This window comes from Sphingomonas aerophila, from assembly GCF_014199305.1.
Taxonomy (GTDB): domain Bacteria; phylum Pseudomonadota; class Alphaproteobacteria; order Sphingomonadales; family Sphingomonadaceae; genus Sphingomonas; species Sphingomonas aerophila.
Window position 1 is genome coordinate 1 of the sequence record NZ_JACIJK010000007.1, and the last position, 115,047, is coordinate 115,047.

A 115,047-nucleotide genomic window follows, 5' to 3' on the forward strand; every position below is an offset into this window, starting at 1 on the left:
ACTGGCGGAGTGGCAGAGCGCTGCGAGCTAAGCTGCCACGCCCGTCAGGCGAACTGCATCCTGTGGAGACGCGTTCGCATTAGACTGACAGCACCCTGCGGTCAGATCGCATTCGGCCAGACACTTCAGGTTCGCCGTCATGCCCCGCACAATCTCGGCGTGCTTCTCCGCCTCGGCATTCTGGGCAATCTGCGCCTGAGCCGTGGCTCGAAACGTGAACATCGCCTTTGTCATGCGCCCAACGCAGTCTTCGAAGTCGGTATGCGCGATAGGACTGGTCAGGTCCCCCGCCGCAAGTGCTTCCATGCGCAGCACCGTACCGACATATGGCCGGCAGATCGCTTCGCGATACCAAGCGCTCATAAGGATAGCCGCGACCGAGGCAGCGGCTGCAACATATGCTGTGCTATCAGGCGCTACGACGGCGCTGATCGCCGTAAGCACCAGAAGAGCAGACAGCGAGCCGAACGCAATGAGCATCTTCAGTCGAATGGGGGCATTCGCGGCAAACCAACGCATATTAGCGCCTCAAAAAAATCACGAGAACTGAAACCCTTATAGACGCGGCGTCGGTGGCTAATGTGACCTGCTCGTGATTCTTCGCTCAGGCTGCCGGTGCTGTTCGCGGGGTGAGATGAACTGCAGGCAGTCACTCTATCGCTCGCCCGGATCTATATTGGACGGCTCAAGTGAGCCGCCTTTTCAGGTTCTCTGCTGAGTTCCAATCACGCAGACCGGGTCAGCCTCCATCCGCGCCCTGAGTAGTGATCAGGGCGCCGCCGTCCTATAATTTTCCGGGTTTGGAAGAAGAGTGCGCATGATGTGTAACCATGGCGGACAGGAGGTCCGCCGTGCGGCGATGTGCGCTAACGCCTCAGGCGAAGGTTCAGGGAAGCGTGCCGCTACCGTGAAGGGCGGCAGCTCCTTCAGCTTACGGCGGGGCTGATGTACATTTCCCATCACCGCAGTATCTTGCTTGGCAGATGTCCAGGGCTCAATTTTGACAAGCGGACCAATAACTCGACAAAGATGCAACGACGTTGTGCCTACGGCAGGTTGGCAGGGACGTTGCTACCTCCTGATGACAAATATCAAATGCGATGGCCCGGGTGGCGTAAAGTTTCGTTCTTCGAATATGCGTTTGTCATCGTAGTCTTTCATCCATGGTAGAATATGGGAAAGAGGACGATCTACGGGTTGGTCCGTGAGCTCTACGATCACGCGCTTTATCCTGATCCTGCAGCTTGACTGAAAGTACGCGCACGCAGGATCGAACGGTTTAAGCTCACTCTTATTAGAGGGAGTCCGCGAATAGGCCATTCTGAAGCAGAACACGGCAGTGGGCACACGGCTGTTATCAGGCTCAAGCCACATCTCCGCTCCGACTTGCGGGCATATGAGACGGCCAGGCGGCACCTTGCTGTGCTTGATGGAGACAAGACGCTCAATCTCGTCCGGCCCCCGATAGGGAATGTGGTTGTGGAAGACACGTCCCGGGATGAGCCCTGCATCCACTCCCGGATTATCACTTGCTTGTTGTGGATGTTCAGGAACTCATGACTGGAGAAGCACGAAGAGGACCCCGCCGTTGCTCAATCGCAACGGGATTGCGTCGCCGCGGAACTCCGGATCATAGGCGCTGGCGAGGGGAAGAAGGGGACGAGAAAGCGATTGGCTCCAGACCGCGCTGCCTCGACGCTCCACGCCATGTTCGTCGGCGATCACCGTCACCCGGTAACGCACCTCCGCCTTGTCGGGCTTTCCCGAGCACGCCGTCAACATCGTCGCGGCAAGCGCAATTCCGGCTACCGCACTCAGCCTGATCGCGCGACCTTGCAACTTCATGCCATGTCGTTCGATGCTGTCTTTCAGGGCGCGATTCGGCATGCTCGTACGGATCACCTCGCCCTCTCGCCTCCGAAACCGCTTTCGCCAGAAACTTACAAATACTGTTCTATGGCTCACGAATAAGTTATCCGATTGCGATCCCTCCCGTAAAGCAAGCCGATATGCCCCTGTAATCGGCTCGCGCAGCCCGAAAGCCTCTGCTGCACCCTCAAGTGTTGGGAAGCTATTGTCGAGCCCACGTTGATTGAACGTCCGCCTACGCCGAGTTAGCGTCCGAAAGCGGCTGTTTCATGGACGGCTTCATCCGGCCGGCGTCCTCGAATCCTTGAAAAGCTGTGGGAACGCTCGATTGGTTCGGAACGGTCACCATCCGCGTCCATAGGCGATGTGTTGACTTGCCCGGTCACCGCTGCCCTGCAACACTCCGCCATGCCGTCAGTCGATCTGAGCGCTGTAGCACCGCGGGCAGATGGGAGCGCGTCATGATTGACGTGCTGAACGCGATGATGGCGGCGGGCGAGGTCATCGGCTCGATGAAGAAGGTGACGGCACTCTGCGCCGTAAATGGCATTTCGAGCAAACGTTCCGGATGAGAGATTCACTGCCGCGACGCGGGAAATGCGCGCGGACAAATTGGAGGGAAGCATGAAGCCGCAAATTCGGGATGCTGCAGTTCTCGCAGCGGGCGTGGTGCTTGGGTGCTCGGGATGGGCATTTGCCCAACGGGCGGGCGACGTGCTCGGACCGGCGGTGTTCGACTGGAACGCGATGGCGGCGACCAAGACGGACTCGGGAGAGGTCCGGTCGATCGTGCGGCGACCCACCGCCACGCTCCGCGAACTGGAGATGCACGTCACCACGCTCAATCCGGGCCTGGCTTCCCATCCGCCCCACAAGCATCCGAACGAGGAGTTGGTCATCATTGACGAGGGCACGGTGGAGACGCTGTCGGCCGGCAGGTGGCAGCGGGTCGGGCCGGGCTCCATCATCTTCAATGCATCAAACGCGCTGCACGCGCTGCGGAATGTCGGGACGGCGGCTGCGCGCTACCATGTCGTGAACTGGTCTACTGCCGCTACGCCGGCCAACCAGGACGGGAAGTGATGGCTATCGACAGGCGCGCGCTGATCGGCGCGGGGCTGGGGGCAGGGCTTGGGGCCACCATGGCGGCTGAGGCACTCGCCCAGTCGGTGTCGCAGGGCAACGCGATGTCCGAAGTGTCGGCACCAGCGCGACCGGAGCCAACGACAAAGTACCGGGTGCCGTTCGCCGTTGTTGGTCTTGATCACGCCCACATCTATTCAATGACGGATGCCCTTATCCGCGGAGGAGGTGTCCTGACCGCCTTTCATGCCACGGAACCGGCGCAGGTCGCGTTGTTCCGGAAGCGCTATGGCGATGCCCGCCTCGCGCGGAGCGAGGCCGAGATATTGAACGACAAGGCGATCAAGCTGGTCGCCGGCGCTCCCATCCCCGACTTGCGCGCCCCGCTCGGCATCCGGGCGATGCGGGCGGGCAAGGACTTCCTGAGCGACAAACCGGCGATCACCAGTCTTCGCCAGCTTGCGCAAGTGCGTACCGCCGTGAAGGAGACGGGGCGCAAGTTCGCGGTCATGTATTCCGAACGGCTGGAGGTGCCGGCCGCGGTGATGGCGGGCGACCTTGTCCAGCAAGGCGCGATTGGCCGGGTGGTGCAGACCATCAACATCGCCCCGCACCGTGTCAGCGCGCCATCGAGGCCGGCATGGTTCTGGGACAAGGCGCGCTATGGCGGGATATTGACTGACATCGGCAGCCACCAAACCGACCAGTTCGTGTTCTATACGGGCACGAAGCAGGCGCGTGTCGTCGCTGCGCAGACCGGCAACCTGTCCTATGCCGACCACCCCGCATTCGAGGATTTCGGCGACATGACGGTCGTGGGCGACGGCGGCACCGGCTATATCCGGGTCGACTGGTTCACGCCGGACGGTCTGCCGACCTGGGGCGACGGCCGTGCGTTCCTGCTCGGGACCGAGGGCTATATCGAACTGCGGAAATACATCGACGTGGCGGGGCGCCCGGGCGGCAATCACCTCTTCATCGCGGACAAGAAGGGCGTCCGCTACATGGATTGCAGCAAGGTGCCGCTGCCGTTCGGGCCGCAGTTCATCGCAGACGTGGTGGAACGTACGTCGGTGGCGCAGGATCAGGACGGCGCGCTACTCGCTGCCGAGCTGGTGCTCACTGCACAGAAGAACGCCACCCGCCCAGTGATGGCATGAGAAGGAGAGTGTCGATGACGGCAGCGATCACCCGGCGCGGCGCGATCAAGGGAGCGGCGGCCGCAGCCTTTCCGGCGATCATACCCGCAAGCGTCCTCGGCGCAGCAGCGCCCAGCAAGCGGATCAACGCTGGGGCGATCGGTGTCGGCCGCATTAGTCGCGGCCACGACATGAAGGAAGTGCTGCGGCACGACGATGCACACATTGTTGCTGTCTGTGACCTTGATACGAAGCGGCTGGCATCGGGGCAGCAATTCGTCGATGCCGCTTACGCAACAAGAGACGGGAAGCCCTACACCGGCACGCGGGGCTATGACGATTACCGCGAGCTTTTGGCGAACAAGGACATCGATGCCGTCCTGATCTCCACGCCCGATCACCAGCATGCGCGGCTGGCCGTTGACGCGGTCCGCGCCGGCAAGGACGTCTACCTGCAGAAGCCGGCATCGTTGACCATCAGCGAGGGGCGAGCGATGGCGAATGCCGTCAAGGCATCGGGCCGCATCCTCCAGATCGGATCGCAGCAGCGGGGGTCCGAACCCTGGCCCCAGTTCCGGCGAGCCTGTGAACTCGTCCGCAATGGCCGGCTTGGCACGCTTCGGCGGGTCGAGATCGGCCTCCCCGGTGATCCGTCCGGGCCTGCCGCCCCTCCCATGCCGATCCCGTCCAACCTCAACTACGATGCCTGGCTCGGCTCGACGCCAGAGGTCTACTACACCGAAATGCGCGTCCATCCGCAGGACTCCACCGACGCGCGGCCAGGCTGGTTGCGTTGCGAGCAGTTCGGCGCCGGCATGATCACCGGCTGGGGCGCGCACCACATCGACATTGCGCATTGGGGCATGGACACCGAACTGACGGGGCCGGTCGAGATTTGGGGCAAGGCCGACTTTCCCAAGAGCGGCCTGTGGGACGTGCACGGCCCCTTCGAGACGCATGGCCGCTATGCCAATGGCGTCGTGATGACGATTTCGGGGGTTTTTTCGAACGGGGTGAAGTTCATCGGCGACAAGGGCTGGATCTTTGTGACCCGCAGCGGGGCGGTGACGGCGAGCGATCCCGGCGGGCCGCAAGTCGTGCCCTTGTCCGCCAGCGATCCCAAGATCCTGACCAGCGTCATCGGACCGAACGAGGTTCAGCTGCGCAAGACGCCCGAACAGCATCGTGACTGGCTGGACGCTGTTCGCACCCGCGGTCCTGTCTCGGCCCCTGCGGAGATTGGCCATCGCGCCTGCTCTACATGCCTCCTGCATTGGACGGCGATGAAGACCGGTCGCAGGCTACGCTGGGATCCCGCGGCCGAACGCTTCATCGGCGACGACGAGGCAAACGCGATGCTGAGTCGGCCGCAGCGCAAGGGCTACGCTATCACCTGACTGTCGTTGGCGCAGATCGGGGATCAACGGTAGCGGTAGAGACGGACGCGGTAGACTCTGCCCTCCGCCGCGTCTGTTGAGAACAGTCGCAGCGACTGACCCTGTCCGTTCTCGTCACCGTTCAAGCGGCGGCCGGTCGTGGCGCCGGTGTCGAGCAGCATCTGCTCGTCGATGCTCTCGATACCAACGATCGGCGGGCCCGGTTTGTCGGACGTGAAACTGATCTGCGCGTCCCCGCTGCCCACCACGATGAACTCGTCGGGCGCTGTTTGCAGGAACATGGCAGCGACCCGGCTGGCCGGATCAACGCTGCCGGCGGGGCCGTTCGCGCGCGTCATGTTGATCACATAGTCGCCGGCGCGACCGCGTCCGGCACGCTGCGCCGTGCCCTCCATGATCACCGTCCCGATCTTTCCTTCCGCCTGCTTCTGGAGGATGAGGGGAGCGAGCCCTTTTAGTTGGCCGTACATGGCGGCGATCGCCGGGTCACCGTGGCTGCCCGCGTCAAGCCCAACGCTGACATCGCCTTCCAGAACGACCCCTTTGCCGTCGATCCCGAACGGGGAGAAGCCGATCCCGTGCAGCGCGCCTATGGTGTAGAGCGCGTTGGCGGTTCCGGTCGCGCCGCCCCGTGCTTCCGGCACGAACACGGGATTGTCCGCGCGCCGGTACTCGGACACCCAATGGGCGTAGTCGTCGAAATAGATGTCCGGTGACAGGAAATCGAGTGACGGCGCGCCGATCTTCCAGATGTCGAGCGAGGACGGCATCGGGCCACCGGAATTATACTGGCCCGGTTCGTAGTTGGGCCGGATCAGCGCCGCGTTGGTGAACAAGGGTAGGCGATACTCGGCCTTTCCGGCAGCCGCGACCTTCTCGACATAGGTGGCGTACCACCACGACATGAAAAGCGAGTCGGTCATCGAACCGTCTCCAAATACCTCGCGCCAAGTACCGGAGGTGCGGGCGCCAGCAGCCTCCCAAGCGGCGCGAAGCTCCGGGTTCAGTGAACTGCGGCGCTCACCCAATTGGCGCATCAGTACCTCTGGCACCGGGGCAGCGAAGGCGGCCTCTGCGGCCGCGGAATGGTCCCGGGATTGAGGGATCACGCCAACCTCATTCTCGACCTGGACGAACAGAACGGTGTGGCGATTGCCATCTACCTCGCGCAGATGCCTCATCAGGTGTCCGAAAGCGCGGGCGTCGGCATCGCGGGAAGCCGCCGAGAACGGCGAGAGTCGTTCGGTGCCGCTGCCATTGCTGGTTTCGACCCGTGCGAAGCGGGCCTGGTCCCGTTTGACCCAGGCCGGAACGTAGCTCGAATAGGTGTTCTTCCAGGTGCCGAACCAGAGGATCACCAGGCGCAAATCATTGTCTCTCGCGCCCTTCAGAAGGCCGTCCACACTCGTGAAATCGAACCGCCCCTCCTGGGGTTCGATGGTTTCCCAGCCGACGGGAACAAGTACCGTGTTGAGGTTCATCTCCTTCAGCCGCGGCCAGATCGGGGCCATGTAGGCGACGCTGCTGGAGCTGGAATTGTGCGTCTCTCCGCCGAGCACCAGAAATGGTTTGCCGTCGACGATAAGCTGGGTGGCCTCACCGCGACGCTCAAGGTGTGGCGACGACGGGGTCTGCGCGTGCGCACCCGTGAAGATGCCGATCAGCGCTGCGAGGGCAAGGCCAAGGTGGAACGACTTGCGCATGAGCAGACCTCGATCGAGTTGCGGGACCTTAGTGGATGAACCCGTCCGGCGGTCCGGGCCAGGCGAACATTCGTCATGCGACGAAGTATCGCGGCGCATGACGTCAATCTAAGCGCCGTCTTGCGATCAGGCGATCATACGCTGCAAGTCTATTGCGGACGGCCGCACAAAACGGCCGTCCGAAGGGGATACTAAGGCGATCAGAACCGGCCGCGAATACCAACCAGCACCTGGCGCCCGCCGTTGTACTGGTTGAAGAGCGCGTTCGGGAACTGGAAATATGAAGCCTGCGACTCTTTCGTAAGGTTGATCACATTCAAGACCAGCGTGGGCAGGTACTTGGGGCCGAAAACCTTGGAAAGGTCCAGGTTGCCCGAGAAATCGAGCTGCTTGAAGTTCTGCCCGAAAATGGCAGCGGCAGGGAGGCCGTTCTGGTTGAGTCCCGACCCCTGCGAGCCCTCGTTGTAGGTATAAGTCAGTCGCGCCGACAGGCCATGGCCCTCATAATAGCCGGTCAGCGTGTAGGTGGTCGGGGCGACACCCAGTGCAACCGCCGGAGCACCCGCGCCTTGGCCCTTCTGATCGATCAAGGTCAGGTTGCCTTGGAAGCCGAAGCCGCGGACGCCGATATATTGGGTCAGGAAGTCGAGCGGCTGGGTGAGCTGGAATTCCAGGCCGTTGACGATCAGCTTGCCATCCGAGTTCACCTGCTGCTGGATCACGATCGGTACGTTGTTGAGCGGCTGGCCGTTAGCGCGTGAACCCAACGCGTCACGCTGCGCCTGGGTGAGCGAGTCGACTGTGATCCCGTACTGGTTGAGGAACGAAAACGGCACGGTGGTCAGGCCGTTGACGGTGAATCCGGTGATGGACTTGCGGAACGCCGCGACCGCGATCACGCCCTCTCGGCCGGTGTAAAATTCGAAGCCGAGATCGAGGTTGTTCGAGATGTACGGGTCGAGCGCTGAGTTACCGACCGTGCCGACGTCCGCTGACGGCTGGACGAAGCTTGCCCCCGGCAGAAGCGAGTTCGGGTCGGGCCGGGTCATTGTCCGCGACAGCGAGGCGCGCGCCACCGCCTTGCCCGCAAAGTCAAAGGCGACCGACGCTGAAGGCAGGAAGTTGGAGTAAAGCGTTGTCGAGGTCGAGAAATTGATAGTGTTAGGATAGCGTCCGCCGTCTGCGATCTGCGCACCGCCCGCCAGAGTGTTGCGCGGATCGGGAATGCTGATCCGGCCACCCACGATCTGCTCGGTGCGAACATACCGCAGGCCGCCGTTCAGCCGCAGCGTGTTCTCGCCGATGTCGAAGATCCCGTTCATCTCGGCAAAGGTCCCCGTGACCTTTTCCCGAATCAACCCGCCGTTCGCGCCGCTGCTGCCGGTGCCCGTTTCGCCGGATGCTGCCAGCAGTGCATCATAGCTGGTCGCGTTGCGCAGCTTGTCGAAGTCGACGGTGATGAACCCGTTCGAACCCGGCAGCAGATAGCTCGGCACTGCAGAGGTGGGGATGGCCGAACCCGAATAAACGATCGGCGCGCCGCCGGCCGTGTAGAAGGTCCAATAGCCCGGGAAGGTCGGAAAGCCGGGCGCGATGGCGACGCCCGGCACCTGGGTGCCCGGCTGGTTCAGCCCGGTGCATGGCGTGGTTGCGGTATTCGGCGCCGGCAGCGTGATACTGGGCCCGTTGCCGCAGATCAGGTTCTGCCACGGGTTGGTGTTGTCGAATGGGGTGATCCGCCGCTTGGTATCGTCGTATGCGCCGCCGACGCGAACGCTGAAACGCTTCTCGTCGCCGAAGAGCAGGCTGCCACGAATACCCTTGGTCTCGGTCTCCCGATCCTCGCCGTTCAGATTGACGCGCCCGCCACCGTTCCAGCCGAAGTTGGCGGGGTTGTTGAGGTCTACGTTAGTCGTCACCGACGGGATACCGCCGCCGGTGTTGTCGTAATCCACCACGATCCCGCTGTTGGGGGGCGTGATGACCAGAACGGTCGGGCTCTCGCGATGGAAGTCGCTGTGAGTGTAGTTGGCCTGAACGTCGCCCTTCACGAAGTCGTTGATCCGGAACTCGGCGCCCGGATTCACGCCGTAGAATTCGGTCGTGTCGTAGTACGGGCGATATTCCAGGAAGAACTGTGAGTTGGCGTACGTGCCCTTGGTCACCACGCAGCCTGCCGAGCAGTCGGTGCGGTCATAGGTGGTGTTGGTAGGAATGGCGGCACCGTTGCGCACCACCCAGTTCATCGAGGTGCGCTGGAAGTCGTCGGTGCGCTTTCCGTACAGGCCGTCGATATAGAAGTGGAAGTCGTCACTTGGGCGCCACTCGGCCGAAGCGATGAAGTTATACCGGTCGCGATCGCCGACTTCCGTGCGTGGACGGCTGAGACGCGGCAGCAGGCCGTTGTCGATCTGGTCGATCGTCGCGCCCGGGTTGCGGGCGAGCAGGAACGCCTGGTCGATCACCGTACCTGCAACCAGGCCAGCCCCGGCGTTAACCGGGACGGTGGCCGGGATGGAGAAGTTGCCGCCGCCGGTCGGGTTGGCGCCAGTCGGGCGCTGTGCTGCGGACAGGTTGGGATTGGTGAAGCCGATGGTTTCGTAGCCATTGACCTGGAACTTGTTTCGCACGCCCGCGGCGCCCGCGAGGATGCCGAAATCGCCGAAGGTGGCGCTGGCCAGGACATAGCCGCGATAGCCCCATTTGCCCTTGTTGTTGCTGCCGTTGGTGGCCTGCACGCCATAGCTGATGAATGGCTTGGGATTGTCGAACGGCCGCGCGGAGCGAAGGTTCACGGTGCCGGCGGCGCCGCCCTCCACCTGGCTTGCAACGGGTGACTTGCTGACGGTCAGCTGGGTGAAAAGCTCGGTGGGCAGCAGGTCGAGGTCGACCTCACGGTTCGTGCTCTGCGCGTCAAAGCGAACGGAGGCGATTGCGACCGGCGCGCCATTCAACAGAACGCGGGTGAAATTGGTGCCGAGGCCGCGGATCGCGACATTGGTGCCTTCGCCCGTCACCTCACGGCTGATCGTGACGCCGGGGATGCGGTTCACGGACTCCGCGATGTTGGTGTCGGGAAACTTGCCGATGTCCTCGGCAAAGATGGAGTCGGTAAAGCCGATCGAGTTGCGCTTGGCGTTGGTCTGGCTTTGCAGCGAGGCGCGGTAGCCGGTGACCACCACATCCTCGTTGCCGGTGGCGGACGGGTCGGCTGGCGCCTGGGCGGCGTCATCGATTTGCGTCGGCTGGGTCTGGCCGGCGCCTTCCTGGGCCGCGGCGGCCGGAGCCGAAGGTGCGCTGCTGCTCGATGAGGCGGTGGGGGCGCCCGGTATCGCGGGCTGCTGTGCGGGCTCCTGCGCCGTTTGCGCCATGGCGGGCCAGGCGGCCGTCGCGAACAATGTCGCGGTGAGAAACGCACGGCGGCCCCCACGGCATACGGATACCTTCATCGTCATCCTCCCTTGGCCCGCGTGTTCACGGTAACATTATTAAGCTTCGCATTTGTCGCGCTTGTCAATTGTCAGAAAATGCAGGTTGCAATAGCGTCGAAAGAAACCCCGAAGGGTGTGGCGGAAAAGCAATGACGGCGCGAGAATGACGACTTCCCGCAACCCCACGATCCGGGATGTCGCGCGCCATGCCGGCGTTTCACACATGACGGTGTCACGCGTGATCAACGGCGATCACGCCGTGAAGTCGCGGACCCGAGCCTCGGTCGAGGCATCAATCAAGATGTTGCGCTTCACGCCCAACCTGGCGGCGCGAGCCCTATCCTCTGCGAAGCATCCGCACGTTGCGCTGCTGCATTGCTTCCCGAACCCGGGATCGCTCGGCGACTTCTTTATCCAGCTGCTTCAGTCGGCGACCCAGGCGCACGCGACGCTGATCATCCGAGAGATCGCGAATTCCAACGTGGACCGGGGCGTTGTTGAGGATCTGGTCGAGCGCAGGGTTCAGGGTGTCATACTTGCGCCGCCGCTCGCCGATGACGCGGTGCTTGTGTCATTGCTTCGTGAGGCCGGAATGGCAGTTGTCGCCACCGGATCGACCCACGGGAAACTGGGCGTGGCCTCGGTCGGAATCGATGACAGGACCGCGGCAAAGAACATGACCGCCCACCTCGTTGGACTGGGCCACCGTCGGATCGGCTTTGTCCAGGGGCGTACAACCCACGCGTCCAGCGGGCTTCGGCTCGCAGGTTACCTGGACGCCATCCTTGAAGCGGGTATCGAGCCGGTCGCCGACCTGATCGCAAAGGGCACCTACGACTATCAGTCGGGAATGGCTGCTGCCGATAAGCTGCTCTCGCTACCCCAGGCCCCGACCGCGATCTTCGCGAGTAATGACGACATGGCCGCGGCCGCCGTGTCTGTCGCTCATCGAAGGGGCATCGACGTGCCGTCCGGCCTTTCGATTTGCGGATTCGACGATGCGTCGCTGGCATCGTCGATTTGGCCGACTCTGACCACGGTACGTCGACCAACGGCCGAGCTGACCGCAACGCTGTTCCGCGTCCTGCTTTGCAGCATCTCGGGCAGCAGTTCCGACGCGCCTGTTGAAAGGATCGTCCTCCAGCATTCCATTGTTCATCGCGAGTCCGACGGACCTCCACCAACGGCTGCGTCTAACCAGATGCCCTGGCTGGTGAGCGGGGCAAGGTAAGCCGCGTTCGCCCGGGGAGCGGAAGGAGGGATTTACCACAGGAGCCGAAGAACTCGTCCATTGCTGTCAGCTTCGAAACTCTTGGACAGGGTGAGCAACATTTCCTGTTCATCCCCGAGGCAAGCACGTTGAACGCGGTTCTGAACCCAATGCCGCCGATCCTTACGATAATCGCCCTTACTGGACTTGAGGATAGACGGTTTCGGTCCGGATCTCTGTCCCGCCCAGAGGCACAGGATCACCAACCTTTCCGCCGTTGCTCCGAGACTGAAATCCTCGACTTATTCGAATGTCGGGGCCGAAATGCTGAGCTCGCGCAAGCGCTCGGCAGTCTGGAAAGCGAGCTTTGCCAACTCAGCTGAAAGGGCGGGCGAAATCTCGTCGCGCGGCTCTGGATCGAATACGCAGAGCATGCCGATCGGCAACTGCTCTGAGAAAAGCTGCACCCCTACATATGAGCGCAAGGTTCCGTCCTCGACGAAAGGATTTCCTACAAAGCGTTCGTCAAGTTCGGCATCGAGAACGGTAAAGGTCGGTTCCTTGGAGGAGAGAGCGTGATCGCAGAACGAGGATTGCCGCCTGTACGGGCCAGTGGGCAACCCTGCCGCCGCAATGAAGTACAGCCAGTCCTGCGAGGCGATCGAAATTCCCGCCATCTGGGTGCCAGCTACCTGCTTGGCCTTGAGAACAATGGCGTCCAGCACCGGATCGCCGGCCGCCTGCAGGGCAGCGGAGGCCTGAACCTGCCGCTGCCTGTGCTCCTCGTCAGGAGAGGTAACTGCCACGCTGTAATACGAGATACTCATAGCTCACCGTCAATTTAGCGGTCTTGTTGCAACAATCCGTTCGGTTTGCTCGGCAAGAACAAACCAGAGCGGATCAATCGCAGCTTATCTGGCATCATATGTTGTATACGCCAGAAAAAGGTATCGTTATTCGGTCGTTAGCCGGATCACGCGGTCGAACGCCAGATGCGGCGCGCCCCTTGCTCTCGTTGCATTGCAGCAGGAGGCAGCGGATCACGCGTCGGACAATGATCGCAGGCGGCCAGCAAGCGGAGGGTTTGCCGAGGGCCTGTTCCGCTTACCCCTGGTCAGTACCTGCCCAAAAGCTTGTCGGAACTGAACTTCCGAAGGCGTGACAACCACTCCTTCAGTAATGCCGCAAAATGTGAGGTAGCCACGAGAGGGTGGGCGCCGACCACCGTAACGCCGGATCAGCCGATCCGAGCAGAACAGGGCAGGGGCCGCTCGCGACCGAGCTGAGCTAGATCAGCACAGATCCATCGTCAGCGCTTAACCAGCCGCCTTGGTCATAAAAGCCATAGCGTCCTACAAATTCGACCGCGAAGTCATTGCTTTCCAAACGGCCGTTATCGTTAACGTCGGCAATCAGGAACGTGTTGCCGCCGCGTTGAGCATAGCCGACCTGGATCTCGCCGTCACCGCCACCAGGCAATGCCATGCCGACCCGCAGCACCCCGTCCAGCCGCCCGGCAAAGACGCTATCGGCACCTTCGAAGCTGATCCGATCGGCTTCTTCGTACCATCCCATCTCGATGTCGGTCACCAATCGGGGCGCGCGAACGTGGAGTCGGGCTCGGCGCCGCTCAGGTCGAATATGAAATAGTCTACGTCGGCGCCGCCGGTCAGCGTATCCTTGCCTGGGCCGCCAAAGAGGCTGTCAGGACCCACCCCGCCGTCTAGCAGATCGTTACCGGCACCTGCGACCATCTGGTCACCGTCATCGCCGCCAAAGAGTTTGTCGTCGCCGTCGCCGCCATTCAACTCGTCCTCGCCTTCGCCCCCGATCAGCGTGTCGCGGCCGCTACCGCCATAAAGGCGATCGAAGTCATCGCCGCCATCAAGATGATCGTTACCGTCGCCGCCAAAGAGCTGATCGAAGTCGCCGTTCCCGGTCAGGCGGTCGTTGCCAGCCTCGCCATGTAACTCGTCATAGCCATAGCCGCTGGTGAGCGTATCGTTGCCGTCGCCGCCATACATCGTGGCGAAGCCGACAGACTGAAGCACGTCGTTGCCGCTGCCGCCGTAAAGGAAGTCCCAGCCATCACCGGACAACAACTGATCATTGCCATCATAGCCGATCAGCACGTCCGCCAACCTGTCCAGTCCCCTCAGCACGTCGTCGCCGTTCGTGCCAACAATGGCGGCTCTCGTGTCGCCAAGATCTTCCCGGATGAACTGATGGTCGCCCGCCAAGCGGACCGCGAAATCGTTGCTGTCTAGCCTGCCATTGTCGTCGCTGTCCCCGACCAGCAAAGTTTCGTCGCCTTGGGTGGCCCAGAAAAGGTCCGTCAAGCCGTTCCCCCGCTCCCCAAGCGGAGCTCCAACGACAAGAGGTCCGCTTGCCGGGCCGGCCAGAGTTATGGGCCGCTCCAGGTCAAGGGGCCAGATCCGAAGCGTGTCTCCGCCTTCCCGACCCGCGCCCGCGAAATCGATGATGAGGTCAGGCGCTGCGAGCGTGGAGTCGAGCTCATCGACATAGAACCTGAACTCGTTTTCGCCCCCACCGCCCTCCAGGATATCGGCGCCGCCCCGTCCCGCGATCTCATCCCAATCGCTGCCCCCGACCAGCCAATCTGACGAATTGGTGCCCTCAATGACCGACACGGCCCATCTCCCAGCGCGCTGCCGCTCCGACGGGCGCAGCCGGCCAACAAATGATACATCAGACAGTGGCTGGTCCGCATAAGGAAAAGCAGGCGGCCTTTATCCGTAGGGGCGGCAGATTGAGAGTGGGGGGGGGCGCCAGCGGCATCGGGTCATTATGCGCTTAGCCGCAGAGGAGAGCTACGCAGCGCCCTTAGGCGAGACGTACGCCTAGCTGTTCGCGAGGTAACAAGGCTGAGCCTCTTGCCCCCTGACGCTTCCGTCCCGCGCTAGTCTCGAAGGACGGTTCAGTGTAGGCGGGAGCCAAGCCCTCAGGGCGAGCGTTTCACCCAAACCACACCTCCAGTTCGGAGCCGCCGTCATAGCACGCAAGCCAAACTACGATTTCGAGCGCCGCGAGCGCGAGCGGACCAAGGCGGCCGAGGCTGCCAAGAAGGCGCAGGCCAAGGCGGAGAAGCGGGCGGCGGGGCAGGGTGCGTCGGACGCGGACCAGTCAGGCGAACCTTAAGCCTGCCAGCGATGGAAATGTCTGACCCCACCCTCGCGGAGCTAGGCTGGAACGCATTCTTCCGCGAGCAGGTATCGGCCGAGCAGAGCCGCCGTTGCCAGCCTGTCCGGGTCATGTCGGTCCATCGCGGAAGGGTGACCGTTTCGGGCGAGGGCTTTCAAGACTCGATCTCATCCAGCTTTGCCGCCCAGGCGGGAGCGGAGGATCGACCGACCGTCGGCGACTGGTTGCTGATAGACCGGACTACCGGAACCATAGAGCGCATCCTTAATCGGGTGAGCTTGTTCAAGCGGCCTGCCCCGGGCGATGATCGCCGGGTCCAGCTGATCGCCGCGAACGTCGATACCCTGTTTATCGTCACATCGTGCGACCAAGACTTCAACGTCGCGCGCCTCGAACGCTATCTTGTGCTCGCGGGCGAGGCGGGGGTTAGTCCGGTTGTCGTCCTCACGAAAGCCGACCTGTCACCCTCACCCGAAGCATTGGCGGATGCGGCGCGCGCACTCCAGTCAGGGCTGCGGGTGGAGGTGGTCGACGGGCGCGATCTGACGCGCTCTGTCAGCCTCGCTGAATATTGCGGGTTCGGGCAAACGGTCGCGCTGGTAGGATCGTCAGGGGTCGGCAAGTCGACGCTCGTGAACACATTGAAGGGATCGGACAGCATCGCGACGCAGGCCGTTCGCGAGGACGACGGCAAAGGCCGGCACACGACGACGGTGCGCGAAATGCATCGCGTAGCAGGTTTGGTCGACGGGGGCGGCTGGCTGGTGGATACCCCGGGGATGCGTGAGCTCCAGGTGTCGGAAGCGGCCTCCGGGGTCGCGGAGGTTTTCGACGACATTGTTGGCGTCACGTTGGAGTGTCGCTTTGCCAACTGCACGCATGGTGGCGAGCCCGGATGCGCCGTTCAGGATGCGATGGCCAAAGGCGATCTTGATCCCGCTCGCTTCGAACGGTGGCGCAAGCTTGCCGACGAAAACGCCGAAAACACCGGCGTTGCAGCCGTTCGTCGATCTCGCCCGGGCAAGCGCCCAAGCAAGAGATGACGATCAGCTGATCCTTTCCCGCACCTCAGGAGCGCAAGCGACGTCCTGCGCGGCCGGATCCGGATGCCGACCTGATTAGCGCTGCTTTTTGGCGATGGTCGCGGTGAAATCTGGATCCTTTTTCGCAACCCAGTCCACGAATTTGCGAATGTTAGGGTTGGCCAACAGGATCTCCACATTCGTCCCATGGCGCTGAAGTTCGGAATTGGTGAAGTTGGTGATTAATGTCTGCTGGCAGATCGGGTGCATGGGAACAACATCGCGTCCGCCTCGGCTCTTGGGCACGGGATGGTGCCAGACGATTGTCTTGCCCGTGGGCCTGCCACATAGCCAGCAAGCGGGGGCTGCCGCAGGAGCGTCGTCCTCGGGATGCAGGTCTGCACAAGGGTCCTGTCTTGAATGTCTGCGGGCCATGCCCTGCTGATCTTTCTTGTTCTAGAGACTTGCGCACCCGCCGGTGCGTCACCCCTGATAGCGTGATGTGTTCGTAAAACCCTGATTTGTCTTGGTCATCTTGGCAAGCTTGCGGAGGTTGGCCCGGACGTGCCGATCGAACCGACGATCGTCATATATGCCCGTCATGTTGTATTCATCCTGTGCAGACATTTCCTTGATCTGCGTAGCGAACGCGGCCTGATCATCGGTTCGCCGGCCGGCCATCAGGGTTCGGCAGACCCATTCTTCGGCTGCCGCCTTGTCATAGTCGTCACGAGCCTCATACCCGCGCTTGTCGGCCGCCGCTTGATCAAGCCTTGCTGCCGCCAGCCGACTTTCGAGCCATATGCGGACCTGTTGACTATCCCATGCTTCTGGAGCTTCGCTCATCGCGCTCTCAACCTAGACCGCACCCTGCTAGCTGAAAGTTTGCCGCCTGGAGACGCCCTGAAGGCCCAAGGATCCAGTCGGTGCCGACAGCGTCGCTCGACGCAACAGCCTGCGTCCTGCCTGGTCCAGCTCGACACCATCGCTGGACCTCCGCGTCAGCCATCCGGGGCGCCTCGGCCGTTTATCGGCCTTAGAGCAGCGGCCGTCTCATGGCGGCAAACCCAATGAAGAGTGCTTGAAGCCGTGGTGATGCCACGCCCGCGATCAATCCTTTCACCTCGTCAAGCAGGTGGTCAGGCGAATTTTCCCCTTGAGAGATGGTGGTCATCGCGAATGTGCCAAATTCGCGTTCCGTGATGAGCCTGCGACTATGAACGTGGACGGCGGTATGCCTGGCGTCCAACGAGATGCGCGACATGCACCGATCCACTAGATCACGCGGTCCTTCAAACGCCTGAAGGAAACGAGAGCCGTCGTAGAGCAATAGGCCAGATATGCTGTCCCGCTGGTTGTGGCGCTGACACTGGCTGAGCAGTGACGCGAAGTCGCTGCGCGCAAACGATGCTTCAGCTCTGCTGTGGTAAGTGATCTGGAGCATTGTTCCCGGAGACTCGAAAGCATGAGTTACGTCCGACAGAACGTGACGGGAGCAACTGCCCTGCGTTGACGTCGTTCCTCGTTTTTCTTTTACAATTGTCGGCAGCTCCCGTTGCTGGTTCGACTTCTAACGCAAGCATTCGCAATAAATTGTTGACCATAAGGCATTAACCACGTCTCTTCCGAGGTAGAGGTGGGGCTTTTCGAAGATGAGCAGGGCACGATGAGAAGCGTTGATGTTGCGGTGGACCACTTCGGGCCGCCGCTGCGGGACGCCTTTCCTGCCGCGTCGGACGGGACGTTCTACAGCATGCTTGCCGTGCTGAAGGATGCGGAGGGTCCAGCAGAAGCCCGACAGCATCGGCCACCGGACGCCGGGCAACTCAGGCGTTAACCAAGAAGGACGGATTGAAGGCGCCGAACTGGTGCGCTTTCGCGAAAGCGCGCCATCGGGCCGCGTCGACCGTCCGCTTTCGCCTACGGAGGCCGCCGACATCACATCCTGCACCAACGTCCTCCGTTCGGCGCGTTCGCGACTCAGTCCGGCTTATCCTGCATCAGGTCTTGCCGGCCTGGGCTGGCGGAAACGCGAAACCTGATTCACGGCACGCCGCCTGTAGATCGAAGCGGATTACCGATGACCACGTTTGACCCGGAGCGCCAAGCCACGACCTTGCACCGCAGGTATGGCGGTCGCGCGAGGCAAGTCGTCCTCGACTTCATCGTCCAGGCCGTTCGAGACCTGGACATGGAAGCCGCGCGATTCTGGGAGCGGGTGGCAGCCGTCATCGACCGTTATGCCGAGCGCGGCCTCAACGATCAGCGTGGCGACGACATCCTGATCTGACGCTGCTGAGTCCTTGGGAATCAGCGGGGCCGGCGAAGGAATCTCCAGTGTCCGCCGCGTCTGCCGCGGGGGGCTGCTAGGTACCATCTGGCCCCTAGCGGCGCGACCCACGGATCGAAGCCCTCACGTCGTGCTCATCAGACCATCGTAAACGGGATCTTCCAGCGCACGGCCCGCCCCAAGCGCTACGGCAGCAAGCGCGTTCTCGGCAACGGTGATTGGCAGACCGGTTGCGCGGGCCAGGACGCCGTCGATGCCCCGCAGCAGCGATCCACCCCCGGTCATGACGATGCCCCGGTCGCAAATGTCCGACGCCAGTTCGGGCGCCGTTTGCTCGAGCGCAACGAGGACGGTTTCAACGATCTGATTGACTAGGTCGGCGATCAACCCGGCGATATCCTGCTGGCTCACCTCGATCTCGCGCGGGATGCCCGCCACCGTGTCCAGGCCGCTGACCATCATCACGTCGCCGCGACCGTCTTCCGGCAGGTGAGCGATGCCGATCGTGAACTTGATGCGCTCCGCCGTCGCCTCGCCTACCAACAAATTGTGCCGCCGACGGATGCTGGACACGATTGCTTCGTCGATCTTGTCTCCGCCGACCCTGGCAGAGTTGCTGTATGCAAGTCCGCGCAGGGACAAAACGGCCACCTCGGTAGTGCCACCGCCAATGTCGACAATCATTGCACCGACCGGTTCGGTCACGGGAAGGCCCGCTCCGATAGCCGCAGCCAGGGGTTCCTCGATCAGCATCACGCGTCCGGCCCCCGCGCTCGATGCAGCCTGCCTGATCGCCCGGCGCTCAACCTGGGTTGCGCCGGACGGTATGCAGATCGCGACGGTCGGCCTGCGCCGCAGCTTGCTGGAACTCCCCTGGGCTTTTCGCATGAAATGGCCGATCATCTGCTCGGCCACATCAATATCGGCGATCACGCCATCGCGCATGGGCCGTATCGTCTGCGTGCCCTCCGGCGTTTTGCCCATCATGAGCTTTGCCTCTGCGCCGACTGCCCGAACCTTGATGGTGCCGTTGATCGTCTCAAGGGCCACAACTGAAGGCTCATTCAGCACAATGCCTTGATGCCGGAGGTAAACGATCGTGTTTACCGTACCCAGGTCGATGGCCATGTCGCTCGCGGTACTATCAAGGAAGCGAGGCAAGCGCATTCGAATGTGATCCAATCGGATAAGAGCAATTTGAAAGAGTGAGCGGCGGCTTGGGCCCCGCTGTCGCGGCCGTCAACGAAAGTCGAAGACCACTTGCGTCAGGGCGGTTCGGGGGTCTGCCGGGCCGCTGTTGAACAGCGCTGTATGTGCGACGAGAGGCGGTCACCCGACCTAGCCTTGGCACGCTCAGGTTGCCGCGGGGCGAGCGTTGCCCGAAGAACTTGACCGATGCTGGCGCTCAGCTCGCGCGTTTGGCCTTGTGCTCGGCCAACAGCCGGTCGAGCTCCTCGATGCGGAGCCGTTCCGGCGTGCCTTTCGCCAGGCCCTTCAGGCGGCACTCTGCCCACAGCTTTTTGCGCTCGGACTCCAGCGCCTTGAGGTACAGGTCAGCCATTGATCATCTCCTTATGCCGACCTTCAAAGGACGGCCGCGCCCTGTGGCCGGGCTCCTTAGCCCCTTAAAAGCGTGCTTGCACTCACTTGCCGAAGGTCCCGTTGCCTTTCCAGAGGTCCGGCATAAGCTCGTTAGGCAGTCAGCCGGAACACTGCGGTCTCAGGCCCGCTTCCATTCTCCAGGTGCCAATCCGTCGAGCGTCCAATCGCCGACGCTCCACCGTACCAGCCGCAAGGTAGGGTGACCGATCGCGGCAGTCATCCTGCGCACCTGGCGGTTCCGCCCTTCGCTGATCGTCAGCGTCAGCCAGCAATCAGGTACGGTTTTTCGGAAGCGGACCGGAGGATCGCGAGGCCACAGGGCGGGTGGGGCAATGCGCTCCGTCGTGGCGGGGCGGGTAATGCCGTCCTTCAGGAGAACGCCGCGTCGCAGCGTCGCGAGCGCGGCCTCCGTCACATCGCCCTCGACCTGAACGAGGTAGGTCTTGGGCAGCTTGTACCGAGGGTCAGCGATCCGCGCCTGCAAGCGGCCGTCATCGGTCAGCACAAGCAGCCCCTCGCTGTCCAGGTCTAGCCGACCCGCCGGGTAGACGCCGGGTACGTCGATAAAGCCGGACAAGGTCGGGCGGGCAGTCTCCGACCGTTCGTCCGTGAACTGGGGCAGCACGCCAAATGGCTTGTTGAACAGGATCAATGTCATCGGGTGTGCACGCAAACGGCTCGCACCCGGGTCAGGCGCGCCGGGCCTGCAGCCTGGTGCAAGGCTGCGTGTGGGATCTTCACGCGGGGCGGCACAGGCTGGTGGCTACCGCCTCGGCGACCTTGATGCCGTCCACTGCCGCCGACAGGATGCCGCCAGCATAGCCCGCCCCTTCGCCAGCGGGGAACAGGCCGGCCGTGTTGAGGCTCTGGAAGTCCGCCCCGCGCGTGAAGCGAACGGGCGACGAGGTGCGTGTTTCGACGCCGGTCATCACCACGTCCGGGTGATCGTAGCCGGGGATCTGGCGGCCGAACACCGGCAGCGCTTCACGCATGGCCGCCACGGCGTAGTCGGGCAAGCATTCGGCCAGGTCGGTTGCCTGCACGCCAGGACGATAGGAGGGGACGACAGACCCGAGCGAGGTAGACGGGCGTCCTGCCAGGAAGTCACCCAGCCGCTGCGCTGGCGCCTTGTAGCTCGATCCCCCAGCGACAAACGCCTCGCGTTCCCAATGCCGCTGCAACGCCAGACCGGCGAGCGGGTCGCCGGGAAAGTCGCGTGCCGGATCGATCGCCACGACGAAGCCGGAGTTCGCATTGCGCTCATTGCGGCTGTACTGGCTCATGCCGTTGGTGGCGACGCCGCCCTCTTCCGACGTCGCCGCGACGACGGTCCCGCCGGGACACATGCAGAAGCTGTAGACGGTACGCCCATTCGAGCAGTGATGTGAGATATGATACTCGGCCGCCCCCAGTACCGGGTGGCCGGCATTGGCTCCGAACCGCGCCTGGTCGATCCAGGACTGAGGATGTTCGATACGAACGCCGATCGAGAACGGTTTGGCTTCGACGTGGACGCCCGCCTCGTGCAGCACCCTAAAGGTGTCGCGGGCGCTGTGACCGATGGCGAGCACGACCCGCTCGGCTTCCAGGTAATCACCGTTTTGCAGGTGGATCCCGCGAATATGGCGCACGCCGTGCGGGTCGAGTTGCACGTCGATCCCGTCCACCCGGGTGCCGAACCGATATTCGCCGCCCAGTTCCTCGATCGTGGCGCGCATGCTTTCCACCATCGTGACCAGGCGAAAGGTGCCGATATGCGGGTGGGCTTCGGTCAGGATCTCCGGCGGCGCACCGGCTTTTACGAACTCGGTCAGCACCTTTCGATCGAGGTGGCGCGGGTCCTTGATGCGGCTGTAAAGCTTGCCGTCCGAGAAGGTGCCCGCGCCGCCTTCACCGAATTGAACGTTCGACTCCGGGTTCAGGACGCTGCGGCGCCAAAGGCCCCAAGTGTCTTTGGTGCGTTCGCGCACGACCTTGCCGCGATCCAGGATAATCGGGCGAAAACCCATCTGCGCAAGGATCAGCCCCGCGAACAAGCCACATGGGCCAGCCCCGATCACGACTGGCCGGGGCGTGCCCGTTCGCGCCGCGGTTACGTGGCGGTAGCTGGTATCGGGCGTTCGCTGGAGATTACGATCCTTGCTGTGCCGGGCGAGCACCTTCGCTTCATCGCGTAACGTTAGGTCCACCGTGTAGACGAGGAGGATGTTCGATTTGTCGCGGGCGTCGTGCCCCCGACGCACGACCTGATGGCGGACGATGTCGCGCGGGGTGATGCGCAACCGCTTAATGATCGCGGCAGGCAGCGCCTCGTCGGCATGGTGGAGGGGCAAGGTCAGGTTGGTCAGGCGAAGCATTGAACCCGATGTAGTTCGGCTTCGGCATGGCGCCAACGCCATATAGTCCGTTAAGTCAGGTGGTTGAGTATAGCGCGCGCCAAGCTTGGCCGGAGATCCGCCGTACCAAGGCCAACGGGCCAAATCAGCAGTAGCTAGTCGCGCCAAGGATCACCTCGCGCACTGCCGCCCATCGCTGGGGACCACCTTGATCATCGAATGTGCCAGTAGCGAATTGTCCGCAAGCCGAGATCTCGTAGGCTGGGTCCGGGCTCAATGTTCCGGGACAACGTGGCAGTAATGAACTCGATGACCGGCCTGGGTAAGCCAACTATGCTACCCGGCACAGCGCGGGCGACAGGTACGTGAGCCGTGATCGCGACAGATGCCGGCAAGCCCGTTCGGCCGCACGCTGGCGACGGCATAAGGCCGAGGGTTTGTGACGCCTGCCAACGAACACAACGGCCGATCAAGTTCGCACGTCGGCGCACAGGAAGCTGCGTCAGTTGCTGCTGCCGTGGTCGGGGACGGAACCTTCGGCAGCTTCCTGCAGGTGCTGCAGAATGACGACCGCGCAACGGAACAGCAGCGGCTTGTCTCACCAGAGGGGATCTAGTTGACTGGAGGAAGCGAGCCATGCGCTCCGCTTTCGCGATAGCGCGGCTTCGTCGCGCAGCGTTGGTCGTACGACCTTCCACGGAGGAGGCCTTGGCCCTCGGCTTGATCCTCGCTTAGAGGCGGGCTCTAGAGGTGTTCATGACAACAGATACATCGAGGAAGTCTGCTGGCGAATGGGCGGGCGTTCTGACGCGAACGGGCACAAGCCGTGTGTTGCGCGTGCTGGCCTGCTCGACTGCGGTGCTGATGAGTGCTGCCGCGACGGCTGGTAGCTATGCGACGCAGGATGTGGCCGGTTGGATGGTCGCCGCGAGCAAGGACGGGCACGGCTGTTTCGTGACAAAGACCTTCAATCGCACCGGAGCGACTACCGTGCTTCTTGGCCTCGATCGTAGTGGCGGGAACCGTTTGTCGGTGCTCAATTCCAACTGGTCGATCAAGCCGAAGGATAGGCTCAAACTTGATTTTGCCTTGTCCCACGGCGCGTACCCAAAGCATTTTGCCATCGGTATAGCGTCTGACGACAAGCAAGGGTTTGTCACGAATTTCGAGGCACAGTTCCTCGCCTATTTTGCGAAGTCGGAGTTCCTGAACATCGCGCGCGGCGATGTGCCGGTCGAGCGATTGAACCTCGCCGGCAGCGGCCCGGCGACCGTTGAGCTCAAGAAGTGCGTAGCTGCTCAGCGGGCCCCGTCGAGCACGGACGAAACAGCCCCGGACACGGGCGATATTCCCACCGACCCGTTCGCTCCCCGATCACGCGAGCCAAAGGGCTAGCGGCCGGTTCGTCGCTTTGCGGTGAGGCGACCAAGAATCGGGACGACTTTTCACCGCTTTTCGGTCCGGCGGAGAAGATGCACAGTCCAGCAAAACCGGATTGTGGAACGAAGTCTGCTCAGCTTCTTTGTTTCAGTTGGTTAACAACGTGTGGGAAGAGTGATGTCTGTTTTTGCGTCCAAATATGTGTCGGTCTTGATGATCACGGCCGGCGCGGTCAGCCTTGGCGGCTGCGCTACCAAGGGCTATGTGCGCGAGCAGATCGCGCCGGTGAGCCAGCGCGTCGATGCGCTCGAAACCCGCCTGCAGGAAACTGATGCGACGGCCAAGTCGGCACTGACCGGGGCGCAGGCAGCATCCACGCAGGCACAGGCCAACGGCCAGCGCCTGGATCAGCTGACCGGCCGGGTGGACGGCGTCGAACAGCGGCTGACGGTGCAGGAGCAGAGCCGCGCTCGGCGGCCACGCCACTGATTGCTCACCATCAATAACGACAAGCTGCGTATGACTTGGACCGGCCGCTCTACCGAGCGGCCGGCTCTATTGAGTGCTGAATAGATGATCCTTCTTTTGCGGGCGGCAGCTGCGCTCTCGCTGATCGTTCCAACTGCGGCGTTCGCGGACGCGGCGAAAACCCCGAAGTCGAAAGCGCATACGGTGCAAGCAGCGCCGGCGATCGTGGCGTCGGACACAGCAGCACGCATTGCGAGGCTGGTGGTCGCCTCCGGGGACAATCAGGGGCTACCCTGGGCGGTGGTCGACAAGACGAACGCTGCGCTGTTCCTGTTCGACCCTGCAGGCAAGCCGATTGCCGCGGTGCCAGTCCTGATTGGAATCGCCCCCGGCGATGAAGCAAGTCCCGGTGTCGGCAGCAAGAAGCTTTCCGACCTCGGTCCGGCCGAGAAAACTACCCCAGCCGGCCGCTTTCTGGCTAAGTTCGGTCTCCCGGTGGGCGGAGAAAGGGTCCTCTGGGTGGATTACGCCACATCGGTAGCCCTGCACCCGATCCCGAAGGACGTCGGCGCCAAGGAAAAGCGGCGCGCCCGCATGCTGTCGCCGGAAGCGGACGATAACCGCATCACCTTCGGATGCATCAACGTTCCCAAAGCCTTTTACGGCAGCTTGTTGCGCCCGATGTTCCGACGAAGGGGGGGCTATGTTTATGTGCTGCCCGATACCAAGTCGGTCGACGAGGTATTCCCGCGATTGCAGGCCGAGGCGGCCATGGGGAGTACTGCCGGCATGTAGCCAGGGAGTCCGCAACGCGACAGGGCTCGATAACGGGGCACCGTAGAGCCGACGAAACAGCTATGGTGAGCCGCCTCAACGACGTTTCTGGTGCCGCAGCTATGCGGAATGGTAGGTGAGCTTCACGAGGCGAGATCGTTGTGGGGGCGTGCGCGGGTCACGCCACCAGTCGGTTTGGCACCTGCGCTGCTGACTGGGGAACGTGCGCGGGACCTTTTGCCGCGTCTGAAACTTATGGTGTGAGCAAGGGAGGATTCCCGCTATTGCCGCGTTGCAGCGTTGGGGATCTTCGTGGACGAGAATGAGCAGCTTCACCGGCAGGATGACGCCGGACGGGGACAGAGCACCGGAGTGCCTGCGGAAGGCGCCGCGGACGTTGGTGCCCGCGAACCTATCGAAACCCGTGGGCTGCACCATTGGCGTGAGGCCACGATCACAAAGCCGGGGCTCGACGACCGAGGCGACGTGTTCTTCGCTGCGATCGAGATGACGCGGATGCCGATGATCCTGACGGATCCGCATAAGCCCGACAATCCGATCGTGTTCGCGAACAAGGCCTTTCTCGACCTGACCCTTTACGAGGAGTCGGAGGTCCTGGGCCGTAACTGCCGCTTCTTGCAGGGTGCCCAGACGGATCGCGAACTGGTCGATCAGTTACGCGACGCCATCAGGGCCAATGAGTCGATTGCGCTGGAGATCCTGAATTATCGCCGCGATGGAACGCCGTTCTGGAACGCGGTGTTCATCGGGCCAATCTACGACACATCGGGAAATCTGCTTTACTTCTTTGCCAGCCAATTGGACGTTACCCGTCGGCGGGAAAGCGAAAAGGCATCGGCGCAGGCACAGAAGATGGAGGCTGTGGGGCAACTCACTGCCGGGCTCGCGCATGATTTCAACAACCTTCTTCAGGTCGTGAACGGCAATATCGAGCTGGCAACCACGCGTGCAACCGACGACCGGGTTCTCCATTACCTTCAGAGTGCAAGGGGGGCAGCGGAGCGTGGCGCCAAGCTGACGGGGCAACTGCTTGCCTTCGCGCGCAAAACCAGGCTCGATCCGCGCCCCGTCGATGTCAGCGCCTGCATCAACGACTTTGCCGTCATGATGGAAAGCGCGATCGGCAAGCAGGTGGAACTGCATCTCAGCCTCCGGCGCAATCTGCCGCAAGCGGTGCTGGATCCGCAGCAATTCGAAATGGCTGTGCTGAACATCGCGATCAACGCACGCGATGCCATGCCGCAGGGCGGGGTGGTCGAGGTTGTGACCGGCAAGGTTCACCTAAACGGCAATGCTGCGGCACGAGGGCTTGCTGCCGGAGATTACATCTCGATCGAAATCAAGGATCAGGGGCACGGTATGCCCCCGCACGTCGTGGAGCGGGCGATTGAGCCATTCTTCACGACCAAGGGGACAGGGAAGGGGACCGGCCTCGGCCTGGCCATGGCATCAGGCTTCGTGCAGCAATCCCGCGGCCGGTTGGAGATCGAGAGCGAGGTAGACCGCGGCACCACGGTGCGAATGCTCTTCCCGGTTGCTGCCGCGGAAAGCAGGCCGCCACAGGAGCCAGAGCGAAAGGCGATACTGGCCAGGCCTGACGACCTCGTGCCGTCCGAGCATATCCTGGTGGTGGAGGACAGCCCGGACGTGCTGGCACTGTCACGGGAGATCCTCGAAGAGGTTGGTTACCGCGTTTCGGTGGCGGAAACCGGGGAGGCAGCGTTGGACCTGTTCAAGACAATGCCGCCGGGGTCCGTCGACCTGCTGTTCACCGACCTGGTGATGCCTGGCGGGATCAACGGCATCGTGCTCGCAGACAAGATCGGCGCGATCGATCCTGACCTGCCCGTGTTGATGACGACAGGCTACAACGAGGATCTTGTCATCGAGGGGCCGAAGGCGTCAGGCCTCGACGTCCTTGGCAAGCCGTATCGCCGGACCGACCTGCTGGATCGCGTACGCCAGGCGCTCAACCAGCGTGGCGCGACTGGGCAGCGGCGGCGTCAATCGGAATACGGATCTGCCGAGGAATAGCGTTCGTGCCTGCTGAAGGAGCGCCGGGCCCGCACAGGACAGGTCCTCCTTCCTGCGGTTTTCCGCCGCTGCCGGGCGGGATCAGCGGTGCTCGATAAAAGGGATTAGGCGTCCGGCTTGCTGGCGCTCGATGGCGCGGATCATCGCGTTGACGGGATCCACATCCTCGCTGAAGCCGGCCAAGCGGATCTTTGTCATGTCGGAGATTACATCGGCTTCGGTGCCGAAGATGAAGTCGCCAAAGCCCCAGCCAACGGTCCTGGTAAGATCGGGTTCTACAAGGTCGCTGGCCATCGCCTTCCAGACGGGCTCCAATGCCGGCATGTGTGTCGCGAGCGAGAACGGGATCGGCTCTCCCACCCCTAGCCGGAAATGCTCGGCGACCTTCTCCCACATACGCCGCCAACGGAAGGGCGGATGCACATAGTTGAAGGCCTGCCCCGCCGCCTGCTTGGCCGTCGCCGCCCAAAGGCTTGCTCGCGCCAGGGCATGGGCATCCGTCACCTGGGCGAGACAGTCGTCATAAGTAAGCCGCGATCCGGGGAAGCGAAACGCCGCGCCGTCGGCAGCTGACAGCGCAGCATAGGCGCCGATCACCGTGGCGATGTTCATGGCGTTGCCGGCGGCGTCGCCCACGACGACATCCGGGCGCAGGATGGACCAATCCGGCCCACCCGCGGCGCGGCGCCGCTGCAGTTCGCGTTCCTGGGTGAAGTAAAAGTTCGGCCCGATCGGACGCGGGTTCTCGTCCTCGTAAAAGGGCGTCGTCACCGGTCCCAGGTGGACGCCATAGACCTTTGCGCCCTGATAGAGCACCACCCGCTCGACCGGTGCGCCGACCGCCTTTAACCCGTCAAGCAGATTGCGCATCATGGCTGAGTTGCGCTTGTCCTCCTCGGCCAGGCCGCCGCCTGGACCATAGGCCGCGTAAAAGACGTGAGTGACGTTGCGCGCGCCGGCCAGGGCTGTTCGCGTCGCCTCGGCATTGTTCAGATCTGCAACGATGTCTCCTTCCCTGCGCGAGAGCGCGAGCCCTTGCCAACCCGGCGTCCGGGCAATTTCCTCCAGCAAAGCCTTGCCAATTATGCCACCCGCACCGGCAACAAGAGCGATCTTGGTCAAGCTTCTTCTCCGGGAACGCTGGGTTGATCAGCTTGAACGATTTCGGTCGGGAGACCGTTCAACACGGGTGACTGAAGGGCGAGTATCAAGCGGCCCGGGTAAGCGTCGTAGCCGCCAGAGATAGCCATGCCATGGCGCTATCCCGACGCGGGCTCGGACCTGACGGGGCAGCAAAGCTGCACCATTCTGTGTTCGTCGCGCAACATGGTTTCACACATTGCATGTAGGACTTTGCAGTGCAGCAATATGCGGCTGTTCGTCACGCCTGCTTCATGGTTAACTTTCCTCATGCCGTCGGGATCGGCGGTTCGAGAAGAGGGGACAGACGATGCAACGCTTGGATTTGCTGGTCCGTGGTTCGAGTGCCGCGATCATCGCGGGCCTCGTGTTCGCGTCGGCACCCGCATTAGCCCAGATCGCAACCGATCCTCAGACGCCGACAGCGCCCGCCGCAATCGAGGCGCCCCCGGAGGACGTGGTGGTGACCGGGTCGCGCATTCGCCGCGATCCTACTGACCAGCCCTCGCCTGTTGTCACGGTGGACGAGAGCGCCATTGCCAGGACCGGTCTGTCCAACATCGCCGACGTGTTGCAGCGGCTGCCGGCCTCATCGGGCGGGCTGAATTCGAAGTTCAACAGTTCGGGCAACTTCGGAAACCCGCCGGACGGTGGTGGCGTCGGCGCGGGCTCGGCGGTGCTGGACCTGCGCTATCTTGGACCAAAGCGTACGCTGGTCCTGGTGGATGGGCTGCGCTTCGTGAATGGTGCTTCCGCAAGCGGCATTCCCGCCACCGTTGATCTTAATTCCATCCCCTCATCAATGATCGAGCGGGTGGAGGTGCTGCAATCCGGCGCGTCGCCGCAATACGGATCCGACGCGATCGCGGGCGTGGTCAACATCATCACCAAGCAGAACCAGAACGGCCTCAGGGCGTCGGCACAATATGGCCAGTTCCTGGGCGACAATGACGGCGAAACGCAGGACTATCAGCTGAGCTACGGCTTTGGCAGCCAGGGCGTGCATATCGTCGCCGGCGGCTATTATACCAAGCAAAAGGCGGTGAGCGCGACGGATCGCGATATTTCGCAATTCCCCAATCCCGGCCAGACAAGCTGCGCGGACGAGATCGGGGGCTGCTCCAGCTTTACGCCGCTCGGCCGTTTCCTGGTCAACGGCCAGAACCTGACGCTGCGTGGTCCGGTGATCGGCCGGCCGGTCGTCTATGACCCGACGCTGGCGACCGGAGACTTCAAGGCCTTGACGGCCGCCGATCGCTACAACTTTGCGCCATTCAATTACTTCCTGACGCCGGTCGAACGATATGGCGGCTTCGTCAACGCGCGCGCTGAATTCTCCGACGCGCTGAACCTGCGGGTAAAGGCGTTGTACAATCGCCGGAATTCGCAAAACCAGGCCGCTTACCTGCCGCTCGGCATCGGGCCGGATGTCGGCAACGGCAACCTGCTCGACACGCTATCGGTCGATGCCACCAACCCGTATAACCCGTTTGGCGTCACGCTGACGCCGGGCGGCAACTACACCGCGATCTTCCGTCGGCTGGTAGAGGCGGGGCAGCGGACCTATTCGCAGAACGTCGATACGATGTCGCTGACCGGCACGCTCGACGGCCGGTTCGAGATGCTGGGCCACAACTGGTATTGGGACGCAAACGCCGTGTTCGGCTTCAACGATGCCCGGCAGCTGTTCACCGGCAACATCAACTCTGCCCGGCTTGCCCAGGCGATCGGCCCGGTCAACCAGTGTACCGGCCCCTGCGTTCCGTTCAACTTCTTTGGCGGCGTGGGATCGATCACTCCTGAAATGCTCGGTTTCATCGGTTTCGACGAACGCGACCGGAGCCGGCAGGAATTGAACGACTATACCGCCAATCTGTCGGGCGAACTGTTCGACCTGCCCGGCGGCCCGGTCGGTCTCGCGGTCGGCTATGAACACCGTTACCAGTTCGGCAGCTTCACACCGGATCCCGTGATCCAGGCGGGCCTAGGTGCGGACATCCCGGCCCAGGCCGCACGGGGCAGCTTCAACGTGGACGAGGTCTATGCGGAGGTTCGGGTACCGATCCTGCGCGACTTGCCCGCTTTCTCCTCGCTCGAGCTCAACGGCGCGGTACGCCATTCCAACTACTCCACATTTGGCGGCAACACCGTGTTCAGTGGTGGTGCGCTGTGGAAGCCCGTCAGCGACCTGCTTCTGCGTGGCCAATATGCAGAATCGCTGCGAGCGCCCTCGATTGGCGAGCTGTACGGCGCTCAGTCCCGCTTCGACGCGACAATCAATGATCCCTGCACCAGCGCCACGGGCGGCCTGTTCCAGTCGAATGCCACCGTACGTGCCAATTGCGTCGCGAACGGCGTGCCGGCCAGTGGCAGCTATGCAGAACCGCAGAACGGCCAGCTGCCGGTTCTGACCGGCGGAAATCAGGACCTTCAGCCCGAAACCGCGCGCACTCTGGTGTTCGGCGGCGCGTACAGCCCACGTTGGGCACGGGGCGGCACGCTGTCGGCGCTCAGCCTTGAGGTGAACTATTACGATATCAAGGTGAATGGGGCGATCGCGGCCATCCCGGCCCAGGTGCTGCTCAGCCGGTGCGCGCAAGCGGGCGACGCGCTTAGCTGCGCCGCCATCACCCGAGCACCGAGCGGGATCGTGACTGCGATCAACGGCCTGCTGCTCAACACGGGCGGCATCCGCACCAAGGGTATCGACGCGACCTTGACCGTGCGCAGCGGCGACACCGGCGCGGGCCGGTTCGGGCTGTATGTGTCGGGCAACTACCTGCTGAAATATGCCGAGCGCACCCCCTCTACCGAGGGCTTCACCACCACCGAATACAAAGGCACGGAACGCGGCGCACCGGACCAGGCCTATCCGCACTTCAAGGGGCTTGCGACGATCGACTGGGCGCTGGGTCCGGTGACCGCGAGCGTTACCGGGCGCTACATCGACAACGTCGCGGAGATCCCGGTCGATGAGAACGCGACGGCCAATAAGCTGAGGAGCCGCCTCTATGGCGACGTCCAGCTGCAGTTCCGGCCAAGCTGGTTCAGTACGGGCCTGGCACTGACGCTGGGTGTCAACAACGTGTTCGACAAGGACCCGCCTGCCTGCTTCAGCTGCAGCCTCAACAACTTCGACCCGACAACCTATGACATCCCTGGTCGCTTCGGGTATGTGCGCTTGTCCTACGGGTTGTAAGCTATGCGGCCGCAGATCCCGGAAGGGTCTGCGGCCTCAGCAACGCGCGCAAGCGAGCTAGATCAACCAGGCGAAGGCGCTTCTCAGCTTTGCGGCCCCATTCTTGTCGAATGGGCGGCCATGCGCGAAAATCACCCGTTCGGGCTCCAGCGCCACGATCGCGCGTATCGCCTCCTCCGTCTGCGCCCCGCCCAGCCGGATCGGCACGCGCAGGTAGCGCGCCGTGGTCCCGCGTGTCGCAGCGGCCGCCCGCATCAGCACCCGCGCAACCGGCCGCAGCTTTTCAGGTTCAAGGTTTTCGATCAGGTCGACGAGTACCAGCGTCCTGGTTGGGCGGTGAAGGAACCACGCCTCGTTGAAGCCTGCACCCGCTTCGACGATCCCCTGGTCGAGTGTGCCCGCCCACTCGGCTGGCGCCCTGTCGCTCAGTTCGGCATCGATCCGCACCCCGGCCGCCTGAACCTGCGCCCGGTCCCGCAGCCCCGGCACCGCCCAGGTCTTTGCATCGGGATAGGCGTGCTGCCAGTCGGCCAGGAACGTCCAATGCGCGACATTAGGCGCGACCAGCTGTCGCACCCGCCCGAGCTTCTCGACAGCCTCGGCAAGCTGGGGTGAGAACTGCGTGGGTGAATGCAGCACCAGGTCGCCGTCCCCCAGCCGGAAGATCGTCATTCGAACGGGCAGCGTCAGTCCCATCGCATTGATAGGCCCGCTGTCCACGACCCATACACCCTCCGCGACAAGTTTAGGGGCATCCAAGGGCGGATAGGTCGATTTGTCCCGAATGCCCGGATCCGATGCTCGCGAGTTGCGCGCCCAGGCCCACGCTCCCGCTGCAAGGCCGACGCTTCCCGCCAACATCAGCCCCTTCGATCGTGTGCGCATGATAACGCTCCTGCCTGTTGCTGGTCAGCATCGTACGGCTGATCCGGTTGCAGGTTCCGACTCTGCCCTGGGCAGGGCCTCAGCCAAGACAAGCGATCGTCAGGTTCCTGTGCCAGGATGTGACCGGGGGTGCCCGGCCTGGACCAGTTCGAGAACCCAATCGCCTGCCAGCAACCGGTCTGCACCCTGGTCGAATATCTCGATTGGTCGATCATCGCGATAAATGCGGACAATCTGGCCGTTGGCCGTCTCCCGCGGTGAACGGCCCACCTCCGCCGCCCGAACCGGCCGCTCGCGCAGTTCAACCTCGCCGACCCGGGTAACGAGATCGGTCATATAGTCCGCGACATGCGGTCCGGCGGTGCACTGGGCGAGCAACTGGCCGCCGAAGCTGACCGGATTGACAATGATGCTGGCGCCAGCGTCACGCGCCAGGGGTTCGTTCTCGATCGCGGCGATGGACACGGCAATACCGGCACGAGGGGCAAGGCGCCGGCACGTCAGGATCACCAGTACCGCGGTGTCGTCCCGGCCCGGGCAGATAATGATATTGCGCGCGGCATCGACCTTGGCCGTTTCGAGCACCCTGTTGTGGGTGGCATCGCCTTCCACGGTGGCGACGCCCAATTCCTCTGCCAAGCGCAACCGCTCAGGGTTGGGATCAACCACAACGATCCGCTCTGCCGCATGACCTCGCTCCAGTAGCTCACCCACCGCAGCCGAGCCGGAACGGCCATAGCCGCACACGATAACGTGATCCTTCAACTCATGCCTGATCAGGCCCATCCGCCACCGCTCCCATCCCTGTCGCAACATGAAGCTGTACGCGCTTCCCAGAAAGATGAGGAAGACGAAGATGCGGACCGGCGTCACCACAAAGGTGTCAAACATGCGGGCCGAGTTGCTGACCGGCACGATGTCGCCATAGCCCACTGTCGTTACGGTGATCACAGTGAAATAGACGATGTCGAGGAAGGTGACCGACCCGTCGGAATTGTCACGCAACCCGGCCCGCTCGATCCAGTGTCCGCCCAGTGCGATGCCAACCAGCATCAGCACCGCAAGCGCCCGAATGGCGAGCATTGCCAGCGGGCTAAGCCGCCCCGCGCGGTAGAATCGCGGTCGAACGTCCCTCGCCGTCGTCGGCGCTGCCATCCGTCCAGGCGTGAGCGCCCCTTTGGCCCGGGACGGGTCGCTCATCGGGTGCAAGCGCTGGCGGCGGCGAACATCGTGCTTACTTGCGAGACCTTATCGGTCCAATGCAAGACCGGCATTCACTGGTCGATCACAGGCCGCCCTGGAACTGGAACGTGAAACGGTAAGGGAGCGCCTTGCTGCTCTGTCCCGTCCGTGGTTCCGGCGTCGCCGCTATAAGCGTTAATTGCCCGTCGGCCACGTTGACGGGAGTGCCGAGTGTCAGGTCGATTTGCCTGGACCACAGGCCGCCCAGCACAGTCACCCTCACCACCAGCCGCCCGGCCCAGACGCACTGGGTATTGACCGGGCACCGGCTGTCCTCGATCACCCGGTCCGCCCGAACTCTTGGACCGCTGACCGCGGCGATCTGTCCCAGGCGGACCGGACCCTCTGTCGGGCGAACCGACGCGCAGCCGGCGAGGAGCAACAGGAGCGCTGGACAGGCTGCCGCCTTCACGACGGCACTGTTCAGCCGCACAGGGCGGAAACCACCCGGCTATCGGCCACCGTCACCGTGACCCGTTCGATGCGGTAGTCCTTGGTGGTCATGTCCCCGGGCGCGATGCGGCGAACGGTCGTGCCGCCGGCTCGGCGAAGGATGGTCGCGTCGTCCGGCGCCTCTCTCCCCACAAGCGTCGCAGCCGCATCCGCGTTGCAGGTTACCGCTCCCGCGCGCTCCATGGTTCCGGTCGACGCGCAGGCGCTCATGCCCAGAGTTGCGGCCAGCAAGCTCGCGTTTCGTACCTTCATCGCCCTTCGCACCTCATGATCACCGGCTCAGTATTAGCGGCTTCAACGTGAACGGTAGACGATGACGGGGTTGAACAGCCTTGGTCATGCGAGCTGTCAGGCAAGGGTTATTTCCGGCCCGATGCGGCCAGCCTGCGAACGGACGCCTGCTCGGGTGGCTAATCCTGGTTCTCATAAGCAAGTTGCAGGATGCCCCAATGCCGCCCTTCCACCCAGATGGAAGCGATCACCTGCTTCAGCAGCACAACACCGCCAGTGGTGAGCGGCCGGCGATAGGCCTTAAGGCAGAACGGCGTCTCCGTCCGTACTTGAATCGCCGTTTCCGGATAGTCGAAGATCATGCCGGCCCGCGAGTTCTCCGCGTTCCAGGCGGGGTCATTCGCCCGTTGCGGCTTCGATCGTTCCGGCATGGCAACCGCGCCGAAGCAGTTCCGGTCGGTCAGCGTCATGCCGAAGAAGCCGGGGAGCGTACGCGCGGCCTCCTGGTGAGGGCGCGACAGGCGGGTCAGCAACGACTGCGCAGGGTGGCTGAAAAGGGGCGGATCGCTAGCGAGAACCGGCGCGTATTGGTTGCTCAGGACCGCAGCGAGGCTGATCTCGCCTTTCCTGATTGCGGCGGACAAACCATCGCTGATCGACTGCGCGGCCTCCAGCCCGAAATCGATATAGGGCGAGTCCGGCATGTCCACCCTGCTTTCAGCCAGCAACTGGAGCATGCCGTTGGTGTCGTCGCTGACCAGCCGCACGCGGGTCGAAAGCCGCTCCAGCCCGGTCGCGTTCTCCGTGGAGGTGCTGGACAGGGCGACCAGCCCTTCGCGGACCTGGCTCTCCGCCTGCACCATCGAGTCCGCCCGTTCCGCCACGCTTTCGCTGGTTGCTGCCAGATCCTGCATCAGCAGGCCCAATCGGTCGACCAGCGCTTCGATACCCTTGGCGCTGCTATGGGCAGATCGCGCCTTTGCGACACCCTGGCCGACACGGTCCAGCATGCCTTCGGCCTCTCCTGTGAGGGCGGCAACGGAACGCTCGATGCTTTGCGTCGCGGTGGCCGTTTCATTGGCCAGTTTCTTCACCTCGCTTGCCACCACCGCAAAGCCGCGGCCCGCATCACCGGCCCGCGCGGCCTCAATCGTGGCGTTCAGGGCGAGAAGGTTGGTTTGCCGGGCGATGGCGTTGATGGTGGCCGTTACCCGGCTAACCTGGAGAAGCGCTTCGTTGAACGCTCCCAGCCCGTCATGAATCCGGCTTACCTGGCCGATCAGTTCAACCACGTCCCCGGCAGCGATGCCGATCTGCGCCGTCGAGTCCTCGATCACGGTTCGAGCCGCCGTTGTGCTGTTACGGGCGTCCACCGCTGCCACGGCCACGCTCTCCACGTCGCTGGAAAGAGACAGCGCCTCTGCCCCCACGCTCTCGATCGTCGCTGCCTGGGCCGTGACGCGTTGCGACAGGGCGGCGATGTCCGCCTGCAGGTCAAGCGTGCGGATGCCGAGTTCACCCGACATGCGCGCCGCTTGCTTGATCGTCTGTTCAATTGGCTGGGCGGCGGTTCTCATGCCTGCGGGGTAACCTGGACTGCCTAAGAAACGTTTAGGAAGATCCAGGCGATACGGTCACCGATCGTAAGTGCCACCGTTGAGCCGGCGTTACTTCGCCTCTATCTCTCCTGCGGCTTCGGTGTTCCCGGCAGACTGTTCCTCGCGTGAGGCGCGGGCCGTCATGCCGGTGGCGGAGGCGTCGTCCATCATCTGCTCGTCCGGGGCGGGCGCGATATCGGCCGGTATCTCTGCCGTCGCGTTCATGTCCGCGCTGCTGGTGTTCACGGCGCTGGGGGAGGGTGCTTCCGTGGGCACGCTCGTTGGCGTGGGTAACTCTTCCGGCGCCGTCATCACTTCGTTCTCGACCGGAGCCGGCTCAGGCTCCGACTTCGAACAAGCGCTTGTCGCCGCTGTTAGCAGCGCGAGGGTGGCAATGAGAGTATGTTTGCGAGTCATCAACATCTCCTTAGCGCGCCGCAACGGCCTGCCGAGCAGACCTGGCCTCGATCTTGCTCGCGAGCGTTCCGTCCCACTGGTAGGGGTCGTCGCGTAAGCTGACCTGCCCGCTGGGCGTGGCGAACGCCGTCCAATAGAACAGGTAAACGGAAATCGGTGAAGCCAGCTTTCCCCGCACGGTCTTACCTGCAGCCACGGTCGTATCGATCGCCTCCGGCGACCATTCGGGCGTGCCGGTCATCAACAGCTTCGCCAGCGCAGCCGGCTTTTCCAGGCGGACGCAGCCATGACTGGCGAGCCGGTCGAACCGCGCGAAGCCAGCCTGCGCCGGCGTGTCGTGCAGGTACACGGCGAAGGGGTTGTTGAAGTCGAACTTGTACCTGCCAAGCGCGCTGCGCTCCGACGATTGCTGGAGCCGCTTGCCGCCATCGCCCGTGTCGATGACGCGGAAGCCGTTGCGGGCCAGATAGCCGGGGTTGGCCCGTTCCTTGGGCCATAGTTCCTTGTTGGCGATGGTGGAGGGCACGTTCCAGGGCGGATTGAACACGATGCTGTGGATTTGCGAGGTGAGCATCGGAGTTTCGTCCCCCGGGCGTCCCGTGACGGCCTTCATTGACAGCACCGGCGCGTCACCGTCGAACACGGTCAGCACCGCCGCGGCGATGTTCACCTGTACGCGATCCTTCTGCAGTTCGGCGGGTAGCCAGCGCCAGCGTTCCAGATTGGCCTTGATCTGGCGAACCCGTGCTTCGACCGGCACATTCAACGCGGCGAGCGTCCCGGCGCCGACCAGTCCGGTCGGGTTGAGGCCGTAGCGGCGTTGGGCGCGACGAACGCCTTCCAGCAGGGCCGTGTCGAACCGATCACCTGTCGCCGCCACCTGGGGATCTTCGAGGCTGAGCCGCTTGCGAAGCGCCACAACGCCTGAACCGCTCGCCCCGAACTTGACCGCCGGTCCGGAGGCCAACGTTGCCCAGCCGCCCGCCGCGGCAATGGCCCGGTAGCGGGCAAGCCCAGCGACAAGCGCGTCATAACCGGCATAGGGTGGTGGCAGTGACGCGATCCATGCGGCAAGCCGGTCTTGCTTCACCGCGGCAATAAAACCGGGCAGGGGGTCGAACGGGGCCGGTCGCATCGCCCAGTTGCGCTGGAAATCCGCTTCGTCGAGGCGGCCCGCCCGAACCGCGTGGGCATGGTCCAGCGCCGCACGGACCAGGGCGTCATTGTCCAGCCCGTCGAGCGACACCGCCCGGCTGTCCCGAAGCCCCTGGGCGACCGCGTCCTTCTCGATCAGTTCAACAAGCTGCGTAGCCTGAGCAGGGGTCAGCGTCGGTAGCGCGACCTGCATAGGCGGCGGGACCATCCTGTCCGGCACGGGCGCTGGCGCGGTCGGGATCTGGACCTCCTGTGCCAGCGCCGGCGTGGCCGGAACGATTGCGGCCGCCACCAAGAAACGGGCGATGCTTCGGATTCCCAAACGGCCAGCCTTCTTTCGCGCAGGAATGATGTTCATGTCGTACTCGCTCAATTCACCATGCCTCATCTGGACCATGCTCCAAAGCCCGAACATGAACGACTGACGTAAACGGCCCACAGGACTCGGCGTGCAGCCCAAAGCACAGGCCCGCCAAGGTTGCCAATGCCGCGATGCGACCAGCACGGAGTGGAAGCGTGTGACAACATGTTTCCGGTCCAGTTCATGGCAGGTCCCATTCCGCATATCAGGTGCGCTGCCCAATGATACGGGCTAGCAGGCAACCTCCATCTGGAAGGAGAAATCATGCCCGGCGGGCTTGTAGCATTGCTCGACGACGTGGCGGCGCTCGCCAAACTTGCCGCCGCGTCGGTCGACGACGTCGCTGGCGCAGCCGGTCGCGCCGGCGCGAAGGCCGCGGGCGTCGTGGTCGACGACACTGCCGTGACGCCGCGCTATGTGGTAGGTCTTCCGCCCGAACGCGAACTCCCGATCATCAGCAAGATCGCGATCGGATCGCTCCGCAACAAATTGCTGTTCATCCTCCCCGTTGCGTTGGCGCTCAGCGCGCTCGCCCCTTGGGCGATAACGCCATTGCTGATGATCGGCGGGTCGTACCTCTGCTTTGAAGCCGCCGAAAAGATTTGGGAGGCGCTGAGCGGGGCCGATCATGCGGAGCAGGTGACGACCATCACCGATCCTGCCGAACTGGAAGCCCGCCAGGTGAGCGGCGCGGTGCGGACGGACTTCATCCTGTCGGCAGAGATCATGGCGATCGCACTTGCCGAACTGCCCGGCCTGTCCCTCCTGACGCGCGCTGCGGCGCTCGTGGCTGTCGCAGTGGCGATCACTGTCGGCGTTTACGGTGTTGTCGGGGTCATCGTGAAAATGGACGACATTGGACTTCACCTTAGTCGTCGTGAAAGCGCCTCCACACGCGCGATCGGGCGTACGCTCGTTCGCGGCATGCCAATACTCCTTACGGCCCTTTCTCACATCGGCGTTGGCGCCATGGTGTGGGTCGGAGGAGGTATCCTGCTGCACGGAATGGAGGCGTTCGGGATGCGAACGATACCGCATCTCGTTCATCAGCTTGCTGAAAAATGCGCTCACGCGGTGCCACTGGCAGGGGGCGCGATCGAGTGGCTTGTGACAGCCTTAGGCTCGGCGCTTATCGGCTTGTGTGTTGGCGGACTGATCGTGGCTGTCATTCACCTGCTGCCGAAGCGGGGCAGCAAGACGGAACAGCATGGCTGACCTAATAGACTAGGCGGGCCTTTCATTCGTCTCTCGAACGAAACGGCTTATCCTATGTTAGGAACCAGAGCGGGCGGGCATGTTTTGTTGATCGATGCCCGCTCCGAAACACAGTGTCACTGACACAGCCTCCTCCTTTCTCGCTTCTCACGGCCACCGGGCAGCGCAAAAGGTCGTCGATCAGATAATCCTGTGCATCCGCGAACACGACCTCGTCGGCGCGAAGAAGTGGGAAGAGGTCGGGCGGATCGTAGACCATTCGCTGGATCGCGAACTCCCGGAAGCGGGTAGAAAAAGGTCCGCGTAGCGGGGCGTCAGTGCGGATAGCCCGCCGGGCGCGCCTGCTCCGGTGCGAAGCCAGAGCAGGCGCGAGGTGGCACGCCCGCCAGGAGCAGGAATCCAATTGTTCCGACGCTCCCGCGAGCGTGCCTCGGCTTTGCCATCCCGCTGGTGATTACATCCCCACCTGCAGCGACACGCGCAGTGCCAGCGCAGCCCGGTTGTACCGCTCCTCGGCGCTGACCTCTCCACCAAGGCGGAACAGGTTGTTACCGCCGACCGCGCGGAGTCGGCCGACCCAGCCATCCGTGCGCGCCTCTGGCACCAGCGTGAATGCTTGCCCGCCCGCATACTGGCCGCGCGTGGTGCCCAGGCCCCCGCCAAGAATGGCGCGACGGCCGCCCTCCGCTTCGATGTGGAACCAGCCATATTCCTGCTCGCCGAACGCCAGGCCGACATTCATCGCCGCAGTGCCAGCGAACTCATCACTGACACGGCGCCCAACGGTCAGGTCGAACGCCTTGCCCCCGCCCGCCTCATCATGGGCGTCCTCCGTCAGGCGATACCAGTCCAGCGTGGCGATCGGACGGAAGGTGAGGTGGCCGACTGCACCCTCGTACGACACGCCGCCAGAAGCCGAGTAAAGCTTGCCGTCCCAATCTGCCCGCGAGGTGCGAGCAACGGGTTCGTTGCCGACCGCCCCCATGAAAGATCGCGAACTGTCGAGCTTCAGGTACGCGGCCGATGCGCGGGCGAAGGGGCGCAGGCCGCCCCATTCGCCCCGCCAGTAAGCGCCGACCTCGAACTGATCCACATCCACCTTGTTGGCGGTGCCATCGTCATCGACCTTGCTGCGAAGGTAGCCGAGCGACACGCCGAGCCCGCCGAGCTTGGTCTTGGCTTCCAAGCCGCCAGCGCCGCCGAAGCCGCTGACGTCATAACCGGCCGTGTCGCCGATCTTCTTGGTCGCGCTATAACCGACCGGGGACAGCCAATAGGCAAGCTTGCCCTTGCTGGCATAGGGCGCACCGCCGTCGGCCAGCATACGGGCGACCGCACGCGATCCCGACGTCACCGCCTCGAACACCCCGCCGGCATGGTCGGGCAGGAACTGCCGCACCGTCGCCCGGAAGGCCTCGCCATCGTTGATCGCGAGCACGGCGTTGCCGACTTTCTCGTCCTGGCCGAGCGCCGCATAGATCGCACCAAAGGGGGTCGCACCCGAGCGGTTCAGCCCCAACTGGACCGCGGTCTTGCGCTTGATGTCGAGCGCGATCTCGTTCGCCGGCGTGCCGGTGGCAAGGGCGCTGGTGTAAAGGAAGGGGAGAAGCACGTCGGTGGTGGACAGGTTCGATGCCCCGGTCAGGGTGCCCGCGCTGATCAGCGTGTAGCGACCCTCCGCATTCTTGATACCCGACAACGTCACCGCGATCTGTGCGCCCTTGTCGAAGATGGCGGAGCCGGCAACCTGGTATCGCGTGGCGGTTCGGGTTGCAGTATCCAGCGTCACGCCCAGTGCACCACGACTGCCGACGTAAAGCGATCCGATCGCCACCGGCCCCGTGCTGGTGACGTTCAGCAGGCCGCCAGTAACGGTCAATGCCAGTCCGCCCGCATTGGCCAGCGTGCCGCTGAAACGGGCCTGGTCGGACAGGAACATCGTGTCCGCTCCGCCGCCGAAGTCCAGGCCGCCGACGAATACGGAGTTGCCCGACAGTGCAACCGCATCGGCTCCCGACCCGAACGTCGCCTGGCCGGTGTAGCCGCTGCCCGCCAGGGTGAAGCTGTTGCGGCCCTGACCGAAGCGGACGTTGCCGGTGACTGTACCGCCCCGAACTTCGAGATTGTCATTGCCCGCGCCGAGCAGGATGTCGCCCTGGATCGCCGCGCCCGACACGGTCTGCCGGATCGTGGCGCCTGACGTGTTGGCGCCAAGATCGATCGCGACGTTTCGGGTGGATGAGGCGAGTGCCCCGGTAGCGGCAATGCCCCCGCTGTTCTCGATCAACGTCACCGTGCCCGAGCGGTCGATGATCGCGGTCGCGCTCCCGTCATTGCCGGCGGCCGTCGCCTTGATCGTGCCGCTGTTCCGGACGGTGGTGACACTGGCGCCAGCGTCGATCTGGAGCGCGGTGGCCTGGTTGCCGGCGCTGCCGCCGCCTGCGGCGTTCAGGGTGCCGGCGACACGAACTTCGGGCACGCTTGCGCCCGCCCCGATGCGAAGCGCCGTTGCGTTCGCACCCGTGGCCAGGGCCTGCACCGTGCCGTTGACAGCCAGGCCGCCAGCGATCGCCACCGCGCCGCCCTGACCGCCGATGACCAGACCGTTGCCCGCGACGCCGCGATAGGTGCCCTGGCCCGACACGCCGCCGTCGATGACGAGGCCGAAGCCCAGGCTGTTGCCGGCAATCGATTCCAGCGTGATCGCTCGCGTCGCCGCCCCGACCTGCACCGCTGCTGCCGAGCCATAGGATACAACCGCGGCGCTGCCCTCCTTGGCATCCTCGATGCTGTCCTTGTCATCGTCCGTGCTCTTGGAATCGGTGTCCCGCGGCGGAACCGCCAGGATAACGCCGCCGGTCACGTTGCCCGCGATGCTGAGCGCAGGGCCGCCCTGGAGCAGATCGTCGCCGTCCAGCTTGCTCACGTCTGTTGGCGGGGTCGTGCTGCGGTACCCTGTTGCTGCGATCGAGCCCTGCACGACTAGGGCTCCGGTGATGTCGCCCCCGATCGCCACCGCCGTTGCGTCCCGCCCGCGAGCGGTGACGCTGCCGGCAATCCGGACGGATCCGGCAACGTCGCCCGCCCGCACGCCCACCGAACGATCGCCAGTCACGCTGATCGTGCCATCCGTCGTCAGATTACCCGTGAGCCTGCCGCCGAGCGCGATGCCAGCGTCGTCGTTGCCCTCAACCGTGACCGCCCCGTTGTTGATGACGCTGCCCGTGAATGCACCCAGCGTTCGGATGCCAGCCCGGCCCGTGCCGGTTGCAAAGGGGCCGTCCAGGTCGCCGTCCTTGTCGGTGTCGACCGGTTCATAGCTTTCGTCGATCGTGATCTTGCCGGCCGCGGCGTTGGTGATCGTGCCAGCGCCGTTCGCGATGGCGGCGATCCCGGTCGCGTTGTCGGCATTGGTGACCTGGATCGTACCCTCGTTCGTCACCTTGTTGGCGCTGTCGAGCAGTACGGCTGTTCCGGCAGCGGGAGTTACTGAACCTGCCGAGGTGATGCGAACATCGTCGGGAGCGCCAGCCTTGGCGCTCGACGTCGCAATGGCGGTCGTGCGTTTGGTGTCGATCGTGGTCTGGGCGGCTGCGGTGGTGGCGATGACCAGCGCGGACAGGCCGGTCGAGGCGAGCAGAAGACGCATACGGACTTGAGTTCCCTTTTGACGCCGGTTTCTTCCCGGTCGTCAGTCAGGACGGTGCCAATCGCGTTCAGCCTTGGTCAGAAGCTTGTGTCGATGCCGATCCGCACCGTGCGGGGGCGCAAGGGGGTGATCTGGCCGGCGCTGCCGCTGACGAACGGCGTGCCGAGCGCGAAGCGGTTGCCGACCGCATCGGCGATATTGGTAACGCTCAACGTCACGCCCCAATGTCGCAGGCCCAGCCGCGCCGACATGCGGGTATCGAGGTAGTTGCCCTGCTCGGCACCCAGCACCGGGCCAACTCCCAGGCGTGACTTGCCCGTGTAGCGGGCCGAGGCGTCGAGGGAGATTCTCTGACCACCCGGCAGGGTCGCCTGATAGCTGACGGCGCCGCGCGCGACCGTGCCGGCTATGTTGGGGATTTGCGCAATGCGGCCGAGCGCGAAGGCGGCGACCAGCGCGGCGCTCGGGTCCGTGACCCTGCTGTCGTTGAGCGCCAGGCCCGCTTCCAGGCGCAGCCCCGGCACCGGTGCCACCCCGATCGCGGCCGCCAGGGAGTTGATGCGGCCATCGCCGATATTGGCCGTGCTGGGCAGCCCGCCGGCATCGAGGAAATCCGCCTGGATGTCCTGCCAGTCGGTGCGCGACACGCTGACGGACAGGTCGACTGGCGATCGGCCGGGCACCCCTTGCCGCAGCCCCGCCTCTAGTGTCCGCACTCGGTCACTCAGAAAGCGGCGAACAAACGGCCCCTCGATCGCGAGGCCACCGGGGCGGAACCCCTGTTGATAGCGGGCATACAAGGTCAGGTGGCGCAACGGCGTGGCGCTGACGGCGAGGGAGGGCAGTACGGACGTTTCCGTCCGCCCGGCCGTCACCGATGCGCGGGCAAGCGCGATCAGCGGCGCCACGTCCTCACCGGCCCCGGACAGCCGCGCATGGCTGACCCGCCCGCCCGCCGTGACGGTCAGGTCGCGCAGCACCTCAACCCCCATTTCACCGAATATCGTCCCTTCAGTGATGCGATTGGCCACGCCGGTTGCGGGCACCGATGCCCCCGGGCTCCCCAGCGCGCGGCTGAGAAGCGTGCGATTGTGGAGCAGGCTGAACCCGGCGACCCAGCTCCAGCCATTCGCCATGGGCCGCGACAGGCGGTTCTCCGTGGACCAGAAATCCGTCGAGTTGCGCTGGCGAAAAAGCTGGGGCGCCTCGTCAGGCTGGCTCGCGTCGTAGCGCTCCGTCAGCCGTTGGCGGACCACGCCGCTCGACGACACGAGGTCGAGATCGCCCAGTTGCCCGCGCACGATCAACTCGCCCAGCAGGTAATCCCCTTGATAGCCCTGGGCGATCCGGCTCTGCCGCGTCAGGCGCGGCGCATCTCGATCTGCATATTGGCTGTCATCCCCCCAGGTGCCTTGGCCGGTGATACCCAGGTCCACCGTCCAGCGGTCTATCGGGGCCAAACGGAGCTGCGCCCGGCCGCCTGCGACCCGCGACCGATTAATGTCTCGCTTGTCGCGCAAAGGGTCGTCGATGTAGCCGCCCTCGGTCAGGCCGTAGCCGACCAGGCGCAGCGCCGCGCGATCGGTCGCGATCGGCAGGTTCAGCACGCCGCCAAGATCCGCGCCGGGTTCGCCATGCCATGTGGCCGAGGCGCCTGCCGCCAACGCGCCCTCGGTCCTGTCGAGCGCCGGATCATTGCGCACCACGCGAACGATGCCGCCAAGCGAGCCTGCCCCGTAGAGCGTACCCTGGGGACCCTCCAGCACCTCTACCCGCGCCACATCGTACAGCCGCAGGTCCGGATCAGGCGCGTTATATGTAAGTCGAACGTCGCCAAGGTACTGGCCGACGGTCGCCTGGGTCGGTCCGGTGAAGCTCGAATCCGCGACGCCGCGGATGAACAGCTTGTTGCGTCCAGCACCGAGATGCGTCGACGACAGGGTGGCAAGGCGCGCGAGCAGGGCGTCGGTTCCGGTTTCGCCGCCCTCTGCCAGGGTTCTTCCGTCCACCATGCTGACCGTGGCGGGATAGCCCAGCAGCCCGGCATCGCGCTTGCTCGCGACCACAACGATGTCGTCGATCGGAGGCTCCGGAACGGCGGCATTTGATGTGGAGGGAGTGGCCGGCTGCCGAGGGCGCGGGGCTGTTAGCGGGATGAGCCGCCAGGCATCGGGACCTGCCGGTCTGGCCGTGGCCCTCGCGCTGCGGGCGAGGCGCCTTACCGCTTCCGCGGCGCTCATTCGGCCCCGCAATCCGGGCACGCGGCGGTGCCACAGCTCCGGGTCGGGCACGGCGATGCTGGTGCGGGTTTGCGCGCTCAGGATGGATACGGCTTGGGCGAGCGACCCCGGCGGCAGGACAATCTCGGTCGATTGCCCTGCTGCCGGGCTGGCCATCACGGCCGACCCGGCAAGTGCCGCGACGATGCGCGCCCTCACGGCCGGCCCACAAGCCTCCAGCGGTTATTCGTCCGTCGCAACGACACGCCGAGCAGTGCGGGCAGGCGCGACGCGACCGCGTCCTGGCCGCCGTCGAGGATCAAGACTCCACGAAAGGGGCGCCCGGCCACTACGGGGTCGGCCACCACTTCGACTCCAAGATTGCGGGACAGGTCGGCCGCTACTGCCGACAGCGGTGCCCCGTCATAGCTAAGCCGGTTGCGCTGCCACTCACCCACGGCTCCAATCTCGGTGGCACGGCGGACCGCCTGTCCAGAAGGGTCACGATGCATTGCCTGGCCGGCAGTCAATCTGGTGGCGGCGCCGGTCGGGTCGACCACTACCTCTCCCTCAGCCACGGCGACGTCCAGGCCATCGGCGATCCGAGTGATCTCAAAAGTGGTGCCAACGTCGACCACACGCGCGTTCCCGACGGTGACCTCGAACGGGTGAGAGGCATCGTGAGCCACGACGAACAATGCTTGTCCGCTTTCCAGCCGGACACGTCGCGGCTCTTCACGGTTCAGCGTTAAGCGCGTGGCACCATTGAGCGCGATGCGCGTGCCTTGTCCAAGGTCCACCGTGCGTCGCTCGCCCGCGGCTGTCGCGACGGCATACGGCTGTGGCGTGGGGCCGCGTAGCTCAAGGCCGACGGCTAGCGCCAGGGCTGCCGCAATCGCTCCGCCGCCGACCCATCGCGGCCAGGGCCGCGACCGCCGGGCAGCGGAGAGGGGCGTCGGAGCGGTCGGCTGGCTTGCGGCGGCGGGACTCGCCAGCAGCTCATCCAGATCGCGGTCCGCTGCGGCGGCGCGGTGATATGCGTCGGCATGGGCACCATCCGCCTCAAGCCAGGCGGCGAACGCCTCCCAAGCGTCGAAGTCGGGGGCACGCTGGCGGATGAGCCACGCGACGGCCGCGTCGTCGATCGAGTTCTCGGCTGGTGACATCACGCGCTCCTTGCCCATGTGACGGAGCCATGGTCGTCAAACCTCATCGAGCGACCTCCGATAGGCGATCATGGCGGCATAGGCACGCCGCAGGTCGCTTTCCACCGTACTCAGGCTCACGCCCAGGCGGGCGGCGATATCGCGCTGGGGCACATCCTCGACGCGGTGCAGCCGAAAGGTGGTCGCCGCTCGCTCCCCCAGGGCATCAAGCACCTGCTGCGCGCCCTGCAAGGCTTCCCGTGCCATCAAGCTGCGATCCGCCCCGGGTGTGTCCGACTGGCCGGGCAGGGTAGGGCTGGTCGTTTCGGTCCATTCCTGGTCGCGGCGCTTCGCCTGGTGACGGGCGCGGTAGCGATCGATCATCAGGTTGTTGGCGGCGCGGTATAGATAGGCGAGCGGCTGTCCCACCGGGCCGGCCTGTGTCCTGACGCGGAACCACAGCTCCTGCAACAGGTCCTCCGTCGCGTCGCCTGCGCCGTGCGCCTGAAGAAAGCGCAACAGCGCCGCTCGATTGGCGAGCAGCACGGCCTGGAGGCCGGATTCAGGAGTGTCGTCCATCGGTCGAATGCACGGATACGGCTCGCCTCTGGCCGGTCTTCCTAGGTTGGCTGCGTGGGCAGAGGGCCGCTAGCAGTTTCTGGCTATGGTGACCAGCCGCCGCCGGGGGGCACGGACCAGAGGGTTAAGCGACGGCTGATCGACCCTTTGACGTTGTGGCCCGACGCAAACCTTGACCAGATGAGGCGATATTTCGACGAAGTCAGGTTGTGCGTCGAACGCCTGATGCGATGAGCGTTCTGAATTCGCGGACAGCCACTAAGACACCCCATTGGTCACCGGCGAACCAGGAGAAAAGGCGAATGATCTTGCGCAGCGACGAGACGCTGGATGTGGGCGTTTCAGGTAGTAGCCCGATGCGAATGCATATGTTCCGCCCCGCGGTCGAAGGCCGATATCCGGGCGTGGTCCTGTTCTCCGAAATCTACCAGGTCACGGCGCCGATCCGTCGTCTGGCGGCAATGATCGCCGGCAACGGCTATGTCGTGGCCGTGCCAGAAGTCTATCACGAGTATGAACCGATCGGCACCGTCCTTCAATACGATGCCGTCGGGACGGATCGCGGCAATGCGCTGAAGTTCACCAAGCCTGTTGCCGCCTATGACGCCGATGCGGATGCTGCCCTGACCGCCCTGGCACAGCACCCGGCATGCAATGGCAGGATGGGAACGTTTGGCGTGTGTCTTGGCGGCCACCTGGCCTACCGCGCGGCGCTCGACGCACGCGTTTCGGCGGCAGCGTGCTTCTATCCCACCGACATTCATTCGAGCACGCTCGGAGCTGGCAGATCGGACGACAGCCTTTTGCGCATGGACGAGTTGAAGGCCGACGCTCTGTTCGTGTGGGGACGGCAGGATCCTCATGTTCCCTTTGCCGGGCGCGAGGCCATCCGGGCGCGGCTGGAAGAAGTCGGCGCGCGGTACGAATGGCACGAGCTGAACGCGCAGCATGCGTTCCTGCGCGATGAGGGCCCGCGGTACGATCCCGCGCACTTCCTGCATTCGATCGCCCTGACGCTTGGGTTCTACGCCCGCGCCCTGGCATGATGCCGCGGCGTTCGTGAGCAAGGCAGTTGGAGCCAGGCTAGCTTTCGGCTGCCCTTTTGCGACGCAGGCGGCGCACGCGCGAGGCGGTTCCGCAGCCGGCGTCTGAGCACCAGCGCCGCTTCCCGGACCTTGAGGTATCCAGGAAGAACCAGCCGCAGTCCGTACCCGCACAGACGGTGATCGGACGGCGGGCCGGGTCGGCCAACAGGTCTGCCGCACCAAGAATGGCGCGGTGCTGGACGGCATCAATGTCGTCGGCCAGCCAGCGCCAGCCGGGCGGCGAACCGAAGATCGAGAAGCGGCGATGGGCGAGCGCTGCCGCCACCGCTTGCTCGAAGTCCTTTGCTGCGACCGGATTAACGGCGGCGCCGTCGACCTCCGCTCGCACCACCAGGCGCAATGCTTCCCGCGCGTGAAGCAGTTCGACATGGGCCTGTCTCGCACGCGAGGGCGATCGTTCGCCCATGTCGAGCAAGAATTCGCGATCCGACGATGACAGGAGCCCGACCCGCACGGCCCAGAATGTGTCGTCCCGGAAACACCTCAGCACGTCCTGGTCTTTGGGCGGTCGGTCGAGATCGACTGTGTTGAGCAGGTCCAGGGCGGGGTGCCCTCCCACAAGCCGGATCGTCAGAACGGAATGGGCAGACATCCACCATAGATCGGCTTGAAACCAAAGCGGGGCAAGAAGGTTGTAACGAGCAAGACCACATTTACCCGTTACAGGAGCGACGTGATGGATGCCCGGGAGCGTGGCATGTTCCTGACCTTGTGCGTCATCTGGGGTTCGACCTGGATCGGGGTAAAAGCGGGGCTGGAGGCAGTGCCGCCGCTGTTCCTGGCCGGTTCGCGGTTTACATCGGCCGGCGTGGTCCTGATCGCGGTCGCAACGACCCGCGAGGGCTGGGCCATACGGCGGGCCGATTGGGGCCGCATGGTGATCGCGTCGGTGCTGATGATCTCGCTATGCTACGGCCCGTTGTTCTGGGGCATGCGCTTCGTGGACAGCGGCACGGCGGCGGTGCTGGACCTCGGGCTGACCCCGATCGCGCTACTCGTCTTTGCGCTGATCCTTGGCGACGAACGTCCATCCCTGACCAAGTTCGTTGCCATTGCGCTGGGCCTGTCCGGTACCCTTGTCCTCTTCGGCCCGGATGCTTGGCGTGGGTGGAGCGGTGAAACGGGCTCCGCGTGGCGTCTGGCGGGATCGGCCGCGATTGCTGCGTCGACGCTGACCTATGGCTTGGGGTCGGTGATGGCGCGTCCCTTGCTCGCCCGATATTCCGCAATCCTTATTTCCGGGACGACGACTTTCCTCGGCGGCCTTGTTCTGCTGCTTTGTTCCGCGATCACAGAGCCAGGCTTCGCACGAGCGATGCGGGGCGATTGGGGCTGGGCCGCATGGGGTGGGTGGGCATTCCTGGTCCTGTTCGGCTCATTGATCGGCTACAGCCTTTACATGGTGCTGCTGCGTGATGTGGGATCGTCGCGTGCCGGCATGTACGCCTTTGTGTCGCCAGTGGTCGCCCTGTTGCTTGGCGCAGCCTTGCGGGACGAGACGGTCAGTCCAGTGTCGCTGATCGGAGCGGCCGTTATGCTTTTCGCGGCGTGGCTGGCGCTTAGGAGGACGGCCGAGCAGGCGATCATCTGAACGATCTCGCAGAGCGCTGGACCCGGACGGCGATCACCGTCATTCTGCTGGCATGGATGACAAGACCGGTCAGGGCGAGCCGATAATCCACCGCGCGCGTAGCGTCGCAGCCGGGTTTGCCGACGTCGGGCTCACTCATGCCGAGGAGCTGCTACGCCGAATGTCGCCCGAGGGTCGCGAGCAGGCGCGGCGTGAGCGAGAGGCGAAAGCGCGCCGGCAAAAGCGCCTGATGGGTCGGCTTGTCCTGGCAGCCGTTGTCGCCATGCTCGCCTGGGCGCTGCTGTCCACAATCCTATTGCCTGGCGCTTCATTTGCTGTCGCTGCCGCGCTGATGCTGTTGTTGACTACGCTTGTCTTCATGCGCGCTGAGTCCCGCGCGCCAGGGCGCGAAGCCCTGGTCGAGGCCGCGCTCCCCGCCTTGGCGGAGGAAGCTTTTACCTGGGTCGCTGCGCAGCGCCGGGGCCTTCCCGCGCCCGCGCTCCAGCTGACCGACAGCATCGGCCACCGCCTTGACGAGTTAGCGCCGCAGCTGGCACGTCTCGATCCGCGCAGCCCTGCGGCCTCGGGCATTCGAAAGCTGGTCGCGGTGGAGCTGCCGGACCTGGTGGCAGGCTGGCGCGGTGTGCCCTTGTCGCAGCGGCGAGCGCCCCTTGCCGACGGACGAACGCCCGACGACCACCTGGTGAACGGATTGCAGTTGGTCGACGCTGAGCTTTCCCGCATCAACGAGCAACTCGGGCGCGGCGGCTTGGACGATATCGCAGTTCTCGGGCGGTATCTTGAGCTGAAATACGATGGAGATCGTGACCTCGGGTGAGGCCCACCAGCTGGGTACAACGCTCCCGTGCCAAAGCGGACGGCATTGCTGATTGTGACTTAAGTTATTTGTCACTCGATCAGCGGCAGCTGGACGGGTTGAGTTAGCTCTTGGTTAACCGAGTGAGAGCAAAATTGGCATGTGATCACTAGCGTCCTCTCGTCTCAGTCCATCTTTGCGAAGCAGATGCTGCTCACCGCCGGGGCGCTGAGCTCACTGGCATTAATGCCGCCCAAGAACGGTCGAATGCTGCTGGTTCCGGTTTCCGCGACCGCGGAGCACGGGATGATCAAGCTGGCGATCGAGCAAGGCGCCTTGCTGGTCGGACCAGGTCCGGTGCCCGGCTCGTTCGTGGTTCAGGGGGAACGAGGGCGGCTGTGGTCCGCCATGTTGCACGCGGGCGTTGTTGCCACGGCCGCGCCGAGTTCCGGGTGCGGTTCCGACCAGGAGGCGCGTCCATGAGCGAGGCTGCGCTCGATCGGTTTCGCCTCAACGGCATCTATTATGCCGCGATAGGTGGCTGGGTATGCTGGCTGTGGCTGCTAATGATGGGATTGCTGCTCGGTAACGCCGATCTGTTACCGGCTCTCGTCATCGGCGGCGTCGTGAACGTCGGTCCCACCATCATGGCCTGGCGCAAGCGATACGACGCCAGTGCGCGCCTGACTGCGGGTACCCTCGCAGCGGTTCACCCGGCCCTGGGCGTGTACCTGCTCGGCGGACATGCCTGGCAGATGGACGCGCATATGTACTTTTTCGTCGGTCTGGCCGCGCTGACCGTGTTGTGTGATTGGAAGCCGATCGCGCTCGCATCGGCGTTGATCGCGGTCCACCATCTCGCGCTCGAAATGCTTGCGCCGGGTTGGGTGTTCGTCGGGTCCGGCAATCTCGGCCGCGTGCTTGTCCATGCTGCGGCGGTCATCCTCCAATTCTCGGTACTCGGCCTCGTCACCAATCGGTTGCGGGCGTTGATGATCGAGCAAGGGCGCGCCCGCGAGGAAAGTGGACGGCTGGCCGAAGAGGCCATGGCGCGCGCCCGTGAACTGGAAGTAGCGATAGCCCATGCCGAGGCGGCGGCAGCAGAGGCAGCCGACGCTCGACGACGCGAGAGTGGGGAGCGAGCCCGTCGCGAGGAAGTCGAATTGCAGGCGGGCCAGCAACGGCGGGCAGAGATGTTGCTGCTCGCCGACCAATTCGAGGCGACGGTGGCCAGCGTCGCGAAACAGGTCGGCGACACGGTGACACAACTCACCCTTTCAGCCAAAACCCTGAAAGGGTCCGCCGAGCAAGCAAGCGTACGGACCATGATGGGTGCTGCCACGGCGGGCCAGGCGTCTGACGGAGCGGCAGACCTTGCCAGGCGCGTGCTGGAGATGTCGGCTTCGATCACCACCATCGCCTCAACGGTGGAAGCGCAGGGTCGGTCGAGCCAACTGGCCGGTGACCGGTCCGATGCAGCGCGTGAAGCCGTGGACAGCCTGCACGGACACACGGCCAAGATCACAGCCTTTGCAGACACGATCGACCAACTCGCCCGTCAGACGAACCTGCTGGCCCTGAACGCGACCATTGAGGCAGCGCGCGCAGGCGAAGCGGGACGCGGTTTCGCCATCGTTGCGAGCGAAGTGAAGAACCTGGCGGGTCAGGCGCAGAAAGCGACAGGATCGATCCAGGAACTGGCCACGCTCGCGCAGTCCGGGGCAGAGGCGACCCGCGACGCGCTGCTCGCCATCACCCGTTTCGTCGAGGACTTGACGATCACTGCCGGCTCCATCGAGGGCGAGCTTGCCAGCCAGCGGACGGTCGCGGCTTCCATCGGCGGCGCCGCCCGTGAGACAGCGGCGGGCGCAACCGAGATTCTGAGCCAGATGCAGGAGATCGCGGGCGTTACCAAAGGGACGGAGAGCCTGTCGGACGACGTTGCGCAGGCGGTTGATCTGCTTGCATCGGCTGCGCAGCGCCTTGCCACGGAAACCAGACAGTTCGTGAGCCAGTTGCGCGCGGCCTGAGGGCCATGAGTGGGTCTGTGCCGCCGGGGCCGCGAAACGTCAGGGCGCCTAGCGCGCTGATTACATAAAAGGCGTCACCGGCGAGTGGCGGCGCGCCGTGGGCCTCCCGGTACGCCATTTTCGTTTGAGGCCGCGGTCTGGCGCTGTTCCTCATGGATGGAGAACAGCGATTGCATCAGCTCTTCCTCGTCACTGGACATGACGGCCAGTACTTCGGCCTCGTCGCAATCCTGTGCTGCCAGGTACGCGTGACCCATGCTGGAATCGATATAAAGCGCTTCGCCAGGGCCTAACGTGACGGTGTCATAGAATTCCGTCTGCACGACCACCTTGCCACTCAGGACGTACAGGAACTCCTCGCCGCTGTGGCGGACAAGGTCACCGAACTGTTCGGTGGAGCGGGCGCGGATCTTGGTCAGGACAGGGACCATTCGTTTCCGCCGCAGCTCCGTGCAGAGATAATAATAGTCGTAATTGGGGGTCTCGACGCGAACGGACCTTGCCACATCGCTCAGGCTGCGCCGCGCGGTGACGGGCTGAGCCGTATCCTCGACTCCTTCCGCGAACAACTCGGACATGCGCATGCCCAGCCGCTGCCCGAGTTGCTGCAGCTTGTCATAGCTGAGCGTCAGGCGGTCATGCTCGATCTTGGACAGGGTCGAAACGGGGATGCCGCTCTTCGCGCTCATCTCCTTTAATGTCCACCCTTCCCGCGAGCGCAGGCCCCGCAACAGGGCGCCAAGAGTGGGCGGGGATGACGACACGGCAATACTCCAGCAGCCCATTGACGAGTTTTCTGATCAGGATCACAGTGTCCCGATCGGAGCCACTTGATCAGCTTATCGGTCCGGGGGCGGTACGGCAACGCTGAAAGGGGAAAGTGGCCATGCGATTGAAGAGGTGGGCCGCAACGCTGGCCATGCTGATCAGCGGTGTCGCGCCGGCACAGTTACCCGTGAGCAAGCTGCCACCGGCACCTGCGCCGACCATCGTTTCCGCAGCGGTGCCGACGCCACAGGGGCGACACGAGCTGACGGCGGCGGACGTGGACCCGTGGCTCGACGGCTACATGCCCTATGCCTTGCACAGCGCGGACATTGCCGGGGCGGTAGTGATGGTGGTGCGTAACGGACAGATCATCGCATCGCGTGGCTACGGCTATGCTGACATCGGCAAGCGGCAGCCCGTCAATCCAGCTTTGACATTGTTTCGGCCCGGATCCGTGTCGAAGCTCGTGACCTGGACCGCCGTCATGCAGCAGGTCCAGGCAGGCAAGATCAATCTCGATCAGGACATCAACACCTATCTCGATTTCCGAATCCCGCCCCGAAACGGCAAGCCGATCACCATGCGCCAGATCATGACGCACACGGCCGGCTTCGAGGAAGCGGCCAAGGACCTGATCACCTACAATTCCAAGGACGTCCAGCCGATCGGGCGTTATCTGAAGCGGTGGACGCCTCGGCGGATCTTTGATCCGGGAACCACGCCCGCTTACTCCAACTGGGCAACAACACTGGCCGGCTATGTCGTCGAACGTGTCTCGGGCGAGCCGTTCGACACCTATGTCGAACGTCACATATTCGCGCCGCTCGACATGCGCACTGCGAGCTTCCGTCAGCCGCTGCCCCCTGCGCTCGCACGGCTTTCGGCTGTTGGCTACCCACGCGCCTCGGAGCCGGCCAAGGGGTTTGAGGTCGTGGTGCCGGGCCCTGCGGGAGCGTTGTCTGCATCTGGCTTGGACATGGCCAAGTTCATGATCGCGCACCTGGATGGGGGGCGGGGCGTCCTCGACCCGGCGACCGCCGCGACCATGCACAACAGCCCGCTTGACCGGGTGAACCCTTATTCGCTGATCCCGCCGCTCAACCGCATGGAGCTTGGCTTCTTCGAAACCAACATCAACGGGCGGGAGGTGATCGCCCATCTTGGTGATACGGAAAACTTTCACACCTCTCTGCACCTGTTCATGGCCGACCGGGTCGGCTTGTACGTGTCGTTCAACAGCGCGGGGCGGGAAGGGGCAGCGCACGCTGTTCGCGGGCAGCTGTTCCAGGACTTTGCGGACCGTTATTTCCCGAGCACGGAGCGTGACGGGCGTGTCGACGCCAGGACGGCGGCTGAACATGCACGCATGATGGTGGGCCAGTGGCAGAACAGCCGCCACTCGGAATCAAACTTCGTCAACATCCTGAACCTCTTCGGCCAGTCGCAGATCTCCGTCGACGACAAGGGCGCACTGGTCATTCCCGCCCTGAAGGGTCCCGGTGGCGCGTTGCAGAAATGGGTGGAAATCGCCCCCTTTGTGTGGCGCGATGCCAATGGCCACGACCGGCTTGCGGCGAAGGTGGTGGACGGCAAGGTCGTGCGCTGGAGCTTCGACCTCGTTTCCCCGTTCATGATGTTCGATCCCGTGCCCGCGTCGCGTTCGGCAACGTGGTTGAAACCTGCCTTGTACGCGAGCCTGGCCGTTCTGCTTCTCACGGTGCTGTACTGGCCCGCGACCTGGTATATCCGGCGTCGTTACCAGTCGCAGCTGAAAGTAACCGGGCAGGCCCGCCGGGCGTACCGCGCGACCCGCATCATGGCGCTTGCCGACCTGCTGGTACTCGCCAGCTGGGTGGCGTTCGTCACCATCCTGTTGGGTGACCTGCAACTTCTGTCGTCGGGCGCTGACGTGTTCCTGTGGGCGCTACAGATCCTGGGCGCGATCGTGTTCGTTGGCGCGGTAGGCATCGCGGCGTGGAATGCGTGGCTCACCTGGCGGGACGGGCGACGCTGGACGGCCAAGCTGTGGAGCGCCCTTGTCCTGCTGGCGACGCTGGTCGTGCTGTACGTTGCATCGACGTTCAGCCTGCTGGCGATGACGGTGAACTACTGATGCCGCGTCTGTCGCTATCGGTCACCACCGACGCATTGAGGCTTGCCCAGCCGTTCCGCATCTCAGGCTATGTTTTCGAAACCGCGGACGTGCTGGTGGTCGAGCTGGACGACGGCACCTATCGAGGGCGCGGGGAGGCGGCCGGGGTCTATTACATGGGCGACGACCTGCCGCACATGCGCGAGGCAATCGAAGGTGCGCGAAAGGCGATCGAGGCGGGTCCAACTCGCGAGGCGCTGCGCGCCCTCCTGCCACCTGGTGGTGCGCGCAACGCAGTGGATGCGGCGTTGTGGGAGCTGGAGGCCGCCCGTACGGGCCAGCCGGTCTGGAGGTTGGCCGGCCTGGAAGCGGCGCCACGGCCGATCGTAACGACCTTCACCATCAGCGCCGACGAGCCCGAGGCGATGGCGAGCGTGGCACGCGGTTACAGGGCGGCACGGTCGATCAAGGTGAAGCTGACTGGCGAGCTTGAGCTGGACCTGCGCCGGGTGGCGGCAATCCGTGTGGCGCGGCCGGACGTTTGGCTGGGCGTGGATGGCAACCAGGGCTTCGCGCGCGCGGACCTCGATGCTCTTGTCCGCGGGCTGGGCGAGCATCGCGTCGCGCTTCTGGAGCAGCCGCTCAAGCGAGGTGAGGAAGGGTTGCTGGACGGCTATCGCTCCGCCGTCCCAATCGCTGGCGATGAAAGCCTGTTGTCGCTGGACGACCTCACCCAGGCAAAGGGTCGCTTCGATGTCGTCAACATCAAGCTCGATAAGTGCGGTGGGCTGACCGAAGGATTGATGATGGCCGCAGAGGCCCGGCGGCAGGGCCTGGGTGTCATGGTCGGCACCATGATCGGCACCAGCCTGGCAACCGCGCCCGGCTTTGTGCTGGGCCAGCTTGCCGACCTCGTCGACCTGGACGGCCCGACCTTCCTGGCAGACGATCGTACTCCCAGCGTTACCTACACCGATGGGACGCTGTTTGTCCGCCCCGAGGTGTGGGGCACGCGGGAGGCTGCGGCTCGATGAGCGCCGATCGCGCCTGGTTCGGCCAGCCGCGCGGCCTCACGGTCCTGTTCCTGACAAACATGTGGGAACAGTTCTCCTATTACGGGATGCGGGCTCTGCTGGTCTATTACATGACCAAGCAGCTGGCGATGGCGCAGGGCTCCGCGTCGCTTGTCTATGGCACCTATACCGCCTGCGCTTACTTCACGCCGATCTTTGGTGGCGTGATCGCCGACCGCCTGCTGGGCAAGCGGCGCGCGATCATCCTGGGCGGGTCGATCATGGCGGCGGGTCACTTCATGATGACCTTTGAGCCGCTATTCTACCCGGCGCTGGCCACCATCGCGATCGGCAACGGGCTGTTCCTGCCCAGCCTGCCAAGCCAAATCGACGATTTGTACGAACCCGGTGACCCTCGGGTGGGCTGGGCCTACAACGTCTACTATGTCGGGGTGAATATCGGCGGCTTCCTGGCGCCGCTGATCTGCGGGACGCTGGGCGAACTATACGGGTGGCATTGGGGTTTCGGTGCGGCTGGCGTCGGCATGGTCGCGGGGCTGTGCATCTACCTTTGGGGCCAGCGCTATTTACCCGAACAAGCTAGGCAGCCGGCGATCGAGGCCACGGCAGCGACGCCGGTGCGCTTGCCGCGGGCAACGCTGTTGCTCCTGCTTGCCATCGGCTTGTCCGTAATGGTGTTCCGCGGCGCATACGAGCAGGTTGGCAATACGGTGGCGCTGTGGGCGGACACTGGCGTCGACCGGGGGTGGCGAGGCAGGCAGATCCCGATGACTTGGTTTCAGGCGCTCAATCCGCTGCTGGTCATGGTGATGACGCCGCCGCTGCTGGTCGCGTGGCGGCGGCGATCGGAGCGGGGCGCTGCGGAACGACCGGCACGTCGCATGGCTACCGGCGCGGCGATTGTCGCAGCCGCTTACCTGTTGGTTGCGGCGCTGGCTGCATCGGGCGGGCAGGCGCACTGGTTGTGGCTCGCTCTGTTCTTTGTGGTGCTGACCGTGGGTGAACTGCACATCCTGCCAACCGGGTTAGGTCTGTTTGCACGCCTCGCGCCCAAGGGGCTGGGCGCGACCACGGTAGCTGCGTGGTACCTGGCAACCTTTGCCGGAAGCCTGGTTGCGGGATTTGTCGGCACGGGGTGGAGCCGCATGGGGCATGGCGGCTTCTTTCTGGTCCTCGCCGGCCTGGCGACCGTCGCGGCTGTCCTGTTGTGGTGTCTCGATCCGGCCGAACAACATGTGCAGCGCCTGGCTGAGATGGATTGACAATTCTCCATTCAGGACAGACCATCTCTGAACAGGACTAAAGGGGGTGCGTGATGAAAGCTTCTCGTCTCTTGGCCTCCGTTTCGGGGGTGGTCATCATGGGACTGCTCGCGGGCACCGCGGCTGCTCAGACCGGGCCGGTAGCCCCAGCGAGTGTCACATCGGACGCTGTCCCGACTGGCCCGCAGACAACGGGAACGACTCAGGGCACCCAGGCAGGCGGCGGTGCGTCCACCAACGGAGCCGGCAACAGCTATGCCGAAGACGTGGTCGTCACCGCCCAGAAGCGCGAGCAGGTCCTTATCGACGTGCCCCAGTCCGTCACGGTCATCGGTGGCGAGGCGCTGGAGCGGCAACAGGCCTTCAGCTTCCAGGATTACGCCAAGCTGGTGCCGGGGCTGCAGCTGGCACAGAGCAACCCAGGTGAGGCACGCATCGTGCTGCGCGGCATCAACACCGGCGGCGTGGCGGCAACGGTTGCGACCTACGTCGACGAAACGCCGTTCGGGTCGTCCAGCGGGCAGGTCAATTCCGCCATTCTGGCAGGCGAGTTCGACACGTTCGATGTTGCGCGCGTGGAGGTTCTGCGCGGCCCGCAAGGTACCCTGTATGGCGCGAGCTCCCTGGGTGGCGTCCTGAAGTTTGTCACGACCGCGCCCAGCTCTTCCAGCGTGGAGGCGAGGGGACGCGCCAGCATCGAGGCGGTCGATGGCGGCGACCTGTCCTATATGGGATCGGCGGTGGTCAACCTGCCGCTGTCGAGCACGCTCGCGGTGCGCGCGTCCGGTTTCTACCGGGACTATGGCGGGTACATCGACTCGGTCGGGACCGGCGGGTCTGACGTCGCCAGAAACATCAACGGATCGAAAAGCTATGGCGGCCGCGTGTCGGCGCTGTTCAAGCCGATTGACGCCCTGTCGATCCGGCTGACCGCGATCCTCCAGAACCTCAACACGGATGCGGCGAGCTATGTCGCGAGCGATCCCGTGACGTTGAAGACACTGTATGGCGGGCTGACCCAATCGCAGTATGTTCCCGAATACACCAACATCGCGTACCGGCTGTACAACGGCGCCGCCGATCTGGACCTCGGCTTTGCGACGCTGACTTCCTCGACCAGTTACAGCACGTCCAAGGAGTCGCTGCGCGACGATCTGACCGTGCAATATGGCGCGCTGCTTGGTCTGTACGATGATGCGACCGGGCCCGCGGCCGACCTGGGCCTGATTCAGCACACGGATGTTGAGCGCTTCACGCAGGAGGTGAGGCTTGCCTCCCCCGCCAGCGACACGTTTGAGTGGTTGCTGGGTGGCTACTACAACCATGAAAAGGGCGCGATCCTGCAGCGGATCGACGTTTATGATCAGGGCACGCTGACGCTGTCGACGCTGCTGCCGCAGTTGGCGGACATCTTCACCCGATCGCGCTACGAGGAAATTGCAGGCTTCGCAAACGGCACGCTGCACCTCGGGCCCAAGTTCGACCTGACCGCGGGCGGGCGCTACAGCCACAATGACCAGGATGCGAACCAGGGTGGCAGCGGCCTGCTTGCCCCGCCGACCTTGTCATCGGCGTCCAAGGAGAATGTCTTCACCTGGCAGGTCGCGCCCAAGTTCAAGTTCAATGAACGGGCCGCCCTCTACGCCCGCGCCGCCAAGGGCTTCCGTCCCGGTGGCCCGAACATCGTGCCCCCCAACGCGCCCACCGACGTCAGGACGTATCGGTCGGACTCGCTGGTAAGCTATGAGGTCGGGGTCAAGGCAGAGACGCCCGGCCGGCAGTTCGCAATCGACATCGCCGCCTTCCACATCGCCTGGAAGGACATCCAGCTGTTCGCGCAGATCGGCGATTTCGGCGTCAACGCAAACGGGGGCAAGGCAAAGAGCGATGGTGTCGAGTTCACCGCCACCATGCGGCCGACCCGCGGCTACACCGTCTCCGTCAACGGTGCCTACACCGATGCGAAGCTGCGCGACGACACCGATCCGCTGATCGGCGGCCGCGACGGCGATCGGCTGCCGTTCACGCCGAAGTACGCGGTATCCGTCAACGAGGACTACCAATGGCGGATCGCCGGCAAGACCGATGTCTATGTCGGCGGTTCTCTACGCTTCGTGGGTGAGCAGACCGGGCCGTACAGCCCAACCGCGATCGCGTTGACCGGGCGCCAGTACAGGATCCCGTCCTATGCGGTCGTGGACCTGCGGGCAGGGGTGGATTTCGGCAAGTTCTCGATCGAGGCATATGCCAAGAACCTGACCAACTCGGTCGGCAAGACCAGCGTCACCGGTGAAGGGAACGTTCCGTTCGGGGCCTTGCAGACCGGCGTGATCCGGCCGCGCGTGATCGGCCTGACGCTGGGCGCGGGGTTCTAGGCGTGACCTTCTCCCTCTCTGGCCGAGGGGATCGCGCGGGGGCGGTGCATGCGTTCGCGGCGCCTTACCTGTTGTTCCTCGGCGATGTGACGGAGCCCGGCTTCGCCAAGACGGCGTTCGGGTTGCGCGATTGGGCTGGCGACCGCTGCATTGGCGAACATGCCTTGCCCGATGCAACGGTATCGACCGGTCTTGCTCGCCTGACCCCGGCGCAAGCAGCCGCGAGCGGAGCGCGCACCATGGTGATCGGGGTCGCCAATCAGGGCGGTGTCATTCCGCCGTCGTGGGTCCGCGAGCTACTGGCGGCGATCGAAGCGGGGCTCGACCTGGTCGCCGGGATGCATAGCCGATTGCAGAATATCGAAGAGTTGCGTGACGCTGCCGCACGGGCCGGCACCCGCCTGATCGACCTTCGCGTGCCGCCGCCCAATCTGCCGGTCGCAAGCGGTCGCAAGCGGACGGGGCGTCGCCTGCTGACCGTCGGCACCGATTGCGCGCTGGGCAAGAAATACACCGCGCTGTCCCTTGCGCGTGGCCTTGGCGAGCGCGGGGTCGATGCCATTTTTCGGGCTAGCGGCCAGACCGGGATCATGATTGCCGGAGAGGGCATTGCGATTGACGCGGTAATCGCCGATTTTGCGGCGGGTGCGGCCGAACTGCTCAGCCCCGATGCCGCTCCGGATCATCTGGACGTGATAGAGGGGCAGGGGTCCTTGTTTCATCCCGCCTATGCCGGGGTGTCGCTTGCGCTGCTCCATGGCAGCCAGCCCGACCAGTTCGTGGTCTGTCACGAACCCGGGCGCCGGCAGATCCTGGGCACCGCGGGCATGGAACTGCCCACCATCGAAGCCGTCATCGAACAGACGGTGGCGCTTGGCCGGCTGACGAGCCCGGCGATCCGCTGTGTCGGGGTCAGCCTGAACACCGGTCGGATGAGCCCCAAGGACGCGAACCGGGAAATCGAGGAAACAAGCGCCCGTCTGGGCCTTCCCGCGGCCGATCCGATCCGGGGCGGCGTTGCATTCGACCGGTTGCTCGACGCATGCCGTTGAGCCCCGCCTGGACCGACCGGTTCCGCCGGTTCGTCCTGCCGGGGCTGGCCTTCAAGGCTGTTGTGATCGGCGGCGGTTATGCGACGGGGCGCGAGTTGGCGGAGTTCTTCCTGCCTTCGGGGCCCTGGGGTGGGCTCGCCGCCATGTTGCTGGCCATGCTGATCTGGGCGATGGTGGCGGCCGCGACCTTCTGGTTCGCTCACCAGATCGGCGCGCGTGATTACCGCAGCTTCTTTCAACAACTGCTGGGACGCGGATGGATCGCCTTTGAGGTGACCTATGCCGTGTTCCTGGTGCTGATCCTGGCGGTGTTCGGCGCCGCGGCCGGGGAGATTGCCCGCGCGACATTGGGAGTGCCGGCACTTGCCGGTACGCTGGCGCTGATGGGCGGGATCATCGCCTGCGTTGCCTGGGGCAATGCCGGGGTGGAGCGGATCTTCGTGTGGGTCTCCGTGCTGCTCTATGCCACTTATGCGGTGTTCCTGCTGCTCGTCCTGACGGGTACCGGAGAGCGGATCGGGGCCGCCTTTGCCGCCGCGCCCGCGCCGTCAGGCACCTGGCCGCTCGGCGGAATCACCTATGCCGGATACAACATCGTCGGTGCGGTGATCGTGCTGCCTGTGACGCGCCACTTTCGCTCGGGGCGCGATGCGGTGGCCGCAGGATTGATCGCGGCACCGCTCGCCATGCTGCCGGCACTGTTGTTCTTTGTCGGCATGACCGCCTTCCTGCCCGACATCAGGGCCGCAGTGCTGCCGTCGGATTACATGCTGGCGCGGCTGGGCAGCCCGCTTTTCCACTCGGTCTTTCAGCTCATGATCTTTGCCGCTCTGCTCGAAAGCGGATCTGGCGCGGTACACGCGGTTAACGAGCGGATCGCGCGGGCAAGCGGCGGTCGCCTGACGCTTGGCCCGCTGAACCGCGCCCTTGCCGCCTTCGCGCTGCTCGCGCCGTGCATGTTGATCGCCGAGCGTGTCGGGCTCGTGGCCCTGATCGCCTCGGGCTACCGTGCGCTCGCCTGGGCGCTGATCCTTCTTTATGTCCTGCCGCTGTTGGTCACGGTCGCGCTTCGGCGGACCGTGAGCCCGGCGGTGTTGTCGGAGACACCGTCATGAAGCGCACCATCCTGGCCCTTCCCCTGTTGCTCGCGTCGGTTCCCGCCATGGCGGAGGTGCCCGTCGGCTTCGACGCCCGAGCAGAGGCGATCCGCGCGGCGAGCGACACGCCAGGCATGGCAATCGCCATCGTGGAAAACGGCAAGGTCGTGCTTGCCAAGGGCTATGGCGTACGGAAGCTCGGCACGCCGGCCAAGGTCGATGCCGACACGCTGTTCATGATCGGCTCGACGGGCAAGGCCTTCACCACCGCCGCGCTCGCGACCCTGGTGGATGCGGGGAAGATCGGCTGGGACGACAAGGTGATCGACCATCTACCGGGCTTCCAGATGGCCGACGCCTGGGTCACGCGAGAGATGACGGTGCGCGACCTGCTGGTCCATCGCAGCGGCTTGGGGCTGGGGGCGGGCGACCTGATGCTGGTGCCACGCGGCAAGCTGTCGCGTGACGAGGTCGTTCGGCGCCTGCGTTTTCTGAAACCCGCGACAAGTTTCCGTAGCGGCTATGCCTATGACAACATCCTCTACGTCGTGGCCGGGCGCCTGATCGAGGTGGTCAGCGGGCAAAGCTGGGAAGAATATATGCGCGATCATGTATTCAAGCCGGCGGGGTTGCCCGACGCGACGGCGGAGCTGAACCGCCAGCTCACCGCCCCGGAACGCGCGCAGCCACACGGCCGCGTCGGCGGTGGCGTGCGTGGCACCGGGCCGATAAAGCTGCTCGACGAGCGGGATCGTCTGGGCCAGGCGGGGGCGCCAGCGGGGCTGATCGCGGCAAGCGCCAACGACATGGCGCGCTGGCTGCAGATCCAGCTTGCCCATGGCGCCCTCCCGGAGGGTAAGGGGCGCTTGTACAGCGAGGCAGCGGCAGCCGAAATGTGGACGCCCGTCACGCCGATGCCGATCGAGCCCTATCCGGCTCCGGTCGCGGAGATCACGCCGAGCTATCAATCCTATGCCTTGGGCTGGGACGTGCGCGACTATCATGGCGCAAAGGTCATCTGGCATGCGGGTGGCCTGTTCGGCTTCACCACGGTGGTGGTAATGCTGCCGGAGAAAAACGTCGGCTTCGCCATTGCCGTGAACAGCGAAGAGATCGAGCCGCGCTATGGCCTGATGTACGAACTGCTGGACCATTATCTGGGCCTGCCCAAGCAAGACTGGCCGACCCGCTTTGCCGCGTTCAAGCGCAATCGCATCGCGGGTGCGGAAGCTGCCATCCGGCAACAAACGGCAGCGCCGGCCAAGGTTGGGCCATCCCTGCCCGTCGCGCGCTACACCGGTCGCTATACCGACCCGTGGTACGGGACGCTGGCGGTCGGGTCCGATGCCAGGGGTCTGACCGTCGACTTCACCACGACGCCAAGGATGACTGGGCGGCTGACGCACTATCAATACGACACTTTCATCGCCCGCTTCGATGATCCAGGCATCGAGCCCGCCTACCTCACCTTTGCGCTCGACGCGGAGGGCAAGGTGTCGCGCATCACGGCCAAGCCGGTGTCTCCGATCGCGGATTTCAGCTTTGATTACAAGGAGCTGGAATTCACCCCGGCAGGAGCGGTCAAGTGAGCCGGCGCTGGTTGGCCGGGCTGGGCGGGCTGCTGATCGCGGCAGCGGCGTTCGCGCAGCGGGATCTGCCGGTCGCGCCGCGGCCCGCAACACCCCCTGCGGAAACCTCGACAGCGCCGGTCGTCCCTGGCCCGCCCCCGCTGACGGCGGCCGATGTCGGCGCATGGCTCGACGGCTTCATGCCGGGCTCGTTGCAGGCAGGAAAGATCGCGGGCGCGCAGGTCGTCGTCGTCAAGGACGGGCAGGTCCTGTTCAAGAAGGGCTATGGCATGGCGGATGTCGCGGCCAAGACGCCGATGAACGTCGACCTCACCACCATGCGTATCGGCTCCACATCGAAACTGTTCACCTGGACCGCGGTGATGCAGCAGGTGCAGGCCGGCAAGATCGACCTCGACGCCGACATAAACCGCTACCTCGACTTCCACGTCGAGCCGCGTGGCGGCCGCGCGATCACGATGAATGACCTGATGCGGCATCGCGGCGGGTTCGAGGAAGGCATCAAGGACCTGCTCACCACGGATCCCAAACTGCTGAAAACGACCGAGCGCTACCTGAAGGAGAACCGGCGCCCGCAACTGTTCACTGCGGGGGAGGTGCCGGCCTATTCGAATTATGGCACCACGTTGGCCGGCTATATCGTGCAACGGGTGTCGGGCGAGCCGTTCGACGAATATGTGGAACGTCACATCCTGGCGCCGCTGGGCATGGCACACACGACTCTGCGTCAGCCATTGCCCCCGTCGCTCGCCCGGAATGCGTCCAAGGGTTATCGGCAGAGTGACGGGCCGCCTGCCGCATTCGAACTGGTCGGAACCCCTCCGGCGGGAGCGGTCAGCACCACGGGCGGCGACATGGCGGCGTTCATGATCGCGCACCTACAGGATGGCCGCTACGGCAACGCGCAGATCCTGCGTCCCGACATTGCACGCCTGATGCACAGTCCCGCGGTAGCACCAAGGCCGGGCTTCGACACGCTTGCCCATGGCTTCTTCCGGGCAGAGCGTAACGGCCGGGTGATGCTCGGCCATGGCGGTGACACGGTGGTGTTCCACACCGACCTTGAACTGCTGCCCCAGGAACAGGTCGGCATCTATGTCAGCTTCAACAGCCGTGGGGAAAACGACGCCGTTTATGGCGCGCGGGAGCGGTTGATCGACCTGTTCATGGACCGATACTTTCCCGCGTCCACGCCGGTGATGCCTCCAGCCATCGCCAGCGCTTCTGCGGATGCCGCGGCGCTGGCTGGACACTATGAAACTTCCAGGCGGGTGCAGACCGGGTTTATCGGCATCTTCTACCTGCTTCAGCAAGACGTCGTTTCCGCCAATCCTGACGGCACGGTCAGCGTGTCGTCGATCGTGGGCAAGTCATTCCGCGAAGTCGCGCCCCGGTTGTGGCGGGAGGTGGGCGGCACCCGCCAACTGGCGATCGTGGAGATCGACGGACGCCGCAATATCATGGACAGCAATAACCCGGTCCAGTTCATGCGGGCAGCCCCGCTGTCGCGAAACGGTCGCCTGAACACCTGGATCGCGGGCCTGTCCGTCGCTGTTCTGCTGCTGACTGCGATCGCCTGGCCGCTCGCCTGGTGGTTGCGCCGACGGTATCGCGCGAAGCCGGTGCTGACCGGGCGGCCGTTGCTGGCCAAGCGACTGGTGCGTGCCGCCGCCTGGGGCGATCTGACTTATCTGGCGGGGTGGTACATCATCCTGGCGCCGATTCTGAAGATCGAGGTGCAGGTCTATAACAGCTCGCTCGATGGCTGGATCAGGCTGTTGCAGGTCGCGCAGATCGTGCCGATCGCCGGCGCGCTTGTCGGGATCTGGAATCTCTGGCTGAGCTGGAAACCGGATCGCAACTGGGGTGCGCGGGTGCGGGCGACCGTCGTCTGCGCGGCTCTGATCGGGATCCTGTGGCTCGCCTGGATGGGCAAGCTGACCAGCTTCAACCTTAACTATTGAGAGCGGGCGCGCGGCCTCCCTTACCGGCGCGGGAGGCCGCGGCCCCGATCAGACGGGCAGCACGGTGGTGGACTTGATCTCCGACAAGGCCACCGTCGACACCACTTCCTGCACGCCCGGAACGCGCGACAGCTTGTCGAAGAAGAATCGTTCATATGCCTCGATGTCCTGCGCGACGATGCGCATCAGGAAATCGACCGAGCCCATCAGGACATAGCATTCCAGCACCTCAGGAAAGGCGCGGATCGCATCGGCGAACTCGTCCAGGTGTGAGCGACCATGCGCGTTCAGCTTAACCTGCGCAAAGATATGGGCATTAAGTCCGACCTGGCGACGGTCCAGCAAGGTGACCCGCTGGCGAATGACGCCAAGCTTTTCCAAACGGTCGATGCGGCGCCAGCACGGGGACGGCGACAATCCCACCTGCTCCGCGATCGCAGCGATCGGCAGGCCCGCATCCTCCTGGATCACGCGAAGGATACGGCGTTCAGCGTCGTCAAGCGTGACGGTCATTTCAGCCTCTCTTCTGCTCAAACCAGGTATGTTTGTCCGGAACATGCCACAAAATACCGACACAAAGGTCGGATTATCTTTGCTGGCCGGCCTATCCTTCCGCTTCAAAGCATGGGAGCAGGATTGTGGAAGATTTGTTGCCGCCAGAGTCGGTTGTCCGGCTGAACGACCCCGAGTCCGGGTTGCGCGGCTTCATCGTCATCCACTCAACCGTGCTGGGGCCTGCTGCCGGCGGCTGCCGCTTGTGGCAATATGCGGATGAGGCGGCGGCCAGCATCGACGCCCTGCGGCTTGCGTCGGGCATGACCATGAAGAACGCGCTTGCGGGCCTGCCGCTGGGTGGCGGCAAGGCAGTGCTGATGTTGCCCGCTGCGCCGTTCAGCCGGACGAGGTTGTTCGACGCCTTTGGCCGCGCGGTCGCAAACCTCGGTGGCTCCTATCTCACCGCGGAGGACGTGGGTACCAGCGTCGATGACATGGCGCTGGTGCGGTCGCAGACCAGCCACGTTGCGGGGCTTCCCCGACGGCCGGATCACCCGGGGGGCGACCCGTCACCCTGGACGGCCCGTGGTGTGTTCGGGGCCATGCAGGTGGCGGTAAAACGGCGTCTCGGCCGCTGTCTCGACGGCCTGACCGTGGCGGTGCAGGGCGTCGGCCATGTCGGCTTCGCCCTGTGCGAACTGCTCCATGCAGCGGGCGCCAAACTGGTGATTGCCGAATGCCGATCGGACCTTGCCGCCAGGGCAGCGACCCGCTTCGGCGCCGACCTGGTGTCGTCGCGCGCGATCGCAGAGGTGCCCTCCGACGTGTTCGCACCCTGTGCCCTTGGAGGCGTGCTGAACCTGGTCACGGCAGCGAGCCTGCGCGCGCGAGTCGTTTGTGGTCCTGCCAACAACCAACTCGCCGCGCCGGAGGTTGGCGATCTGCTAGCGGCACGCGGCGTGCTGTACGCGCCCGATTATCTGGTCAACGCCGGCGGCATCATCAATGTCGCGGGCGAGTATCTGTCCTGGACGGAAGGGGAGGTCAGCACGCGGGTCGACGGGGTTGCAGCGCGTCTGGCGGAGGTGCTCGACGCTGCCGAGCGCGACGGTGTCACACCTGAACATGCGGCTGCCCGGGTCGCTTATGCCGTGATCGAACGTGGTGGCAGCGCGCCGGCAAAGCGCTGGTTGGCCGCATGACGCCGGATACGCAGTTGACCATAAGGGCCGCCACCTCGATGCCGGTGCTACTGCGGGTGCTCAACATCCTGGAGCAGCGGGACGTGGACGTGCGCAACGTCCGTGCCGAGTTCCACCATGCCGGATTGGTCGTGAGGGTCGACCTGGGCGCGCCCGCAGACGGTGATTGTGAGAACCTGCTCGCCAAGCTGACTTCGCTGGTCGAGGTCGAAACAGCGTATATGGATTGACCGCACCGGCTCACCCCGGCGATCAGGTGAGGCGGCGCTTTTCCAGCTTCCGTGCAAGCGTCCGGCGGTGCATCCCAAGGCGGCGCGCGGCCTCCGAAATGTTGAAGTCGGTGGCGGCAAGCACTTCGTTGATGTGCTCCCATTCCAGCGTCTTGATTGACGTCGGCAGCGTGCCGACCGCAACATCGGTCGTTCCCTCGACCATGCCAAAGGCGCGTTCGATTTCGTCGGTGTTGGCGGGCTTCGCCAGGTACGAGGTCGCGCCCAGCTTGATCGCCTGGACCGCGGTCGCGATGCTTGCATAGCCGGTCAGCACGATGATGATCATCTCGGGATCATGGGCATGTAGCGCTTCGACGCAGGTGAGCCCTGACGATTGGGCGAGCTTCAGGTCGACAACAGCGAAGTCGGGTGTTTGGTGAACCAGCAACGCAGCCATTTCGTCGGGGCCGGACGCGACAATGACGAAATAGCCGCGCCGTTCGAACGATCGCTGCAGGGTGCGCGCGAACACCGCATCGTCCTCTACGATCAACAGCAACGGCTGGTCCGTCACGCCGGCTCCTTCAGTTCAAGGGCGGTCAGCGGCAGGCGGATGGTCACCTCTGCCCCTCCAGACGTCATGTTCGCGGCAGACAAGGTGCCGCCCAGCTTTCGCGCTACATTGCCTACCAGGAACAGCCCAAGCCCCCGGCCAAGCTCCACCTTGCTGCTGTTGTAGGGCTTGCCGAGATTGGCGAGCTGCTCTGCCGGAAAGCCCGGCCCCTGGTCGCGGACGGCGAGGATCAGCTCGTCATCGTTGCGCGACAGCAGCACGTCCATGCCGCGCGGGGAAACCTCCGCCGCATTGTCGAGCAGGTTGAACACCGCTTGCTGGAGCACGACGTCCGATGCGATCGGCACATCGTCCCCGAACTGGTCCTGGTAGCGCAGGGCCTGGAAGTCCCGCGCCGCGATCCAGTCGGCGACGACCCGGTCGAACAGCTCCCGAACGGTGGTGGCGGCCGATGCCTCACCCCGGGGATCGCCCGATGACAGCAGGATACCAGTCACGATCGCCTTGCAGCGCTGAACCTCGGCCTGCATGTCCTCGACATCGCGGACTAGCTCTGGGTCGCCCGCGATTGCGTCTGTGTGCCGCCAGTCACCCAGGATGACGGACAGCGACGACAAGGGTGTCCCCAATTCGTGCGCCGCACCGGAGGCAAGCATGCCGATGCGCACGATATGCTCTTCCTCGACGGCCTGACGGTGAATCGATGCGAGCACCGCATCTTGCGCGCGCAGATTGCCGTTGATCCGCGTTACGAACATCACGAGCAGAACGGCCACCAGCGCGAAACAAACCCACATTCCCTGAATGTGCAGGGCGAACAGGCTGCGGTCGAACCCGGCCGGAAGCGCGATGGGCAGGTAGAAGCGGGTCAGGATGGCAAAGGCGATGCTGGTCGCCACAACCAGGGCCCAGCTGGACCAGCGGTCGAGCAGCACCGACCCCAGCACCACTTGCAGCAGAAACAGCGACACGAACGGGTTCGTCGCGCCACCACTCAGAAACAGTTGCGCCGACAGGCCCGCAACGTCGAGCAGCAGCGCGCCCAGCAGCGTAACATTGGTGATCGAACTGCCCCGCCGAACGGCGGTGAGGCTGGCGACATTGAGCAGCACCAGGGCGGCCAGCACGCTCAGCATTGGCGCCATCGGCAGCGCGATGCCGAAGGCGAATTCGGTCAGCAGAATGGTGGCGAGCTGCCCCGCGACCGCCAGCCAGCGCAGCTGCACGAGTTGCAGCATGTTTTGGCGTCCGGCAACGGCGCGGTGCATAACGGCAGCGGAGGTCACGGGCGTGGTCTGTCGACGCGGCGCCGGCCGAACATCCAGTATACGAACCCTGCCGCGGTCATGATCGCCAGCATGTACCAGGTGATCGCGTAAGCCAGGTGATTATTCGTGAACCGCACTACGGTCAGCCCGCCGATCGGGTCACCCGGCTTGGCGGAGGGCTGTGCATCGGCGTCGATGAAATAAGGCGCAGCCTGTCCCAGCCCACGCCGTTTGGCGATCGCGGCAACATCGCGCGAGTACCAGCGGTCGAGGTGGGGCACGTTGCTGCGCAAGAAACCACCGCCAGGCTCGCTCAGCCGCAACAGGCCCTGGATGGTCACCTCGCCGGGCGGGGGCGGCGGTGTCGCGGCGCGACGCTCCACAAAGCCACGGTTGACGAGGATCGTGGTGTCCGGCGTCTTCAGCGGCGTCAGCACCCACCAGCCCGCGCCGCGATCGGTCACTGCCTGGACGAAGCTGTCGCGACCGACCACGAAGTTGCCGCTGGCACGCACCCGCCGATACGCATCGTCTGGTCCCGCGCTGCGTGGTGCCGGCACCGGTGCCGCCGACAGTCGCGTTTCCACCCGGTGGATGAGGTCCAGCTTCCAACTGCGCCGCTGTACCTGCCAGGTGCCGAGCGCCAGCAGCAGCGCGACGGCACCGATCCACACCACCGCGACCGCACCGCGCACGACGAGGCGGCCGGTCGGATTCATCCCGCCTGGCTCATATCCATGGCGGGCATCATGTTCTCGTTCATGTGGTACATGACCCAAAGCGAGCCGCTGAGAGAGATCACCACCACGACGATCGTGAACAACAGCGCCATCATCGACCAGCCACCCTCCGCCCGGCGGTTCATGTGGAGGAAGAAGATCATGTGGACGATCATCTGCACCGCCGCAAACCCCATGATGATCATGGCCGTCGCTTGGGCGGTCAGCGGCCTGGTCATGACCAGCCAGAACGGGACGGCGGTCAACACGACCGACAGGGCGAACCCTGCCCAATAACCCTTGCGCGACCCGTGCGCTTCCTCGTTCAGGTGGTCGGCGTGATCGTGAGCGGCCGTATTGCCCTGGCCATGCCCCGCAGCGCTCATCGCAGCATTCCCATCAGGTAGACAAAGGTGAAGACGCCGATCCAGATGACGTCCAGAAAGTGCCAGAAGAGGCTGAGGCACATCAGCCGGCGGCAGTTGGCCGGGATCAGTCCCTTCAGCCGCACCTGCACCATCAGCACCACCAGCCAGATCGTGCCGAACAGGACGTGGAGCCCGTGCGTGCCGACTAGGGTGAAGAAGGACGACAGAAACGCGCTACGTTGCGGCACCGCGCCTTCGTGGATCAGGTGAGCGAACTCGTAGAGCTCGATGCTAAGGAACGCCAAGCCGAACAGCCCGGTGACCGCCAGCCACGCCAGCATCGGGCCTTGCCGGCGCTCCGTCATGTTCAGCATGGCAAAGCCATAGGTGATCGACGAAAGCAGCAGCATGGACGTGTTGAGCGCGACCAGCGGCAGGTCGAACAACTCCCTGGGCCCCGGCCCGCCCGCATAGCTGGTGCCGAGCACGCCGTACGTCGCGAACAGCATCGCGAAGATCAGGCAGTCGCTCATCAGGTACATCCAGAAGCCGAGCATGGTGCTCGACCCCTCGGGATGGTGCGGCTCTTCGGGCAGGTGGAAGAGGTCGCGGTTTACTCCGGCCATCTCGCTCATGCCACAGCCCCCATCAACGCGGTGGTTCGCGCGTCCTCGTGCCGGGTGACGTCCTCGACCGGGATGTAGAAGTCGCGCTTGTAGTTGAAGGTGTGGCCGATCGCGACCGCCAGGATCCCGACGATGCTCACCACTGCCAGCCACCAGACGTACCAGATCATGCCCGTGCCAAAGGCGACGCTGAGCGCGGCCAGGATCACGCCCGTGCCCGTGTTGCTGGGCATGTGGATTGGGCGATAGCCGCTGATGGGCCGCTGGTAGCCGCGCGCCTTCATGTCCGCCCAGGCGTCACCATCATGCACAACCGGCGTGAAAGCGAAATTGTAGTCGGGCGGGGGTGACGAGGTCGCCCATTCCAGCGTGCGGCCGTTCCATGGGTCGCCCGTCACATCGCGCAGCTGTTCGCGATCACGGATGCTGACATAGAACTGGACCAGCATCGCCGCGATGCCGAGCGCGATCAGGAATGCGCCGAACCCTGCGATGATGAACCAGATCTGGAGGCTGGGATCGTCAAAGGTGCGCAGGCGCCGAGTCACGCCCATCAGGCCCAGCACATAAAGAGGGACGAAGGCGAAGTAGAAGCCGCTGACCCAGAGCCAGAAGGACCGCTTGCCCCACGTCGTCTCCAGCTTGAAGCCGAACGCCTTGGGCCACCAGTAGTTGATCGCGGCGAAGGCGCCGAACAGCACACCGCCGATGATGACGTTGTGGAAGTGCGCGACCAGGAACAGCGAATTGTGCAGCACGAAGTCTGCCGGCGGCACGGCCAGCAGCACGCCCGTCATCCCACCCAGCGTGAAGGTGATCATGAACGCCACCGTCCACATCATCGGCAGCTCGAAGCGCACGCGGCCGCGGTACATGGTGAACAGCCAGTTGAAGATCTTCGCTCCCGTCGGGATCGAGATGATCATGGTCGTGATGCCGAAGAAGCTGTTGACGCTAGCGCCCGATCCCATGGTGAAGAAGTGGTGCAACCAGACAAGATAGGCGAGGATGGTGATGACCAGCGTTGCATAGACCATCGACGTGTAGCCGAAGAGCCGCTTGCCCGAGAAGGTAGAGGTCACCTCGCTGAACACACCGAACATCGGCAGGATCAGGATATACACTTCCGGGTGGCCCCAGATCCAGATCAGGTTCACGTACATCATCGGGTTGCCGCCGAGCGTGTTCGTGAAAAAGGCGGTGCCGGCGTACCGGTCGAGGCTGAGCAGCGCGAGAACGGCGGTCAGCACCGGAAAGGCTGCAACGATTAGAATGTTGGTGCACAACGAAGTCCAGCAGAAGATCGGCATCTTCATCATGGACATGCCGGGCGCGCGCATCTTGACGATGGTCGCGATCAGGTTGACCCCCGACAGCAGGGTTCCGACGCCCGCGATCTGCAACGCCCAGATATAATAATCGACGCCAACGCCCGGGCTTGCCGCGATCCCTGACAAGGGCGGCATGGCAAGCCAGCCGGTCTGAGCGAACTCGCCCACGAACAGGCTCATCATGACCAGCACCGCGCCGCTGGCAGTCATCCAGAAGCTGAAGTTGTTCAGGAACGGAAAGGACACGTCCCGGGCGCCGATCTGCAGCGGGACGACATAGTTCATCAGCCCCGTCACGATCGGCATGGCGACAAAGAAGATCATGATCACGCCATGGGCGGTGAACACCTGGTCATAGTGATGGGCGTTCAGATAGCCCTCCGACCCGCCAAACGCGATCGCCTGTTGCAGTCGCATCATGATCGCGTCGGAAAAGCCACGCAGCAGCATGACGATGCCGAGGATCATGTACATGATCCCGATCTTCTTGTGGTCGACGCTGGTGAACCACTCCTTCCAGAGATAGCCCCACAGCTTGAACTTGGTGAGCGCGGCGAGCAACGCGGCGCCGCCCAGCGCCACGGCCACGAACGTGGCGACCACGATGGGCTCGTGAAGCGGCAACGATTCGAGCGTGAACCGCCCAAACAGCGGGCTGACGGCGAACGGAGAAACTGTCATCGGACTGGCCATTTAGAGGGGCTTCTGGTGCGGCGTGCGCGACTGGTCAGGCGCTGCGGGTCCACGCTGGCGAATGTCGGCGGGCTTGGCCGGCGGGGCAGCGCCCGCATCACTGGTCGTGAGTGGCGACTGCGGGCGCGGCCGTTGCGGCATTCCCATGCCGGGCATGTGCGTCATGGCGGCGCTGTCACCCACGTCGCGGCGCATCATGTCGCTCATGCACGTCGTTCCCGGGCGCACGCACTGGTTGACCACCGCGTCGAACAGGCCCGGCTGGACGCGACCGAAGCGGATCACCGGCACCTTTTCGGTCGGCTTCTCGAGCTTCAGGTAGTTTGCGCGCGACAAGGGCAGGGGCGCTTTCCGGTTCTGCGCGACCCAGGCGGCAAAGCCGGCGTCGTCCAGCCCATGAAAGCGGAAGCGCATGCCGGAGAAGCCGGCGCCGCTGTAGTTGGCGGAGAAGCCGGCATAGTTGCCCGGCTTGTTGATTACCGCATGGAGATTGGTTTCCATCGACGGCATCGCGTAGATCATGCCGGCGAGCGTCGGCACGTAGAAGGCGTTCATGACGCTCGACGAGGTCAGCCGGAACTGGATCGGCCGATCGACAGGGGCGGCGAGTTCATTGACGGTCGCGATCCCATATTCGGGATAGATGAACAGCCACTTCCAATCGAGCGCGACCACCTGAACCTGCAAAGGCTTGGTGCCGGCCGCGACCGGGCGGGTGGCATCCAACCGCTCCAGCGGACGATACGGGTCGAGCAGATGGGTGCCCGTCCAGGTAACGGCGCCTAGTGCGATGACGATCAGCAGCGGCGCGGACCAGATCACCAGCTCCAGCTGGGTCGAATGGTCCCAATCGGGCTCATAGCGCGCGTCGGTGTTGCTGGCGCGGTATCGCCACGCGAACAGTGCGACGAGCGCAATCACGGGGATCACGATCAGCAGCATCAGCGCAAGCGCAAAGATCACCAGGTTGCGCTGCTGGATCGCGACATCGCCCATGGGGTTCATCACCACCAAGTCGCAGCCGCTCAGCAAGGCGGGCAGCAGGGCGGCGGCGATCAGGCGCTTGAAAGGTCGGCGAGCGGGCATGGGGGCGAGATAGGCCGGTGTGCTGCACTGCGACATTGGACATTTTGTCCAATGGGCGTGAGGCCCGCGTTGGTGCAAAAGGGGCTAAGATCGACCGAGAAGCCGGTCCAGGAACGATGACCATGAACGCTGCCACCGCCTCTCAGCTCGCCGAACGTGACGCCCGCGCCATCAATGCGCGCCACGGCGACATCGCGCCCGCGGAAATCGCGATCGGGGTGGTGATCGGGCGGACGTCCGAGTTCTTCGACTTCTTCGTCTATGCGATCGCGTCCGTGCTGGTCTTCCCGGCGCTGGTGTTCCCGTATGTCGATCGGCTGACGGGCACGTTTTATTCCTTCGCGATCTTTGCCTTGGCCTTTGTCGCGCGCCCGATCGGGTCGTTGCTGTTCCTTGGCATCGACGCGGCGCTGGGGCGGGGCACCAAGCTGACCATTGCTCTGTTCCTGCTCGGCGGCTCCACTGCGGCGGTCGCCTTCCTGCCCGGTTACGAGACGATTGGCGTCTGGTCGGCAATTTTGTTGGCGGTATTCCGGATCGGCCAGGGCATCGCACTGGGCGGGCAATGGGACGGCCTGTCGTCGCTGCTCGCGCTCAACGCGCCCGAGAACCGGCGCGGCTGGTATGCCATGATCCCGCAACTCGGCGCGCCGCTGGGGCTGATCGTGGCGAGCGGCCTGTTCGCGTTCTTCGTCAGTACGTTGTCGAACTCAGACTTTCTCGACTGGGGCTGGCGCTATCCGTTCTTTGTCGCGTTCGCGATCAACGTGGTGGCCCTGTTTGCCCGGCTGCGCATGGTGTCGACGCCCGAATATACCGCGCTGTTCGAGAGCCGCGAGCTGGAGCCGTCGCGCGTGCTCGACACGGTACGAACCGACTGGCGCAACATCGTGATTGGCGCCTTCGCTCCGCTGGCGAGCTTTGCGCTGTTTCACATGGTGACCGTGTTTCCGCTGTCGTGGGTTGCGCTGTTCACCAAGGAAAGTGCTGCCCGCTTCCTGGGGATTGAGATGATCGGGGGCGCCGTAGGCCTGTTGGCGGTTCTTGCCTCCGGTCTGATCGCGGATCGGATCGGCCGGCGTTACCTGCTGGGCGTCTCGGCGGCCGGAATCGCGGTGTTCAGTGGCTTCGCGCCGCAGCTGCTCGACGGCGGTGGCTGGGGCGAGATCGTGTTCATGGTCACAGGGTTTATCCTGCTCGGGCTGGCATTCGGGCAGTCGTCCGGCGCGGTCGCCGCGAATTTCGCCACCGCGCGGCGCTACACGGGCGCGGCGCTGACGTCCGACGTTGCGTGGCTGGTCGGCGCCGCCTTCGCGCCGCTGGTCGCCCTGTTGCTCGCAAGCCAGTTCGGGCTGCTCGCAGCCGGCGCCTATCTGCTGTCGGGGGCGCTTGGCACCCTGATCGCGCTGGGCGTGAACAAGGAACTGGCGCGGCGCATCTCGTAAGGATCGCGCCGGCCGGTCAGGTCTTCTTCAGAGCCTCGACGAACGCCCGCGCGCGGGTGCCGACCTCCGCGGCGGTCAGACCGGGCTTGTAAAGCGCGGAGCCGAGGCCAAAGCCGGCGGCGCCCGCCGCCGTCCAGGGCCCCATATTGTCTGGCGCGACGCCGCCTACCGGCAACAGGCGGATGCCCTTTGGCAATACGGCCAGCATCGCCTTCATCACCGACGGGCTGGTGCCCTCGGCGGGAAATAGCTTGAGCGCGGTGGCGCCGGCGTCGATGGCCGCGAACGCCTCCGTCGGCGTGGAAATGCCCGGCAGCGAGACGAGGCCGGCGGCCGCGCTGGCCCGGATCACGTCGGTGTTGGCGTTGGGCGAAATGATCATGGTGCCGCCCGCTTCCGCCACTCGCGCGACATCGCCGGCCCGCAGGACGGTGCCGGCGCCGATCACCGCCTTGTCCCCCAGCCGCCGGGCAAGGCGCGCGACGCTGTCGAGTGGATCGGGCGAGTTCATCGGCACTTCGATCAGGGTAAAGCCTGCATCGACCAGCTCGTCGCCGATCGCATCAACCTCGTCAGGCCGAACCCCACGAAGGATCGCCACCAGGGGGCAGCGCGCAAACGCGGCGTCGAAGTCGGCAAGGATGGTCATGACAGGTGCTTTCCGATCGCAATGATGCCGGCAAGAAAGGCGGCCTCTCCGTCCACAACGATTGCCGTGCCGCCTCGTGCCTCGACCGCGGCACTGTACAGGGCGGCAAGGTTCGGGTCGGCAAGAATATACACGGGCGCTTCGGACGCACCGCTGACTCGCGCTGCGACGTCACTGCCGATGATGAGGCCGCTCGTGAAGGCGGCCGAGTCCTCGTCGTTGCGAAGGTTCAGCATCTTGGCCGCGCGCACACCGAACAGCGAGGCAGCGAGATCGCGTCGGCCCCCTTCTTCAACCCCGGCCAGGAAGGCGGGACCTGGGTTGACGGGGGCAGCAAGCTGGCGCGCCAACACGCTGTGCTTCTTCAACAGCGCAAAAAGCTCACCCGTCATCGCGGTCGTGAACGCTGTCACTTTGGCGTCCGTCATGGTCACCCATTTGCAATGGGTACCTGGGTGGCAGAGCAGCGCGTCGCCGGGAACCAGCCCGGCAGCGACCGCGCCAAGTAATTGCACTTCCTCACCGCGCATCACATCGGCGCGGCCACCGTCGACGACGGAGATGCCCGGTACGATGGCCGTGCGATCGTCAATCCAGCACAGGTTTCCGGCGATCTCCGCGATCCCGCACGGGGCGGGCACATAGGGCGCGACCTGCCAGCCGAGGGTCGAGCCAACCATACCCGCCATCAGCATTGGCAATTCGCCGAACTCGGCACGGATCGCCTGTGCTTCAGCAGGAAAGCTCCCCGCGGACACGGCAGTAACGCCTTTCGGGTCGCGGGACGTGCGGGTGACCTTGCCATCCTCGACCAGAAACACGCGGCGGTTGGTGGTGCCCCAATCAACCGCCAGGAACCGCGATACGAACTTCATCGTCACCACCACGTCGCGTAGAGCGCGATAAGGATCAGGATAATACCGACGGCGCCGATGTTGAACCCGGTCCGGGTTCCATAGCGGACGCTGCCCGTGTCGATCGTGTCGGTTCCGGGCCGCTGCGGGGTGGCGAGCGAGACCACCACGCACAGCGCCAGCGAGATCAGGAACACGATCCCCATCCGGTCCATGAACGGCACCGTCGGGGCCATCACCTTCATCAGATAGGAAAGCACCACCGACGCCACAGCCGCCGCGATCGCGCCCGCTTCATTGGCCCGCTTCCAGAACAGGCCCGCGAGGAAGATCACCGTGATGCCCGGCGTGAAGAAGCCGGTGAATTCCTGGATGAACTGAAACGCCTGTTCGGAAGCGCCCACCAGCGGCTTGGCCGCGATAATGGCGATGATGATCGCGACAACGGCAGTGATGCGGCCGACCATCACCAGGTGCCGTTCCTCATCCTGGTGCCCCGCTGCGCTTTCATTCGCCGCACGGCCGTGGGCATCCTCGGCCTGGGTCGGGACCCGACGAAACTTCGCGTACAGATCGAGCGTGAAGATGGTCGCGATCGAGTTGATCTTGGATGCGGTAGACGCGATGATCGCCGCAACCAGCGCTGCGAACACCAGGCCGAGCAGACCGGTGGGCAACAAGCGCATCATCGTCGGATACGCCTCGTCCGGCTTGGGCAGATCGGGCGCGAGCAGCACCGCCGCAATGCCGGGCAGAACAATGATCAGCGGCATCAGCAGCTTCAGAAAGGCCGCGAACAGCACGCCTTTTTGCGCTTCGCCAAGCGACTTGGCGGCAAGAGCACGTTGAATGATGTACTGGTTGAACCCCCAATAGCTGAGGTTCGCGATCCACATGCCGCCGATCAGCACGCTAAGGCCCGGCAGGTCCATGTAGTGCGGGTCGCTCTTGTCGAGGATCATGTTGAAATGGTCGGGCAGGCTGGTGGTGAGCTTGTTCCATCCGCCAATCACGCCCGCGTCGCCACCGATCTTGCCGAGCGTCAGATAGGCGACGACCAGGCCGCCAAGCACCAGCAGCGTGACCTGGACGATGTCGGTCAACGCTACCGCCTTTAGCCCGCCCTTGAGCTGATAAAGAAGCGCAAACACGCCCAGGATAACCAGCGCCAGTGTCTGGTCGACGCCCGCGACCTTGGTCACCGCAATGGAGCCGAGCCAGATGATGCTGGTGAGGTTCACGAACACGTACAGCGCTAGCCAGAACACGGCCATCAGCGTGCGAATGTTCTTGCCGTACCGCCGTTCCAGGAACTGCGGCATGGTGTAGATCTCGTTCTTCAGGAAGATTGGCAGGAAGAATTTGCCGACGATCAGCAGCGTCAGGGCCGCCATCCATTCATAGGAAGCGATAGCCAGCCCGATAGCATAACCGGACCCCGACATGCCGACGATCTGTTCGGCGGAGATGTTGGCCGCGATCAATGACGCGCCGATCGCCCACCAGGGCAGGTTCTTTGATGCCAGGAAGTAGTCGGACGTATTCTTGGCGTGACCGGCCTTCTCGCGGCTGACCCATTGCGCCAGGCCGAAGATGCCGATCGCGTACAGCACGACAACAGTGATATCGAGGGTCGACAGGTTCATTCGGGCGCCTCTCCTGGCATAACCGAGTCCGGTAGGTCGGCGGGCCGGCTCGCTTCGTCTCAGCTCGATTTATATGATATATATCGTCTGTCTAGCGAGTCAGGGGTGACAGGGCGCAGAATCAAAGACACAATCGCGTCCATGGCATCTCTGGCGGTGAGCCCGAACCTCGGCGAGCGGCCTGCACTCGGCCGTAATCTAACTTATGGTATGCTCGACCGGCTTGGTCGAGCGATCGTTACGGGCGCCTATGCGGAGCAGGGATTCCCGACTGAGGCTGACCTGGCAAAGGAATATGGCGTCAGTCGATCCGTAACGCGCGAGGCGGTGAAGATGCTGACGGCGAAGGGGCTGCTTAGCGCCCGCCCCCGGCTGGGTACCGTGGTGCAGCCATCGAGCTCGTGGAACCTGTTCGACACGAATGTCCTGCGCTGGTTGCTGGAACGGACGTTCTCGGTGGAGCTGCTGGTCCAGTTCAACCAACTCAGGGTCGCGATAGAACCGGAAGCGGCCGCTCTCGCCGCCCGTTTCGCGAGCCCGGCCGACCAGCGTGACATCACGGCGGGGCTGGAGCGGATGAAGGCGGCGGAGCGCGGGTTCGATGACCCGCTGGAAGCAGATATCGCGTATCATATCGCCATCCTGCACGCGTCCAAGAACCCGTTCTACGGACAGTTCCGCGACGTGGTGGCAACCGCGCTGCGCAAGTCGATCCGCTTCACCAACCGGGTAAAGGGACGCACGGCCAACATCGCCGACCATACGGCTGTGGCCGAGGCGATCCGTCGTGGCGATCCCGATGGCGCGCGTGAAGCGATGCGGCGGCTGATCCAGGACGTGCTCGACCTGATCGAACATGTCGAGGCGGAGGCCGCCGCCGAAGGTTGATCGTCAGTCCGTCATCCGTACCGGTTCGATCTGGCCGAGCTTGTCATAGGTGATGGTCTGGATCGCGACGCGGCGGTCATCGGTATAGGGCCCGTCGTCCGCCTTTTTCTCCCAGCGATGGTACACGATCAGCCATTCGCCGGTCTTCGGGTCCTGCACGAAGCTATGGTGGCCTGGTCCCTTGTAGCGGCCCTGGCTCGACAGGATCTCGCCCCGATACTTCCACGGGCCGGTAGGGGAGGTCGCCATGGCGTAGTGAACGGAATAGTCGGCCCGGTTCCAGTGCCCATGGCTCCACGACAGGTAATAAATCCCGCCGCGTTCGTGCATGAACACGCCTTCGGTGAACAGGGGCGGCTGGTTGATAGCCACTTCGCCCGCGATCGTCGTCAGGTCGGCGTTAAGCTCGAACACCCGCAACCGCGATCCCGCACTGCCACCGGCGTACAGCAGGCGCCGTCCAGAATGGGGGTCGATGAAGACCATCGGGTCGATCGCCTCAAACCCGTTGCCGCCGGTGAGCAACGGTTTTCCCGAGTCGGTGCAGGGCCCCGCTGGGCCGGTGCAGGTCGCGACGCCGAGCCGACTGGGCGTCGGATCCTGCGGCCCGACCGAATAGTAGAGATAGTATCGCCCGTTCGCCGCGAGCATGTCGGGCGCCCACAGGAAATGGCGGCGAGCATGGTCGTCACGCGCCCAGCGAACGTCCTTCAGTCGGATCAGGTCGCCACGATCCTGCCAATGGGCACGGTCCGCCGACGACCAGCTTTCCAGCCGGTCGCCCCTTCCGGTTGGATAAATCCACATCCGCCCGTCGGCGAAGATCGCATCGGGGTCCGCCCCGGCGAATATCGAAGGCGTATCCTTTGCCGCCGCGTTGCCTGCCAGCAGCAGCAAGGCTGCGGCCAGGACGGCGACCGGCTTCATGGCCGAACTGGATCGGCCGGAACGACGCCCTTGGGCGCGGTGGCGAGCCGCTTTATCAGGTCGGTTTCGGCCTGGCGATATGGCGTGCCATCGGCGCGCAGCACTTCATGGAACCAGACGGTCGGTTCCTCATAGGTGTACGGCTTTTTCCAGCTGTCCCAGGGCAGGCGGGTCTGGGTTTCGCCATCGACGAAGCCCCAATTGATCATGCCGATGTTCATCTTCTTGCCGATCGGCATCGATCCATCGAATGTCGAACCCGCACCGCGCGCCATGTATTCGGTGCAGATCACCGGCCGACCATAGCTTTGTATCTGCTTCGCACGGCGCAGAAAGGTTTCGGGCCAGCTGTAATCGTGGAAGGTCATGATGTCGGAGCGCGCGAGCTGGATCTTCTCCACCGCATCGAGCGTCTCGGGCTTGTCCCAATTGTCGCCGGTCCACACGCCGCTGGTGAGCGGCTGAGTCGGGTCCTGCACCTGCGCCCAGGTGAACACCTGGTCCAGCAGGCCCGCAACCAACACCTTCTTGTTGGGCGTTTCGACATAGGAACCACCGCCGCCGCCCCCATTATTGGGCTCGTTCCACACGTCCCAGGCCAGGATGCGCTTGTCGCGGGCAAAGGTGCCGACGATGTCCTTCACATAGCCCTCAAGCTTGCCGTACTGGCTTGTATCGGCCAGCCGCGCGGCGCCGGGTGCCTGGACCCATCCCGAATTGTGAACGCCCGGGATCGGCCGGTGCTGCGGGCCGAGTGCGGGGTTCGGGTCCCAGCAGCTGTCGAACAACACGAACACGGGACGGATCTTGTGCTTGGCCGCGATCGTCAGGAACGTGTTGATGCGCTGCTTCAGCCCCGCCGCGTCCTGTTCCCAGAGCAGGTTGTGGAGGAACACGCGCATCGTGTTCATGTGGAGTTGCTCCGCCCAGGCGAGCTCCTTGTCGATCGTGACCGGGTCGAAGCTGTCCGCCTGCCACATCTCGATCTCGTTGACCGCGGTGGCGGGGGTGTAGTTCGCGCCCAAAAGCCAGGGCTGCCCGCCATACCAGCGGTTCGCCTCCGTCTTGGTCCATTGCTCGCGCGCGTCGGCCGGAAGGGTGCTGGCGACGAGCGACAGGGCGCTCGCGGCGATGAACAACAGGGGGCGGCGGATCACTTATTCCCTCCCGAACCTGCCTGACCGGTGGTCAGTCGATAGGTCATGATGTTGCGATAGGTCTGGCCCGGTGCCAGCCGCGCAGAGCCGAAGCCGGATTGGTTGGGAGTGTCCGGGAACAGTTGCGGTTCGAACACCAGCGCGTCGCCCTCGCGATAGATCTTGCGCGCCTTGCCCGAACTGGTGCCGTTCAGGAAATTGCCCGAGTAGAATTGAAGGCCTGGCTGGTTCGACCACAGCTCGAACCCGCGGCCCGAAGCGGGGTCGCTGACCCGGGCCATCAGGTGCTGGTCGGGCGTCACGGTACGGCCGATCACCCAGTTGTGGTCGTAGCCGCGACCGAACACGATCTGCTGATCGCTCGCGTCGCGAACCCGCTCCCCGACCGCGTGGGGGGTGCGAAAGTCGAACACGGTGTCGGCAACCGGCTTCAACTCACCCGTGGGGATCGCCGTCGCGTCCGTGGGCAGGAATGTCTCGGCCGGAATGGTGACGAGATGGCCCAATGCGCCATTCGCGGAGCCCTCTCCAGACAGGTTCCAATAGTTATGGTTCGTCACGTTGACGATCGTCGGCGCGTCGGTGGTCGCCTTGTATTCGATCGTGAGCGCGTTCTGCTCGTCTAGCGAATAGATGGCGTCTACTGTGACAGTGCCGGGATAGCCCTGGTCGCCGTCCCGGCTCACATAGCGGAACGTGACGGAGGCGGCCGCGCCGGACTTCACCGACACTACTTCCCACAACACCTTGTCGAACCCTTGCGTACCGCCGTGAAGCGAGTTCGGGCCGTCATTGACGGGCGCCTGATAGCCCTTGCCATCAACCGTGTAGCGACCGCGGGCAAGCCGGTTGGCGTAGCGACCGACCGTGGCGCCGAAATATTGCGGGGTCTTGAGGTATTCGGAGAGTGTCGCATAGCCCAGCACGACATCGGCCGGGCGGCCGTCGCGGTCGGGCATGACCAGCGACTGGATCGAAGCGCCATAGGCGATCAGCGTCGCGCTGACTCCATGGCTGTTGGTGAGGGTAACGGCGGGAACGGCGCGGCCATCGGGCAGGTTGCCGAAGGTTGCGCGCTTCGCCTCAGAAGCGTGAGCGGTCAAGGGTAGCAGCATAGCCATCGAGAAGGCGAGTGGGATGAGCCTCTTCATATCCTCTCCAAAGTTGCCCGTGGCGACGGGTCTATGTGGCGGTGATACAAACCCCTGGCGCGAACACAAAGCGTATTTATCTGACAAAACGTGGTTGATAAGCGGGCCAACATTGATGGCGGTACTTACAATGCGGCTCTGACCGCGCGGGCCGGCGCGACCGAAGCCGGGTATGTGCGTTTTCTGCGCTTTCAGAAGCGGACCTTCTCGGCTGGATTGCGGTTCGCTTCAGGGCTTGAAACAAGGTGGCGGCGAGGATCCTATGAAGATCACACGTATCGAGACCTTCACCGTGCCGCCGCGCTGGCTGTTTGTCCGCGTCGAGACGGACGACGGCGCGGTTGGGTGGGGCGAGGCGAGCCTGGAGGGCCATGCGGAGGCGGTGGATGGCGCCTTTGCGAGCCTGCGTGACCGCTTTATCGGGCACGACCCGGCCCGTATCGAAGACGTATGGCAGATCGCGTATCGCCTGGGCTTCTACCGTGGCGGCCCGGTGTTGATGAGCGCGTTGTCGGGCCTGGACCAGGCATTGTGGGACCTGAAGGGCAAGGCGCTAGGCGTGCCCGTGTGGCAGCTGCTGGGCGGGCAGGTGCGCGACAGGGTGCCGGTCTACGCCTGGATCGGCGGCGATCGTCCGCACGAGGTCGCCGATGCCGCGGCCGCGCGGCGGGAGCAGGGCTTCACGGCGGTCAAGATGAACGCCACCGCCGATCTTGGCTGGCTGGACAGGCCCAAGGCGCTCGACGAGACGGTCGCGCGGGTCGAGGCGGTGCAGGCGCAAGGGCTGGACGTCGGGCTCGACTTTCACGGGCGGGTGCACCGCCCCATGGCCAAGCAGCTCGCCCGTGCGGTGGAAGGGCTCAGGCCGATGTTCATCGAAGAGCCGCTGCTGTCGGAGCATGTCGAAGGCTTGGTCGACTTCGCGCAGCATACCAGCACCCCGATCGCGCTTGGCGAACGGTTGTACAGCCGATGGGACTTCAAGCGGATGTTCGAGGCGAACTGCGTCGACATCATCCAACCCGATCTCAGCCACGCTGGCGGCATTTCCGAGTGCCGGCGGATCGCATCGATGGCGGAGGCCTATGATGTTGCCGTGGCCCCGCACTGCCCCTTGGGGCCGCTGGCGCTCGGCGCCTGCTTCCAGATCGCGGCGGCAACACCCAATCATGTCATCCAGGAAATGTCGCTCGGCATTCATTACAATACGGGTGGGCATGACCTGTTGACGTACATGCAGGACCCTTCCGTGTTCGATGTGAAGGACGGCATGGTCGAGGTGCTGACCGGCCCGGGTCTGGGCGTCGCCGTCGACGAGGAAAAGATCCGCACCATGGCCGCAGAGCCGACCGCTGGTTGGCGTAATCCCGTGTGGCGTGGCCCGGACGGCGCTGCGCGCGAATGGTGATCGAAACAGGGCGACCCCCGTCTCTCACCTACCGGAGAACAGGGCGCGCGTCGTTGCCCGGCCCCTTCGTAGCATCGCGCCGCGCATGACAACGGCATGGCAGAAGGTCTTCTTCGACGGCGGCTACCGGCCTGAACCGCACGGAATGGAATGGGCGGTGGTGGTCGGCGGTCGCCCATATTCCGCGCGCGATCTTGGATCAGGGTCGAGCATGGACGCCGAGTGGCTGGCGCTGCTGGCGGCGGTGAGGCTGGCGCGAGAACTGGACCTGCGAAGCCCGGTGTTCGTCGGCGATGCCCTGGCCGTAATCGGTCAGGCTAAGGGCAAGGTTAAATGCCCAAAACCTTACCTTCATCACCTGCGTGCGCTACAAGCGATCGAGGAGAAAGCCGGCCCGACCCATGTCCGCTACATCAAGCGGACCCAGAACCTGGCCGGGATCTATCTGGCTCGGTCCGTCAACGGTCCTACGTCTTAGCCCGGCTGGTGGCTCAAGCGTCTGCCCTGAGCCTGGTAGCGGCCTCGTCCAGCTTGTCGCGATCGTTGCCGACTTCCTTGATGAGCTGGTGAACCTGATCGGGCGAGATGCCGTGCTTGCGGGCGAAATACTCCACCTCATAGTCCTGCCCGCCAGCGACGCGGTCCCGGTCGCCGCTGCCAAGCTTGGTCTTGTCGTCTGCCATCATCCGTCTCCTCCCCGAGAGGAATCAACGAACTGTCAGCCTGGTTCCGAACGGAAGCACTCTCCGCCGCACCGTTCTGCTAGGGGAGTGTCATGCAGCCCGTGATTGGAACCGCCGGTTGGGCCATTGATGCTGAGAACAGGCCGTCATTCCCGTCGGAAGGCAGCGCGTTGCAGCGATATGCCAGCGTGCTGCCGGGCGTGGAGGTGAACTCATCCTTTCACCGCCCGCACCGGCGATCGACATGGGAACGATGGGGTGCCGGTGTGCCGGAGGACTTCCGCTTTGCAGCCAAGATCCCGAAGGAGATCAGCCATGCGCGGCGGTTGGCGGACAGCCACGCGCCATTCGAGCAATTCATGTCCGAGGCCGGCGGGCTTGGCCCGAAGTTCGCGGTCCTGCTCCTCCAGCTTCCGCCCAGCCTCGTCTTCGACGAACATGTCGCCGCGAGCTTCTTCACCATGGCGGCGTCAGTGACCGATGTACTTATGGTGTGCGAACCACGGCATCCGAGCTGGTTCGAACAGGAAGCCGGCGCGGTGCTGGAGGCGCATCGCGTCGCGCGTGTTGCCGCCGACCCGGCAAAAGTCCCCGACGCCGCACTTCCGGGCGGCTGGCGCGGGATGAGCTACATTCGCCTTCATGGCTCGCCCGTCATGTACCGATCGGCCTATGGAGAGGATCGCTTGCGCACCTACGCCGCGCAGGTGACTGCCGAGATGGCCGGGGGCCGCCAGGTCTGGTGCATGTTTGACAACACAGCATCATCCGCCGCGCTGGGCGACGCGCTCGCGCTGGTCGGCATGGTGGAGGCGAAGGCGGCGCAGGACTGAACCGAGGTCTCCAGTGCACGTTCCACCCAGACGAGGAGGAGGCTAGGCAATGGCAGTACCGGGGTTTGCTCCCATGGAAGCCAAGTTGGTGGACGACCTGCCGGACGAGGAGGGGTGGCAGTTCGAGCCCAAATGGGACGGCTTCCGCGCGCTGGTCTTCCGTGAGGGCAATGAGGTCGAAATCCTGTCCAAGTCCGGCAAGCCGCTCAGCCGCTATTTCCCGGAAGTCATCGCGATGGTGGCCGCGGTTGATCGGCAGGCGTTCACGCTTGACGGCGAGCTGATCCTGCCAATCGGGGACGTGCTGTCCTTTGACGCGTTGCAGGCAAGGCTTCATCCCGCAGCGAGCCGCATCGAGCGGCTGTCGCGTGAGACACCGGCCCAGCTCATGCTGTTTGACTGCTTGATGCTGGACGGCACCAGCCTGCTCGACATGCCGCTGACCGAACGGAGACAACGCCTCGACCAGTTCCATGCCGCCCATGGGGAAGCGTCGCTGCTACTCTCGGACTGCACGGGTGACATTGCCGCGGCCCGGTCGTGGCTGGCCCATGCCGGAGGCGCGCTGGACGGCGTGGTCGCGAAGCGCGTCAACGAGCCTTACCGGCCAGGTGAGCGTGCCATGCTCAAGGTGAAGCAGCATCGCTCCGCCGATTGCGTCGTTGGTGGGTTCCGGCGCGCCAAGGGCGGTGGCGGCGTCGCGTCGCTGTTGCTGGGCCTGTATGATGACTCCGGCCGACTGAACCATGTTGGCTTCACATCAGGCATGACCGCTGGCGAGCGCAAGGCGCTGCTGCACAAGCTGGAGCCGTTGATCGGGGCGCAAGGCTTCACTGGCAAGGCACCGGGCGGGCCGAGCCGTTGGAACAACGGCGCCGAGAGCGAGTGGGAACCACTAAAGCCCGAACTGGTCGTGGAAGTAGTCTATGATCAGGTCACGGGCGACCGTTTTCGGCATGGAACAAAGCTGTTGCGTTGGCGGCCCGACAAATCACCCGAGCAGTGCGGGATGGAGCAGCTGATCCACGAAGTGCGGCCGGCCGAGCTGTCGACCCTTGGCCAGGAAAGCCCGAGCTGACCCAGTCGTCCCGGTACGGATCAGAGCTCGATCACGCGGTCCGGAAGCTCGTTTGTGTCGTTGGCGCCGCGCGGAAAATGCTCCGCCAGCACAATACCTACCTGCGCAACGGCATCGGCGATGCCCTGTCCGGGGCGGCCGTCGCGTATCTGGCTGACCAACGCGTTCATGGCCTCTCCCCAAACCTCCTGATCGACACGGGAGTGGATGGCCGCTTCCGCGACCAGCTCTGCCCGGTGCTCTGCCAGAGACACATAGAGGAGGACGCCGGTGGCGGCGCGCGTGCGGCGCTCCACCGTGGCGCGAAATAGGGACAGGGCGGCCCGGTGTACGCGGCGCGCCTTTGTCGGCGGCGGGGTCAACGCCATCCTCAACGGCGCCCAGCGCAAAAGTGCCCAGGCGACGACGAACACAAGAGCGGCGGTCAGGAGCACCACCTCGTACAGCGACCGTGCCGCAACGGACGACGACCAGTCGCCAGACACCTGCAGGTAGAGCCATTCCGGCAAGGTGGGCCAGATCACGAACGCGGCTAGCAAGGATAGCATGGCAAGCAGCGCCCAGTGGGTCGCCACGTCGCCATATTTGTCGGATCGCGCAGCGACGATCGTGACAATCTCCCCGTCGGTTGCCTGTTCGGCCCGGGTCACGGCCTCGGCCACGAGCGCGTGGTCGCTTTCAGATAAGTGCATCACCAACTCCCGGACGCGCCACCGCCGCCGCCCGATCCACCGCCACCGCCGCTGAAGCCGCCGCCCGTCCAGCCGCCGCCGCCACCGCTCGATCCGCCACCGAAACCACCGCCGCCCCAGCCGCCGCTCGACCGTCCCGAGTTCCCGAGGCCACTCGCGATCGACCACAGCACGATGGGGAGGGTGCCCCCGCCACCGCCACGCCGATAGCCACGACCCCATGGCGCCGCGCGATTGCGACGACGGGTGAGAAAGGGAAGAACGAAGAACCCGATCACCACCAGCCAGAATATCAGCCCGATCGGAATTCCGCCCTGGCTGTTGGTGCTGGCCTGCCGATGAGTGCGATCATATTCCGCAGCCGCCGCCGCCACCTTGCCGCGCGCATCCGTTTCAGGAAGCGCAAGTTGATCGGCCACCGCGTTCGCGCCCGCGACAATGCCGCCCGGAACGTCGCCTGCCTTGAAGCGGGGGATGATCGTCCGGTTGATGATCACGCTGGAAAAGGCGTCAGTCAGCCAGGGCTCCAGGCCATAGCCAACCTCTATCCGGACCTTGCGCTCGGTCGGGGCGACGATCAGGATGGCGCCGTTGTCCGCCCCCTTCAGGCCGACGCCCCAGGTGCGCAGCAGGCGATAGCCATAATCCTCGATCGTGTAGCCGCCGAGGTCGGGGATGGTGGCGACCACCAACTGGTGCCCCGTCCGCCGTTGCAGGTCGTCGAGCCGCTTCGTCAGCGCCGCTTCCTGATCCGCGGGCAGCACGTTCGCGGTGTCGACCACGAAGCCCGTGAACTTGGGAAAGCTCTGCGCAACGGCGGGAACGCCGAGGCAGGCGACAAAGGACAGGAACGCCAGCCACCAGAGGCCAAACCTCACGACCAAGCGCATGTGCCCGCTCAGCTCGCATTCCCGAAGCTTACGGACGGGGCCGTGTCTGCACCCGGCGCGGTGGCCTGGAATGGCACCATCGGTTGCGCGCCATGGAAGATCTTGGCCCCGATCGCGTCGGGGAAGGTGCGGATGCGGGTGTTATACGCCTGCACTGCTCCGTTATAATCGCGCCGTGCGATGGTGATGCGGTTCTCCGTCCCTTCCAGCTGCGATTGCAGCGACAGGAAGTTCTGGTTCGACTTCAGGTCGGGATAGGCCTCCTGCAGTCGTTGCAGCGACAGCGTCACCGCTCCCTGCGCGCGCTCGAATTGCTGCATCTTGGCCGGGTCGGTCAGGTCGTCGCCGGATAGCTGCACCCGGCTTGCGCCGGCGCGGGCCTGGGTGACGCCGATCAGCACGTCGGACTCCTGCTTGGCATAGCCCTTCACGGTTGCGACCAGATTGGGAATGAGGTCGGCGCGGCGCTGGTATTCATTCTGAACATCGGCCCAGCGTGCCTTGGCATTTTCCTGGGCGACCGGGACGCTGTTCAGGCCGCATCCCGACACGGCGAGTGCAAGAAGGGGAGCGGCATAGAAGCGAGCGGTCATGAGTCCTCCAAGAGCGTTGCTGGATCGGAGTAAGCCGTCCAGTCTTGTGCAGGTTGATAACGCGTCGTCGCGCCAGCGTTTCCCCGCGCCTTTGTCACAACGGGATTTCAGCATCATGGTAGCGGGACGCGCAAGGGCCGGGGGAGCCTCAGCTTCCCCGGCCCAAGCTCAGCCATGGTCGTTCAGTACGTCGAAACGCGCGAGCGTCCCGCGTTGTGGCCGCCGTTCCGGTACAGGATGTCCGCCGCCGCTTCGGCCGACACGCCGCTGGTGCTCGGATCCACCGTGACAAGTACGCCGCCCTTGTCGAGCCGGTCGCCATAATAGCTCGCGTCATCCTCGCTGATGCCGTGCTTCACGAGCGTTTCATTCAACGTGCCAGCAGCCGCACCCGCGGCGGCGCCGATCGCCATCGCACCGGGAACGGCGGACGCCGCAATGGCACCTGCCGCGACCAGCGGTCCGACGCCGGGAATGGCCAACGCCGCGACGCCGAGGCCAGCGCCGAGTGCGCCACCGCCCAAGATGCCGCGCAGCACGTTGCCGTGATCCTCGTCGGTGACGCTACCGTCGACGTCGGACGTGGTGGTCACGCCGCCGCGTTGGGTGAGTACCGAGAGGGCCTGGTCGGGCACCCCCGCGGTGCGAAGGTCCGCGACGGCTGCCTGTGCCTCCGCCTGGGTGTCGAACAGTGCCGATGCCTGATGTTGGGTCATGATGGGTATTCCTTGCTTTAACGAACCGCACCGCGGCGAAACAGGTTCACAATCGCGAGCAGCACGATCGCGCCGAGCAGCGACACCAGGATCGACTGGATGTTGAGCACGCCGCTGGTGATGGGCGCACCGCCGATCAACGGCGTCAGGATGAACCCGGCAAGAAGCGCGCCGACGATGCCGACGATCACGTTGAGGAAGATGCCTTGCTGCCCGTCGGTTCGCATGATCATGCTGGCGACCCAGCCGATCAGCCCGCCGACTACTAGAAGTATGATGAGACCCATGGCCGTTCCTTTCACGCTATCACTGGAGCAATCAGAACGGGCCAGCGCCGTCGGATGTTCAAAGCAGCGCCGCGGGCATTCCGGCTGCGGCTAGTACGGATGTACCAGGCGGCATAGTACCGAATGGCGGAACGGCGGGCCGTGTCGCGCGGTTGAACCGCCATGACCAGACAAGCCAGTCCTGCCGATCAGCACCCCACAATGCGTCATCTGGAGCAGCTGATGGCACAGTTGCTCGATGGGGTGATCCTGCTTGACCCCACGGGCGTGATCCTGAGCGTGAACGGGGCAGCGCTGGCCATGCACGGCGTTCGCGAAGCGGCCGACCTGGGCGCGACGGCAGAGGAGTATGCCGAGCGTTTCACGATGTGGTCGGAAGATCACCACCCGCTGAAGCGCCGCGAATACCCGCTGTTCCGCTTGTTGGCGGGCGAGCCCCTGCCCGACATGGTGGTGGAGGTCGCGCCTGCTGGCGATAATGAAGCGCGCTGGGTGCATCAGGTGCGCGACGTCACGATGGACGTGGATGATGGCGAGCCCGACTTCCTGGCGCTTGTCTTAAGCGACGTTTCGAAGCGCTACGATGCGGAGGCCCGGTTCAAGGCGATGTTCCAGGCCAATCCGGCCCCCGCCCTGGTTGTGCGGTCGCGCGATCTGCGCGTTGTGCAGGCCAATCCGGGCTTTCTGTCGCTGACGCAGTTCACATCGGAACAACTGGTCGGGCGCACCTTGTTCGGATTGGACCTGTTAGGCGGTGAAGCAAAGGCGCCCGCCATCCGCCAGAGCATCGAGGCTGGGGAGGTGGTGCCGCAGACCGATGCCGAGTTGCTGGTCGCCGATGGCGGGCGTCGGCTAGTCGTCTTCGCGGGCCAGCCGATCGACGTGACGGATGATGACGCGCTTCTTCTCACCTTTGCCGACCTGGAGCCCAGGCGGCAGGCGGAGCAGGCGCTGGCGGCGAGCGAACAGCATCTCCAGGCCGTGTTCGACATGGCACCCGTGGCAATGGCGATCACGCGCGGTGACGACGGTCGGATCACGGGCATCAATGGCGCATTCCGCGAGCTCACGGGCCACGATGCCGACGCGCTGAACCATAAGATCGATCAGCTCGGGCTATGGAATGACGTTGACGAACGCGCAGCAGCGGAGGCAGCGATCAAGCAACAGGGCTCAGTCCGCGGAGTGACGGCGAAGCTGTCGTCCAAGTCTGGTTCGCCCGTAGAATGCCTGATCTCCGCGGAAACGATCCATGTTCACCATGCGCCATGTGTGCTCTGGGTGTTCCAGGACGTCACGGACCGCCGCCGGAGCGAGGCGCAACTAGGCGAAGCAATCGACGAAGTGTTGCGGGACGCAAGCTGGCTTAGCCGCTCCATCCTGGACAAGCTGGCAACGCTTCGCAGGCCCGCTTCACATTCAGTGCCCGTCGACCTCACGTCCCGTGAACGTGAGATACTGGAGCTGATTTGCGACGATCTGGATGACGCGACCATTGCGGATCGGCTCGCGATTTCGCGCCACACGGTGCGTAACCACGTTGCCCGGCTTTATGCCAAGATCGGTACGAACCGGCGAAGCGGCGCAGTAATCTGGGGGCGCGAGCGCGGCATGGGGCGCAAGCGGGAATAAGCAGCCGCATCTTTTGTGCCCAATCCGAAGATTCATGCTTCCGGTATGCTGGACAACCTGTCCCGCATCGGTACATTATCCAAATAACAATCATAATGGAGAGGACTGCTCGTGCAAGGAACCAGCAATCAGCGGCGGTACCCGTTCGGGGCGCACGGAACGCTTTTGGCTGTTCCGGCGAGTGCGTTCCTGTGGCTCGCGATTTTTGTGGTCGTCCGTTAATCGCCATTGCCCATGCCGGTGATCCGGCTGTCGTCGACAACCTGACCCAGTGTACGCGCGGCTGCTGTCCCATCGACGGCAGCGCGCGTTCGGGCGATCCTATTTCCCCAGGCTAGTTGGCCCAGGGCGCTCGGCTGAGTTCGCGCGCCAGATGGTCGATCAACACCTGCACCCGCAGGGGTCGCAGGGGGCTGGGCGGCATGACGAGGTGTAGGCCGAGTGGCGTGACCGACCAATCGGGCATGGCCACCGCCAGCTTGCCATCCCGCAATTCGCGCCAGACCAAAAATTCGGGCTGGATGGCGAGCCCTTGTCCGGCAAGCAGGGCAGGGTTCAGCAGGTCGGCATTATCCGTCCAGATCCGGACGGGCGGCTCAACGCTTTCTTCGCCAAATCCAGGGTGGCTGAAGCGCCAGACCCCGCGCGAGGTGCCGCCAGTATAGGCCAATGCGCAATGCCGCACCAACTCGGCCGGGTGCGTCGGCCAGCCGTGCCTCTCGAAGTAAGCCGGTGCACCGACCAACAGAAGGCGGACGGAGCACAGGCGGCGCGACAATAGCGACGAGTTGTCCAGGCTGGCGATCCGAAGCGCCAGATCAAATCCTTCGGCGATCAGGTCGACCTTGCGATCGCTGAGCGCGAAGTCGACTGAAATATCCGGATAAGCCTGCAGGAACGCCGGCAGCGTCGACCCGAGATAGGCGATGCCGAACGACATGGGCGCGCTTACCCGAATCCGGCCCCGCGGCGCGGTGGTCTGCTCACCCGCCTCCTCCTCGACCGCTTCGCCCTCCTGCAAGATGCGGGTGGCGCGATCGAGGGCGCTCCGTCCGGCCTCCGTCAACGCAAGGCGGCGCGACGTGCGGGCGATCAGCGCGAAGCCGAGCCGCGCTTCCAGGCGGCTGATCGCCTTGGACACGGTCGGGTCGGAGAGGCCCAGTGCACGCGCAGCACCTGAGAAGGAGCCTTGTTCGGCAACCTTGGCGAAGATCGCCCATGCCTCGAGATCGGGAAGACGTTTCACCATTTTCGGAAAGGATGAAATGCCAACCTTGCCATTTCGTCAAGTCCGATCGTGGCCCATCTTCAGGTCATCGGAGCAACACGCTTCCTGGAGACAGACCGATGATCGACCGCCGCCCCTTTGAAACGCTTGGTGGAGCCAACCATGGCTGGCTTGATGCCAAGCACCATTTCTCGTTCGCCAGCTACTATGATCCCGCCCGCATGAACTGGGGTGCGCTGCGGGTGTGGAACGATGACACCATCGGGGCCGGCACCGGTTTTCCGCCGCATCCGCACAGCGACATGGAGATTATCACCTATGTCCGTGAAGGGGCGATCACCCATCAGGACAGCCTGGGCAATACCGGCCGCACCGAAGCTGGCGATGTGCAGGTGATGAGCGCGGGTTCGGGCGTCCGCCATTCCGAGTATAACCGGGAACCTGGCACCACCCGCATTTTCCAGATCTGGATCGAGCCCAAGACTCGCGGCCAGGCCCCGTCATGGGGTGCCAAGCCCTTTCCCAAGGGCGAGTGCTCGGGCCGGTTCGTCACGCTGGCCAGCGGGTTTGCGGAGGACACGGATGCGCTGCCTATCCGTACCGATGCCCGTATTATCGGTGCGACGTTGAAGGCAGGTGAGACGGCCGAGTACCCGCTCGGCGCAGACCGGCACGGATATCTCGTTCCCGCCAGCGGCGTCATTGACGTCAACGGAACCCGCCTGAACGCCCGCGATGGCGCTGCCATCAGCCAGGAGGCCTTGCTTCGCGTCACAGCTATCGACGATGCTGAGGTCGTCCTCGTCGACGCCGCCTGATCTGCCTTTGTTGTACCGCGTAGCACCCTGCAATTGAAGGAACACCACATGCCGACCATCGCCACCACCGACGGAACCGAGATCTTCTACAAGGACTGGGGGGCAAAGGATGCGCCCGTTGTCATGTTCCACCATGGCTGGCCGCTCAGCTCCGACGACTGGGATGGGCAGATGATGTTCTTTGTCCAGAAGGGGTATCGCGTGATCGCGCATGACCGGCGCGGACACGGCCGCTCGACCCAGTCCGCTACGGGTCACGACATGGACACTTACGTCGACGACGTGATTGCCCTGACCGATGCCCTCGACCTGCAGGGTGCAGTGCATGTGGGCCATTCGACCGGGGGTGGTGAAGTCGCGCGCTACGTCGCTCGTGCAAAGCCCGGTCGCGTCGCAAAGGCAGTGCTGGTGAGCGCGGTGGCGCCGATCATGGTAGCGGGGCCGAACAACCCGGATGGCGTGCCGATCGACGTCTTCGACATGGTGCGCGAACAGACCGCTACCAACCGCTCCGCCTTCTTCTACGATTTCACCCTGCCGTTCTTCGGCTACAATCGAGAGGGCGCGGACGTGAAGGAAGCGGTTCGGCTGAACTGGTGGCGACAGGGCATGATGGGCAGCGCATTGGCCCATATTCTTGGGATCAAGGCTTTCTCCGAAACCGACTTCACCGACGACCTGAAGGCGATCTCGGTGCCGACGCTTGTGCTGCATGGTGAGGATGATCAGGTCGTTCCGTTTGCGACGACCGGCAAGCTTTCGGCCCAGATCGTGGCGGGGGCAAAGCTGATTTCCTATCCGGGTTACCCGCACGGTATGCCGGTAACCCATGGCGCACAGATCAACGCCGATCTGCTCGCCTTCATCGAGGGCTGACCGCCGGGACGATGCGCGGGGCAGCTGGCCTGCCCCGCGCACTGCTATTGGCGCACGTGTTCCCACACCTTGGAAATCACCACCGACCCCTCACCGACGGAGGAGGCGACCCGCTTGACCGACCCCGCGCGGACGTCGCCCACGGCATAAATCCCCGGTCGCGAGGTCGCAAAGGTGGATGATCCACCGGCCTCCCGCCCGGTCAGCACGAATCCCTTGTCGTCGAGGGCGACCAGTTCCGACAGCCAGCTCGTATTTGGCGCGGCGCCGACCATGATGAACATGGCGCAGGTTTCCACATGGCGGTCACCGTTCCGGGTCCGGATCGTCACCCCCTCCAGCGCCTCGCCACCATGCAGCTCGGCCGCGTAGGAACCATATTCGATGGTAATCGCCGGATCCGCTTCCAGCCTGCTCGACAGATAATCCGACATGGACGTCGCGAGTGTGTCGCCGCGAACCAGCAACCTGACGTGCCGCGCCGCCCGGCTTAGGAACATCGCCGCCTGTCCCGCTGAATTGCCGCCGCCGATCACCAGCACCTCGCTGTCGCGGCAGAACCGCGCCTCGTTCTCGGTTGCGGCATAGTAGATGCCCGCACCTTCGAATTCGGCCAGCCGGTCAATCGGCAGGCGGCGATACTGGACTCCGGTCGCTACAACCACGGCACTCGCCCGCACGCGTTGTTCGTTCGCGAAGGTCGCGCAAAAGCCGCCATCGTCCAACTGCTCGAGCGAGGCGACCCGCCGCGGCATGACAAACCGGGTGCCGAACTTCATCGCCTGCACCTCGCCACGCCAGACGAGGTCCGCGCCGGAAATACCGGTCGGAAAGCCCATGTAGTTCTCGATACGACTGGAGGTGCCGGCCTGCCCGCCAATGGCGGTATCGTCGACAACCAGCGCGCGAAGCCCTTCCGCCCCGGCATAGACGCCCGCCGCCACGCCCGCAGGCCCAGCGCCGACGATCAGCACGTCGAACGCGTCCTCTTCGGGTAGATCCTGATCGAGCCCGAGCAACCGCGCTACTTTCTCCGGGTTCGGATCAGCCACGACCAGGTCGCGGCCGAACACGACGGCCGGGCTCTCCGGCTCCGTGCCACAGCTCGTCGCAACCACGGCCGCCTCCGGACTGCCAATGGGGTAGGAGCGGTACGGCACGCGATTGCGCGCGGCGAACTCCGCCACTCTTCTTACGGCGCGGTCATCGTCCTCGCCCACCAGCACGAGCATGCCGTCGCCCGTATCGAGCTGCCTGCGCCGACGTGCGGCCAGCACCGTGATGATGATGTCCGACATTTCCGGTATCGCGGACATCAGCCGCAGCATGTCGGGGCGTGGCACTTCGGTTACCAGCGTGTCGACTGCCGCCCTCATGGGCAGGGACCAACTACCGCCCGACAACAAGGCGATCTCGCTCATGAATTGCGTCGGACCGAGCGTGGAGGGAACCAGCCGGTCGCCGGTGAACGGGTTCACGACCTCTACCTCGCCCTCTTCGACATAGACGAAGCGATCGGCCGGAGCGCCGATTTCGGCCAGCATGTCGCCTTTTTGATATAGCCGCTGCGTTCCCGTTTCCCGGATCGCGGCGACATGGGCGGGCTGCAAGGGGATACGCTGCATTTCGCGCAGGTCGCGGCCGATCGTTTCCATGTGCCCTCCGTCGTCAGGGTCAGAGTAACGGGATCGGGACGAACTCTGCAACATCGCGCTAGGGAAGGGCGGGACCCGTCCCATCTCCGCGACCAAAGGCCGGCTTGCCAGGCGGTTGCCAACCCGCTCTGCCCGGGCAAACCGCTCCCGGAGATCAGTCGGATTTGCCTTTCAGATCGCGCTGGAACGGTCGCGAGTTGCAAACCGCGCCGAAGGCCATCTGTATGTTCGCATGTTCGGCTCTGACGCGGTATCAGCCAGATCGATGTGACTATCATCACAGTTCAAGGTAGCGCACCTGACGACGCGACCGCGGAGAGGATGAGGATGCTGAGGCTGTTTGGTCGCTGGGCGATGCTGTTCTGGTTGATGGCGGCTGCGCTACTGCTGCCATCCACGGCTGCCGTTGCGGATGACGGCTATGACCTTTGGTTGCGGTACCGTCGACTGCCACAGGCCGCACTGGATCAGGTGCGCCCCACCGTCGCTGCTATCCACTGGTCCGATTCCGACGATGTCCGCGTCCAGACCGCCGCCGCGGAACTGAACCGGGCGACCGCTCAGATCCTGGGCGATACACCGAGTTCGACGGCGACCGTCCCACGCAGCGTAGTGCTGGGGACGCCAGGCGGGTCGCCCGCCATTGCTCGGCTGCGGCTAGACCTGCGCGGCTTGGGGGATGAGGGTTATCTGATCCGATCGACCACGGTCGACGGCCAGCCAGTCACGGTTGTCGCCGGCAACACCGGGGCGGGTGTGCTTTACGGCACATTCGCCCTGATACAGCAGATCCAGCTCGGCCGACCGATCACGGGCATCACGATCAGGTCCGCGCCAAAGCTCAAGCTGCGCGTCCTGAACCATTGGGACAATCTCGATGGCGTGGTGGAGCGGGGGTATGCGGGCCAGTCGCTATGGGACTGGTGGACGCTGCCTGCCTTTAAGGACCCGCGCTACACCGACTATGCCCGCGCCAACGCCTCACTCGGCATCAACGGCACTGTTCTCAACAACGTGAACGCGAAGGCTGAGAGCCTGACCGCGCCGTATATCGCAAAGGCGGCGGCGTTGGCGGATGTGTTCCGTCCCTATGGCATTCGCGTCTACCTGTCCGCCCGGTTCACCGCGCCGATGGAGCTGGGCGGGCTGAAGACGGCTGATCCGCTCGACCCTCAGGTCGCCGCATGGTGGCGCGCCAAGGCGGACGAGATCTGGCGCGCGATCCCCGATTTCGGCGGCTTCCTGGTGAAGGCCAACAGCGAAGGACAGCCTGGCCCGCGCGATTACAAGCGCACCCATGCCGATGGCGCGAACATGCTGGCGGCCGCCGTCCGTCCGCATGGCGGGATCGTGATGTGGCGCGCGTTCGTGTACGCCGAAACCGACCCGGAGGACCGCGCCAAGCAGGCCTATACGGAGTTCAAGCCGCTAGACGGCCGCTTCGCCGACAACGTCATCGTTCAGGTCAAGAACGGCCCCATCGACTTCCAGCCGCGCGAACCGTTTCACCCGCTGTTCGGGGCGATGCCCAGGACCGCCCTGATGCCCGAGCTGCAGATCACCAAGGAGTATCTCGGTTTCAACACGCACCTCGTTTACCTTGGGCCCTTGTTCGCCGAAGCATTGCGGGCAGACACCGGCCGTGGGCGAAGCGTGGGGCAGGTGGTTGCGGGCGAGCGGCTGAGCGGGCTCGCGGGGGTCGCCAATATCGGCCAAAGCCGCACCTGGACCGGCTCGATCTTCGACCAGGCGAACTGGTACGCCTTTGGCCGGCTCGCCTGGGATCCGGCGGCTGACCCGGACGCCATCGCGCGCGATTGGGTGGGGGAAACCTTCGGCACCGACCCGCGGCTGGTCGGGCCGGTCACAGCGATGATGGCGGGCTCTCGGGAGGCGGCGGTGGATTACATGGCGCCGCTAGGCCTCGCACACCTGATGGGCACCGGGCACCATTATGGGCCGGCGCCCTGGATTTCGGACCTGGCGCGGCCCGAATGGAACCCGGTATATTACCATCGCGCGAACCGGGCAGGGATCGGCTTTGACCGGACCCGGACGGGCAGCAACGCGGTCGCGCAATACGCGCCGGACATCGCGCGCCGCCTTGCGAACCCGGCAACCACGCCGGAGCCGCTGCTGCTCTGGTTTCACCACCTGCCCTGGGACTATCGCATGCAATCGGGCCGGACGCTGTGGGCGGAGATGGTGGCGCATTATGATCGGGGCGTCGCTTATGTGGCGGACCTGCGCCGGCAATGGGCCGCGCTGGCGCCCCTGGTCGACCCGGACCGCCACGCGCAAACCGCAGCGCTGCTGCAAATCCAGGAAGCTGACGCGCGCTGGTGGAGAGATGCGAGCATTGCATATTGGAGCTCGATCAACGGCCTGCCGCTGCCGCCGGGCGCAGTGCCGCCCGAACATGATCTTGCCTGGTACAAGGCGCGACAGGTGCCGTTCGCGCCCGGGAACCCGAAGTGACGGGGATGAATGCGGGCCCTTTCACTCTCGCCTCACGCCAGTCGCGCCAAGTGGGCCTGCACGTACCACTTGCCGCCTCCCGCCCCTCTTGCAACCATGCGAGCCGGAAGGGATGCCGGGCGGCTGTCCTTCCGCTCACCAGATAAGGCTATCGCATGCCAAAGATCACTGGCGCCCGCGTCATACTCACCTCTCCGGGCCGAAACTTCGTCACGCTCAAGATCGAGACGGACGAGGGGATCTATGGTCTTGGTGATGCAACGCTCAACGGGCGTGAGCTCGCCGTTGCTTCCTACCTCACCGACCATGTCGTGCCGTGCCTGATCGGGCGGGACGCGCACCGAATCGAGGATATCTGGCAGTTCCTGTACAAGGGCGCATATTGGCGCCGCGGGCCGGTAACAATGAGCGCCATTGCCGCGGTCGACACCGCCTTGTGGGACATCAAGGGCAAGGTCGCGGGGCTGCCCGTGTACCAGCTCCTTGGCGGCGCGAGCCGTGACGGTGTGCTGGTCTACAGCCATGCAAACGGTGCGACGCTGGAAGAGACGATCGAGAGTGCTCAGCGTAGTGCCGAGAAGGGTTACAAGGCGATCCGCCTCCAATCCGGAGTGCCGGGTCTTGCCAGCACCTATGGCGTGTCGAAGCACCGTGACTTCTACGAGCCTGCTGATGCGGACCTGCCGACGGAGAATGTCTGGTCGACGTCCAAGTATTTGCGATCGGTTGTTCCCGTGTTCGAGCGCGCTCGAGAGGTACTGGGCTGGGACGTGCACCTGCTCCACGATGTCCACCATCGCCTGACCCCGATCGAGGCGGCGCGCCTGGGCAAGGACCTGGAGCCCTATCGCCCCTTCTGGATCGAGGATGCGACCCCGGCCGAAAACCAGGCCAACTTCCGCCTGATCCGTCAGCACACCACCACGCCGCTGGCCGTGGGTGAGATCTTCAACTCGGTTTGGGATGCCAAGCAGCTGATCGAGGAACAGCTGATCGACTATATTCGCGCAACCGTGGTGCATGCTGGCGGCATCACCCACCTGCGCCGGCTGGCAAGCTTTGCGGCCATGCACAATGTTCGAACCGGCTGCCACGGCGCCACCGACCTGTCGCCGGTGTGCATGGCGGCGGCGCTGCATTTCGACCTGTCGCTGCCCAATTTCGGCATTCAGGAGCACATGCCGCACACCGCGGAGACGGACGCGGTCTTCCCCCACGCTTACACCTTTGACCAGGGCATGATGCATCCGGGCGACTTGCCGGGGCTGGGCGTCGACATCGACGAGGAGCTCGCGGCCAAATACGAATACAAGCGTGCCTTCCTGCCGGTGAACCGGCTGGAAGACGGCACGATGTTCGACTGGTGAGCGAGCCCGAAACCGCAGCCCGCAAGCCCGCGGGGCGGGTGCGCTGGATCATCTGCGCGCTGCTGTTTTCGGCGGTGGTGCTGAGCTACATCGACCGGCTGGTGCTGCCGACGCTGAAGCCCGACCTTCAGGCGCGCTATGGTTGGAGTGAGGCGGGTTATGCCGATCTCGCGATCTGGTTTCAGGGCGCTTATGGCGTCGCGTACCTGCTGTTCGGGCGGTTCGTGGACAGGTTCGGGGCGCGGGTCGGCTACACGGTGGCGGTGACGTTGTGGACGATCGGGCATGTGCTCCATGCCGCCTTCACCTCCACCGCCGGGATGCTGATCGCGCGCGTACCGCTGGCGATCGGAGAGGCAGGCACGTTCCCGTCCGCGCTGGCCGCGGCCAACGAATGGTTTCCCAAGCGCGAGCGGGCATTTGCAATCGGAATCTTCAACGCCGGATCGAACATCGGCGCGATCATCACCCCGCTGATCGTGCCGATCATCGCCGTCAGCTTTGGCTGGCGCATGGCCTTTGTCGCCACCGGGCTGCTGACGGTGGTGTGGCTGGCCGCGTGGCTGCTCTTCTATCGTACCCCGGCGCAGCATCCCACGTTGTCCGCCGAGGAGCGCGCATGGATCGAGGCCGAGCCGCTGGAAACGCAGCGGCCGATCCCGTGGCGCACGCTGCTCCGCCTGCGTCAGACCTGGGCGTACATCCTCGGGCGTTTCCTGATCGACCCGGTCTGGTGGACCTTCCTGTTCTGGCTGCCGGACTTCTTCAATCGCCAATACCAGGTGAAGATGCTCGACTATGGGCCACCGCTCATTGCGGTGTACCTGCTGGCGGACGTGGGATCAGTGGGTGGCGGCTGGTTTTCGTCACGGCTGCTGGCACGCGGACGGACGCCTAACCGGGCGCGCAAGACGGCCATGTTCGTGTGTGCGCTGTTCGCGCTGCCGGTCGCCTTTGCGGCGCACGCGCCGTCGATGTGGTGGGCGGTCCTGGCGATCGGCCTTGCCTGCGCGTGTCACCAGGGCTTTTCGGCCAATGTCTACGCAATCCCGGGCGATCTGTTCCCCCGCGGGCGGTCCGGTTCGGTTGTCGGGCTTGGCGGACTGTCGGGGGCGATCGGGGGCATGCTGATGGCCAAGTTCGCGGGCACTATTCTTGGCACGCTCGGCAGCTACGGCCCGATCTTTGCGGTCGCGTCCGGCGCCTATCTGGTGGCGTTGCTGGTCATCCACCTGTTGGTACCGCGCTACACGCCGGTCACCTCGGCCGAGATTGGCTGAGGCGACCGCGCCGCTTCAATGCTTCAGCGTGTATAGATAGGCTGCAACGTCGCGCGCTTCCCGGTCGGTGATCGGCTGATCGGGCATGCCGTTGCCGGGAAGCACCGATTGCGGATGCTTGAACCATCGCCGCATCTGTGAAGGGTCATTGGACAGAACGCCTGCAATCGTCGCCCGGGTCGCGATCCCTTGTAGAGAGGGGCCGACCCGCCCGGTTGCGCCAGTGATGCCGGGTATGATGTGGCAGCTTCCGCATCCGACCCGTGCGATAATGCTACTGCCCGCGTCGCTGTTACCGCCGGTGATCGCCTCCGCACGCATCTGGTTGCTGTGACGCGTTTCCACGTAGAGCACTGCGCCCGAGGCGATGGCCCCAGCTACCGCGAGCAAAACCAGAGCGGCAAGCCAACGCAGGCTAGACGGCATGGGCCACCTCCTCGGGTTTGTCGCGCAGTAAGCGGCGCATGATCACAAGGGCGGCGGCTGCATGGACCAGTCCGCCTGGAACCCACATCAGCAATCCGGCGAACTGCTGGTCCTCCGCCGGGGTGAGTCCGAACGGCGCCATGCCGAGCCGGGCGTATCCCGCGTACCAGGGGCTTGTGGCAAAGGCCATCAAGGCGCCGAGCGTTCCGGACACGATCGACGTCACGACGAGACACAGGGCGGCGATGCCGTCAGGCGTGCGGCGGGCCAGCATCGCGCTCCAGAACACCAGCGCTGCGACGAGGAAGGTCAGGTGCTGCGCCACGTGCCAGCCATCGCTCGCCAGCGCACGGTCGAACAGCGCTGGCGCATGCCACAGCCACAAAGCCGCCGCCTGTAACAGCGTGGCCGATACGGGAGAGGTCAGCATCCGCCATGCGTCCCTGACCGCGCCCGGTGCAAGGCCGCCCAGGGCCTGGCGACCGCGCGGCGGGAACGCCCACAGCATCACCGCAAGCGGCTCCGACAGCACCAGCAGTGGCGCGCCCGCCAGCATCAGCAGTTCATGTTCCAGCATGTGCGCCGCAAAGGACCTCTCACCGGCCTCATGCAGGGGGGACACCAAGGCGGCGGCGGTCACCAGCCACCCCGCCGCGAACAACAAGGCGCGTCTCCGCAAACCCGGCATCCCACGAGCCGATCGGGCGGTGAGCCGTCGCCAACCGGTCCAGAACACCAGCGCGCTAAGCAGAAGCGGCGCGGTGATCGTCGGGTCCCACGTCCAGCCTGGCGCCTCGGTGTGCGGCGTCCCCGTGTTGTGGCCCAGCGCAGGCGCGGCGAGCAGAACCGTCGCAAAGGCGGCGGCTCTCACCGCACGCATGGCGGCACCATCAGGATCGCGAGCGACTGAAACAGGATGGCCAGCGAAAAGAACCCCGCACCGATCAGGGCCAGCCGCGCCAGCCAAGGGTCGGCAAGCGTATCGGCGTGGGTTCGAAGCGGCCAGGCGAGGCGGAACGCGACTGCGCAGGCGATCAGGCTCGCCGCGCCCCAGATCAGCCCGACCATCACCTGCCCGCACGCGATGTGGAGAAGCGCGGACAGCCCTTGTTCGAACAGGAACCAGGCGATCGGCGGAACCGTCACCGCGATCCAGGTGCGGACGCGGACGCTCATGTCAGCCTCGGCACGCCATGAATGACGGCGAACACCGGCAGCCAGGTCACGACCACGAACGTCCAGTAGTTGGCGTTGTCCTCCACGTCGGCAAACTGGTCCTCGCCGATCTCATGCGTGAATAGCCACACGGCCTGCACTACCGTGTCGCCCAGGTCGGTGATGACGTGCGAGGTGTGCAGCACCAGCAACAGCCACAGCACCGAGCCATAGCCGTCGGTGTACCATTTGACGCCCAGATGGGAGAACTCGATCGCGCGCGGGATCAGCAGCAGCGCGCCGATGATCGACATGGCAAGCACGCCTGCCCGGACCCCGCGGGAGTCCTTGGCCAGCGCCCGCCGGCGCACCCACAGGTTCGGGATCGCGCTCAGCAGCAGTCCGACGGTGAAGATCGAACTCCACAACAGGCCCGGCACCGCATCGCCCGGCGGTGGCCAGTGCGGCGCCTGCGTCGCGAGATACAGATAGGCCGCGATCGCGAGCGCGAAGCCGGTGCCCTCGATCAACATGAAGCCGATATTGCCCCACCATACCACGTTGCGCGCGCCATTCGCGCTGGCGGGCAGGCCGGACAGGTCGCCGACGATCTCCACCGGCCTTGGGTCGGCAGGCTGGATCCCAATCATCTGCGCTTCCTTAACAGGCCGGTCATCGTGCGCTCGCGCTGCGGCCAGAACCAGCCGATCAGCGCCGCGGCAATCGGCACCGATCCGATCGCGACCGCCCAGGGCGTGAAGATGCTGCCGAGGAACATGGCGGTAACAGCAATGGCGGAAAGGAACGGCCAAACCGACGCCGATGCGCTTCTTTGCCTATACAGGGGCGCCGCGTCCGCGACCGACGTGATCAGGACCTCGCGCCGCTCCAGGGCGATGCCGTCATAGGCGCGCAGCGGGTCACCCCCGTTCCACATCGGTGTCAGGCTGGTCACCGCCGGCGTATAGGCAAGATTGTAGGGCGGTGTCGGCGACAGGCCCGCCCATTCCAGCGTCGACCCCCGCCAGGGGTCGGAACCCGCATGCTCGCCCCGCCAGAAGCTCCATAGGGCGTTGCCGACGAACACAAGGCCACCCAGTACGGAGATGGCGCTGCCCGCGGTCGCGACCTGGTTCAACAGGTCCCAGCCCATGCCGGGTGGGTAGGTGTAGACGCGGCGCGGCATTCCCATCAGGCCAAGAAAGTGCATGGGAAAGAAGCCGAGATTGAACCCGCCCACGATCAACACGAACGCCCATCGGCCCCAGCGTTCCGACATCAGCCGCCCCGTCGCCTTGGGGTACCAATAGCAAAAGGCGCCAAACAGCGGGAAGATCGCGCCGCCGATCAGCACATAGTGGAAGTGCGCGACAATGAAGTAAGTATCCGTCAGTTGCAGGTCGAGCGCGGCGGACGCCGTCATGATGCCCGACAATCCGCCGATCACGAATGTCGCGATGAACCCGATCACCCATAGCATCGGCGTGGCAAGCCAGGGCCGGCCGCTCCACATGGTCGCGATCCAGCAGAAGATCTGCAGTCCGGCCGGCAGCGCGATGGCCATGCTCGCGGCGGTGTAGAAGTTGTTGCCGAGCCGCGGCAGCCCCACCGCGAACATGTGGTGGACCCACAGGCCAAAGGCGAGCGCGCCGATCGCCATGATCGCCAGCACCACCACCGAATGGCCGAACAATGGCCGCCTCGAAAAGGTTTCAACGATCTGGGACACGAAGCCGGTCGCCGGAATGAAGATGATGTACACCTCCGGATGGCCGAAGAACCAGAACAGGTGCTGGAACAACAGCACGTCACCGCCACCTGCCGGCGCGAAGAAGTGGGTGGAGACCATGCGATCTGCGATCAGCATGCTGGTCACCAGCATGATCGCGGGCATGGAGAGAATGGTCATCAGCGACGATATCAGCTGCGCCCAGAGAAAGACGGGCATCCTCGCCAGGGTCATGCCGGGTGGGCGCATCTTAAGGATGGTGACGGCGATGTTGACCGACGCCGCGAGCGCCGCGACCTCCGTGAACGTGATCATCTGCGCCCAGATGTCGGCGCGATGGCCGGGCGAATAGGACGGGCCGGACAGGGGCGGGTACTCGAACCAGCCAAGATCGGGGGTGATGTCGAGCGCATGGGCGACCCACAAGGTCATCACGCCGCCAAGATACAACCAGAAGCTGAACGCCGAGAGCCGCGGGAAGGCCATGTTTCGCTGCCCCAGCATCAGCGGCACCAGCCACAGCCCCAGCGCTTCCATCAGCGGCACCGACACGAGGAACAGCATCGTCGACCCGTGCAACGAAAAGCTTTCGTTGAAGAGCTGCGGCGTCATCCGCGTGTTTTCTGGAACGGACAGCTGCCAGCGCATGTCGAGCGCCAACATGCCTGCCAAAAACATCAGCAGCATCGCCGTGACGATGTACCGCGCCGCGATCCGCTTGTGATCAACGGTGGTCAGGAAGCCCCACAGGCCAGGCTTGTCGCTCCACGTCTGCTCAAGCTGGAGGCGGCGGTCGGCAGGCGCCTTCATTTCAGGCCCTCGAGGTAAGCGGCGACTGCATTGATATCGGTCGGATTCATCGGCACGGCCGGCATGGATGTGCCCGGCTTGATGGCCTGGGGCTGCGCGATCCATCCCTGAAGATTGTTGCGTGTCATCGCCAGCGTCCCCGCCGCGATCGACCGGCGGGTGGCGACATGGGTCAGGTCCGGCCCCGCCCGTCCGTGGGCAGTCGTGCCGCCGACAACATGGCAGGCTGCGCAGGACCCGGCGAATAGGGACGCGCCTCTGGCAGCGATGCCGTTGCCGGGCGTCATCGCGGGACGTGCCTGTGCCGCGAGCCAGGCGTTGAACGCGGCCGGGCTTTCCACCTTCACATCAAGCGCCATGTGAGCGTGTTGGAGGCCGCAGAACTCGGCGCATTGGCCACGGAACCAGCCTTCCCGACGGGGCGTCAGGTCCAGGAGGTTGCGCCGCCCCGGAATCATGTCGAGCTTGCCGGCGACATTAGGCACCCAGAAGCTGTGGATCACGTCGGCGGAGCCGAGGGACATTCGAGTCGTGCCGCCAACCGGCAGGTGCAGTTCGTTCGCAGTCTCGATCCAGGAACCTGTTGCGGGATCGCGATACTGGATGCGCCACCACCATTGATGCCCCGTGACGCGCACCAGCATTGCGTCGCGCCCTCGCGCCCGAAACATCGCGCGGTCGGCAATGAAGCTGCCGATGATCAGCGTAGTCAGCCCGACGATGATGATGCCGGCCGCGATCCAGACGCCGCGATCGAGCGTGCGGTCGCTGATCGAAACGGAGTCGGCCGCCACGGTGCGGCGGCGATAGACGCGCCACAAGCTCCAACCGAGCCCGACCATGACCAGCACGTAGACGGCGCCGCAAACCACCATCATCAGCCCGAACAGGGAGAACAGAGCATCCGCCTCCCGCCCGCTCGGTGCCAAGGGGGACTGGACCCCCGAGCATCCCGCCAATGCGAGCAGCACACCGACAGGAAGCCGCTTCATCATTGCGGCCCGGACCAGCTGTTACCGACCGGCTCCGCCCGTTGATCGACGGCCTGACGATGCAGCTTTTCTGGCGTGTGGAGCGGCAGGTCGCGCGCGTAGGCGGTAAGCTGCCACAATTGCTCAGGCGGCACCCGCACGGCGTAGCGCAACGCCCCGTGCCGGTCGGCGATGGACGCGAATACCTGATCGAAATCGCCACCGTGCCGCCATTGGCCATCGGCGAGGTTGCGCACGCCCGTCGCGCTCTCGCCATGACAGGCCTGGCAACCATACCAGGCAAAGTATCGGCCGCCCTGGGCCACCTGATCGACATTCGCCTGGTAAAGCGCGATCCGTGGATCGGCACCGTCACGTGGACGGGTCTGCGGCACCGTCGGCCCGACGTTGCGCGCTTCCTGACTGCAACCGGCGCACGCGAGCGCAATCAGGCAAGCGACAGCCAGGTTAGCTCCGATTGACGTGCGCCGTTCCGTGCCCCTCACACTCGCAGTCATAATCAGCATGCGGGCATATATACGTTGATCTACATCAACGCTCATCGCGCCAAGCTATTGGCGAACCTTTCAGATGTGCAGCATGTCGGGTTTCCAAGCTCTGGCAGGAGCTAGACCTCAGGCGACCACGCGATGAACTCCTGCCGCTGCTCGCCAAGACGCTGGATGCCGAGCGTCACGACGTCTCCCGCCTTCAAGTACCAGGGCTGGGGCTTCTGCCCGAGCCCGACCCCCGGGGGCGTGCCCGTCGTGATGATGTCGCCCGGCTGCAACGTCACGAATTGCGAGCAATAGGCGATGATCTGCGCGACGGTGAAGATCATCGTCCGGGTGGAACCGTCCTGCATCCGGCGACCGTTCACGTCGAGCCACATGGAAAGGTCCTGCGGGTCGCCAACTTCATCCGCGGTGACCAGCCAGGGGCCGACCGGGCCGAACGTCGGGAAGCCCTTGCCCTTGTCCCACGTGGGCCCTCGCTCCTGCTGCCAATGGCGCTCGGACACGTCGTTGATCACGACATAGCCCGCGACATGGGACAGTGCGTCGCCTTCCGCGACATGGCTGGCGCGGGTGCCGATCACGACGCCCAGTTCGACTTCCCAGTCGGTCTTACCGCTGGCCTTCGGAATCACCACGGGATCGTTCGGGCCGTTGAGGCAATTGATCCATTTGTTGAACACGACCGGCTCAGTCGGGATCGGCAGGTTCGACTCCGCCGCATGGTCGGCATAGTTCAGTCCGATCGCGATAAAGGTAGAGGTGCCCGTCACCGGCACGCCAAAGCGGGGCGTGCCTTCCACTACCGGCAGGCTAAGCGGATCGAGCGATGCCAGGCGGGACAGCCCGGCCGGCGACAGGTCCGCCGGCGTGATGTCGGCCAAGTGTCCGGACAGGTCGCGCAGGCGGCCATCGGCATCGATCAGGCCTGGCATTTCCTGGCCGCGCGGGCCGAAACGACAAAGCTTCATGGGGCGGGCGTCCTCAGCAATGGGTTTAACGGATATGATGGGCGGGTTGCCCGGCGCGGAGTGTCACGGTCAAGCCGTGGCCCGCGACCCGGCGCCTTTGGAGAAGACGCACGGACAACCGGCCTGATCGGCTAAAGCCTATCCTGCGGCCGGTGTGTGACGAAAATCGATCAACGTCTCGGGGCGCATTTCGATCGAATAACCGGGCCTGGTTGGCGCCTGATAGGCTCCGTTGGTCACCTCGCAGGGTGCCAGGAAATGCTCGTGCAGGTGGTCGACATATTCCGCGACACGCCCTTCTGCCGTTCCCGCGAAACATAGGAAATCAATCATCGCGAGGTGTTGCACATACTCGCACAGGCCGACGCCACCGGCATGCGGGCAAACGGGCAGGTCGGCCTTGGCAGCCATCAACAATACCGCCAGCACCTCGTTCACGCCGCCCAATCGGCAGGCGTCGATCTGGACGACGTCGATCGCCCCTTCGGCGATGAATTGTTTGAACACGACCCGGTTCTGGCACATCTCGCCCGTTGCGACCTTCACGGGCGACACACCGGCGCGGATCGCGGCGTGGCCGGCAACGTCATCGGGACTGGTCGGCTCCTCGATGAACCAGGGTCGGGCAAAGGCGAGGGCATTCACATGCTCGATCGCTTCGTTCACTTCCCAGACCTGGTTGGCGTCGATCATCAATACAGCGTCATCGCCGATCGCGGAGCGTGCGATCCCGACGCGGCGTATGTCGTCGTCCAGGTTCTGGCCGACCTTCAGCTTCACATGGCGAAAGCCCTGGCTGATCGCCTCGCGGCATAGCCGTTCGAGCTTTTCGTCCGAATAGCCGAGCCAGCCGGCCGAGGTGGTGTAGCAAGGATAGCCCTGCTGCTCGAGTTGCGCGATCCGTTCCGCCTTGCCTGCGGCGCGACGGGTGAGGAGGTCGAGCGCTTCGTCGGGCGTGATGAAGTCGGTCAGGTAGGTGAAGGGGATCTGCCGGACTAGGTCGGCCGGCTCCATCTCGCCGATCAGCCGCCACAACGGCTTGCCCGCTGCCTTGGCAAGAAGGTCCCAGGCCGCATTGACCACAGCGCCGGTCGCAAGGTGGATCACGCCCTTGTCAGGGCCGACCCAGCGAAGCTGGCTATCGCCGGTGACATGCCGCCAGAACCTGGCACCGTCTTCGCGTATCCAGGCGAGGTCGAGCCCGATCACAAGCGGCGCGAGCGCTTCGATGGCGGCGCAGCACAAATCATTGCCGCGGCCGATGGTGAAGGTCAGCCCGTGGCCCGACAGCGCGGGATCGTCTGTCTCCAGGACGCAATAAGCGGCCGAATAGTCAGGGTCGGGGTTCATCGCGTCCGACCCGTCGAGCGAGGCGGAGGTCGGGAAGCGCAGATCGAAAACCTGCATTCCGGTAATGGTGGTCACGCCGTGACCCCGCGCGCGTCCGCACCGCTGTTCGCAAGGTTGTCCGAGCCGAAGATGGTGCTGCCTCCCCTTAAGCCGACGTGTTCGCCGGTGATACTCGTTTTCATAAGTGAGTATCGACCGGTTCGCAAGCGGGAGGCGGGGTCAATAAAGCCGGCTGTCCGCTTCCACGAGTTGATCGGAAATCCGGTCCGCTGCCGTGCGGACGGCCTGCGCCGTTTCCCGCGGGGTCATGCTGGCCTTGATCTTCTTGAGGTAGGGCACCGTCAGTGCCGCTGCGGCCGATCCGCCGCGCATCACGGGAGCTGAAATGTCGGTCACGCCCGTGACGAACTGGCTGGGCGTCAGCTCGACGTGGCGTTGCCGAACTTCATCGGCATGGGCGCGAAAGTCGGCCAACTCCGCGTCCGACAGAGCCGGGCTAAACAAGGCTTCCCAGCGGCGGCGCACATCCTCCGGCTGAAAGGCATAAAGGACAGCCCCGGACGCCACCTGGGCCAGCGGCTTGCGATAGCCAACGCGCACGGAGAAGCCGAGCTGTTCGCTCGATTCCATGCGTGCGACCACGACCATTTCGCCATGGGTATGGAGGGCAAGGTGGCAGGACTGGCCGATCTCCAGCGATAACTGGCGCATGATCGGCAGAGCAGCCTCCACCAGGTTCTGCGTCCTCGGTTGTTTCATGCCGAGCGAGAACAGGCGGTCTGTCAGCGAATAACCGTCGCTTTCGGCGTCCTGGTCCAGATACCCGCGAAACTGGAGCACCTGAACCATGCGGAACAGCTCGCCATGACTACGGCCGAGGCGGTTGACGATGGCGGTAAACGTCATCGGCTCCGCCGCCTCGGCCAGCAGCTCAAGAATATCGAGCCCCTTTTCCAGCGCTGGGGCGCGATACCGCCGATCGTCCTCGTCGGCGGCGGTGTCGTTCATGGGACTACGTGGTTCTTTGACAGGCATGGGGGGAGTGTATCGCCGCAAATGCCTCGCACAACTGCAATAACCGGCCCCCGGAGCCGGCGCGCCTAGCGGCCGACCACCTTGACGAGGCTCTGCGCGGACTGCCCCGTCGGCAACGCGCCGCTGGCGGTCAGGCGATGCGTTGCATCGTCCCAGCTCAACGTCGCGCTCTTGCCGCCCTTGCCCTTGTACGCGTTGGTCGTGCCGTCATCGTCGTACAGGCGGGCCGTGGCGTTGCGGCCCGGGAAGACGCGAATTTCAGACAACGACTGGCGCGTTGCCGTGCTCAGCACCTGCTGGCCCAACGGCACGATCGATCCGGCGCGCACGAACAAGGGCATCTTGTCGATCGGCGACGCCGCGTCGATCCACTGGCCGCCCGCGTGCTTCTGGTTGGTCCACCAATCATACCAGTCGGTGCCGCCCGGCAGGTAGACGCGGCGGCTGGTCTGACCCTGTTCGGTGATCGGCGCGACCAGAAAGGCCGGCCCGAACATATATTCGTTCTTCAGATCCGAAACGGCAGGATCGTTCGGGAAGTCCATCCACAGCGCGCGCATGAACGGCGCCCCCGTCTCATAAGTCTGGCGAGCGAGCGGGTAGATATAGGGCAGGAGGGAGTAGCGCAGGCGGGTCCAGGCGGCGAGGATCGGCTCCGCCGCCGTGCCATAGTCCCAAATGGCCGCGCTGCCCGGGCGCTGCCCGTGAATGCGCAGCGTCGGGGTGAAGCTGTTATATTGGTACCAGCGCACGAACAGTTCGGGATAGTCCGGGTAATCTGGGCTGGTGGATTTGGCCCCCGCGGGATCGACCAGCGGCGCGTGCTTCGCCTTTGGCCCGGATGGCCACTGCCAGCCACCCGTGTCGCTCGACCAATAGGCGATGCCGGACGCGGTCATGTTGAGCCCGCTCGGCACCTGCCGTCGAAGCGCTTCCCAGGTCGAATTGACGTCCGACGACCAGAACAGGCAGCCATTCGCCTGCGTGCCGAGATAGGCGGCACGGCACAGGATCATGTTGCGGAAGTCCGGCCGGTCGCGGGCTGAACCTTCCGCAGAGCCCAGTGTATGCAGATACGGAAAGACGTTGTGGTAGCGGTCGCCCGAACCGATCGAATATTGGTAGCCGTCCGGCACCAGATCAGGTTCGGTCTCGTCGAGCCACAGATAGTCGAAGCCCTGGCTGATGATGTTCTCGCGCGTGGTGTTCCAGAACCAGGCGCGCGCATCGGGGTTGGTGGAGTCGATCAGCGCACCGGCGCGGTCGGAGCGGACCGGCAGGCCGTCAACCGGGTTGCCGTTCTTGTCCTTCATCAGCCAGCCCTTGGCGGCGAGCATGTCGAAATAGCGGCTTTCCCGCTCGAACCGCGGCCAGACCGAGATGACAGAATGCAGGCCGCGGTCATGCAGCTGCTGGTTCATGCCCTTGGGATCGGGGAAGTAGGTACGATCGATGTCGATCTGGCCCATCCGGGTCCAATAGAACCAGTCGAGCACCATTACATCGAGGGGATAACCGCGGCTGCGATACCCGTCGGCGACGTCCATCAACTCCTTCTGGGACTCGTAGCGCGCCTTGGACTGGATCAGCCCGAATGCGGCCTTGGGCGGCAGCGGCGTCTTCCCGGTCAGCCGGGCATAGCCGGCGTACAAGTCGTTGGCCGAGTTGCCGGTGATGACAAAGAAGCTGACCCGCTCGCCCACCTTGGACTGGAAGCGCGTCTGGCCATGCATGCCGGGCGACACGCTGGTCGCTGACGGGTTGTCCCAGACGATTGCGTAGTTCTTGCTCGACACCAGTACGGGGACGCAGACCTGCTCGCCGGCAGGGGCGTCGTACCAGTGGCTGCAATCGATGGTGCGGCCCTTCAGGTCGAGCGCGCCTTCTTGGTTCTGCCCCAGGCCATAGAAATGCTCGTCCTGGTCCGCCGTGAAGTTCGCGCCCGTCAGAAAGGTCTGCTCGCCCGACACCTCATGTGGGGCCAGCGACCAACCGGTCATGGCGATGGTGCGCCCATCCGGCGTGTTGATGGACACGGACACCGGCGGCAGCGAAGGCGCGAAATAGCGCTCCATCTGGCTCGGCGCCTTGGGCCACGGCTTGGCATCGACGGTCAGTGTCAGCGCCGATGACGCGAAGATGTCGCCGGCAGCGCTCGTCGAATGGGTCCAGCCTGCAGCGTCGGCGGCGCCGGTGATCCCGTAGCCAGGCTTTCCACCGGCATGGTCACGGTCGAGCGCGATGGTGACGCGAACGATGTTGGGAGCATAGGGCTCTACCGCGACCATGCTGCCGTTGCGGTCCACGGTTGCGATCGGGTCGGCAAGCGCCGGCATTGCCATCGCGGTGGCGCCGACGCCGGCAAGCCATGCGACGCGCTTCCAAATCCGGTTCATGCTGGTACCTCTCCCTGGTATTGTTCTGCTTGTGCCGCCCAAGACTGCTATTCTCAAGGATAAAAACGCGCTTCGTACTTGAATCGAAGCAAGCAACCCGGGCAGGGTGGCGACAGGATAAAGGGAGAAGATGGATGCGCGCAACGGCTCTGGCGGCGATCGCCTCACTATGGCTGGCGAGCAGCGCCGTCGCGCAGAAGTCAGAACTGCCGCGACTTGAACGCAGCAAGGGGCGGCACGCCCTGATCGTCGACGGCGCGCCATTCCTGATGCTCGGCGCGCAGGCGAACAATTCCAGCAACTATGCCGCAGCGCTGCCGACGGTATGGCCGGTGCTCGACCGGATGCACGCCAACACGCTGGAAATGCCGATCGCATGGCAACAGATCGAGCCTGTCGAGGGCCGCTTCGACTTCTCGTTCGTGCAGACATTGCTCGACCAGGCACGCGCGCATGACAAGCGGCTGGTGCTGCTGTGGTTCGGGACCTGGAAGAATACGGGCCCGGGCTATCAGCCAGACTGGGTCAAGCTGAACAACAGGCGCTTCCCGCGCATGAAAACGCGCGACGGGCAGGACGGCAGCTCCCATACCCCGCTGTCCCGCGCCACGCTGGAGGCGGACAAGCGCGCCTTTGTTGAGCTCATGACCTATCTGCGCGACCACGATCCGCAGAACACGACGGTCATGGTGCAGGTCGAGAACGAAACCGGCAGCTACCGCAACCCGCGCGATTACAGCGCGGCGGCGAACAAGGCCTTTGCCGGCGTCGTGCCGACCGAACTGGCGCGCGCCGCCAAGAAGCCGCGTGGCACCTGGACCCAGGTGTTCGGCGACCAGGCGGACCGCGCCTTCAACACCTGGCACGTCGCGCGCTTCGTCAACGAGGTGGCGGCTGCGGGTAAGGCGGTGAAACCGTTACCCATGTACGTCAACGCCGCCCTGTCCGACCCGTTCAAGACTCCCGATCCGATGGGGGTGGCAAGCGGTGGGCCGCAGCAGGACGTGCTCGACATATGGAAGGCGGCGGCGCCGTCGATCGATATGGCCGCGCCCGACATCTATGATCGCAAGAGCCGCAACGTCGTCGCCTATCTCGACGGTTATGCGCGTCCCGACAACGCGTTGATGGTGCCGGAGATCGGCAACGCGGGTGAATATGCCCGCTTCTTCTATGGCGCGATCGGGCGGGGCGCGATCGGCTTTGCACCCTTCGGCATGGACGCGACCGGCTATTACAATTTCCCGCTCGGCGCCAAGTCGCTGGACGACGGATCGCTGGACGCCTTCGCTCGCGCTTATAGCCCGTTTGCGGCGGCGGGGCGCGATTGGGCGCGCATCGCCTTCGAGCACCCGACCTGGGGCGCCTTCAAGCCGGACGATGGCGCCGCGCAGACCACCACGATGGGCGACTGGACGATCACCGCGGGCTTTGGCGAATGGCAGTTCGGCCAGCGCGAATGGTTTCCCGACGCCGACAAGCCGGCCTGGGCGACGGAGCCGGTCGGCGGCGTTGCCGTGGCGCAGCTGTCAGCCAACGAGTTCCTGCTGACCGGCGACCATGTCCGTATCAGCCTGTCCGGTCGCAAGGACGGTCCTGCCAACGGCACCATCGTCCGTGTGGAAGAGGGCCACTTCGCCGAGGGTCGTTGGGTGATGGACCGCGTGTGGAACGGCGACCAGACGGACTATGGCCTCAACCTGATCGATCGGCCGGTCTGGCTGAAGGTCACCATGGGCCACTACCGCTGATGGTGGCGGGTCAGCCCGGGAATACGCCCTGGCTGACCCCGAAGCGGTGGAACATCGCCGGCCAATGGCCCGCGTCCATGCTGGCCGGAAGGCGCGCGCCAAAGCCATGGCCACCCTTGTCGAATACGTGCAACTCGGCCGGGCGTTTGGCGGCATGGAGAGCGGTATAGAGCGCAAGGCTGTTCCCGATCGGCACCAGATCGTCATCTCCCGCATGGGCGATGAAGGTAGGCGGCGTCGACGCGCTCACATTCGCCTCCACCGATGCAGCCCGGCGCAGATGCTGGTCGGCGTTGTCGCCCAGCAACATGTCCCGCGATCCCCCATGGGTGTAGGGCGCTGACATCGAAACGACAGGGTAGAGAAGCCCGGCGAGGTTTGGCCGCGCAGCTTGCCGGTCTACGGCGTCGACGGCCGTGTAGGTCGGCTCGGCATGGCGGGTCGCCAGGGAGCCGGCCAGGTGACCGCCCGCCGAAAAGCCCAGGATCGCGACACGCTGGCGATCGATCTCGAACCGCGTGGCGCCGGCCCGGATGACCCGCATGGCCCGCTGCGCGTCCTGCAACGGGACGAGCTCGCGCCGGTCCCAACCCTCTCCCGGCAAGCGGTAGAGCAGGATAAAGGCCGTGATACCGTGCTGGTTGAGCCACGCGGCCTGGCTTGTCCCCTCATTGTCGTAGGACAGGAACTCGTAGCCGCCACCCGGCATGACCAGCACCGCCGCGCCCTTTGGCCGTGCTGGCCGCCGTACCACCAGCATCGGGCGATCGATGCCGCGTACCCAGCGATCGGGGTGGGCGGGGTCGTGGGACTGGTCCTCGACCTTGCGCGTGATCCTCATGCCGCGATCGCTGGGGATCGCACCGGGCCATAGCGGGACGACCTCATCCCCCGCCTGCAACTGTGCAAGAGCCGGCGTCGCGGCGAGGGCGGCGCTGCCGGCGATCAGCGTGCGACGGGACAGCAGA

General features: G+C 64.5%; 103 protein-coding genes (1 of these 103 only partly in view). 41 read left to right on the forward strand and 62 right to left on the reverse strand.

The annotated features are described in order from the left end of the window. Nucleotides 1-27 precede the first annotated feature (27 nt). Together FHS94_RS11655 and FHS94_RS11660 are read right to left on the reverse strand one after the other, a co-directional pair. Nucleotides 28-519: a hypothetical protein gene (locus tag FHS94_RS11655; protein ID WP_184058022.1), complete on the reverse strand. Its 492-nt coding sequence runs from the start codon at nt 517-519 to the stop codon at nt 28-30. Between the two features lie 1,035 nt (nt 520-1,554). Beyond that, nucleotides 1,555-1,887: a hypothetical protein gene (locus FHS94_RS11660; protein WP_221234734.1), complete on the reverse strand. Its 333-nt coding sequence runs from the start codon at nt 1,885-1,887 to the stop codon at nt 1,555-1,557. 606 nt (nt 1,888-2,493) lie between these two features. On the opposite strand from FHS94_RS11660, the gene FHS94_RS11670 reads away from it, so the two are divergent. The 3 genes from FHS94_RS11670 to FHS94_RS11680 are packed head-to-tail and all read left to right on the forward strand — an operon-like array spanning nt 2,494 to nt 5,488. Further along, a complete protein-coding gene (locus FHS94_RS11670; protein WP_184058026.1) occupies nt 2,494-2,952 on the forward strand; it encodes a cupin domain-containing protein in 459 nt (152 codons plus the stop codon). Then, a complete protein-coding gene (locus tag FHS94_RS11675; RefSeq protein WP_221234735.1) occupies nt 2,952-4,112 on the forward strand; it encodes a Gfo/Idh/MocA family protein in 1,161 nt (386 codons plus the stop codon). The genes FHS94_RS11670 and FHS94_RS11675 overlap by 1 nt, the downstream gene beginning before the upstream one ends. Nucleotides 4,113-4,126: 14 nt before the next feature. Further along, nucleotides 4,127-5,488 (forward strand): Gfo/Idh/MocA family protein, encoded by a 1,362-nt coding sequence (locus tag FHS94_RS11680; protein WP_184058030.1) that lies wholly within the window; start codon nt 4,127-4,129, stop codon nt 5,486-5,488. Nucleotides 5,489-5,511: 23 nt separating this feature from the next. Here the strand turns inward: FHS94_RS11680 and FHS94_RS11685 are convergent, their stop codons facing one another. After that, complete coding sequence (locus tag FHS94_RS11685; RefSeq protein WP_184058031.1) at nt 5,512-7,191, reverse strand: GH35 family beta-galactosidase; 1,680 nt, start codon at nt 7,189-7,191, stop codon at nt 5,512-5,514. A 200-nt stretch (nt 7,192-7,391) separates the two neighbouring features. Continuing rightward, nucleotides 7,392-10,640, reverse strand: coding sequence for a TonB-dependent receptor (locus tag FHS94_RS11690; RefSeq protein WP_246348590.1), 3,249 nt, complete (start codon nt 10,638-10,640; stop codon nt 7,392-7,394). 145 nt (nt 10,641-10,785) lie between these two features. Between FHS94_RS11690 and FHS94_RS11695 the strand changes: the two genes are divergently transcribed. Then, nucleotides 10,786-11,853 carry a LacI family DNA-binding transcriptional regulator gene (locus tag FHS94_RS11695; protein WP_184058035.1) on the forward strand — a complete coding sequence of 356 codons (1,068 nt, stop codon included), beginning with the start codon at nt 10,786-10,788 and terminating at the stop codon, nt 11,851-11,853. 281 nt (nt 11,854-12,134) lie between these two features. On the opposite strand, the gene FHS94_RS11700 is transcribed toward FHS94_RS11695, so the two are convergent. The 3 genes from FHS94_RS11700 to FHS94_RS19680 all read right to left on the reverse strand — a co-directional run bounded on the left by FHS94_RS11700 (nt 12,135) and on the right by FHS94_RS19680 (nt 14,483). After that, nucleotides 12,135-12,659, reverse strand: coding sequence for a GAF domain-containing protein (locus FHS94_RS11700; RefSeq protein ID WP_184058037.1), 525 nt, complete (start codon nt 12,657-12,659; stop codon nt 12,135-12,137). Nucleotides 12,660-13,119: 460 nt separating this feature from the next. After that, the gene (locus FHS94_RS11705; RefSeq protein ID WP_184058039.1) at nt 13,120-13,422 is read right to left on the reverse strand and encodes a hypothetical protein; all 303 of its coding nucleotides are present in this window, start codon (nt 13,420-13,422) and stop codon (nt 13,120-13,122) included. Continuing rightward, nucleotides 13,419-14,483, reverse strand: a complete 1,065-nt coding sequence (locus FHS94_RS19680; RefSeq protein ID WP_184058041.1) for a calcium-binding protein — start codon at nt 14,481-14,483, stop codon at nt 13,419-13,421. Before FHS94_RS19680 ends, FHS94_RS11705 begins: the two co-directional genes overlap by 4 nt. A gap of 525 nt (nt 14,484-15,008) precedes the next feature. Between FHS94_RS19680 and rsgA the strand changes: the two genes are divergently transcribed. Beyond that, nucleotides 15,009-16,037, forward strand: coding sequence for a ribosome small subunit-dependent GTPase A (gene rsgA / locus FHS94_RS11715; RefSeq protein ID WP_343055260.1), 1,029 nt, complete (start codon nt 15,009-15,011; stop codon nt 16,035-16,037). A 75-nt stretch (nt 16,038-16,112) separates the two neighbouring features. Here the strand turns inward: rsgA and FHS94_RS11720 are convergent, their stop codons facing one another. The 3 genes from FHS94_RS11720 to FHS94_RS11730 all read right to left on the reverse strand — a co-directional run bounded on the left by FHS94_RS11720 (nt 16,113) and on the right by FHS94_RS11730 (nt 17,460). Then, the gene (locus FHS94_RS11720; RefSeq protein ID WP_184058045.1) at nt 16,113-16,451 is read right to left on the reverse strand and encodes a hypothetical protein; all 339 of its coding nucleotides are present in this window, start codon (nt 16,449-16,451) and stop codon (nt 16,113-16,115) included. A gap of 48 nt (nt 16,452-16,499) precedes the next feature. Continuing rightward, nucleotides 16,500-16,862, reverse strand: coding sequence for a hypothetical protein (locus FHS94_RS11725; protein ID WP_184058047.1), 363 nt, complete (start codon nt 16,860-16,862; stop codon nt 16,500-16,502). 190 nt (nt 16,863-17,052) lie between these two features. Continuing rightward, the gene (locus FHS94_RS11730) at nt 17,053-17,460 is read right to left on the reverse strand and encodes a BLUF domain-containing protein (protein WP_184058049.1); all 408 of its coding nucleotides are present in this window, start codon (nt 17,458-17,460) and stop codon (nt 17,053-17,055) included. Nucleotides 17,461-17,682: 222 nt separating this feature from the next. Here FHS94_RS11730 and FHS94_RS11735 point away from each other — a divergent pair, with 222 nt between their 5' ends. After that, complete coding sequence (locus FHS94_RS11735; RefSeq protein ID WP_184058050.1) at nt 17,683-17,853, forward strand: hypothetical protein; 171 nt, start codon at nt 17,683-17,685, stop codon at nt 17,851-17,853. Nucleotides 17,854-18,096: 243 nt separating this feature from the next. After that, nucleotides 18,097-18,306 carry a hypothetical protein gene (locus FHS94_RS11740; protein WP_184058052.1) on the forward strand — a complete coding sequence of 70 codons (210 nt, stop codon included), beginning with the start codon at nt 18,097-18,099 and terminating at the stop codon, nt 18,304-18,306. A gap of 123 nt (nt 18,307-18,429) precedes the next feature. Here the strand turns inward: FHS94_RS11740 and FHS94_RS11745 are convergent, their stop codons facing one another. The 4 genes from FHS94_RS11745 to FHS94_RS11760 all read right to left on the reverse strand — a co-directional run bounded on the left by FHS94_RS11745 (nt 18,430) and on the right by FHS94_RS11760 (nt 22,265). Next, complete coding sequence (locus FHS94_RS11745) at nt 18,430-19,473, reverse strand: rod shape-determining protein (RefSeq protein WP_184058054.1); 1,044 nt, start codon at nt 19,471-19,473, stop codon at nt 18,430-18,432. 238 nt (nt 19,474-19,711) lie between these two features. Further along, entirely contained in the window at nt 19,712-19,867 is a 156-nt protein-coding gene (locus FHS94_RS11750; protein ID WP_184058057.1) for a hypothetical protein, read from the reverse strand. Nucleotides 19,868-20,026: 159 nt separating this feature from the next. After that, nucleotides 20,027-20,566, reverse strand: a complete 540-nt coding sequence (locus FHS94_RS11755) for a pseudouridine synthase (protein ID WP_184058059.1) — start codon at nt 20,564-20,566, stop codon at nt 20,027-20,029. 79 nt (nt 20,567-20,645) lie between these two features. Beyond that, nucleotides 20,646-22,265, reverse strand: coding sequence for an NAD(P)/FAD-dependent oxidoreductase (locus FHS94_RS11760; RefSeq protein WP_184058061.1), 1,620 nt, complete (start codon nt 22,263-22,265; stop codon nt 20,646-20,648). An 807-nt stretch (nt 22,266-23,072) separates the two neighbouring features. Between FHS94_RS11760 and FHS94_RS11765 the strand changes: the two genes are divergently transcribed. The 4 genes from FHS94_RS11765 to FHS94_RS11780 all read left to right on the forward strand — a co-directional run bounded on the left by FHS94_RS11765 (nt 23,073) and on the right by FHS94_RS11780 (nt 26,921). Then, nucleotides 23,073-23,639 (forward strand): hypothetical protein, encoded by a 567-nt coding sequence (locus FHS94_RS11765; RefSeq protein ID WP_343055261.1) that lies wholly within the window; start codon nt 23,073-23,075, stop codon nt 23,637-23,639. A gap of 162 nt (nt 23,640-23,801) precedes the next feature. Continuing rightward, nucleotides 23,802-24,113: a hypothetical protein gene (locus FHS94_RS11770; RefSeq protein WP_184058063.1), complete on the forward strand. Its 312-nt coding sequence runs from the start codon at nt 23,802-23,804 to the stop codon at nt 24,111-24,113. Between the two features lie 84 nt (nt 24,114-24,197). After that, on the forward strand, nt 24,198-24,887 hold the full coding sequence (locus FHS94_RS11775) for a hypothetical protein (protein WP_184058065.1): 690 nt from the start codon (nt 24,198-24,200) through the stop codon (nt 24,885-24,887). Nucleotides 24,888-25,166: 279 nt separating this feature from the next. Further along, nucleotides 25,167-26,921 (forward strand): histidine kinase famiy protein, encoded by a 1,755-nt coding sequence (locus tag FHS94_RS11780; protein WP_221234736.1) that lies wholly within the window; start codon nt 25,167-25,169, stop codon nt 26,919-26,921. Nucleotides 26,922-27,002: 81 nt separating this feature from the next. Here the strand turns inward: FHS94_RS11780 and FHS94_RS11785 are convergent, their stop codons facing one another. Beyond that, nucleotides 27,003-28,043, reverse strand: a complete 1,041-nt coding sequence (locus tag FHS94_RS11785; RefSeq protein ID WP_184058070.1) for an NAD-dependent epimerase/dehydratase family protein — start codon at nt 28,041-28,043, stop codon at nt 27,003-27,005. 328 nt (nt 28,044-28,371) lie between these two features. On the opposite strand from FHS94_RS11785, the gene FHS94_RS11790 reads away from it, so the two are divergent. Beyond that, nucleotides 28,372-31,260: a TonB-dependent receptor domain-containing protein gene (locus tag FHS94_RS11790; protein ID WP_184058072.1), complete on the forward strand. Its 2,889-nt coding sequence runs from the start codon at nt 28,372-28,374 to the stop codon at nt 31,258-31,260. A 57-nt stretch (nt 31,261-31,317) separates the two neighbouring features. Here the strand turns inward: FHS94_RS11790 and FHS94_RS11795 are convergent, their stop codons facing one another. The 7 genes from FHS94_RS11795 to FHS94_RS11825 all read right to left on the reverse strand — a co-directional run bounded on the left by FHS94_RS11795 (nt 31,318) and on the right by FHS94_RS11825 (nt 37,599). After that, on the reverse strand, nt 31,318-32,145 hold the full coding sequence (locus FHS94_RS11795; protein ID WP_221234737.1) for a DUF4336 domain-containing protein: 828 nt from the start codon (nt 32,143-32,145) through the stop codon (nt 31,318-31,320). Between the two features lie 99 nt (nt 32,146-32,244). Next, a complete protein-coding gene (locus tag FHS94_RS11800; RefSeq protein WP_246348591.1) occupies nt 32,245-33,345 on the reverse strand; it encodes a potassium channel family protein in 1,101 nt (366 codons plus the stop codon). A gap of 85 nt (nt 33,346-33,430) precedes the next feature. Next, a complete protein-coding gene (locus tag FHS94_RS11805; protein WP_343055262.1) occupies nt 33,431-33,820 on the reverse strand; it encodes a hypothetical protein in 390 nt (129 codons plus the stop codon). Beyond that, nucleotides 33,811-34,092: an I78 family peptidase inhibitor gene (locus tag FHS94_RS11810; RefSeq protein ID WP_184058076.1), complete on the reverse strand. Its 282-nt coding sequence runs from the start codon at nt 34,090-34,092 to the stop codon at nt 33,811-33,813. Before FHS94_RS11810 ends, FHS94_RS11805 begins: the two co-directional genes overlap by 10 nt. Nucleotides 34,093-34,250: 158 nt before the next feature. Next, nucleotides 34,251-35,648, reverse strand: coding sequence for a methyl-accepting chemotaxis protein (locus FHS94_RS11815; RefSeq protein WP_184058079.1), 1,398 nt, complete (start codon nt 35,646-35,648; stop codon nt 34,251-34,253). A gap of 90 nt (nt 35,649-35,738) precedes the next feature. After that, on the reverse strand, nt 35,739-36,086 hold the full coding sequence (locus tag FHS94_RS11820; protein WP_184058081.1) for a hypothetical protein: 348 nt from the start codon (nt 36,084-36,086) through the stop codon (nt 35,739-35,741). A gap of 10 nt (nt 36,087-36,096) precedes the next feature. Beyond that, nucleotides 36,097-37,599 carry a L,D-transpeptidase family protein gene (locus tag FHS94_RS11825; protein ID WP_184058083.1) on the reverse strand — a complete coding sequence of 501 codons (1,503 nt, stop codon included), beginning with the start codon at nt 37,597-37,599 and terminating at the stop codon, nt 36,097-36,099. A 267-nt stretch (nt 37,600-37,866) separates the two neighbouring features. Between FHS94_RS11825 and FHS94_RS11830 the strand changes: the two genes are divergently transcribed. After that, nucleotides 37,867-38,817, forward strand: a complete 951-nt coding sequence (locus FHS94_RS11830) for a DUF808 domain-containing protein (protein ID WP_184058085.1) — start codon at nt 37,867-37,869, stop codon at nt 38,815-38,817. A gap of 454 nt (nt 38,818-39,271) precedes the next feature. Here FHS94_RS11830 and FHS94_RS11835 read toward each other — a convergent pair whose 3' ends face one another. The 4 genes from FHS94_RS11835 to FHS94_RS11850 all read right to left on the reverse strand — a co-directional run bounded on the left by FHS94_RS11835 (nt 39,272) and on the right by FHS94_RS11850 (nt 46,409). Then, nucleotides 39,272-42,466, reverse strand: coding sequence for an autotransporter outer membrane beta-barrel domain-containing protein (locus FHS94_RS11835; protein WP_184058087.1), 3,195 nt, complete (start codon nt 42,464-42,466; stop codon nt 39,272-39,274). A gap of 77 nt (nt 42,467-42,543) precedes the next feature. After that, the gene (locus FHS94_RS11840) at nt 42,544-44,904 is read right to left on the reverse strand and encodes a TonB-dependent receptor (RefSeq protein WP_343055263.1); all 2,361 of its coding nucleotides are present in this window, start codon (nt 44,902-44,904) and stop codon (nt 42,544-42,546) included. Continuing rightward, a complete protein-coding gene (locus tag FHS94_RS11845) occupies nt 44,901-45,851 on the reverse strand; it encodes a FecR family protein (RefSeq protein WP_221234738.1) in 951 nt (316 codons plus the stop codon). Before FHS94_RS11845 ends, FHS94_RS11840 begins: the two co-directional genes overlap by 4 nt. A 36-nt stretch (nt 45,852-45,887) precedes the next feature. Then, nucleotides 45,888-46,409, reverse strand: a complete 522-nt coding sequence (locus FHS94_RS11850; protein WP_184058089.1) for an RNA polymerase sigma factor — start codon at nt 46,407-46,409, stop codon at nt 45,888-45,890. 302 nt (nt 46,410-46,711) lie between these two features. Between FHS94_RS11850 and FHS94_RS11855 the strand changes: the two genes are divergently transcribed. Further along, nucleotides 46,712-47,455, forward strand: a complete 744-nt coding sequence (locus FHS94_RS11855; RefSeq protein WP_184058091.1) for a dienelactone hydrolase family protein — start codon at nt 46,712-46,714, stop codon at nt 47,453-47,455. A 37-nt stretch (nt 47,456-47,492) separates the two neighbouring features. On the opposite strand, the gene FHS94_RS11860 is transcribed toward FHS94_RS11855, so the two are convergent. Continuing rightward, nucleotides 47,493-48,107, reverse strand: a complete 615-nt coding sequence (locus FHS94_RS11860; protein WP_184058093.1) for a CGNR zinc finger domain-containing protein — start codon at nt 48,105-48,107, stop codon at nt 47,493-47,495. 84 nt (nt 48,108-48,191) lie between these two features. Between FHS94_RS11860 and FHS94_RS11865 the strand changes: the two genes are divergently transcribed. From FHS94_RS11865 to FHS94_RS11880, 4 genes are all read left to right on the forward strand, one after another. Further along, a complete protein-coding gene (locus tag FHS94_RS11865) occupies nt 48,192-49,106 on the forward strand; it encodes a DMT family transporter (RefSeq protein ID WP_184058096.1) in 915 nt (304 codons plus the stop codon). Nucleotides 49,107-49,158: 52 nt separating this feature from the next. Then, nucleotides 49,159-49,923, forward strand: coding sequence for a hypothetical protein (locus FHS94_RS11870; protein ID WP_184058098.1), 765 nt, complete (start codon nt 49,159-49,161; stop codon nt 49,921-49,923). A gap of 141 nt (nt 49,924-50,064) precedes the next feature. After that, nucleotides 50,065-50,385 (forward strand): hypothetical protein, encoded by a 321-nt coding sequence (locus tag FHS94_RS11875; protein ID WP_184058100.1) that lies wholly within the window; start codon nt 50,065-50,067, stop codon nt 50,383-50,385. Further along, the gene (locus FHS94_RS11880; protein WP_184058103.1) at nt 50,382-51,932 is read left to right on the forward strand and encodes a methyl-accepting chemotaxis protein; all 1,551 of its coding nucleotides are present in this window, start codon (nt 50,382-50,384) and stop codon (nt 51,930-51,932) included. Before FHS94_RS11875 ends, FHS94_RS11880 begins: the two co-directional genes overlap by 4 nt. Before the next feature lie 74 nt (nt 51,933-52,006). On the opposite strand, the gene FHS94_RS11885 is transcribed toward FHS94_RS11880, so the two are convergent. Beyond that, the gene (locus tag FHS94_RS11885) at nt 52,007-52,696 is read right to left on the reverse strand and encodes a helix-turn-helix domain-containing protein (protein WP_343055264.1); all 690 of its coding nucleotides are present in this window, start codon (nt 52,694-52,696) and stop codon (nt 52,007-52,009) included. 122 nt (nt 52,697-52,818) lie between these two features. Here FHS94_RS11885 and FHS94_RS11890 point away from each other — a divergent pair, with 122 nt between their 5' ends. Genes FHS94_RS11890 through FHS94_RS11925 form a run of 8 tightly spaced genes read left to right on the forward strand, consistent with a single transcriptional unit; the run spans nt 52,819 to nt 65,165 of the window. Continuing rightward, entirely contained in the window at nt 52,819-54,813 is a 1,995-nt protein-coding gene (locus FHS94_RS11890) for a serine hydrolase domain-containing protein (protein WP_184058107.1), read from the forward strand. Beyond that, nucleotides 54,813-55,826: a dipeptide epimerase gene (locus FHS94_RS11895; protein WP_184058109.1), complete on the forward strand. Its 1,014-nt coding sequence runs from the start codon at nt 54,813-54,815 to the stop codon at nt 55,824-55,826. Before FHS94_RS11890 ends, FHS94_RS11895 begins: the two co-directional genes overlap by 1 nt. Then, nucleotides 55,823-57,088 (forward strand): peptide MFS transporter, encoded by a 1,266-nt coding sequence (locus FHS94_RS11900; protein WP_184058110.1) that lies wholly within the window; start codon nt 55,823-55,825, stop codon nt 57,086-57,088. Before FHS94_RS11895 ends, FHS94_RS11900 begins: the two co-directional genes overlap by 4 nt. 53 nt (nt 57,089-57,141) lie before the next feature. Next, complete coding sequence (locus tag FHS94_RS11905; protein ID WP_246348592.1) at nt 57,142-59,463, forward strand: TonB-dependent receptor; 2,322 nt, start codon at nt 57,142-57,144, stop codon at nt 59,461-59,463. A 2-nt stretch (nt 59,464-59,465) separates the two neighbouring features. Further along, entirely contained in the window at nt 59,466-60,515 is a 1,050-nt protein-coding gene (locus tag FHS94_RS11910) for a DUF1611 domain-containing protein (protein WP_184058112.1), read from the forward strand. Continuing rightward, on the forward strand, nt 60,506-61,630 hold the full coding sequence (locus FHS94_RS11915; RefSeq protein ID WP_184058114.1) for a YkvI family membrane protein: 1,125 nt from the start codon (nt 60,506-60,508) through the stop codon (nt 61,628-61,630). The genes FHS94_RS11910 and FHS94_RS11915 overlap by 10 nt, the downstream gene beginning before the upstream one ends. Next, nucleotides 61,627-63,201, forward strand: coding sequence for a serine hydrolase (locus tag FHS94_RS11920; RefSeq protein WP_184058116.1), 1,575 nt, complete (start codon nt 61,627-61,629; stop codon nt 63,199-63,201). Before FHS94_RS11915 ends, FHS94_RS11920 begins: the two co-directional genes overlap by 4 nt. After that, a complete protein-coding gene (locus tag FHS94_RS11925) occupies nt 63,198-65,165 on the forward strand; it encodes a serine hydrolase (protein WP_184058118.1) in 1,968 nt (655 codons plus the stop codon). Before FHS94_RS11920 ends, FHS94_RS11925 begins: the two co-directional genes overlap by 4 nt. A gap of 48 nt (nt 65,166-65,213) precedes the next feature. Here the strand turns inward: FHS94_RS11925 and FHS94_RS11930 are convergent, their stop codons facing one another. Then, the gene (locus FHS94_RS11930) at nt 65,214-65,678 is read right to left on the reverse strand and encodes an Lrp/AsnC family transcriptional regulator (RefSeq protein WP_184058120.1); all 465 of its coding nucleotides are present in this window, start codon (nt 65,676-65,678) and stop codon (nt 65,214-65,216) included. A gap of 125 nt (nt 65,679-65,803) precedes the next feature. Here FHS94_RS11930 and FHS94_RS11935 point away from each other — a divergent pair, with 125 nt between their 5' ends. Continuing rightward, complete coding sequence (locus tag FHS94_RS11935; protein ID WP_343055265.1) at nt 65,804-66,862, forward strand: Glu/Leu/Phe/Val family dehydrogenase; 1,059 nt, start codon at nt 65,804-65,806, stop codon at nt 66,860-66,862. Then, a complete protein-coding gene (locus FHS94_RS11940) occupies nt 66,859-67,092 on the forward strand; it encodes a hypothetical protein (protein ID WP_184058122.1) in 234 nt (77 codons plus the stop codon). Before FHS94_RS11935 ends, FHS94_RS11940 begins: the two co-directional genes overlap by 4 nt. Nucleotides 67,093-67,114: 22 nt before the next feature. Here the strand turns inward: FHS94_RS11940 and FHS94_RS11945 are convergent, their stop codons facing one another. Genes FHS94_RS11945 through cyoA form a run of 7 tightly spaced genes read right to left on the reverse strand, consistent with a single transcriptional unit; the run spans nt 67,115 to nt 73,739 of the window. Then, entirely contained in the window at nt 67,115-67,648 is a 534-nt protein-coding gene (locus FHS94_RS11945) for a response regulator (protein ID WP_184058124.1), read from the reverse strand. Further along, on the reverse strand, nt 67,645-68,886 hold the full coding sequence (locus tag FHS94_RS11950) for an ATP-binding protein (RefSeq protein WP_184058488.1): 1,242 nt from the start codon (nt 68,884-68,886) through the stop codon (nt 67,645-67,647). Before FHS94_RS11950 ends, FHS94_RS11945 begins: the two co-directional genes overlap by 4 nt. A gap of 44 nt (nt 68,887-68,930) precedes the next feature. Further along, nucleotides 68,931-69,635, reverse strand: a complete 705-nt coding sequence (locus FHS94_RS11955) for an SURF1 family protein (protein WP_184058126.1) — start codon at nt 69,633-69,635, stop codon at nt 68,931-68,933. After that, nucleotides 69,632-70,021, reverse strand: coding sequence for a cytochrome o ubiquinol oxidase subunit IV (gene cyoD / locus FHS94_RS11960; protein WP_184058128.1), 390 nt, complete (start codon nt 70,019-70,021; stop codon nt 69,632-69,634). Before cyoD ends, FHS94_RS11955 begins: the two co-directional genes overlap by 4 nt. Continuing rightward, nucleotides 70,018-70,638: a cytochrome o ubiquinol oxidase subunit III gene (cyoC, locus tag FHS94_RS11965; RefSeq protein ID WP_184058130.1), complete on the reverse strand. Its 621-nt coding sequence runs from the start codon at nt 70,636-70,638 to the stop codon at nt 70,018-70,020. The genes cyoD and cyoC overlap by 4 nt, the downstream gene beginning before the upstream one ends. Further along, nucleotides 70,635-72,641, reverse strand: a complete 2,007-nt coding sequence (gene cyoB / locus FHS94_RS11970; protein ID WP_184058132.1) for a cytochrome o ubiquinol oxidase subunit I — start codon at nt 72,639-72,641, stop codon at nt 70,635-70,637. Before cyoB ends, cyoC begins: the two co-directional genes overlap by 4 nt. Before the next feature lie 12 nt (nt 72,642-72,653). Beyond that, entirely contained in the window at nt 72,654-73,739 is a 1,086-nt protein-coding gene (gene cyoA / locus FHS94_RS11975; protein WP_184058490.1) for a ubiquinol oxidase subunit II, read from the reverse strand. A 122-nt stretch (nt 73,740-73,861) separates the two neighbouring features. On the opposite strand from cyoA, the gene FHS94_RS11980 reads away from it, so the two are divergent. Further along, entirely contained in the window at nt 73,862-75,184 is a 1,323-nt protein-coding gene (locus tag FHS94_RS11980) for an MFS transporter (RefSeq protein ID WP_184058134.1), read from the forward strand. A gap of 16 nt (nt 75,185-75,200) precedes the next feature. On the opposite strand, the gene FHS94_RS11985 is transcribed toward FHS94_RS11980, so the two are convergent. The 3 genes from FHS94_RS11985 to FHS94_RS11995 are packed head-to-tail and all read right to left on the reverse strand — an operon-like array spanning nt 75,201 to nt 78,333. Further along, nucleotides 75,201-75,833, reverse strand: a complete 633-nt coding sequence (locus FHS94_RS11985) for a 2-dehydro-3-deoxy-6-phosphogalactonate aldolase (RefSeq protein ID WP_184058137.1) — start codon at nt 75,831-75,833, stop codon at nt 75,201-75,203. Continuing rightward, complete coding sequence (locus tag FHS94_RS11990) at nt 75,830-76,708, reverse strand: 2-dehydro-3-deoxygalactonokinase (RefSeq protein ID WP_184058139.1); 879 nt, start codon at nt 76,706-76,708, stop codon at nt 75,830-75,832. The genes FHS94_RS11985 and FHS94_RS11990 overlap by 4 nt, the downstream gene beginning before the upstream one ends. A 2-nt stretch (nt 76,709-76,710) precedes the next feature. Then, on the reverse strand, nt 76,711-78,333 hold the full coding sequence (locus FHS94_RS11995; RefSeq protein WP_184058141.1) for a sodium/sugar symporter: 1,623 nt from the start codon (nt 78,331-78,333) through the stop codon (nt 76,711-76,713). A gap of 141 nt (nt 78,334-78,474) precedes the next feature. Between FHS94_RS11995 and FHS94_RS12000 the strand changes: the two genes are divergently transcribed. Continuing rightward, entirely contained in the window at nt 78,475-79,221 is a 747-nt protein-coding gene (locus FHS94_RS12000; RefSeq protein ID WP_184058144.1) for a FadR/GntR family transcriptional regulator, read from the forward strand. Between the two features lie 3 nt (nt 79,222-79,224). Here the strand turns inward: FHS94_RS12000 and FHS94_RS12005 are convergent, their stop codons facing one another. From FHS94_RS12005 to FHS94_RS12015, 3 genes are read right to left on the reverse strand one after another with little or no spacing between them, the layout of a single operon-like run. Next, nucleotides 79,225-80,148, reverse strand: a complete 924-nt coding sequence (locus FHS94_RS12005; protein ID WP_184058146.1) for a family 43 glycosylhydrolase — start codon at nt 80,146-80,148, stop codon at nt 79,225-79,227. Further along, a complete protein-coding gene (locus FHS94_RS12010) occupies nt 80,145-81,302 on the reverse strand; it encodes a glycoside hydrolase 5 family protein (RefSeq protein ID WP_425506185.1) in 1,158 nt (385 codons plus the stop codon). The genes FHS94_RS12005 and FHS94_RS12010 overlap by 4 nt, the downstream gene beginning before the upstream one ends. Beyond that, a complete protein-coding gene (locus tag FHS94_RS12015) occupies nt 81,302-82,456 on the reverse strand; it encodes an aldose epimerase family protein (protein ID WP_221234740.1) in 1,155 nt (384 codons plus the stop codon). The genes FHS94_RS12010 and FHS94_RS12015 overlap by 1 nt, the downstream gene beginning before the upstream one ends. Nucleotides 82,457-82,718: 262 nt before the next feature. Between FHS94_RS12015 and dgoD the strand changes: the two genes are divergently transcribed. Then, the gene (gene dgoD, locus FHS94_RS12020; RefSeq protein WP_184058150.1) at nt 82,719-83,864 is read left to right on the forward strand and encodes a galactonate dehydratase; all 1,146 of its coding nucleotides are present in this window, start codon (nt 82,719-82,721) and stop codon (nt 83,862-83,864) included. Between the two features lie 85 nt (nt 83,865-83,949). After that, complete coding sequence (locus tag FHS94_RS12025) at nt 83,950-84,342, forward strand: reverse transcriptase-like protein (RefSeq protein WP_184058152.1); 393 nt, start codon at nt 83,950-83,952, stop codon at nt 84,340-84,342. Nucleotides 84,343-84,355: 13 nt separating this feature from the next. Here the strand turns inward: FHS94_RS12025 and FHS94_RS12030 are convergent, their stop codons facing one another. Beyond that, nucleotides 84,356-84,547, reverse strand: coding sequence for a DUF3606 domain-containing protein (locus FHS94_RS12030; RefSeq protein ID WP_184058154.1), 192 nt, complete (start codon nt 84,545-84,547; stop codon nt 84,356-84,358). Between the two features lie 92 nt (nt 84,548-84,639). Between FHS94_RS12030 and FHS94_RS12035 the strand changes: the two genes are divergently transcribed. Next, a complete protein-coding gene (locus FHS94_RS12035; protein WP_184058156.1) occupies nt 84,640-85,380 on the forward strand; it encodes a DUF72 domain-containing protein in 741 nt (246 codons plus the stop codon). 49 nt (nt 85,381-85,429) lie between these two features. Then, a complete protein-coding gene (locus FHS94_RS12040) occupies nt 85,430-86,458 on the forward strand; it encodes an ATP-dependent DNA ligase (protein WP_184058158.1) in 1,029 nt (342 codons plus the stop codon). A gap of 20 nt (nt 86,459-86,478) precedes the next feature. Here the strand turns inward: FHS94_RS12040 and FHS94_RS12045 are convergent, their stop codons facing one another. The 5 genes from FHS94_RS12045 to FHS94_RS12065 all read right to left on the reverse strand — a co-directional run bounded on the left by FHS94_RS12045 (nt 86,479) and on the right by FHS94_RS12065 (nt 89,636). Further along, complete coding sequence (locus FHS94_RS12045) at nt 86,479-87,150, reverse strand: TPM domain-containing protein (RefSeq protein WP_184058160.1); 672 nt, start codon at nt 87,148-87,150, stop codon at nt 86,479-86,481. Beyond that, nucleotides 87,150-88,028, reverse strand: a complete 879-nt coding sequence (locus FHS94_RS12050; RefSeq protein ID WP_343055268.1) for a TPM domain-containing protein — start codon at nt 88,026-88,028, stop codon at nt 87,150-87,152. The genes FHS94_RS12045 and FHS94_RS12050 overlap by 1 nt, the downstream gene beginning before the upstream one ends. 20 nt (nt 88,029-88,048) lie before the next feature. Beyond that, nucleotides 88,049-88,633 (reverse strand): LemA family protein, encoded by a 585-nt coding sequence (locus FHS94_RS12055; RefSeq protein WP_184058164.1) that lies wholly within the window; start codon nt 88,631-88,633, stop codon nt 88,049-88,051. 182 nt (nt 88,634-88,815) lie between these two features. Beyond that, nucleotides 88,816-89,349: a low temperature-induced protein gene (locus FHS94_RS12060; protein ID WP_184058166.1), complete on the reverse strand. Its 534-nt coding sequence runs from the start codon at nt 89,347-89,349 to the stop codon at nt 88,816-88,818. A gap of 17 nt (nt 89,350-89,366) precedes the next feature. After that, nucleotides 89,367-89,636 (reverse strand): GlsB/YeaQ/YmgE family stress response membrane protein, encoded by a 270-nt coding sequence (locus tag FHS94_RS12065; RefSeq protein ID WP_184058168.1) that lies wholly within the window; start codon nt 89,634-89,636, stop codon nt 89,367-89,369. A gap of 201 nt (nt 89,637-89,837) precedes the next feature. Between FHS94_RS12065 and FHS94_RS12070 the strand changes: the two genes are divergently transcribed. Further along, entirely contained in the window at nt 89,838-91,268 is a 1,431-nt protein-coding gene (locus tag FHS94_RS12070) for a PAS domain S-box protein (protein ID WP_343055282.1), read from the forward strand. Nucleotides 91,269-91,602: 334 nt separating this feature from the next. On the opposite strand, the gene FHS94_RS12075 is transcribed toward FHS94_RS12070, so the two are convergent. Next, on the reverse strand, nt 91,603-92,514 hold the full coding sequence (locus tag FHS94_RS12075; protein ID WP_184058172.1) for a LysR substrate-binding domain-containing protein: 912 nt from the start codon (nt 92,512-92,514) through the stop codon (nt 91,603-91,605). 101 nt (nt 92,515-92,615) lie between these two features. Between FHS94_RS12075 and FHS94_RS12080 the strand changes: the two genes are divergently transcribed. Together FHS94_RS12080 and FHS94_RS12085 are read left to right on the forward strand one after the other, a co-directional pair. Further along, nucleotides 92,616-93,314 (forward strand): pirin family protein, encoded by a 699-nt coding sequence (locus FHS94_RS12080; RefSeq protein WP_184058174.1) that lies wholly within the window; start codon nt 92,616-92,618, stop codon nt 93,312-93,314. Nucleotides 93,315-93,362: 48 nt separating this feature from the next. Further along, a complete protein-coding gene (locus tag FHS94_RS12085; RefSeq protein WP_184058176.1) occupies nt 93,363-94,190 on the forward strand; it encodes an alpha/beta fold hydrolase in 828 nt (275 codons plus the stop codon). A gap of 44 nt (nt 94,191-94,234) precedes the next feature. On the opposite strand, the gene FHS94_RS12090 is transcribed toward FHS94_RS12085, so the two are convergent. Further along, complete coding sequence (locus FHS94_RS12090) at nt 94,235-95,845, reverse strand: FAD-dependent oxidoreductase (RefSeq protein WP_184058178.1); 1,611 nt, start codon at nt 95,843-95,845, stop codon at nt 94,235-94,237. A gap of 327 nt (nt 95,846-96,172) precedes the next feature. Here FHS94_RS12090 and FHS94_RS12095 point away from each other — a divergent pair, with 327 nt between their 5' ends. From FHS94_RS12095 to FHS94_RS12105, 3 genes are all read left to right on the forward strand, one after another. Next, nucleotides 96,173-98,323: an alpha-glucuronidase family glycosyl hydrolase gene (locus FHS94_RS12095; protein ID WP_184058180.1), complete on the forward strand. Its 2,151-nt coding sequence runs from the start codon at nt 96,173-96,175 to the stop codon at nt 98,321-98,323. A gap of 155 nt (nt 98,324-98,478) precedes the next feature. Next, nucleotides 98,479-99,690, forward strand: coding sequence for a D-mannonate dehydratase ManD (gene manD / locus FHS94_RS12100; RefSeq protein ID WP_184058183.1), 1,212 nt, complete (start codon nt 98,479-98,481; stop codon nt 99,688-99,690). Further along, nucleotides 99,687-100,970: an MFS transporter gene (locus FHS94_RS12105; RefSeq protein WP_343055270.1), complete on the forward strand. Its 1,284-nt coding sequence runs from the start codon at nt 99,687-99,689 to the stop codon at nt 100,968-100,970. The genes manD and FHS94_RS12105 overlap by 4 nt, the downstream gene beginning before the upstream one ends. A gap of 15 nt (nt 100,971-100,985) precedes the next feature. Here FHS94_RS12105 and FHS94_RS12110 read toward each other — a convergent pair whose 3' ends face one another. The 11 genes from FHS94_RS12110 to FHS94_RS12160 all read right to left on the reverse strand — a co-directional run bounded on the left by FHS94_RS12110 (nt 100,986) and on the right by FHS94_RS12160 (nt 112,328). Continuing rightward, the gene (locus FHS94_RS12110) at nt 100,986-101,396 is read right to left on the reverse strand and encodes a c-type cytochrome (RefSeq protein WP_184058185.1); all 411 of its coding nucleotides are present in this window, start codon (nt 101,394-101,396) and stop codon (nt 100,986-100,988) included. Further along, nucleotides 101,386-102,276, reverse strand: a complete 891-nt coding sequence (locus FHS94_RS12115) for a cytochrome c oxidase assembly protein (RefSeq protein WP_184058187.1) — start codon at nt 102,274-102,276, stop codon at nt 101,386-101,388. Before FHS94_RS12115 ends, FHS94_RS12110 begins: the two co-directional genes overlap by 11 nt. Beyond that, a complete protein-coding gene (locus FHS94_RS12120) occupies nt 102,264-102,572 on the reverse strand; it encodes a hypothetical protein (protein ID WP_184058189.1) in 309 nt (102 codons plus the stop codon). Before FHS94_RS12120 ends, FHS94_RS12115 begins: the two co-directional genes overlap by 13 nt. Beyond that, complete coding sequence (locus tag FHS94_RS12125; RefSeq protein ID WP_184058191.1) at nt 102,569-103,201, reverse strand: cytochrome c oxidase subunit 3; 633 nt, start codon at nt 103,199-103,201, stop codon at nt 102,569-102,571. The genes FHS94_RS12120 and FHS94_RS12125 overlap by 4 nt, the downstream gene beginning before the upstream one ends. Then, a complete protein-coding gene (locus FHS94_RS12130; RefSeq protein WP_184058193.1) occupies nt 103,198-105,090 on the reverse strand; it encodes a cbb3-type cytochrome c oxidase subunit I in 1,893 nt (630 codons plus the stop codon). The genes FHS94_RS12125 and FHS94_RS12130 overlap by 4 nt, the downstream gene beginning before the upstream one ends. Further along, nucleotides 105,087-106,082, reverse strand: coding sequence for a cytochrome c oxidase subunit II (locus FHS94_RS12135; protein WP_184058195.1), 996 nt, complete (start codon nt 106,080-106,082; stop codon nt 105,087-105,089). The genes FHS94_RS12130 and FHS94_RS12135 overlap by 4 nt, the downstream gene beginning before the upstream one ends. Next, a complete protein-coding gene (locus FHS94_RS12140; RefSeq protein WP_221234742.1) occupies nt 106,082-106,456 on the reverse strand; it encodes a hypothetical protein in 375 nt (124 codons plus the stop codon). Before FHS94_RS12140 ends, FHS94_RS12135 begins: the two co-directional genes overlap by 1 nt. 233 nt (nt 106,457-106,689) lie before the next feature. Then, nucleotides 106,690-107,547, reverse strand: coding sequence for a fumarylacetoacetate hydrolase family protein (locus FHS94_RS12145; RefSeq protein WP_184058200.1), 858 nt, complete (start codon nt 107,545-107,547; stop codon nt 106,690-106,692). A 138-nt stretch (nt 107,548-107,685) separates the two neighbouring features. Beyond that, a complete protein-coding gene (locus tag FHS94_RS12150; RefSeq protein WP_343055271.1) occupies nt 107,686-108,972 on the reverse strand; it encodes an L-fuconate dehydratase in 1,287 nt (428 codons plus the stop codon). Nucleotides 108,973-109,116: 144 nt separating this feature from the next. Beyond that, nucleotides 109,117-109,905, reverse strand: a complete 789-nt coding sequence (locus FHS94_RS12155) for an IclR family transcriptional regulator (RefSeq protein WP_184058202.1) — start codon at nt 109,903-109,905, stop codon at nt 109,117-109,119. Nucleotides 109,906-109,997: 92 nt separating this feature from the next. Further along, on the reverse strand, nt 109,998-112,328 hold the full coding sequence (locus FHS94_RS12160) for a glycoside hydrolase family 31 protein (protein WP_184058203.1): 2,331 nt from the start codon (nt 112,326-112,328) through the stop codon (nt 109,998-110,000). Nucleotides 112,329-112,462: 134 nt separating this feature from the next. On the opposite strand from FHS94_RS12160, the gene FHS94_RS12165 reads away from it, so the two are divergent. Further along, entirely contained in the window at nt 112,463-114,079 is a 1,617-nt protein-coding gene (locus FHS94_RS12165; RefSeq protein WP_184058206.1) for a DUF5597 domain-containing protein, read from the forward strand. 10 nt (nt 114,080-114,089) lie between these two features. Here the strand turns inward: FHS94_RS12165 and FHS94_RS12170 are convergent, their stop codons facing one another. After that, nucleotides 114,090-115,047, reverse strand: the 3' portion of a protein-coding gene (locus FHS94_RS12170) for an alpha/beta hydrolase (protein WP_184058208.1). The gene runs 23 nt beyond the window's last position; the window shows 958 of its 981 coding nt (coding positions 24-981); its start codon lies off the right edge, out of view; the stop codon is at nt 114,090-114,092.

Coding starts and splice junctions, on each gene's coding strand:
- FHS94_RS11795 (WP_221234737.1), bottom strand. CDS start 32,145: ATGCGCACACGATCGAAGGGGCTGATGTTGGCGGGAAGCGTCGGCCTT.
- FHS94_RS12080 (WP_184058174.1), top strand. CDS start 92,616: ATGATCGACCGCCGCCCCTTTGAAACGCTTGGTGGAGCCAACCATGGC.
- FHS94_RS11695 (WP_184058035.1), top strand. CDS start 10,786: ATGACGACTTCCCGCAACCCCACGATCCGGGATGTCGCGCGCCATGCC.
- FHS94_RS11660 (WP_221234734.1), bottom strand. CDS start 1,887: ATGCCGAATCGCGCCCTGAAAGACAGCATCGAACGACATGGCATGAAG.
- FHS94_RS11985 (WP_184058137.1), bottom strand. CDS start 75,833: ATGACCATCCTTGCCGACTTCGACGCCGCGTTTGCGCGCTGCCCCCTG.
- FHS94_RS12060 (WP_184058166.1), bottom strand. CDS start 89,349: ATGACCCAACATCAGGCATCGGCACTGTTCGACACCCAGGCGGAGGCA.
- FHS94_RS12145 (WP_184058200.1), bottom strand. CDS start 107,547: ATGAAGCTTTGTCGTTTCGGCCCGCGCGGCCAGGAAATGCCAGGCCTG.
- FHS94_RS11755 (WP_184058059.1), bottom strand. CDS start 20,566: ATGACATTGATCCTGTTCAACAAGCCATTTGGCGTGCTGCCCCAGTTC.
- FHS94_RS11750 (WP_184058057.1), bottom strand. CDS start 19,867: ATGGCTGACCTGTACCTCAAGGCGCTGGAGTCCGAGCGCAAAAAGCTG.
- FHS94_RS12095 (WP_184058180.1), top strand. CDS start 96,173: ATGCTGAGGCTGTTTGGTCGCTGGGCGATGCTGTTCTGGTTGATGGCG.
- FHS94_RS11900 (WP_184058110.1), top strand. CDS start 55,823: ATGAGCGCCGATCGCGCCTGGTTCGGCCAGCCGCGCGGCCTCACGGTC.
- FHS94_RS12055 (WP_184058164.1), bottom strand. CDS start 88,633: ATGACCGCTCGCTTCTATGCCGCTCCCCTTCTTGCACTCGCCGTGTCG.
- FHS94_RS11865 (WP_184058096.1), top strand. CDS start 48,192: ATGGATGCCCGGGAGCGTGGCATGTTCCTGACCTTGTGCGTCATCTGG.
- FHS94_RS11895 (WP_184058109.1), top strand. CDS start 54,813: ATGCCGCGTCTGTCGCTATCGGTCACCACCGACGCATTGAGGCTTGCC.
- FHS94_RS12045 (WP_184058160.1), bottom strand. CDS start 87,150: ATGCACTTATCTGAAAGCGACCACGCGCTCGTGGCCGAGGCCGTGACC.
- FHS94_RS12070 (WP_343055282.1), top strand. CDS start 89,838: ATGCGTCATCTGGAGCAGCTGATGGCACAGTTGCTCGATGGGGTGATC.
- FHS94_RS11995 (WP_184058141.1), bottom strand. CDS start 78,333: ATGAACCTGTCGACCCTCGATATCACTGTTGTCGTGCTGTACGCGATC.
- FHS94_RS11690 (WP_246348590.1), bottom strand. CDS start 10,640: ATGAAGGTATCCGTATGCCGTGGGGGCCGCCGTGCGTTTCTCACCGCG.
- FHS94_RS11950 (WP_184058488.1), bottom strand. CDS start 68,886: ATGCTGCAACTCGTGCAGCTGCGCTGGCTGGCGGTCGCGGGGCAGCTC.
- FHS94_RS11760 (WP_184058061.1), bottom strand. CDS start 22,265: ATGCTTCGCCTGACCAACCTGACCTTGCCCCTCCACCATGCCGACGAG.
- FHS94_RS11675 (WP_221234735.1), top strand. CDS start 2,952: ATGGCTATCGACAGGCGCGCGCTGATCGGCGCGGGGCTGGGGGCAGGG.
- FHS94_RS12160 (WP_184058203.1), bottom strand. CDS start 112,328: ATGAACCGGATTTGGAAGCGCGTCGCATGGCTTGCCGGCGTCGGCGCC.
- FHS94_RS11725 (WP_184058047.1), bottom strand. CDS start 16,862: ATGAGCGAAGCTCCAGAAGCATGGGATAGTCAACAGGTCCGCATATGG.
- FHS94_RS11735 (WP_184058050.1), top strand. CDS start 17,683: ATGAGAAGCGTTGATGTTGCGGTGGACCACTTCGGGCCGCCGCTGCGG.
- FHS94_RS11890 (WP_184058107.1), top strand. CDS start 52,819: ATGCGATTGAAGAGGTGGGCCGCAACGCTGGCCATGCTGATCAGCGGT.
- FHS94_RS11860 (WP_184058093.1), bottom strand. CDS start 48,107: ATGTCTGCCCATTCCGTTCTGACGATCCGGCTTGTGGGAGGGCACCCC.
- FHS94_RS11820 (WP_184058081.1), bottom strand. CDS start 36,086: ATGACTCGCAAACATACTCTCATTGCCACCCTCGCGCTGCTAACAGCG.
- FHS94_RS11835 (WP_184058087.1), bottom strand. CDS start 42,466: ATGCGTCTTCTGCTCGCCTCGACCGGCCTGTCCGCGCTGGTCATCGCC.
- FHS94_RS11775 (WP_184058065.1), top strand. CDS start 24,198: ATGATCCTTCTTTTGCGGGCGGCAGCTGCGCTCTCGCTGATCGTTCCA.
- FHS94_RS11980 (WP_184058134.1), top strand. CDS start 73,862: ATGAACGCTGCCACCGCCTCTCAGCTCGCCGAACGTGACGCCCGCGCC.
- FHS94_RS11685 (WP_184058031.1), bottom strand. CDS start 7,191: ATGCGCAAGTCGTTCCACCTTGGCCTTGCCCTCGCAGCGCTGATCGGC.
- FHS94_RS11830 (WP_184058085.1), top strand. CDS start 37,867: ATGCCCGGCGGGCTTGTAGCATTGCTCGACGACGTGGCGGCGCTCGCC.
- FHS94_RS12125 (WP_184058191.1), bottom strand. CDS start 103,201: ATGATTGGGATCCAGCCTGCCGACCCAAGGCCGGTGGAGATCGTCGGC.
- FHS94_RS11800 (WP_246348591.1), bottom strand. CDS start 33,345: ATGAGCGACCCGTCCCGGGCCAAAGGGGCGCTCACGCCTGGACGGATG.
- FHS94_RS11740 (WP_184058052.1), top strand. CDS start 18,097: ATGACCACGTTTGACCCGGAGCGCCAAGCCACGACCTTGCACCGCAGG.
- cyoB (WP_184058132.1), bottom strand. CDS start 72,641: ATGACAGTTTCTCCGTTCGCCGTCAGCCCGCTGTTTGGGCGGTTCACG.
- FHS94_RS11700 (WP_184058037.1), bottom strand. CDS start 12,659: ATGAGTATCTCGTATTACAGCGTGGCAGTTACCTCTCCTGACGAGGAG.
- FHS94_RS11825 (WP_184058083.1), bottom strand. CDS start 37,599: ATGAACATCATTCCTGCGCGAAAGAAGGCTGGCCGTTTGGGAATCCGA.
- FHS94_RS11855 (WP_184058091.1), top strand. CDS start 46,712: ATGATCTTGCGCAGCGACGAGACGCTGGATGTGGGCGTTTCAGGTAGT.
- FHS94_RS12025 (WP_184058152.1), top strand. CDS start 83,950: ATGACAACGGCATGGCAGAAGGTCTTCTTCGACGGCGGCTACCGGCCT.
- cyoC (WP_184058130.1), bottom strand. CDS start 70,638: ATGAGCGAGATGGCCGGAGTAAACCGCGACCTCTTCCACCTGCCCGAA.
- FHS94_RS11770 (WP_184058063.1), top strand. CDS start 23,802: ATGTCTGTTTTTGCGTCCAAATATGTGTCGGTCTTGATGATCACGGCC.
- FHS94_RS11790 (WP_184058072.1), top strand. CDS start 28,372: ATGCAACGCTTGGATTTGCTGGTCCGTGGTTCGAGTGCCGCGATCATC.
- FHS94_RS12165 (WP_184058206.1), top strand. CDS start 112,463: ATGCGCGCAACGGCTCTGGCGGCGATCGCCTCACTATGGCTGGCGAGC.
- FHS94_RS12015 (WP_221234740.1), bottom strand. CDS start 82,456: ATGAAGAGGCTCATCCCACTCGCCTTCTCGATGGCTATGCTGCTACCC.
- FHS94_RS12040 (WP_184058158.1), top strand. CDS start 85,430: ATGGCAGTACCGGGGTTTGCTCCCATGGAAGCCAAGTTGGTGGACGAC.
- FHS94_RS11930 (WP_184058120.1), bottom strand. CDS start 65,678: ATGACCGTCACGCTTGACGACGCTGAACGCCGTATCCTTCGCGTGATC.
- FHS94_RS11870 (WP_184058098.1), top strand. CDS start 49,159: ATGGATGACAAGACCGGTCAGGGCGAGCCGATAATCCACCGCGCGCGT.
- FHS94_RS12135 (WP_184058195.1), bottom strand. CDS start 106,082: ATGAAGCGGCTTCCTGTCGGTGTGCTGCTCGCATTGGCGGGATGCTCG.
- FHS94_RS11810 (WP_184058076.1), bottom strand. CDS start 34,092: ATGAAGGTACGAAACGCGAGCTTGCTGGCCGCAACTCTGGGCATGAGC.
- FHS94_RS11815 (WP_184058079.1), bottom strand. CDS start 35,648: ATGAGAACCGCCGCCCAGCCAATTGAACAGACGATCAAGCAAGCGGCG.
- FHS94_RS11670 (WP_184058026.1), top strand. CDS start 2,494: ATGAAGCCGCAAATTCGGGATGCTGCAGTTCTCGCAGCGGGCGTGGTG.
- FHS94_RS11920 (WP_184058116.1), top strand. CDS start 61,627: ATGAAGCGCACCATCCTGGCCCTTCCCCTGTTGCTCGCGTCGGTTCCC.
- FHS94_RS11655 (WP_184058022.1), bottom strand. CDS start 519: ATGCGTTGGTTTGCCGCGAATGCCCCCATTCGACTGAAGATGCTCATT.
- FHS94_RS11880 (WP_184058103.1), top strand. CDS start 50,382: ATGAGCGAGGCTGCGCTCGATCGGTTTCGCCTCAACGGCATCTATTAT.
- FHS94_RS12000 (WP_184058144.1), top strand. CDS start 78,475: ATGGCATCTCTGGCGGTGAGCCCGAACCTCGGCGAGCGGCCTGCACTC.
- FHS94_RS12115 (WP_184058187.1), bottom strand. CDS start 102,276: ATGCGTGCGGTGAGAGCCGCCGCCTTTGCGACGGTTCTGCTCGCCGCG.
- rsgA (WP_343055260.1), top strand. CDS start 15,009: ATGTCTGACCCCACCCTCGCGGAGCTAGGCTGGAACGCATTCTTCCGC.
- FHS94_RS12085 (WP_184058176.1), top strand. CDS start 93,363: ATGCCGACCATCGCCACCACCGACGGAACCGAGATCTTCTACAAGGAC.
- FHS94_RS11730 (WP_184058049.1), bottom strand. CDS start 17,460: ATGCTCCAGATCACTTACCACAGCAGAGCTGAAGCATCGTTTGCGCGC.
- FHS94_RS12130 (WP_184058193.1), bottom strand. CDS start 105,090: ATGAAGGCGCCTGCCGACCGCCGCCTCCAGCTTGAGCAGACGTGGAGC.
- FHS94_RS11720 (WP_184058045.1), bottom strand. CDS start 16,451: ATGGCCCGCAGACATTCAAGACAGGACCCTTGTGCAGACCTGCATCCC.
- FHS94_RS11680 (WP_184058030.1), top strand. CDS start 4,127: ATGACGGCAGCGATCACCCGGCGCGGCGCGATCAAGGGAGCGGCGGCC.
- FHS94_RS12155 (WP_184058202.1), bottom strand. CDS start 109,905: ATGAACGACACCGCCGCCGACGAGGACGATCGGCGGTATCGCGCCCCA.
- FHS94_RS11745 (WP_184058054.1), bottom strand. CDS start 19,473: ATGCGCTTGCCTCGCTTCCTTGATAGTACCGCGAGCGACATGGCCATC.
- FHS94_RS12120 (WP_184058189.1), bottom strand. CDS start 102,572: ATGAGCGTCCGCGTCCGCACCTGGATCGCGGTGACGGTTCCGCCGATC.
- cyoD (WP_184058128.1), bottom strand. CDS start 70,021: ATGAGCGCTGCGGGGCATGGCCAGGGCAATACGGCCGCTCACGATCAC.
- FHS94_RS11955 (WP_184058126.1), bottom strand. CDS start 69,635: ATGAATCCGACCGGCCGCCTCGTCGTGCGCGGTGCGGTCGCGGTGGTG.
- dgoD (WP_184058150.1), top strand. CDS start 82,719: ATGAAGATCACACGTATCGAGACCTTCACCGTGCCGCCGCGCTGGCTG.
- FHS94_RS12065 (WP_184058168.1), bottom strand. CDS start 89,636: ATGGGTCTCATCATACTTCTAGTAGTCGGCGGGCTGATCGGCTGGGTC.
- FHS94_RS11990 (WP_184058139.1), bottom strand. CDS start 76,708: ATGAAGTTCGTATCGCGGTTCCTGGCGGTTGATTGGGGCACCACCAAC.
- FHS94_RS11850 (WP_184058089.1), bottom strand. CDS start 46,409: ATGGACGACACTCCTGAATCCGGCCTCCAGGCCGTGCTGCTCGCCAAT.
- FHS94_RS12035 (WP_184058156.1), top strand. CDS start 84,640: ATGCAGCCCGTGATTGGAACCGCCGGTTGGGCCATTGATGCTGAGAAC.
- FHS94_RS11915 (WP_184058114.1), top strand. CDS start 60,506: ATGCCGTTGAGCCCCGCCTGGACCGACCGGTTCCGCCGGTTCGTCCTG.
- FHS94_RS12110 (WP_184058185.1), bottom strand. CDS start 101,396: ATGCCGTCTAGCCTGCGTTGGCTTGCCGCTCTGGTTTTGCTCGCGGTA.
- cyoA (WP_184058490.1), bottom strand. CDS start 73,739: ATGCCCGCTCGCCGACCTTTCAAGCGCCTGATCGCCGCCGCCCTGCTG.
- FHS94_RS12030 (WP_184058154.1), bottom strand. CDS start 84,547: ATGGCAGACGACAAGACCAAGCTTGGCAGCGGCGACCGGGACCGCGTC.
- FHS94_RS12005 (WP_184058146.1), bottom strand. CDS start 80,148: ATGAAGCCGGTCGCCGTCCTGGCCGCAGCCTTGCTGCTGCTGGCAGGC.
- manD (WP_184058183.1), top strand. CDS start 98,479: ATGCCAAAGATCACTGGCGCCCGCGTCATACTCACCTCTCCGGGCCGA.
- FHS94_RS11845 (WP_221234738.1), bottom strand. CDS start 45,851: ATGTCACCAGCCGAGAACTCGATCGACGACGCGGCCGTCGCGTGGCTC.
- FHS94_RS11940 (WP_184058122.1), top strand. CDS start 66,859: ATGACGCCGGATACGCAGTTGACCATAAGGGCCGCCACCTCGATGCCG.
- FHS94_RS11905 (WP_246348592.1), top strand. CDS start 57,142: ATGAAAGCTTCTCGTCTCTTGGCCTCCGTTTCGGGGGTGGTCATCATG.
- FHS94_RS12090 (WP_184058178.1), bottom strand. CDS start 95,845: ATGGAAACGATCGGCCGCGACCTGCGCGAAATGCAGCGTATCCCCTTG.